This is a genomic window from Streptomyces caeruleatus (assembly GCF_001514235.1).
GTDB lineage: Bacteria > Actinomycetota > Actinomycetes > Streptomycetales > Streptomycetaceae > Streptomyces > Streptomyces caeruleatus.
Genome location: NZ_KQ948927.1, coordinates 482,857 through 586,448, shown reverse-complemented (window position 1 = coordinate 586,448; position 103,592 = coordinate 482,857). Strand labels below are relative to the sequence as shown.

Sequence of the window (103,592 nt, the reverse complement as noted above, 5' to 3'; positions counted from 1 at the left end):
TTTGAGGACGAGTCTCTGCCGTCCCGAACCCCCACCCACCCGCAGGGGGCGAGGCTTTTCAGCCCGTCCGGCGTTTGAGGACGAGGCCCGGAGGGCCGATAGCGGGGGTCTGGGGGCGGAGCCCCCAGGGATGGGACGGGTAGGGGCGGCGGGGGCGAGGGAAGGTCTACTTCACCGACCCGGCCATCACCCCCTGCACGAAATGCCGCTGGAACGCGAAGAACACGACCACCGGCACCACCAGCGAGACGAACGCCCCCGGCGCCAGCACATCGATGTTGCTGCCGAACTGCCTTATCTGGGACTGCAGTTCAACCGTCAGCGGCTGCGACGCACTGTCCGCGAACAGCAACGCCACCAGCATGTCGTTCCACACCCACAGGAACTGGAAGATGGCCAGCGAGGCAATCGCGGGCCGCCCCACCGGCAGGACCAGCCGCGTGAAGATCCGCCACTCGCTGCCGCCGTCCATCCGCGCAGCCTCCAGCATCTCCTTGGGCATCTCGGCGAAGTAGTTCCGCAGCAGGAACACCGCGAACGGCAACCCGTACGCCACATGGAAGAGGACGACACCGGGGATCGTGCCGAACAGCCCCAGCTGACCGAAGAGTTTGGCGACCGGAAGCAGACCGATCTGCACGGGTACCACCAGCAGCGCCACCACGACCAGGAACACCGCCTCCCGCCCGGGGAAGTCCAGCCACGCGAACGCGTACCCGGCGAGCGCCGCGAGGACGACGACCAGCACAGTCGCCGGCACCGAGATCAGCACGGTGTTCCAGAAGGCCTGGCTGATCCCGGCGTTCCCCAGCAGCGCCGAGTAGTTGTCGAAGGACAGCTGACCGGGACTGGTGAACACGGTCCACCAGCCGCCCGTCGCCGTGTCCTCGGCAGACCGCAGGGACGACAGGAACAGTCCGGCGAGCGGCGTCAGCCACACCAGCCCGACCACCACGAGAAGCGCCTGGACGACCCCGTTGCCCAGACCGCGCCTGACCGCGTTCATCGCTGACTCCCTCGGAAACGGCGGACGTTGAACACCATGGCCGGGATGACCAGCAGCAGGAGCAGCACACCGAGCGCGCTGCCCAGCCCCTGGTTGTTGCCGCCGCCGAACGACACCAGCCACATCTGCGTCGCGAGCACGGTCGCGTCCTCCTGCACCGGCCCGGGCGCGATGATGTAGACGAGGTCGAAGACCTTCATCACGTTGATGACCAAGGTGACGAACACGACCGTCAGCACCGGCGCCAGCAGCGGCACCGTGATCCGCCGGAAGATCTGCCACTCGTTGGCCCCGTCCATCCGGGCCGCCTCCAGCGCGTCCCGGGGGAGGGACGACAGGCCCGCGCCGATCAGGACCATCGCGAAGCCGGTCCAGATCCACAGGTACGCCCCGATGATCGCGGGCGTCACGAGCGTCGGCCCCAGCCAGGAGACGCCCTCATAAGGGGCCGCGAAGTTCGACGCCGGCAGCTTCACCGTGTACGAGCCGTCGTCCAGCCCGTCGAAAGCGAAGGAGCCGTCGGACGCCGTCGTGGTCGACGCGACCGTCTTTCCGGCCCGCACCGCCTCGATCTTCATCTCCGGCAGCCCGTTCTCCCGCCGGTCGACCTTGCCCTGTTCCCCTCCCCCACCGGGGGTGAAGTCGAGGTACACGACGCCGCGCAGCTCACCGGGGCTCGCCTTCTGCCCCGCCGCCGCGTACGCCGGCTCGGTGCCCCCGGGCAGGTCGTCGGGCAGGACGCCGACCAGGCCCAGCGTGACCGACTCACCCGGCGACGCGGTCGTACTCGTGCGGTACGAGCCGTCCGCCGCCTTCGCCAGCCCCTGCCCGTCGCGCGCCCGGGCCGTCGGATAGGTCGACGTGCCCTGGAAGGCGTCGTGCACGGAGACGACGGCGGCGTTCAGTACGCCCTTGTCGGGGTCCTCGTCGTAGGCGAGGCGGAAGATGATGCCGGCGGCGAGGAAGGAGACGGCCATCGGCATGAAGAGCAGCAGCTTGAAGGCGGTGGCCCAGCGGACCTTCTCCACCAGCACGGCCAGGATCAGACCGAGGCCGGTGAGCAGGGCCGGGGCGACCACCACCCAGATCGTGGTGTTGCGGACGGCCTTGAGCGTGGCCGGGTCGCGGAACATCTCGGCGTAGTTCTCGCCGCCCACGAAGCGGGTGCCGGAGGCGTCGAAGAAGCTGCGGCCGACGGAGAACAGCACCGGGTACACGACCAGCGCGCCCAGCAGGAGCAGCGCGGGGAAGACGAAGAGCAGGGCGATGATCCGCGCGCGCCGCCGCGAGCGCCGGGCACGTTCCCTGCCCGGGCTCACGGCGGCCCCGCGGCTCGCCTCTTTCAGGAGAGTGGCGGTCATGTCGGGTCAGCCCTGGCCTTCGTACGCCTTGGCCGCCGCGGCCTCCAGCTTCGCCGCGGTGCCCTTCGGGTCGGACGGGTCGCGCAGGAAGTCCTGGAGGAGCTTCCACTCGCCCGCGCCCTTGGTGCCGCCGAACGCGGCCGGTGCCTGGTCGGACATGTCGAAGCGGACCGAATCGGAATCGCCCGCCGCGACAAGGGACTTGGCGGTCGCCCGGGCCACGTCGTCGCCGTACGAGGCGAGGTCGACGTTCCTGTTCGGGGAGAGGAAGCCGCCCGCCTGAGCCCACACGGCCGCGGCCTCCGGTGTCGCCAGGTACTCCAGCAGGGCCATGCCGGCCTTCTGGTTCTTGCCGTCCTTCAGCACGACGGCCGCGTCACCGCCGCTGACGACCGGCGCCTTGCCGCCGCCGACCGCGGGGAAGGGGAAGAAGTTCGCGTCCTCGCCGATCTTCCTGCCGAACTGGTCCTTGGCGACGCCCGCGACGAAGTCTCCCTCGTAGACCATGCCCGCCTCGGGCTTCGGCCCGAAGACCTTCTCCACCGAGCCCGGGAAGTCGGTGTTGAGGGCGCCCTTCTGGCCGCCCGCGATCAGCTGCTTGTCCTTGAACAGCTTGCCGAGGGTCGTCAGCGCCTCGACCACCGACGCGTCGGTCCACTTCAGCTTGTGCGCGGCGAGGGCGTCGTACTTCTCGGGTCCGGCCTGGGAGAGGTAGACGTTCTCGAACCAGTCGGTCAGCGTCCAGCCGTCCTGCCCGGCGACCGAGAACGCGGCGAGACCCGAGTCGGAGACGGTCTGTCCGGCCTTCAGCAGGTCGTCGTACGACTTCGGCGGCTCGACGCCGGCCTGGGCGAGGGCGTCGGGGCTGTACCAGACGGTCGACTTGTGGGCGGCCTTGAAGTAGAGGCCGTAGAGGGTGTCGTCGACGCTGCCGTAGTTCTTCCACACGGGGGCGAAGTTGGCATCGACGGACTGCTGGGCGGTCTTGGACAGCGGCTTGAGCCAGTCGTTCTTCGCGAACTGCTGGAGCACGCCGACCTGCGGGACCATCACCACGTCGGGGGCGTTGCCGCCCTCGATCTTGCTGCCGACGACGGTGGAGACGTTGTCGCCGGTGGACACGAACGTCGTCTTGGCGCCGGTCTTCTCGGTGAACGCGTCCAGGACCTTCTGGAAGTTCTTCTGCTCGGTGCCGGTCCACACGCCGGCCACGGTGATCGTCTGCCCGCTGAGCGCCTTGTCACCGCCGCCGGCGGAGACCGGTCCGCCGCCGCAGGCGGTCACGCCGAGCGCCAGGACGAGGGCGGTGCAGCCGGTGAGCAGGGTCGTACGTCGTCGCATCATCGTTGATGTCCCTTCGGGGGGTGGGGAGTTGACGGGAGCTCGGGGCTCCTGGGGGGCTTCAGAGGTCGGCGCCGTCGCCGATCCACCACGCGGCCGTCGAGCCGGGCAGCACCCCGGCCGGGCAGGGTCCACTGGACAGCAGCGGCGTGCCGGAGACCGGTGCCGGGGTGGGGGCCGTACCGAAGTTGACGGCGCAGACGAGGCCGTCGCCGCGGACGAAGGCCAGGACGCCGGGCGGGCTGTCCAGCCAGCGCAGTGTGCCCTCCCCCAACTGGGGCAGGGCGTCGCGGAGTTGGAGGCCGTCGCGGTACAGGTGCCAGAAGGAGCGCGTGTCGGCGAGGGCGCGGTCGGTGGCGTACTCGGCGAAGTACTCCGGCTGCGGCAGCCAGGGCTTGGCGCTCTCGACACCGGAGGTGAAGCCGAAGGGCGACGCCTGTCCCGACCACGGCAGCGGCACCCGGCAGCCGTCGCGGATACGGGCGCGGCTCCCGGTGCGGTGGAAGATCGGGTCGGTGAGCACGTCGTCCGGAAGGTCGACGACCTCGGGCAGGCCCAGCTCCTCGCCCTGGTAGATGTACGCGGCTCCGGGCAGCGCCAGCATCAGCAGCGCGGCGGCGCGGGCGCGGGCGGGGCCGAGTCCGCTGCCCTCGGGGGCCGGTTCGCCGTAGCGGGTGACGGTGCGGACCTGGTCGTGGTTGTTGAGGACCCAGGTGACGGTGGAGCCGGTGCCGGCGATGTCCTGCATGGCCTCGGAGATCACCTTGCGGAAGGCGTCGGCCTCCCAGGGTGCGCTGAGCAGGTCGAAGAAGAAGGCCTGGTGGAGTTCGTCGTCACGGACGTACAGGGCGTGCTCGCGCGCGGTCGGCACGGAGACCTCGCCGACGAGGAGGCGCTCGCGGCCGTCGCGGGCGGTGTACTCCTCGCATATCGAGCGCCACTTGCGCCACACCGCGTGCACCTCGGGCTGGTTCCAGGCGAGCGGGTTGACCGAGTCACGGGTGCGGGCGTCGGCCTCCGGGTCGTCGGAGTCGGGCAGCTCGGGGTGCTTGTAGAGGCCGGCGGCGACGTCGATACGGAAGCCGTCGATGCCCCGGTCCAGCCAGAAGCGCAGGACGCGGTCGAACTCGGCGCCGATCTCGGGGTTGCGCCAGTTCCAGTCGGGCTGCTCGGGCGCGAACATGTGCAGGTACCACTGTCCGGGCCGCCCGTCCGCCTCGGTCACCCGGCTCCAGGCCGGGCCGCCGAACATGGAGTGCCAGTTGTTGGGCGGCTCCTCGCCGCCGCTCCCTTGGCCGTCGGCGAAGTGGAAGCGGGCACGGGCCGCGCTGCCGGGCTCGGCGGCCAGCGCCTCCGCGAACCACGGGTGCTCGCTGGAGCAGTGGTTCGGGACGATGTCGAGCAGCACCTTGATCCCGAGCCGCCGGGCCGCCGCGACCAGCAGGTCGAACTCGGCGAGATCACCGAAGAGCGGGTCGACGTCGCAGTAGTCGGCGACGTCGTAGCCGTGGTCGTGCTGCGGCGAGGGATAGAAGGGGCTCAGCCAGATCCCGTCGACGCCCAGCTTCTTCAGATACGGCAGCCCGGCCCGGACCCCGGCGAGATCACCGACACCGTCGCCGGTGCTGTCGAGGAAACTGCGGACGTAGACCTGGTAGATCACCGCGTCACGCCACCAGTGGTACTTACTCAGCATGCATGCATGTTAAGTAGCTGTTTCGGGAGGGTGTCAATGAACTGGACGCAAGCTACCGAGGAGTCAGGGCTTTATATCCGCTTATTTCACGCCAGACCGGCCACAGAAGAGACCTCGGCGTTACTTAACAAGTAACTAGAGAGGGCTAGCGAGAGGAGACGGCGGCGAGCTCTCTCGCCAGTCGCCGCACGGCCGCCGCGGGCGTCTCGTGCCCGGTCATCGCGTCGTGCACGACCGCCTGCACCACCAGGCTCACCTGGTCGTAGCGGGGACTCTTGGGGCGCGGCGCGGCCGTGCGCAGGCTCTCGCGCAGGGTCGGCAGATACGGGAACTCCCGCACCAGCGCGGGATCCTCGTACAGGTCGGCCCGTACGGGTGGCAGCGCGCCGCGCGTGAGGACCTGGCGCTGGACGCGCTCACTGGTCAGGTACGCGATCAGCCGGGCGGCCGAGTCGGGATGCCGGGCGTGGGCGCTGACGGCCAGGTTGGAGCCGCCCAGCACGCTCCTGCCCGGCCCGTCCGGACCCGGCAGCGGCACGGCGCCGATCCTCCCGGAGACCGGCGAGCCCTTGGCCGACGCGCCGACATAGGCGTACGGCCAGTTACGGAGGAAGAGCAGGCGGCCGTCCTGGAAGGCCTGCTTGGACTCCTCCTCCTTGAACGTCAGCGCCTGCTTCGGGATCCAGCCCTCGCGCACGCCCCGGGCGAGGAAGTCGATGCCCTCGCGGGCCGCCGTCGAGTTCACGGTGACGCGCTCGCCCTCGTCGCCGAGGATCGAGCCGCCGGCCGAGTAGACGGCCTCCGCGGCGTTCACGGTGAGGCCCTCGTAGGGCAGGAACTGGCCCGCGTAGCCGTCGAGCCCGTACTTCGGGGCGATGGTCTTCGCGGCCCGTTCCAGCTCTGCCCAGGTGCGCGGCGGGTCGACGCCCTCCTTGGCGAGGATGTCCTTGCGGTAGAGGAGCAGGCCGGCGTTGGTGACGTACGGGACGGCGTACAGCTGTCTGTCGTAGGTCGCCGTGTCCACGACCGGTGGCAGGAAGCTGCCCAGCGGGAAGCGACCCCGGTCCAGCGGACGGATCCAGCCGTGCGCCGCGAACTCCGAGGTCCAGCTGACGTCGATGTTGAGGATGTCGAAACGGCTGCGGCCGCCGGCGCGCAGGTCGGTGGTCATCTGCGCATGGGTCTCGTCGGCGGAGTCGGGCAGCTCGACGAGAGTGACCTTCTCGTCGGGGTGGGTGCGATTCCAGCCGTCCAGGACGGAACCGAGATAGCCCGTGAGGTCCCCGGCGGTGGCGAGGGTCATCGGTCCCCTGCCGCTCGCGGGGCCCTCGTCGGCACGTGCGCCGGAGGCGACGTAGCCGGTCAGGATCACAACGAGGACGAGAAGGCCCCTACCGGCGGCGTGGATCCACCGCATAGGTTCCTCCCTGTACAACCCTGTACAACTGGCGCCGAACATCTTCGCCCGGGGTCAGAGGCCATGTATACCTGTTAGGTATGCGCGATACTAGGGCCTGGCGGCAATCTCCTGGGCAGGCAGGAGACTGGCACGAGGCCCCAGGGCCTCGCGCCACATTAACCGGATGCGAGGAGGAGAGGTCGAGTGCGGCTGCCCCTCCTGGCCCTGCTGGCGCGCGGCCCGGCGCACGGCTACGAGCTGAAGCAGGACCTTGAGCAACTGCTGGGCTCCGCGTACCCTCAGCCGAACGTCGGCCAGATCTATGTGACCCTCGGCCGCCTCGAGAAGTCGGGGCTGATAGAGGGCGAGGACGTCGAGCAGTCGAGCCGACCCAACAAGAAGGTCTACCACCTCACCGACGCCGGGCGTGAGGCGCTGCGCGCCTGGTTCGAGGAGCCCGAGGACGAGCCGCGGGTACGGGACGAGTTCTTCATGAAACTGGCCGTAGCCCCGCAGACCGGTCTCGCCGACCAGATCGCCCTCATCAACAAACAGCGGCGCCAGTACCTGAACACCATGCGTCAACTGTCGAAGCTGGCCGCCGCCGAGGACCGGGACAACCGCATCGCGCATCTGCTGATCGAGGGCGCGATGCTGCACCTTCAGGCCGATCTCGACTGGCTGGAGCGGTGCCAGGAAGAGCTGGAGGAGCTGGAGTGAGCGACGATTCCACTCCTGGGGTGCGCGCCGGCGGTCCTGAGGCGGGGGCGAAGGTTGCCGGGCCGGGCGGGAAGAGTGCCGAGGCGGGCGGGAAGAGTGCCGAGGCCGGCGCGAAGAGTGCCGGGGCCGGCGCCGAGAGCCCTGTGCTGCGTTCCGAGGGCCTGGTCAAGACGCATCACGGCGAGGGCGCTCCGGCGCACGCCGTGCGAGGCGTGGATCTTTCCGTGCGGCAGGGCGAGTTCGTGGCCGTCACCGGTCCGTCCGGTGCCGGTAAGTCGACTTTGCTGCATCTGCTGGGCGGGCTCCAGCGCCCGGACAGCGGGAGCATCTGGCTCGACGGCGAGTGCGCGGACCGGTGGAGCGAGGCCCGCTGGGCGGTGGAGCGCAGGAAGCGCATCGGGATCGTCTTCCAGTTCTTCAACCTGGTCTCCGACCTGTCCGTCGCCGACAACGTCGAACTGCCGGCCCTGCTGGCCGGCGTCCCGCCGAAGCGGGCCCGCGCCGAGCGGGCGGAGCTGCTGGCCGAGCTGGGGCTCACCGGCAAGGAGCGCAGCATGCCGGGCGAGCTGTCCGGTGGCGAGCAGCAGCGGGTCGCGCTGGCCCGGGCCCTGGTCAACCGTCCGCCGCTGCTGCTGGCCGACGAGCCCGCGGGCAGCCTGGACAGCAAGGGCACCCGCGAGGTGATGCGCCTGCTGTCCCGCTTCCACCAGCGCGGCCAGACGATCGTGCTGGTCACGCATGACGCCCGGCTGGCGAGCGCGGCGGACCGGGTGATCAGCTTCTTCGACGGCCGGATCGCCGACGACGCCGAGCTGGACGCGGGCACTGCGCCGCGCCACACCGGGATATCCGGTGTGCTGGAGCTCCGGGACTGAGATGCGAGCCACCCTGCGCTGGGCGCACTCCGATCTGCGCACGCACCGCGGCGAGGCGCTGTTCCTCGTGCTCGCCACGGCCGGGATCGTCGTCTCCCTGCTGCTGGCCACGGCCCTCTTCGGCTACGCCACCAACCCCTGGCAGCGAGTCTTCACCCAGGCGCACGGCGCGCACGTATGGCTGCACACCGGCCCCTCGGCCGACACCGGGAAGCTGGCCGGCCTCGACGGCGTCGACTCCGTCGCGGGCCCCTACCCGACCTCCTCCACCACTGTCGCCTCCCGCGGAACCCGCGCCTCCGTCGAACTGCGCGGTACTCCCGAGCGCCCCACGGTGGGTCGCCCGCTCCTCACCTCCGGTCACTGGCTGGACCCCGCGAACCCGGACGGCGTGGTCCTGGAGACCCGGCTGGCCCGCGCCCTGCTGGCCGCCCCCGGCGACACCCTCACCCTTCCCGGCACCGACCGGAGCCTGACCGTGCTCGGCATCGCCGACAGCGCCGAGCCGCGCTACCGGCCGGGCGAGCAGCCGGGCCTCGTCTGGGCTCCGCCGTCCGCCGTGCGCGACCCGGCAGGGGAGGTGATCGGGCTCCGGCTGACCAACCCCGACGACACGGACTACGCCGTCCAGCGCGCCGTGACCGTACTCGGCGCCGGCGCGGTCAGCGAGGTCTCCACCTGGAAGCAGGGCCGGGCCGAGGCACAGGGCGACAACCGGCTGCTCGGGCAGGTGCTGGGCCTGTTCGGGCTGGGCGCGCTGGTCGCCGCCGGGCTCGCCGTGCACGGCGCGATCGGCACCCGGATCCGCGGGCATCTGCGGGACATCTCGGTGCTCAAGGCGATCGGCTTCACCCCGGGCCAGGTGGTCCGCGTCTTCCTGCTCCAGCACCTGGCCTACGCCCTGCTGGGCGCGGTGGCCGCCGCATCCGTCCTCCAGGCCCTCGGCAGCCGCGTTCCGGGACGGCTCGGGGACGCGGTCGGGGTCTGGCAGGGGCTGCCCGGACACACCCTGGCGCTGGTCGTGGTGCCGGTCGGGGCGGTGCTGTTCATCGGCGCGACCACGGGGCTCGCGGCCTGGCGGGCGGGGCGGGTGCCCCCGGTGCCGGTGCCTCGGCCGGCGGCTTCGCTCGGCGGTCGGCTCTCGGGTGTGGCGCGCGGCGCGCTCGGGCTACGGTTGCCGCCCGCCCTGGTACTGGGCTGGCACCGGGCCTTCACCCGCCGCCCGCGGTCCCTGGCGACGGTCGCCCGGCTCGCGCTGCCGCTGCTGCTGATCGTGGTGGCGATGGGCGCGTGGACCACCATCGAGCGGTTCGACAGCCGGCCCGAACAGATCGGCCTGCCGACCGCCCTCACCGTCCACGCCGAATCCGGCCTCGCCGAACGGGACACCCGCGCCCTGCTGGAACGCGACCCGCAGGTCGCCGCCGCCTACCCGGGCGTCGAGGTGGCCGCCCTGGTCCCGGGCCAGACCGCCACGATCGCCCTGCGCGGCCTCGGCACCCACGCGGACCCCTATCCGTACGCCCTGGCCGAGGGCCGTCCGGCCCAGGGCCGCGACGAGGCGGTGGCCGGGCAGGGGCTGCTGGAGCTGCTGGACGTGCGGGTCGGCGACTGGGTGCGGATGACCGTCGGCGACCAGCCGCAGATCCTGCACATCGTGGGCCGCAGCATCGAACCGGAGAACGCCGGCCGGGTCATCTCCACCTCCCTCGACACCCTCCGCGAGAACGACCCCGGCCTCGGCCCCACCCTCTACGAGCTACGGCTCGACCCGGGCGCGGACCCCGCCCGGGTGGCCGACCGACTCTCCACCGCCGGGCACGGCGGCCTGGACGTCCACGCCGTACCCAACCCCGCCGACGGGCTCTCGCCCCTGCGCGGAGTCGTCGTCGGCCTGATCGCCGTCCTGGCCCTGATCGGGCTCATCGAACTGCTCACCGCGATCGGCGGCACCGTCCGCGAGAGCGAACGCGACCTGCTGGCCCTGAAGGCGATCGGCCTCTCCCCACGACAGATCACCGCGATCACCGTCACGTCCACCGCCTGCACCGCCCTGGCCGCGGTCGTCATCGCCACGGCCCTCGGCGCACCCCTCGCGCACTGGCTGATCGACGCCCAGGGCAGATCGAGCGGCATCGGCGCCGGGATCGCCCAGGGACCGCCCGTCGCTCTTCTACTGCTGCTCGGCGTGGCGGCGGTCGCCGGAGCTGCCGCCCTCGCCGCCGTCCCGGCCTCCCGCGCGGCCCGCCGCCGCCTCGCGGACACCCTGAGCGCCGTCGCCTGACCGGCGGGACTACCGGGGGTGGTACGGGTTCCGCGGACCCGGCGCGTACGGGTTGCCCTGCGGCGGACCGTAGGGGTTCCCGGCCGGGGGCGCGTACGGGTTGCCCTGCGGTGGCACGAACCCGTTGGGCGCGTACGGCGGTGGCGGCGGGGTCGGTGCCGGAGTGGGCGGCAGCGTGGCCGGGTGGGCCGCGAGCCGTATGCCGTACCGGCTTCTGAGCCGGCCCATCTCCAGCAGGGCGATACCCGTGACGGTGATCGGAGCGCCCAGGATGAAGACGAAGCCCAGGGCGAGGCCTAGGCCGTGCAGGTCGCCCGTGACGAGATCGGGGATGGCCATGAGCCAACTCGTCACCGCGGCGAGCAGCGGCGGCAGACAGCGGTGCACGACCGCGGTGCCGAAGAAGTTCCCGGAGATGCGGTAGGCGCCGGCGATCACGAAGAAGGCCAGCCAGAGCCCGATGGCGCTGAACAGCAGGCCCCCGAGGGTCCCGAAGGCATCCCCCAGCCGGAAGACCAGGACCGTCCCGAACGCCGAGCCGATGAACAGCAGCAGCAGCTTCAGCGACCTGACCAGCGGCTCCCGCAGCTGCCCCACCGTGCCGGCCCCGGAACGCCGCCACAGGTAGAGCATCAGGCCGACCGTGAGCGGCGTGATGAACAACAGGACGACACACGCGGTCGCGGCGTTGTTCAACATCTCGTCGAACGCGAACCCGCCCTCGACGAAGGTGTAGACGCCGAACGCCGCGACCGCGCCCGCGATGACACGCGCCTTCTTGAGCGCGTCCACCGACGGATCCAGCGACTCCGGGATCCAGGTCGGATGGAACACCGCCCGGGCGACATGATGAGGTTTCAGGAACGACCGGGCGGTGAGGGCACCGCCGGTCCAACTCCCCTGTGGAGACGTCAACTTGCACTCCCCCGAGTGATCGTTGTCATGAGCAGCGAGGGAGTCTACGGGAAGCGGACGATCACGCGCCGCCCGCCTCCCGCGTCAGCCGTCCCAGGCCGCCCCGGTCACCGCCGGCCGCGCAGCTCCCGGTACTTCGCGACGAGCGCCTTCGTCGACGCGTCAAGTCCCGGTACCTCGGCGCCCTCGGTCAGCGCGGGCTCGACGCGCTTGGCGAGGACCTTCCCGAGCTCGACGCCCCACTGGTCGAAGGAGTCGATGTTCCACACCGCGCCCTGCACGAACACCTTGTGCTCGTACAGCGCGATCAGCTGACCGAGCACGGACGGGGTCAGCTCCCGCGCGAGGATCGTGGTCGTCGGGTGGTCGCCCTTGAAGGTCTTGTGGGTCACCAACTCCTCCGGCACCCCCTCCGCGCGCACCTCCTCCGGCGTCTTGCCGAACGCCAGCGCCTGCGTCTGGGCGAAGAAGTTCGCCATCAACAGGTCGTGCTGCGCCTTGAGTTCCTCACTCATCTCGGCGACCGGCTCGGCGAAGCCGATGAAGTCCGCGGGGATCAGCTTGGTGCCCTGGTGGATCAGCTGGTAGTACGCGTGCTGCCCGTTGGTGCCCGGCGTGCCCCACACGATCGGCCCGGTCTGCCAGTCGACCTGGCGGCCGTCCCGGCCGACGTACTTGCCGTTGGACTCCATGTCCAGCTGCTGGAGATACGCCGTGAACTTCGACAGGTAGTGGCTGTACGGCAGCACCGCGTGCGACTGGGCGTCGTGGAAGTTGCCGTACCAGATGCCCAACAGGCCGAGCAGCAACGGCACGTTGGACTCGGCGGGCGCGGTGCGGAAGTGCTCGTCGATCGTCCGGAAGCCGTCGAGCATCTCCCGGAAGTTGTCCGGCCCGATCGCGATCATCAGCGACAGGCCGATCGCCGAGTCGTAGGAGTAGCGCCCGCCGACCCAGTCCCAGAACTCGAACATGTTGGCCGTGTCGATGCCGAAGTCGGCGACCTTCTCGCCGTTCGTCGACAGCGCGACGAAGTGCTTGGCGACGGCTTCCGGGCCGGCGTCCAGCTCGGTGAGGAGCCAGTTGCGGGCCGAGGTGGCGTTCGTGATCGTCTCGATGGTGGTGAAGGTCTTCGAGGCGATGATGAACAGCGTCTCCGCCGCGTCCAGGTCGTGCGTGGCCTCGTGCAGGTCGGCGCCGTCGACGTTCGACACGAAGCGGACGGTGAGGTCGCGGTCGGTGTAGCTGCGCAGCACCTCGTAGGCCATCGCGGGGCCGAGGTCGGAGCCGCCGATGCCGATGTTGACGACGTTCCTGATGCGCCTGCCGGTGTGGCCGGTCCAGGCGCCGGAGCGGACGCGCTCGGCGAAGTCGGCCATCTTGTCGAGTACGGCGTGCACTCCCGGGACGACGTTCTCCCCGTCGACCTCGATCACCGCGTCACGCGGTGCGCGCAGCGCGGTGTGCAGCACGGCGCGGTCCTCGGTGGTATTGATCTTCTCGCCGCGGAACATGGCGTCCCGCAGCCCGAACACGTCCGTCGCGGCGGCCAGCTCGCGCAGCAGCCGCAGCGTGTCGTCGGTGACGAGGTGCTTGGAGTAGTCGATGTGCAGGTCGCCGACCTGCAGCGTGTACCCGGCACCGCGGCCCGGGTCGGCGGCGAACAGCTCCCGCAGCCGCACTTCGCCGAGCTCCTCGCGGTGCTTGGCCAGCGCGGTCCACTCGGGCGTCTGGTTGAGCCTGGTACGGCCGTCTGCGTTCATGTCCGACTTCAGCCTTCTTTCGTGCCTGTCCCAGCTGTTCCAACCTAATTGATCAGCGCGCGGCGTGAGCCGTCGTGGCGTCGTCGTCCGGCGCAACAACAGGTACGTCCGGCTTGCGCACAGGTATCAGCGCGCCGAGGGCCAGCACGAAGAAGGCCGCCGTGAGCAGGGGCGGGGCGTTGAGGCCCCAGGCGGTGGCGACGGCACCGCCCAGCAGGGCGCCGAGCGGCACCCCGGCAAAGGCCAGGGTCCGGAAGGCCGAGGCGACTCTGCCGAGCAGCTCGGCGGGGCTGCGTTGCTGCATGAGGGTCGTCGTGTTGACGTTCCACACCATGCCCATGAGGCCGAAGACGACCAGGGCGGCCACCAGCACGGTCAGGCTGCGCACGGTGCCCATGACGACGAGGGCCGCGATCTGCACCGCCCCGGCGAGCAGCACGGCCCGGACGGCGCCCAGCCGCTTCACGACCCGGCCGTTCACCACTCCCCCGGCCAGGCCGCCGACGGTGAACGCGGCACCCGCCGCCGCGTATCCCACCGGGCCGGCGTCCAGCCATCCGGTGACCAGGACGACCAGGGTGGCGAGCTGGGCTCCCATGCCGATGTTGCACAGGGCGGTGGCGGCGCACAGGCCGCGCAGGGCCCGGTCGCGCCACAGGGTGCGCAACCCTTCCGCGATCTCCCGGCGCAGGGTGCTGCCCGCCGGGGCCGGCTTCCGCTCGGGCGCATCGATCCGCACCGATGCCACCAGCAGAGCCGCCACCACATAGGTGCCGGCGTCGGCCACGAAGGGAACGGCAGCTCCCGCTGCCAGCAAGGCAGGCACGACCGGCCCGCCGACCAGTCCGCCGGCGATGCGCTGGCTGGTCATGAGGCGGGTGTTCGCACTGCCGAGGGCGTCGCGGTCCACCAGGACCGGGAGCAGAGAGGTGGCCGCGTTGTCGAACAGTGTCTGGAGTGCGGTCAGGGTGAAGGCCAGCGCGACGAGCAGCCCGATCGAGGCGTGTCCGAGGGCCACGGCCACCGCGAACGCGCCGACGAGCAGGGCTCGTAACGCGTCGACCGTCCACATCGCGCGACGCTGGTCCACCCGATCGGCGACGGCGCCGCCGAGCAGTCCGAAGAGGATCCACGGCAGATAGCCACAGGCGGTGACCGCGGCGATCAGCAGCGGCCGGTCCGTCAGCGTCACGGCGAGGAGCGGCAGGGCGGCCGTACGCAGGGAATCACCGAAGCTGGAGAGCACGGCGGCGCTCCACAGCCGTCCGAACCCTCCGCGCCACGCGGGCGCACGCACCCCCGCCGTCCCCGTCGTCGTAGTCACAACTCCCCCTCGGTCCATCGATGCAGAAGATCGATACACAAACCGTAGAGGGCACCACTGACAATCGGCCCCGGAGCGGGGGTCCACCGGCGGTGGGCCGGTGCGTCATACAGGTCCGGCCGGACACCCGCGGGTGTCCGGCCGGACCTCAACTCCTAGATTTCGCCCCGCAGTTTGGCGAGTGCCTCGGCGAGGATCGCCTCGCCGTCCGCGTCGCTGCGTCGTTCCCGTACATACGCCAGGTGCGTCTTGTAGGGCTCGGTGCGCGGCGGGTCCGGCGGGTTGTCCCGGTCCTGTCCGGCGGGGAAGCCGCAGCGCGGGCAGTCCCAGGTCTCGGGAACCTGCGCGTCGCTGGCGAAGCTGGGCTGCGTCTCGTGCCCGTTGGAGCACCAGAAGGAGATGCGGAGACGCGGCGCGGACTCGCCGCGCTCGGCCTCGCCCATCGGCCCCGCCCCGACCCGGCTTCCTCGGATCGCGTTGCCACTTGCCACGGTCGTAACTCCCTGCGTGATGGTGCCGCAAAGCGAGTCGGCGTTTCGCTTCGCTGCGAGCGCCTCAGTCTACGTAAGGCCCAACGCGCGTCCAGTGATTGGAGTTACAGAGCCCTCACACCTAGACGCAAGCCCCATGATAGGCCGCGCTCAGCTGCGCGTACCGAACATGGGGCCTTACGTGCGGATTGTGCGTGCCGGTCAGTTGTTCACCTTCATCAGGATGCCGAGCACGACAATGCACGCGAACCACAGCAGCCCGACCACAACGGTGATCCGGTCGAGGTTGCGCTCGGCGACCGAGGAGCCGCCGACGGACGACTGCATGCCGCCACCGAACATGTCGGAGAGGCCGCCGCCCTTCCCCTTGTGCATCAGCACCAGCAGCATCAGCAGCAGGCTGAAGACGATCAGGGCGATGGAGAACCCCATAACCACGGCTGGACCAACTTCCTCGGATTCGGATGGACGACGGGGGCACAGCACCGTGGCTGCGCCCCCGCAAGGGTACGACGGATCGTGGCTACCGCATACTCACTGGTCGCGGAACCGCACGATCTTGACGAACTCGTCGGCGTCGAGCGACGCGCCGCCGATCAGGGCTCCGTCGATGTCGGCCTGGGCCATGATCTCGGCGACGTTGCCCGACTTCACGGAGCCGCCGTACTGAATGCGGACCTTGTCGGCCAGCTCCTGTGTGTACAGCTCGGCGATCTTGCCACGGATGGCGGCGCAGACCTCCTGGGCGTCCTCGGCGCCGCAGACCTTGCCGGTGCCGATGGCCCAGACGGGCTCGTAGGCGATCACGACGGTCTCGGCCTGCTCGGCGGGGAGGTCCTTCAGACCGCCTTCGACCTGGGCGAGGGTGTGGGAGACGTGGTTGCCCGCCTCGCGGACCTCCAGCTCCTCGCCGACGCACAGGATCGGGGTCAGGCCGTGCTTGTAGGCGGCCTTGACCTTGGCGTTGACGATCTCGTCGGTCTCGGCGTGGTACTGGCGGCGCTCGGAGTGGCCGATGGCCACGTACGTGCACTTCAGCTTGGCCAGCATCGGGCCGGAGATCTCGCCGGTGTAGGCACCGGAGTCGTGCGCCGAGATGTCCTGGGCGCCGTACTTGATCTTCAGCTTGTCGCCGTCGACCAGGGTCTGCACGGAGCGCAGGTCGGTGAAGGGTGGCAGGACGGCGACCTCGACGGCGTCGTAGTCCTTGTCCGCGAGGGCGAAGGCGAGCTTCTGGACGTGGGCGATGGCCTCGAGGTGGTTGAGGTTCATCTTCCAGTTGCCCGCCATCAGCGGCGTGCGCGTGCTCATAAGGGGTCAGTCCTCCAGTGCGGCGAGGCCGGGGAGCGTCTTGCCCTCGAGGTATTCGAGGGAGGCGCCGCCACCGGTCGAGATGTGGCCGAACGCGTTCTCGTCGAAGCCGAGCGTGCGCACGGCCGCGGCGGAGTCACCTCCGCCGACGACGGTGAAGCCGTCCGAGTCGATGAGGGCCTGGGCGACCGCGGCGGTGCCCTGGGCGTAGTCGGGGTGCTCGAAGACGCCCATGGGACCGTTCCAGAAGACGGTCGCGGCGTCGGTGAGCTTCGAGGCGTACAGCTTGCGGGTCTCCGGACCGATGTCCAGGCCCTCCTGGTCGGCGGGGATGGCGTCCGCGGCGACGGTCGTGGGGTTGGCCGGCGCCTTGGTCTTGAGGTCCGGGAACTCGCCCGCGACCAGGACGTCGACGGGGAGCACCAGCTCCACGCCGAGCTTCTCGGCGCGCTCCAGGTACTCCGTGACGGCCGGGATCTGGTCGGCCTGAAGCAGGGAGGTGCCGACCTCGTAGCCCTTGGCCTTGAGGAAGGTGTACGCCATGCCGCCGCCGATGAGCAGCCGGTCGGCCTTGCCGAGCAGCTGGTCGATGACGGCGAGCTTGTCGGAGACCTTGGCTCCGCCGAGCGCGACGACGTACGGCCGCTTGACGTCCTCGGTGAGCTTCTTGAGGACGGTGACCTCGGTGGCGATGAGGTGGCCGGCGTAGTGCGGCAGCTTGGCCGGCAGGTCGTACACCGAGGCGTGCTTGCGGTGCACCGCGCCGAAGCCGTCACCGACGTAGACGTCGGCGAGGGCGGCGAGCTGCTCGGCGAAGGCGCCGCGCTCGGCGTCGTCCTTGCTGGTCTCACCGGCGTTGAAGCGGAGGTTCTCGACGACCGCGACCTGGCCGTCGGCGAGGCCCGCGACCACGGCCCGGGCGGAGTCGCCGACCGTGTCGGTCGCGAAGGCCACGTCGGCGCCGAGGAGTTCCCCGAGGCGCGCGGCGGCCGGGGCGAGGGAGAAAGCGGGGTCCGGGGCGCCCTTGGGGCGGCCCAGGTGCGAGGCGACGACCACCCGGGCGCCCGCCTCGGCCAGCGCCTTGACGGTGGGCAGGACGGCGCGGATACGGCCGTCGTCGGTGATCGTGGTGCCGTCCAGCGGCACGTTCAGGTCGGCGCGGACGAAGACCCGCTTGCCGGCGACGCCTTCGGCGAGAAGTTCGTCGATCGTCTTCATGAAGGGGACTCCTGAGAAGGGCTCGTGATCTCTCGTGATCGCTCGGAAGCGCTCGTGATCCAACAGGTCTGTTCTGCACGCGCGTCAGGGCTCGGACGGCGCGTCCCTGCGCCGCCCGAGCCCTGACTCACATCAATGCGCCTGCTCTGGATATATCAGAGCTGGTTGCCGACGAAGACCGTGAGGTCGACGAGGCGGTTGGAGTAGCCCCACTCGTTGTCGTACCAGCCGAGGATCTTCACCGAGTTGCCCTCCTGGACCATGGTCAGGGAGGAGTCGAAGGTGCAGGAGGCCGGGTCGCTGACGATGTCCGAGGAGACGATCGGGTCCTCGGTGTACGACAGGTAACCCGCCAGGTCGCCGTCCTCGGACGCCTTCTTGAACGCGGCGTTGACCTCGTCCTTGGTGACCTCGCGCTGCAGCTGCACGACCAGGTCGGTGGCCGAGCCGGTCGGGACCGGGACGCGCATCGCGATGCCGTCGAGCTTGCCCTTGAGCTGCGGGAGGACCAGCGCGGTCGCCTTGGCGGCACCCGTGGTGGTCGGGATGATGTTCTCGGCGGCGGCGCGGGCGCGACGCAGGTCCGAGTGCGGGAAGTCCAGGATGCGCTGGTCGTTGGTGTACGCGTGGACCGTCGTCATCAGGCCCTTGACGATGCCGAAGTTCTCGTCGAGGACCTTGGCCATCGGCGCCACACAGTTGGTGGTGCAGGAGGCGTTGGAGATGACGTGGTGGTTGGCCGCGTCGTACTTGTCCTGGTTGACGCCCATCACGATGGTGATGTCCTCGTCCTTGGCCGGAGCCGAGATGAGGACCTTCTTGGCGCCGCCGGCGAGGTGCTTGGCGGCGTCGGCCTTCTTCGTGAAGATGCCCGTCGACTCGATGACGATGTCGACGCCCAGCTCGCCCCACGGGATGTCGGCGGGGTTGCGCTCGGACAGGACCTTGATGGTGTGGCCGTCGACGGTGATCGTGTCGGCGGTGTGCGACACCTCGGCCTTGAGGCGGCCCAGGATGGTGTCGTACTTCAGCAGGTGCGCGGTGGTAGCGGTGTCACCCAGGTCGTTGACAGCCACGATCTCGATGTCAGCGCCCTGCTCCAGCAGCGCGCGGAAGTAGTTGCGACCGATACGACCGAAGCCGTTGATGCCTACGCGGATCGTCACGAACCGATCTCCTCGTTGGTACGCCGGCCATGCGGTGCCGGCGAGCTCTGTTTGGGATGTCCCCGACCGCCTACGACCCTACCTCTCTGAAGCCGCCGTGGTGACATTCAGATGCCTCATACACGGCACGGCGGCCCGTACCCGCCAGTAGGGGTACGGACCGCCCCGCCATGAAGGCCGGATCACTCGATTTGGTCACCCTGCGTGGTACGCGGTTGACCTCGGCGTGTCACTCGTCAAGTGAGTCGAGGGCCTTTCCGATGAGCGCCTTCCGGTCGGCCGCCGCGGTGACGTGTTCCAGGCCGAAGCCCAGCAGCACCGTGTCGTCCGTCGTGGTCGCACCGTACGTCTGGAACAGCGTGCCGGTGCGCGTCCAGTCCTTGAGGACGGCCGGGCTGCCCGCGGGCGGTCCGGTCACGCTCCAGGCGCCGAGCGACGTCTCGAATCCCTCGGTCTCGGTGGCCGTGCCGCCGACGACGAGCGCGGTCTCGTCGGCGAGGACGCCGTGGCCGCCGCTGCTCGGGTCGGTGACGTAGGCGATCGAGAGCTCGACCGACTTCCCGGCGTACGCGCTCAGGTCGAACTCGACCTGCTTCCAGCCCTCGGAGGCGCCGGTGAAGGCGTTCCACTGGCCGCTGCTGCCGCTCGCGGTGCACCCGCTCGTCACCACGGTCAGGTAGTGGTTCAGCCAGGGGTGCTCACCCGCGTAGAACCCGGCCTCGCAGTCGGCGGGCACGGTGTTACTGGTGGCGCCGTTCGCCTCGGGGAGGGTCGTCCAGTCCTCGACCCCGGTGGTGTGGGCCTCGACCAGGACGTTGTCGTAGCCGGGCTCGACGTCCCACAGCAACTGGGTGCGCAGCGTGGGCTTCTGGGCCGCGGTCACTCCGGTGAGGTCGACGGTCCTGGTCAGCCGCTTGTAGGCGTCGTCGGTGTGGACGGCGGCCACCATGGAGGAACCGGCGTACGGGCCGTACGGGTTGACGGTCCCGGCGAACTGGCCGGCGCCCGCGCCGGCGAACTGCGGGTACTGGTCGGCGGGCAGCTCGTCCGAGGTGACGCTGTAGGTGCCGGCCTTGTCGAGCGGGTTGCCGGTGGCGTCGCCGAGCGCGCCGGTGAAGCCGCCGAGCCTGCCGGAGCCGGTGAAGCCGGTGGCCCCGGGGATGGACGTACGGGAGTAGGCGCCCAGGTAGTACTGGCTGAAGTCGTCCGACAGGGTGCCGCCGCCGAGGTCGACGGCGCCGCCGGCCTGCTCGCCCGCCTCGATCAGCTTGCCGCCCTCGTTGAGGTAGGCGCGCAGCTCGAGCTGGGTGGCGTTGCCCGGGACGTTCGCGCCCGTGTAGTGGAGGACGGTGTCGAAGTGGCCCAGCACGCCGAGCGCGTGGGGCGCGCCCTGTGTGGCGACGTCCCAGACGATCGCCCGGTGGCCGTTGGCCTTGAGCGCGTCGACGTACTTCTGCGCGTGCGTGGCGGTGGCGCCTTCCTCGGCCACGACGAGGACGTCCGCGCGCGACCGTTCGGCGACCGTGTAGGTGAAGTGCGCGCTGGAGACGGGCTTTCCGCTCTTCGTCTCGCCGGTGAACCACACCTCGACCTTGTCGCCCACGTCGCCGTCGGCGACCTTGGCGCGGTACTCGTCGAAGTAGAGGTTGTCCTCACCGCCGTACGTCTCGCCGCCCTTCCAGGGCCTCAGCGCCATGTCGTGCGTACGGCCGCCGTTGACGCGGTACTTGAGCTCCTTGTCGCGCACGGACTTGCGTACGACGACGGAGACCTCCTGGTCGGCGCCGCGGGAGTACGAGGCGGTGAAGGGGGCCGGGGTGAAGTCGGCGGCCTTCAGGCCGAGCGAGGACTTGGGCTGGTCGGGCTTGGCAGCGGACTCGGCGACGGAGAGCGCGAACGGGACGTTCTTGGCGAACTCGTCCTGGATCAGCTTCTCGTCGTCCGGGAAGTTGAAGACGGACTGGCAGTCCCGGGCGTTCCACTGGTCGTCCGGGTCGATGTTCGACGCGGTCTGGCAGGTCGACATCTCGGGCGTGAACATCGCCAGGCCGTTGACGTTCGACGCGTGGCCGTCCGCCTCGCCGTTGGTGGTGTACAGCTCCGAGGAGACCTGCGGGTGGTAGCCGGGGATCGCGGAGTTGTCCGGGGTGCCGGCGAGCGCCTTGTAGAGGACGTCGTCCGGGGTTTCGGTGGCCACCTGCCAGCCGACGCCGTAGAGGAGGAGTTCGGCGGCGGAGTGGTAGTTGATGCCGTAGGTGAAGTCGATGCGCTTCTGGAAGGCGTCGATCGCCTTGGTCTCGGGCTCGGAGGCCGGGGACGCGCCGCGGTAGGTCTCGCTGGTGGGATTGGGGGACGAACCCTCGTCGTCGTAGCCCCACTTGTAGGCGAAGTTGCGGTTGAGGTCGACGCCGTCACCGGTGCTGATGGCACCGTCGCCGTTGTTGTCCCTTAGGTTCTTGCGCCACAGGCGGTTGCCGGGGTCCTGGAACGTGTAGTCGTAGCCGTCGGGGTTGGCCGAGAGGACGAACCACAGCTCGGTCGAGTCGACGATCTTCTTGATGCGCTTGTCGGACCTGTAGTTGTCCAGGTAGTGGTGCATCAGGCGGCGGGTCATCTCCGGCGTGATCCACTCGCGCGCGTGCTGGTTGGACATGTAGAGGACGGCGGGCTTGGAGCCGTCCTTGGTCTTCTTGGCGTTCTTGGTGAGCTTGAGCGCCAGGATGTCCTGTCCGCCGACGGTCTTGCCGATGGAGACGACCTTGGTGAGGCCGGGGTTCTCCTGCCCGGTCCGCAGGATCTCCTCCTTGAGGCCGCCGCTTCCGCTGTACGGGCGGTACACGCCCTCGGCGGCCTTCGCGGTGCGCTCCTCGGCCTTGGCGGACAGGTCGTGCTCGGTGAGCTCGACGCCCTTCTTCTCCAGCTTTTTGGCCTGGTCGTCGGTGAGGTAGACCTCGACGGTGGCCGTGCCCTTCTCGGGCGCCTGCTCACTGAGTTCGTGCCCGTCCTGGCCGGCCTCCAGCAGCAGGGGTATCTGCTTCTTGGTGACCTCGGCGCGGAAGACCTTGACCTCGTTCGGGTCGGTGTCCTGCGCACTTCCTTGCTGGGCCTGGGCGATGGGTGCGATGCTCGCTCCGCCTATCAGGAGCGCGCCGACAGCGAGGATCGATCTCGCTCTGTGTCTCATGAACCCCCCTAGCAGTGATTCGCCACAGTGACGAATGACTGCCAGGCTCATGCCACTTCACGACCCAGTCAAGAGTGCCGCAAAGACTGACAAACACCGGTGCCGACGTCCCAAGTGGACGTCGGCACCGGCACGTTGACGATCTTTCAGGTCAGCCCACGAGGTTGTCCGCCAGCTCCTCGCTGAGGTTGGCCTCCGTGCCCGGAATGCCGAGGTCCTGGGCCCGCTTGTCGGCCATCGCCAGCAGTCGGCGGATCCGGCCGGCGACGGCGTCCTTGGTCAGCGGCGGGTCGGCGAGCGCGCCCAGCTCCTCGAGGGAGGCCTGCTTGTGCTCCATGCGCAGGCGTCCGGCGGCGGCGAGGTGCTCGGGGACCTCCTCGCCGAGGATCTCCAGGGCGCGCTGGACCCGGGCTCCGGCGGCGACGGCCGCGCGGGCGGAACGCCGGAGGTTGGCGTCGTCGAAGTTGGCGAGACGGTTCGCCGTGGCGCGGACCTCGCGGCGCATCCGGCGCTCCTCCCAGGCCAGCACCGACTCGTGTGCGCCGAGCCGGGTCAGCAGGGCCCCGATCGCGTCGCCGTCCCGGACGACCACGCGGTCCACGCCGCGCACCTCGCGGGCCTTGGCGGCGATCGAGAGCCGGCGGGCCGCGCCGACCAGGGCGAGCGCGGCCTCGGGGCCCGGGCAGGTCACTTCGAGGGAGGAGGAGCGGCCGGGCTCGGTGAGCGAGCCGTGCGCCAGGAAGGCGCCGCGCCAGGCGGCCTCGGCGTCACAGGTGGCCCCGGAGACCACCTGCGGGGGCAGGCCGCGGATCGGGCGGCCGCGCCCGTCGACCAGGCCGGTCTGGCGGGCCAGCTGATCACCGCCCGCGACCACGCGTACGACGTAGCGCGAGCCGCGGCGCAGCCCGCCCGGCGCCATCACGATCAGCTCGGAGCTGTGGCCGAAGATCTCCAGGATGTCCCGCTTGAGGCGGCGGGCCGCCATCGCGGTGTCCAGCTCCGCCTCGATCACGATGCGCCCGCTGACCAGGTGGAGGCCTCCGGCGAACCGCAGAATGGCGGAGACCTCCGCCTTTCTGCAGCAGGTCCGGGTGACGGGGAGCCGGGAGATCTCATCCTTCACCGCTGCCGTCATCGCCATGGGCCGATCCTTCCATGCATCCGAAAAATACGGTCGTACGCGGCGGCGAGCAGCTCCGGGTCGTGCCGGGGCGTCCCGTCCGTCCGGGCCACCGGGGCCAGCTCGACCGCGGCACCGAGCCGCTTGGCGGCCTCGGTGAGCACATCCCGGTCCGGCACGGCGGCCTCGTCGGCCAGCACCACGTCCAGGGCGAGTTTAGGGGCGTGTCGTCCCAAAACCTCCAAATGACGCTGCGGTGAGAAGCCTTCGGTTTCTCCCGGCTGCGGCGCGAGGTTCAGGGAGAGTACCCGGCGCGCCTTCGTCTCGGTGAGGGCGTCCAGGAGTTCCGGCACGAGCAGATGCGGGATGACGGAGGAGAACCAGGAACCTGGGCCGAGCACCACCCAGTCCGCGTCCCGGACGGCGGCGACGGCCTCCGGCACGGCGGGCGGGTCGGACGGCACGACGTGCACCGACTGCACCTCACCGGGAGTGAGGGCAACGTTGGCCTGGCCACGGACGGTGTCCACGGCCTCGGGCTGGTCCGGGTCGTGCCCCTTGACCAGGGCCTGCAGCTCCAGCGGTACGGCGGACATGGGCAGCACCCGCCCGTGCGCGCCGAGCAGCTTGCCGACCAGGTCGAGGGCCTGGACGTGGTCGCCGAGCTGCTCCCACAGGGCGACGATCAGCAGATTGCCGACCGCGTGGTCGTGCAGGTCGCCCTTGGAGTGGAAGCGGTGCTGGATGACGCGGGCCCAGGTCTGGCCCCAGTCGTCGTCGCCGCACAGCGCGGCCAGCGCCTTGCGCAGGTCACCGGGCGGGAGCACGCCCAGCTCGTCGCGCAGGCGCCCGCTGGAGCCGCCGTCGTCGGCCACGGTGACGACGGCGGTGAGGTCACCGGTGATCCGGCGCAGCGCGGCGAGCGAGGCGGACAGGCCCATGCCGCCGCCGAGGGCGACGACCTTCGGCTGGGTGCCCCGGCGGCGGGGCTTCGCACCCCGGGCCTCGACGGGCCGGCCGGCACGCGACTCGGGAACGGCCCGACGCAACCTGCTCAGCCGCGGAGTACGTCCCGTCATTCCCGTCCCATGTCCCGGTGCACGACCACCGTCTCCACGCCCTGGGAGGCCAGGCGCGCCGCGAGCTTCTCGGATGTGGCGACCGAACGGTGCTTGCCGCCGGTGCAGCCGACCGCGATGGTCACGTACCGCTTGCCCTCGCGGCGGTATCCGGCCGCGATGAGCTGGAGCAGTTCGGAGTAGCGGTCGATGAACTCCTTCGCGCCGGGCTGGTTGAAGACGTACGCCGACACCTCCTCGTTGAGGCCGGTGAAGGGGCGCAGCTCCGGGACCCAGTGCGGGTTGGGCAGGAACCGCATGTCCACGACCAGGTCGGCGTCGACCGGGAGGCCGTACTTGAAGCCGAAGGACATGACCGTGGCCCGCAGCTCGGGCTCCTCCTCGCCGGCGAACTGGGCGTCCATCTTGGCCCGCAGCTCGTGCACGTTGAGGCTGGAGGTGTCGATCACCAGGTCGGCGTCGCCACGCAGCTCGCGCAGCAGCTCGCGCTCAGCCGCGATCCCGTCGACGATGCGGCCGTCGCCCTGGAGGGGGTGCGGGCGGCGCACCGACTCGAAGCGGCGCACCAGGGCGTCGTCCGAGGACTCCAGGAAGACGATCCGGCGCGTCACACCTCTGGTGTCGAGGTCGGAGAGCGACTCGCGGAGGTTGTCGAAGAAGCGACGGCCACGGACGTCGACGACCACCGCGATCCGCGCCACGTTGCCCTGGGAGCGGGCGCCGAGCTCCACCATGGTGGGGATCAGCGCGGGCGGGAGGTTGTCGACGACGAACCAGCCGAGGTCCTCCAGACACTTGGCGGCCGTCGAGCGGCCGGCCCCGGACATGCCCGAGATGATCACCAGCTCGGGGATGGCCGCTTCGGGGACCCCGGCCGAGTCGATGCCCGTACTCACCTGTTCTCCGTCTTCCTGGCGTGCGTCCTGCTGAGGGAGATCCTCGCCGCCCTTCTTGTGTGTTTCCTGAGCCTGTCGATCTCGGTCGGCCGTGGGTTGTGTGTCGTGCTCGCTCATCTCTCCTGCCCCCGTCGTTCGTCCGGGGCGCCCGCGGACACGGGCTCCCCCGAGGTCTCCGCCGTCGTACCGGATTCCTCGTCTTCCATGATCTCTCCAGTCGCCGTGTTGACAGCGGGTGCGGCCGGGGCCGCCTGGGCGAGGGCCGCGGCGATCGTCTCGGCCGTCTTGCGGCCTATGCCCGGGACCTCGCAGATCTGGTCGATTGTCGCGGATCGCAGCTTCTTCACCGAACCGAAATGCTTGATCAGCGCCTGCTTGCGAGTCTCACCGAGACCAGGCACGTCGTCCAACGGGCTCGACCGGAAACGCTTGGCTCGCTTGGTGCGCTGGTAGGTGATCGCGAAGCGGTGGGCCTCGTCCCGGACCCGCTGGAGCAGATAGAGGCCTTCGCTGGTGCGGGGCAGGACGACCGGGTCGTCATCGCCGGGCAGCCAGACCTCCTCCAGCCGCTTGGCGAGACCGCAGACGGCGATGTCGTCGATGCCGAGCTCGTCCAGGGCCCGCTGGGCGGCCGCGACCTGCGGCTGTCCACCGTCGACGACGACGAGCTGGGGCGGGTAGGCGAAGCGCTTGGGGCGGCCTTCGTCGTCCTTGAGGCCGCCTGCGAGGGCGTCGGGCGAGGTGGTGGTGAGGGGCTCGGTGGAGGTGTCGGCGATCGTGTCGTCGCCGTCGGCCCACTCGCCCGTCCTCTCCTTCTCGGCGAGGTAGCGCTTGAAGCGGCGGGTGATCACCTCGTGCATGGAGCGGACGTCGTCCTGGCCCTCGAAGCCCTTGATCTGGAAACGGCGGTACTCGCTCTTGCGCTGCAGCCCGTCCTCGAAGACGACCATGGAGGCCACGACGTCGTCACCCTGGAGGTGGGAGATGTCGTAGCACTCGATCCTGAGCGGGGCGCTGTCCAGGTCGAGGGCGTCGGCGATCTCCTCCAGGGCACGGGAGCGGGTGGTCAGGTCGGAGGCACGCTTGGTCTTGTGCAGGACGAGCGCCTGCTGGGCGTTGCGCTCGACGGTCTCCATGAGGGCTCGCTTGTCGCCGCGCTGGGGGATGCGCAGCGAGACGTTCGAGCCGCGGCGGCCGGTCAGCCACTGCTGCACCGGGTCCAGCGGGTCGGGCAGGGCCGGGACCAGGACCTCCTTGGGCACGGCGTCCCCGGTCTCCTCGCCGTAGAGCTGCTGGAGGGCGTGCTCGACGAGCGCGCCGGTGGTGATCTCCTCCACCTTGTCGGTGACCCAGCCGCGCTGGCCGCGCACCCGGCCGCCACGGACGTGGAAGATCTGCACGGCCGCTTCGAGCTCGTCCTCGGCGACCGCGATGAGGTCGGCGTCGGTCGCGTCGGCGAGCACGACCGCGTTCTTCTCCATGGCCTTCTTCAGGGCCTCGATGTCGTCGCGCAGGCGGGCGGCCCGCTCGTACTCCATCTCGTCGGCCGCCTCCATCATCTGCTTCTCCAGGCGGCGCAGATAGGTGCCCGTGCGACCGGTCATGAAGTCGCAGAACTCCTCGGCCAGTTCACGGTGCTCCTCGTCGGAGACGCGTCCCACGCAGGGGGCGGAGCACTTGCCGATGTAGCCGAGCAGGCAGGGGCGGCCGGTGCGGGAGGCGTTCTTGAAGACGCCGGCCGAGCAGGTACGGACCGGGAAGACACGCAGGAGGAGGTCGACGGTGTCCCGGATCGCCCACGCGTGCGCGTACGGCCCGAAGTACCTCACGCCCTTCTTCTTGTGACCGCGCATCACCTGCACCCGCGGGAACTCCTCGTTCATCGTCACCGCGAGGTACGGGTAGCTCTTGTCGTCGCGGTACTTGACGTTGAACCGGGGGTCGTACTCCTTGATCCAGGAGTACTCCAGCTGAAGCGCCTCGACCTCCGTGGACACCACGGTCCACTCCACGGACGCCGCCGTGGTGACCATGGAACGGGTGCGCGGGTGGAGGCCCGCCAGGTCCTGGAAGTAGTTCGCCAGGCGCTGGCGCAGGCTCTTCGCCTTTCCGACGTAGATCACCCGGCGGTGCTCGTCACGGAACCTGTACACCCCGGGAGAGTCGGGGATCTGTCCCGGCTTGGGGCGGTAGCTGGAGGGGTCGGCCATGTCTCACACCCTACTGGCGAGCAGTGACAGTCCGACGAGGCTGTGGACAACGGCCGGGCCGTCGGGCTCAGCGGTCAACGGCCCAGGGCATCTCTGGTGGCGGTGTCCCGGAATCCAGCAGGTGGCGGGCGATGCGCAGCGCCTCTGCGAGCGGCACCGTGTCCGCGTCCGGGTACTCGTCGCACTGCCCGTTCATGAGCACATAGCCCCCGCTCTGGCCCTCGGCGCCCGGGTCGGCGGCGTGGGCACCGGGGTCGTCCTCGTCGTCGAGCAGCATCACCATCGCTCGCGCGCCGTTGCTCACGACCGCCAGCCGACGCCCCGAGGAACTGGTCAGCCACGTCTCGAGCAGGCCGCCGGAGATCCGTCCCCGCAGCAGGCGGACCGCTCCGTCCGCCGTCACGGGCCCGGCATCGTCGCCGTACCGCCAGGTCTCCCCCATGGGCGCGATCCCCCACTCCTCTGTCTCTTTTCTGCCCCCTTCCAGGTGCTGAGGGGACCGGCGCCTCGGCTCGACGGTCTGCGGGAACAGCTCTCACTCTGACAACGGCGGTACGGGCACAGTGACTTGACGCAGAACCGTCGCGACTCGGCCAGGGCATGGCGCTGTTGGGCATCAGGTGTTGTCGGGACTTGGTCAACACGCTTCAATGCGGGGGAACTCAGGGCCCTGAGTGGCGGCGTACGGATGTGAAGACCAGACCCCCGCCGCGCCGACGAAGTGGCCCGGCCCAGCCGCCCGACCCGGTCTGACCAGCCGTTGTGAACAACCACAGAAAGGCCCCTGCATGCCGCACGCCACACAGCACGCGGACAGCCCCGCCGTCGCCACCGCGGAACTGGACACGGCCCTGCGAGGCGGCCCCTTCCATGTCGCCCTGCGCGCCGCGATAGCCGCCCGGGGACTGCCGCTGCAGCGCGTGCAGCACCACCTGTCCCGTCGTGGTGTGAAGGTCGGCGTCACCAGCCTGAGCTACTGGCAGCAGGGCGCCCGCCGGCCGCAGCGCCCCGAGTCGTTGCGTGCGGTGCGCGCACTGGAGGAGATTCTCCAGTTGCCGGAGGAGTCCCTGATCCGGCTGCTCGCCGAGGCCGACGACCACTCCGCCCTCCAGCGACCGGCGGCCCGTTCCTACCGCTCCCTGGTGGAGGCCTCAGGCGTCCTGGAGCAGCTGCTGGCCGAACTGAACTGGCCTATGGACGGTGGCCTGCACACCCTCGCCCACCATGAGCGGGTACGGATCGGGGCCCGCCGCGAACTGGCGGGCCGCGAGTCGCACCACATCGTGCGCGCCCACAAGGACGGCGCCGACCGCTATGTCGCTGTCCACCACGGCGACCCAGGATGCGCGCCGGAGCGCATGAAGGTGCACGCTCTGGAGAACTGCCGCACGGGACGGGTCCGGTGGCACCAGGAGACCGGTGTCCTCGTGGCCGAGCTGCTCTTCGGCACCCGGCTGCGGGCAGGCGACACCTACCTCTTCCGGCACGGCGTCGAGGACGGGACGGCCGACGTGTCCCGCGAGTACGCCCGCGGCTTCCCTCTCGCGGGCGGCCAGTACGCCCTCCAGGTCCGCTTCACCGAGAACACCCTGCCGGTGCGCTGCCACCGCTTCTCCCAGCACTCTGCGGCCGCGCCCCGCAGCGGCCGTCAGGGACTCGCCCTCAGCGGGCTGCACCGTTCCGTCCACCTGGTCGAGCCTCGGGTACGGACGGGGATCGTGGGGATCGGGTGGGAGTGGGAGTGAGTTGGCGCTTCCAGCCTCGCGGGGGCAGCCCAGGGTTCCAGCTTCCTCGACGCGGCTGACCACCCCCTTCTGACTTTTCGACGCGGCTGACCACCGCCTTCCGACTTCTCGATGCGGCCAGCCACCGCTTTGGTGCCGCGCGCCCGAGGGCACGCCCCCCCGCCGTCCCTCCCTCACCGGTCGAGCCCAGCACGTAAACGATTGCGCAAGCGTTTACGTGTGGCGCCGAATGGGATACCTTCCCCGCCAGAAGACCGCAGCTGCCCAGGGAGGGGCGGCGCGGCAGGGAGGGGATCTCGATGGCCACCATGGCGGACGTCGCGCGGAGCGCCGGCGTGTCCGTGGCGACCGTCTCGCATGTGCTGAACAGCACCCGGCCGGTGCTGCCCCACACCCGCCAGGCGGTGCTGGACGCCATGGACGAGCTGGGCTACACACCCAACACCCTCGCCCGCTCCCTGGTGACCTCCCGCACCCGGTCCATCGGGCTGGCGGTCTCGGCGATCAGCAACCCGTACTTCACGGAGATACTCCAGGGCGTCGAGGCCGGCGCCCTGGAACACGGTTACAGCCTGCTCATCGCCGACCCGCACGACGATCCGGAGCATGAACGCAAGGTCGTCCAGCTCCTGCACGAGCGTCGGGTGGACGGCATGATCGTCGCACCCTCCGCCGACCCGCGCGAGCTCCTCGCCTACCTCGGGCGTCACAAGGTGCCGACGGTCCTCCTCGACCGCTTGGTCGACATGCCGGACGACGGCCCGACACGGTTCGACCAGGTCTGCGCCGACAGCGCCGAGCCCATGGCCCAGTTGGTCACCCATCTCGCCGGCCTCGGCCACCGTCGGATCGGCCTGATCGCCGGTCTGCCGGGACTCAGCACCACCAGTGAGCGACTCACCGGATACCGGGAGGGCCTGGCTACGGCCGGGCTCGGGTACGACGAGCACCTCGTCGTGCACGGCGACTCCGAGTCGGCCGGCGCCGAGCAGGCCACCGCCGCGCTGCTGTCGCTCGCCTCGCCTCCCACCGCGCTGGTCACCGCCAACAACGCGATGACCATCGGTGCCCTGCGCGCCCTGCGTGGTCACGGCATGTCCGTGCCCGGCGACATCGCGTTGTGCTGTTTCGACGACTTCGCCTGGGCCGACCTTTTCTCGCCCAGGCTCACCGCGATAGCCCAGCCCAGCAGGGAGATCGGCGCCCAAGCGGTCCGTGTGCTTCTGGACCGCCTCGCCGAGCCGGACTTGCCCGCGCGGACCTTGCGTCTCCCTTGCGCCTTCGTACATCGCACCTCATGCGGGTGCCCCGCACAGCCCCTGCCGTCCGTGAAAGGAACCGTCTCGTGATCGTCGTCGCCGGTGAGGCCCTGATCGACCTGGTACCGCAGGGCACGGGCGCCCTCGCGGGTCTGAAGCCGGCGCTCGGCGGCGGCCCCTACAACACCGCCGTGGCCCTCGGCCGCCTCGGCTCGCCCACCGCGTTCTGCTCACGCACCTCCTATGACGCCTTCGGTGAGGCCCTGCTCGACGGGCTACGGGAGGCCGGGGTGGACGTGTCGGCCGTGCAGCGCGGCATGGAACCGACGACCCTCGCGGTCGCCACCATCGACGCGCAGGGCTCGGCCGCCTACTCCTTCTACGTCGAGGGCACCGCCGACCGGCTCTTCACGGCACCTTCGGCACTGCCCGCGGCAGCCCGCGCGGTCTCCTTCGGTACTTGCTCGCTCGTCCTGGAACCGGGGGCGAGCGCCTATGAGGAGCTGATGCGGAGCGCGGCCGCGCAAGGGGTGTTCACCGCGCTCGACCCGAACATCCGGGCTGGACTCATTCCCGACCCGGATGGCTACCGGGCCCGGTTCAAGAGCTGGCTTCCGTCGGTGTCACTGCTCAAGCTCTCCGAGGAGGACGCGCTGTGGCTGGGTGGCACGCCGCGTGAGTGGCTGGCCGCGGGACCTGCGGCCGTTGTGATCACCAACGGCGGTGACGGGCTGACGGCCTTCACGCGGGACGGCGCCGTGCACTCCGTGCCGGGTGAGGAGGTGGACGTCGTGAACACGATCGGTGCGGGCGACACCGTGAACGCGGCCCTGTTGCACGGCCTGGCCGCCCAGGACTGCCTGTCCGCCGAGGCGCTCGCGGAACTGGGCCCCGACGGCTGGACACGGCTGCTGCGGTTCGCGGCGCGGGCTGCCGCGATCACCTGTTCCCGGGCGGGCGCCGAACCGCCCTTCGCCTCCGAACTGGGGGACTTCTAGGAGGCGTTCCGTTCTCTTCCATTCCATTTTTGAGCAGTCAAGGTTCGTCACAGCCAGATCAATCGGGCCGCTGATGATCCAACGCACGGCGCCCCGCGGGGAGTTCCCACGGGGCGCCTTACTTTTCTGGAATTATTCGGGTTTTTCGGCCCGTGACTCGTGGCCGCTGGGCCTCAGGCCTTGCGTGCCCGCGTCGTCTTCTTCGCGGGCGTCGTCTTCTTCGCGGCCGCCGCCTTCTTGGTGGCTGCGGCGTCCTTGCCGGTGGCCTTGTTGTTGGCCGTCCTCGTGGTCCTGGCCGTCGCCGTCTTCTTCGCCGTCGACGCCGCCGCCACCGTCTTCTTGGTCACCGTCTTTCGCGGGGCCTTCACCGAGGCCGCGTCGCTGATCCGGTCGGCGCCGAGGATCTCGCGCAGGAACTTGCCGGTGTGGCTGGCCGGGACCGCGGCAACCTCTTCGGGCGTGCCCTCGGCGACGACGAGACCGCCACCGGCGCCGCCCTCGGGGCCCATGTCCACGACCCAGTCGGCAGTCTTGATCACGTCGAGGTTGTGCTCGATGACGATGACCGTGTTGCCCTTGTCGACCAGGCCGGCCAGGACCTTCAGCAACTTGCTGATGTCCTCGAAGTGCAGACCGGTGGTGGGCTCGTCGAGGACGTAGACCGTGCGGCCGGTGGAGCGCTTCTGGAGCTCGCTGGCGAGCTTCACCCGCTGGGCCTCACCGCCGGACAGAGTGGTCGCGGACTGGCCCAGCCGGACGTAGCCGAGACCGACGTCGTTCAGCGTCTTGAGGTGCCGGTTGATCGCCGGAACGGCCTCGAAGAAGTCCATGGCCTCCTCGATCGGCATGTTCAGGACCTCGGAGATGGACTTTCCCTTGTAGTGGACCTCCAGGGTCTCCCGGTTGTACCGGGCGCCATGACAGACCTCGCACGGGACATACACGTCCGGGAGGAAGTTCATCTCGATCTTGATCGTGCCGTCGCCCGCGCAGTTCTCGCAGCGGCCGCCCTTGACGTTGAAGGAGAAGCGGCCCGGCATGTAACCGCGAACCTTCGCCTCGGTGGTCTCGGCGAACAGCTTGCGGATGTGGTCGAAGACACCGGTGTAGGTCGCCGGGTTCGAGCGCGGGGTGCGACCGATGGGCGACTGGTCGACGTGCACGACCTTGTCGACGAGGTCGTCGCCGTCCACGCGCGTGTGCCGGCCCGGGACATTACGCGCGCCGTTGAGCTCGCGTGCCAGGTGCGTGTACAGGATGTCGTTGACCAGCGTCGACTTGCCGGAGCCGGACACGCCCGTGACGGCGGTGAACACGCCCAGCGGGAACGAGACGTCGATGTCCTGGAGGTTGTTCTCCCGCGCTCCGTGCACGGTGAGCCGGCGGGTCGGGTCCTGCGGGCGACGGATGTCGGGCAGCGGGATGGCCTTCTTGCCGGACAGGTACTGACCGGTCTGCGACTCGGCGTTGGCGAGCAGCTCCTTCATGGACCCGCTGTGCACGACCTTGCCGCCGTGCTCACCGGCGCCGGGGCCGATGTCGACAACCCAGTCGGCGACCTTGATGGTGTCCTCGTCGTGCTCGACGACGATGAGCGTGTTGCCCATGTCGCGCAGGCGGACGAGGGTCTCGATCAGCCGGTGGTTGTCGCGCTGGTGCAGACCGATGGACGGCTCGTCGAGGACGTACAGCACACCTACGAGTCCGGAGCCGATCTGGGTGGCCAGGCGGATGCGCTGGGCCTCGCCGCCGGAGAGGGTGCCGGCCGCGCGGTTCAGCGAGAGGTAGTCCAGGCCGACGTCGACCAGGAACCGCAGCCGCTCGTTGACCTCCTTCAGCACGCGCTCGGCGATCTTCTTGTCGCGGGCGTTGAGCTTCAGCTTGCCCAGGAAGTCCGCGCAGTCGCTGATGGACATCGCCGAGACCTCGGCGATCGACTTCTCCATGATCGTGACCGCGAGGACGATCGGCTTCAGGCGGGTGCCCTCACAGGTGGGGCAGGGCACCTCGCGCATATAGCCCTCGAAGCGCTCGCGGCTGGCGTCGCTCTCGGCCTCGCTGTGCCGACGCTTGACGAAGGGGACGGCCCCTTCGAACGGCGTCGTGTAGACACGCTCGCGGCCGTACCGGTTGCGGTAGCGGACCTCGATCTGCGTCTTGTGGCCGTGGAGCAGGGCCTTCTTGGCGCGCTGCGGCAGACCGGCGAAGGGGATGTCCGTCCGGAAGCCGAGCGCGTCCGCGAGGGCACCGATCAGGCGGCCGAAGTAGTCCTTGGTGTGGCCGTGCGACCAGGGGTGGATGGCGCCCTCGTCGAGGGACTTGTCCTCGTCCGGGACGATCAGCTCGGGGTCGACCTCCATGCGCGTGCCGATACCGGTGCACTCGGGGCAGGCGCCGAAGGGCGAGTTGAAGGAGAAGGAGCGCGGTTCCAGCTCCTCGAAGGAGAGGTCGTCGTACGGGCAGTACAGGTGCTCCGAGTACATGCGCTCGCGCTCGGGGTCGCCCTCGGGGAGGTCGACGAAGTCGAGCACGACCATGCCGCCGGACAGACCGAGGGCGGTCTCCACGGAGTCGGTGAGCCGGCGCTTGGCGGAGTCCTTCACCGTGAGACGGTCGACGACCACCTCGATGGTGTGCTTCTCCTGCTTCTTCAGCGTGGGCGGGTTGGACAGCTGGACCGTCGCGCCGTCCACACGCGCGCGGGAGTAGCCCTTGGTCTGGAGGTCGGCGAAGAGGTCGACGAACTCACCCTTGCGCTCGCGCACCAGCGGCGACAGCACCTGGAAGCGGCTCCCCTCCGGCAGCTCCAGGACCCTGTCGACGATGGCCTGCGGCGACTGGCGCGAGATCGGGCGGCCGCACTGGGGGCAGTGGGGCTTGCCGATGCGCGCGAAGAGCAGACGCAGGTAGTCGTAGACCTCGGTGATGGTGCCGACCGTCGAGCGCGGGTTGCGCGAGGTCGACTTCTGGTCGATGGAGACCGCCGGGGACAGTCCCTCGATGAAGTCGACGTCCGGCTTGTCCATCTGACCGAGGAACTGCCGGGCGTACGAGGACAGTGACTCCACGTAACGCCGCTGCCCCTCGGCGAAGATGGTGTCGAAGGCCAGCGAGGACTTGCCCGACCCCGACAGGCCCGTGAAGACGATGAGCGAGTCGCGCGGCAGGTCGAGCGAGACATTCTTGAGGTTGTGCTCGCGCGCGCCACGGACGATGAGACGGTCGGCCACGCCGGTCCGCACCTTTCTTGAGAGAAGTGACAGGGGGCGAGACCCCCGTGTGTTCTCGGCTTCGAGGCCCCCGTGCTTTTTCAGACTAGGGGGAGCCACTGACAACGCCGGTCGGATTCCGGGATGCATAACAATCCGCGGGCCTCCAGCATGCCCGACGCCACGACCGACCCTATAGCACGCGCATTCGATTTACGGCACTCGTTCACCACCTTCACCCAAAGGTGTGGCGGGGCTAATGTCAGCACCATGATTGATCACGGTCGTGACCTGGTGTCTGTACGTGAAGCTACGGAACGGCTGCTCACCGCAGCGGCCAAGATGGACAACGCGTCGGTGGCCGAGCCGTCACGGCTTCCCGGCTGGAGCCGCGGCCATGTCCTCGCCCACCTCGCCCGTAACGCGGACGCCCTCGTGAACGTCCTCGACGGGCGCCCCATGTACGTCTCGGCCACCGCGAGGGACGCCGACATCGACCGGGACGCCCCACGTCCCCTCGACGTCCAGCTCACCGACGTACGCCAGAGCGCGGCCCGTTTCCAGGAGACGGGAGCGACGCCCGCGGACTGGTCGCGCACCGTGGAGCTGCGCAACGGGGTCACCGACGCGGCGGCCCGGGTACCGTTCCGGCGGTGGGTCGAGGTGGAGCTGCACCATGTGGATCTCGGGCTCGGGTACGAGCTGGAGGATCTGCCGACCGAGTTCGTGGAGCGGGAGATCGACTTCCTCGCCGAGCGGTTCTCCGGGCACCCCGATGTCCCGCCGACCCGTCTGACGGACGGCACGCACGCGTGGAGCACGGGCCGGGGGGCGGCCGCCCCCGTGGTCACCGTCCAGGGCTCAGGGCCGGACCTGCTCGGCTGGCTCGCCGGGCGCCGTGACGGGGCGGGGCTGACCGTGGAGGGCGGCACCCTGCCGTCGCTGCCCCCGCTGTAGTCGCCCGGCGGTCTCCCGGGGGCGTTCTGCCGTTGCAGCGACTGGACAGCCCCTGGGCCGCCCTGCCGCTATAGGCTGCCGCCATGACGTACAGCGGACAGGTGACGGTCGGTGGCCCCGCCGACGTGCACGAGCTCAAGGACCTGATGATCACCAAGATCGCGGTCGGCCCGATGAACAACAACGCCTATCTGCTGCGCTGCCGGGCCACGGACGAGCAACTGCTGATCGACGCCGCCAACGACGCGACCACGCTGATCGGCATGATCGGTGACGACGGCATCGCGTCCGTCGTCACCACGCACCAGCACGGCGACCACTGGCAGGCGCTCGCCGCTGTAGTCGAGGCCACCGGCGCGCGCACGTACGCCGGTCGGGACGACGCCGACGGCATCCCGGTGCCGACCGACGTCCTGGTCGACGACGGCGACACCATCCGGGTGGGGCACGTGGAGCTCACCGCGCGCCACCTGGTCGGGCACACGCCCGGCTCCATCGCGCTCGTCTACGACGACCCGCACGGCCATCCCCATGTATTCACCGGGGACTGTCTGTTCCCTGGTGGTGTGGGCAACACCCGCAAGGACCCGAAGGCGTTCGCCCGTCTGATCCACGACGTGGAGACGAAGATCTTCGACGCCCTGCCGGACGAGACATGGGTCTACCCGGGGCACGGCAACGACACTTCGCTGGGCGCGGAGCGGCCGCATCTGCCGGAGTGGCACGCGCGGGGCTGGTGACCTCACGCCGGGAGCGCGCCCCGCGCACGCACCCCGTGTGAATCCTTCACACACGCCGGTGTCATGCGCGCGCTCCCGGCGTGCGTAGTTGCGCAGTCAACTGGAAGCAGCCCCGCACAGGATGACGGCTCCTGAGCGGTACGGGCCGCCGGCCTTCAATCCCCGCCCTCGGCCGGCGGCCCCGGCGGCTGCCGAAAGGGACGTGTTCACAAGAACGCAACACTGGTTCCCACTATGCGGAAACCAACCGTCGTGACCTCGACAAACACGACGCTGTCCTGCCAATCTCCCGCCATGCCTCTTGCCGCTCGCGCGCTGCGCCACGCCGTCGCCGTCGCCACGACCGCCCTGCTCGCCACCGCTGTCGGCTGTGCTCCACAGCCGGACGAGAAGGCCGCCGACACACCGTCGGGGTCGGCCGGAAACACCTGCGCCAAGGGCGATTTGGCCACCAAGACCTCCGGCAAGCTGACGATCGCCACCGACGAGCCGGCCTACGAGCCCTGGTTCAAGGACGACGAACCGGCCAACGGCAAGGGTTTCGAGTCGGCCGTCGCATACGCCGTGGCGAAGCAGCTCGGCTACGACAAGAGTGCCGTCGTCTGGCAGAGCGTGCCGTTCAACAAGGCTTTCGCGCCCGGCGAGAAGACTTTCGACTTCGACATCAACCAGGTGTCGATCAGCGACGAGCGCAAGAAGGCCGTGGACTTCTCCTCCGGCTACTACGACGTCCGCCAGGCCGTCGTCGCGTTGAAGGGCAGCAAGGCCGCCAAGGCGACGAGCGTGGCGGACCTGAAGGGCCTCAAACTCGGCGCGCAGGTCGGCACCACCAGCCTCAACTACATCGACGACGTGGTGAAGCCGACGCAGGAGGCTGCCGCGTACGCCAAGAACGACCAGGCCAAGTCCGCGCTGAAGAACGGCCAGGTCGACGCCATCGTGGTCGACCTGCCGACCGCCTTCTACATCACCGCCGCCGAGGTGACGGACGCGACGATCGTCGGCCAGTTCGAGAACCAGGGCGGCGCCACGGAGCAGTTCGGCCTCGTGCTCGACAAGGGCAGCGTCCTCACCGCGTGCGTGACGGACGCCGTGGACACCCTGCGCGAGGACGGCACCCTGGCCGACCTGGAGCAGCAGTGGCTGTCGGACGCCGTCGACGCGCCGGTGCTCAAGTGACGGTTACCAAGGAGGAGTCCGGTCAGGAGGGCGCGGACGACAACGGCGGCATGTCCAGCGAGAGCGACGGCTACGTCCCCTCGCAGCGACGCCTCGACCGCGAGCGCCACAAGCGTGCCCGCGCGCGGCGTGCCACGGCGATAGCGGCCCTCTCCACCCTGGTCACGGTCGTCGTCCTCTACCTGGTCGTGGTCAACGCGCCGGGCTGGCCGCGCACCAAGGAGACGTTCTTCAACGGGCAGTACGCGCGCGAGGCGTTCCCCAAGGTCCTCGAAGGGCTCTGGCTCAACGTCCGGCTGCTGCTGATCTGCGGCGCGGCGGTGCTGGTCCTCGGGATGCTCATCGCCGTCGCCCGTACGCTGCGCGGCCCGGTGTTCTTCCCGCTGCGGGCGCTGGCCGCCGCGTACACGGACTTCTTCCGGGGCCTTCCGCTCATCATTAACCTCATGATCGTAGTGCTCGGCGTTCCCGCGCTGCGGCTGCAGGGCGTGACCGTCGACCCGGTGCTGCTGGGTGGTACGGCACTGACGCTGACGTATTCGGCGTACGTCGCCGAGGTGTTCCGGGCGGGCATCGAGTCCGTCCACCCGTCCCAGCGTGCCGCGGCACGCTCGCTCGGTCTGACGAACCGGCAGGCGCTGCGGCACGTCGTCCTGCCCCAGGCCGTTCGCCGTCAGGTGCCGCCCCTGCTGAACGACCTGGTGTCGTTGCAGAAGGACACCGGTCTGGTGTCCATCGGCGGTGCGGTGGACGCCGTACGGGCCGCGGACATCATCGTGGGCCGCAGCCTCAACTACACGCCGTACATCGTCGCGGGCCTGGTCTTCGTGGCGCTGACCATTCCCATGACCCGCTTCACGGACTGGGTGACGGCCCGGATGGACCGTAGGCGGGCCCAAGGAGGAGCCCTGTGAGCGACGCGGCCGTGAACACCGCACCTGTGCTGCGGATGGAGTCCGTCCGGAAGACCTTCGGCGACTCGGTCGTGCTGCGGGACGTCGACCTGGAGGTCGCCCCGCACACGGTGACCGCGCTGATCGGCGCCTCGGGCTCCGGCAAGTCGACGCTGTTGCGGTGCGCGAACCTGCTGGAGGACATCGACGACGGCGCGATCTGGCTCGACGGCGAGGAGATCACCGATCCGCGCGTCGACCAGGACGCCGTACGGCGCCGTATCGGCGTGGTGTTCCAGGCGTACAACCTCTTCCCGCACATGACGGTGCTGGAGAACATCACCCTCGCCCCGCGCCGGGTGCAGGGCGTGTCCCGGGCCGAGGCCGAGACACGCGCGCGTGAGCTGCTGGAGCGGCTCGGGCTGGCGGACAAGGCCGGCGAGTACCCGGACCGGCTGAGCGGCGGCCAGCAGCAGCGGGTGGCGATCGTGCGCGCCCTGGCCGTACGGCCCCGGTTGTTGCTGCTCGACGAGGTCACCGCGGCTCTCGACCCGGAGCTCGTGGGCGAAGTCCTCGCCGTTGTCCGTGACTTGAAGGCAGACGGGATGACGATGGTGCTGGCCACGCACGAGATGGGGTTCGCGCGGGAGGTCGCCGACCAGGTTTGTTTTCTGGACGGAGGGGTGGTGCTGGAGCGCGGTACGGCGGAGCAGATCTTCGGGGACCCGCAGCAGGAACGTACGCGGCGCTTCCTGCGGCGGATCGTGGAGGCCGGACGCCTGTAAGGACCGCTCGCCATGGCGGGGCGGTCCTTACACGTCAGCCCCTCACAATCACGTCACGTGGCCGCCTGCCCCGCCCCCGCGAGCGCCGCGACCCGCTCCACGCCGAACGCGTACCCCTGCACACCGCACCCCGCGATGACCCCGTCGGCCCGCAGGGAGACGTACGAGTGGTGCCGGAACGACTCGCGCTTGTGGATGTTGGAGATGTGGACCTCCAAGACCGGAAGCCCGTCACAGGTGTTGAGCGCATCCAGGATGGCCACGGAGGTGTGCGAGTAGGCGCCGGGGTTGATCACGATCCCGCAGTGGTTGAGCCGCGCCTCGTGGATCCAGTCGACCAACTCACCCTCGTGGTTGGACTGTCGGAAGTCGATCGTGCCGCCGTGCGCGGCCGCCGCCTTGGCGCACAGGGCCTCGACGTCGGCCAGGGTCTCGGAGCCGTAGATCTCCGGCTGGCGCTGGCCGAGCAGGTTCAGGTTGGGGCCGTTGAGGATCATGATGGGGGCGTGGGCCAGGGTGCGGGGCACGGTTCCTCCGGTCCGTTCGGGGTCGGGCGGTCCGTCGATGACCGCTGCTCAGCCCCCGGTTTATCACGGTACGTAGGTCACGACGCGCGTCCTACCCTCTCGTTATGACCATGATCTCGTACCCTCCCAAGCCCTCCCCGGGCGACCGCGTCGCCGTCATCTCGCCCGGCGCCGGACTGCCCGGCCTCTTCCCGCGCCCCTTCGAACTGGGCCTGGAGCGGCTGCGCAAGGAATTCGAGCTCGAACCGGTCGAGTATCCGGCGACCCGCAAGATGGGCTCGACGCCGCGGGAGCGGGCCGACGACATCCACGCCGCGTTCGCCGATCCGGACATCAAGGCGGTCATGGCGTCCATCGGCGGCGACGACCAGATCACCATGCTGCCGCTGCTGGACCGGGAGTTGATCCGGTCGAACCCGAAGCCGTTCTTCGGGATGAGCGACAACACGAACCTGCTGATGTTCCTGCGCAACACCGGCATCGTCGGCTACCACGGTGCGACCGTCATGACCGCGCTGGGCCGCCCTGTCGCCATGGATCAGCTGACCGCCGAGTCACTGCGGGCGGCGCTGTTCACGTCGGGCGAGTACGAGCTCAGGCCCGCAGAGCGCTGGAACGACGTCAACCGCGACTGGGCCGACCCGGCGACCTTCGACGCGGAGCCGGAGACACGCCCCGCCGACGGCTGGACGTGGGTGAACGCCGGCCAGGTGGTGGAGGGCCGCAGTTGGGGCGGGTGCCTGGAGATTCTCGGCTGGTTGCTGATGGCCGACCGGGAGATCGCGCGCGACCTCTCGGAGTACGACGGCGGGGTGCTGTTCCTGGAGACCTCCGAGGAGATGCCGAGCGGCGAGGAGGTCTTCCGCACCCTGCGGAACATGGGCGAGCGCGGCCTGCTGCACCGGTTCTCCGCTCTGCTGATGGGCCGCGCGAAGACCTGGTCCTTCGAGCACCCCAACGGCCCCGAGGAGGCCGCTCGTTACGCCGCTGAGCAGCGTGAGGCCGTTCGGCGCGCCATGCGCGCCTACGCGCCCGACACCACGATCGTCTTCGACGTCGACTTCGGGCACACCGACCCCCAACTGGTGATCCCTTACGGCGGGGTCGTACGCGTCGATGGCCCCTCCCGGCGCATCACCGTCACATACTGAGGGAGGCCGACCGCCCCCGCGCGCCCCCGTAACCCGCGATCACTGTGGGTAGTTGACGCGGCATGCACGACGTACGCACCGTAAAGGCGCCCTCCATGTTGCGGCTCGCGACGGCCTCGCTCGCCGGGACGGCCATCGAGTTCTACGACTTCTTCGTCTACGGGACCGCGGCGGCTCTGGTCCTGGGCCCGCTGTTCTTCCCGACGTTCTCGCCGGTGGCGGGAACCCTGGCCGCCTTCGCGACGTTCGGGGTCGGCTTTGTGGCGCGCCCCTTGGGATCGGTGTTGTTCGGGCACATCGGGGACCGGCACGGACGTCGGCCGGTACTCGTCGCCTCGCTGCTGCTGACCGGCGCCTCCACGGTCGCGGTCGGCTGCGTACCGACGTACGACACGATCGGTGTGGCCGCTCCCCTGCTGCTGCTCGTGCTGCGCTTCCTGCAGGGGCTGGGGCTCGGCGGCGAGTGGGGCGGGGCCGTCCTGCTGACGGTGGAGCATGCGCCTGCCGGGCGGCGCGGGCTGTGGTCGAGCTTCCCGCAGGTCGGGCCCGCGCTGGGTTTTCTGCTCGCCAACGGAGTGGTGCTGGGGCTGTCGGCGACGCTGTCCGAGGCGCAGTTCGCCGCGTGGGGATGGCGGGTGCCGTTCTGGGCGGCCGGGGTGCTCGCGACGGTCGGGCTGTGGCTGCGGTCGTCGCTCGCCGAGAGCCCACGCTTCCTTGAAATCGACGACCACGCGCGCGTGCCGCTCGCCGAGGTCGTACGCGACCACTGGCGGCTCGTCCTGCTGACGGCCGGCGCGCTGTCCATCGGCTACGCGGTCTTCTACACCGTGACGACCTGGTCCCTCGCGTACGCCACCGAGCGACTCGGCGTGAGCCGCAGCGTCATGCTGACCTGCATCATGGGCGCGGTGCTGGTGAAGGGCTCGCTCACCCCTCTGGTGGCATGGCTCGGCGACCTCCACGGGCGGCGGCCGCTGTGCCTGATCGGGTGCACTGCCACCGCCCTGTGGATGTTCCCGATGGTCGCGCTCCTCGCCACGGGTGAGCCGCTGCTGATGTTCCTCGGCTTCCTCGGCGCGATGATCGCGTTCATCATGATGTTCGCGGTGATCGCCGCGTATCTGCCAGAGCTGTACGAGCCCCGGGTGCGCTGCACGGGCGCCGCGGTGGGCTACAACCTCGGCGGCGTCCTCGGCGGCGCGCTCACGCCGATCGTGGCGACCGCACTCGCTGACCAGGGCGGTCGGGTGCCCTGGGGTGTGGGGGCGTACATGACCGGGGTCGCGCTGCTCAGTCTGGTGTGTTTCGCGCTGCTGCCCGAGACCCGTCCGGTGCCGGCCGCGGCGGCGGAGCCCGCCACCGGGTGACGGGCTCCGGAGCATCTCAGTGTCCGCTACGGGTTGATCGCGAGCTCCAGATAGGCCGCGAACAGCACCAGGTGGACGCCGCCTTGGAGCGGCGTCGCCCTACCCGGCACCACCGTCAGCGAACTCACCACCACCGTCAGGGCGAGCAGCACCATGTGGGTGGGGCCCAGACCGAGGACGAGCGGGCCGGAGAGCCAGACGGAGGCCAGGGCTACCGCGGGGACGGTCAGGCCGATACTGGCCATCGCCGAGCCGAGCGCCAGGTTCAGGCTGGTCTGCACCCGGTCACGGCGGGCGGAGCGCAGCGCGGCGATCGTCTCGGGGAGCAGCACCAGCAGGGCGATGATCACGCCGACGACCGCATGCGGCAGGTCGGCTGCGGCCACCCCGGACTCGATGGTCGGCGACACGCCCTTGGCCAGACCGACCACACCGATCAGGGCCAGGCCCAGTAGCGCCAGGCTGATCAAGGCCGTGCGCTGGGAAGGCGCGTGGGCGTGGTCGTCCACGGTGATCACCTCGCCCTGCCGGGTGATGGGAAGGAAGTAGTCACGGTGGCGCACGGTCTGGGTCGTCACGAACAGGCCGTAGAGGATCAGCGAGGAGAGTGCGGCGAACGTCAGCTGGACGGTGGAGAACTCCGGCCCGGGCTTGCTCGTGGTGAACGTCGGCAGCACCAGGCTGAGCGTGGCCAGGGTGGCGACGGTCGCGAGGGCGGCTCCGGTGCCCTCGGGGTTGAAGACCGCCGTGCCGTGCCGCAGCGAGGCGACCAGAAGGCACAGGCCGACGATGCCGTTGCAGGTGATCATCACGGCGGCGAAGACCGTGTCCCGCGCGAGGGTGGAGCTCTTGTCGCCGCCGTCGGCCATCAGGGTCACGATCAGGGCGACCTCGATGATCGTGACGGCGACCGCGAGGACGAGGGAACCGAAGGGTTCGCCGACCCGGTGGGCGACCACTTCGGCATGGTGCACGGCGGCCAGGACGGCGCCCGCGAGGACCAGCGTCACCAGCGCGACGACCGCGCCGGGCAGGTCTCGTCCCCAGGTGAAGATCAGCAGGACGACCGCGAGCACCGGCACGGCGTAAGTCCACCGGGTCGTGAGCGGCCTGAGCCTGGCGATCATGGAGCGATCGTCGCAGAGGGGTGGGGGGTTCGCATTCCGGTCGGTGTGGTGGCCAGGCGGCCCCGCGCCCTCGGGATGCGGGGCCCCTGTAGGTCGTATGTCCCTACGCGAAATCGGTCGTCTCCTGTACGTCGCAGTCCGTGAAGGACGGCGGCCTGGTGCACAGCGCGGCCATCTGCTCCGCGAACTTGGTCGTCTCGGGGTCGTCGCTGTTGCGCACGGCGTCCTCGTAGGAGTCGAACTCGATCACTACGAGGTAGCGGTTGGGCAGGCCCCGGTCCTTGAGGACGAGACGGCGCGTGGGGCCGCCGCTGCGGCCGGCCAGGCGCTGTTCTGTCTCGTGGGCCAGCTCCCGCATCTCGTCGATGCGCTCGGTCTCGAAGTCGATGATCTGTACGAACTTCATGGGTGCGTCCACAGGTGCCTCCACCCCCGGCCGTAGTGTCCCCCGGCGAGGACACCCAGCACCCAAAGAAGCACCGGGAGCGGTGCTCGGCAATTCGCTGGGCACCACTCCCGGTGTTGGTTCTTCCTACGTACGACGGGGTCAGACGTCGATGCTGTCCTTCGGAGCGCCTTCGCTCTCCTCCTGCGCCGCCTCGGCCGCCGCCTGCTTCTTGGAAGCCCTGAGGCTGGTGATCGTCGTGATGATCAGGACCGAGCAGATCACGCCGAGCGAGACCGGGATGCTGATCTCGGGGACATGGACGCCGGACTCGTGCAGCGCGTGCAGCACCAGCTTGACGCCGATGAAGCCCAGGATGATCGACAGGCCGTAGCTGAGGTGGACCAGCTTCTTCAGCAGGCCACCGATGAGGAAGTACAGCTGCCTCAGACCCATCAGCGCGAAGGCGTTGGCCGTGAACACGATGTACGGGTCCTGCGTCAGGCCGAAGATCGCCGGGATGGAGTCGAGGGCGAAGAGCACGTCGGTGGTACCGATCGCCAGCATCACGACCAGCATCGGGGTCATGACCCGCTTGCCGTTCTCCTGGATCCACAGCTTGGTGCCGTGGTAGCGGTCGGCGACACCGAACCTGCGCTCGGCTGCCTTCAGCAGCTTGTTCTCCTCGAACTCCTCTTCCTCGTCGCCGGCCCGGGCCTCCTGGATGAGCTTCCAGGCGGTCCAGATCAGGAAGGCGCCGAAGAGATAGAACACCCACGCGAAGCTGGCGAGGATGGCGGCACCCGCGGCGATGAAGATGGCCCGCAGCACGAGGGCTATCAGGACACCGACGAGCAGCACGCGCTGCTGGTACTGGGTCGGCACGGCGAACTTCGCCATGATCAGGACGAAGACAAAGAGATTGTCGACGCTCAGCGACTTCTCGGTGATGAAGCCGGCGAAGAACTCGCCGCCGGCCTGTCCGCCGCCGAAGATCAGCAGGCCGAGCCCGAAGAGGCCCGCCAGGACGACCCAGACGACCGTCCAGATTCCGGCTTCCTTGATCGATACGTCATGCGGCTTGCGGCCGATGAAGAAATCGACCGCGATCAGGGCGGCAAGGCCCACGATGGTCAGGACCCAAAGGGTCGTCGAGACTTCCACTGCGCCTCCGGCAGTCGTAACGGCAAATGTCAGCGTCGTCGCGCGCCGGAGGTCTCTTCCACCCACGATGGGCCGACGCCCCGGGATCTGGCCTGATCCGTATTGACGGGTACGCCGCAGCAGACAGGGAGTACTCCCCTCCGTGGGACAAACAGTACCCCAATTACCAAGGAAAGGTAAAGCGCTTGGCAAAAGAAGTACCAAGTTCGCTGGTCAGGGGGTCTTTACCGGTACTTGGCCCGGGCCGCCGCCACCTGGGTGAGCACTTGGTGGAGGACCTGACTGCCGGGCGGCACGAGCGAGGGCTCATAGGTCCAGGCGTGCCCCACCCACGGGTCGGCGAGATGATCGTCCGGCACCGGGGTCAGTCGCAGCAGCGAACGCCACAGCGGGTCGAGCAACGGGCCGTAGGCGGAGGCTTCCTCGCGGTCGGCGACCATCATCAGGTGGACACCGACGGCCGGGCCCTCGTCCGCGAGGTAGCGCAGCTGGTTCACGGCCCGGTCGTCGAAGCCGTGCGGGAAGTCATTGACGATCAGCAGTTGCTGTGCCGTGTCGAAATCGGGTGGCAGGGAGTCGGGCGCCCCGCCGCGCAGCGCCATCTGTACCAGGTCGACACGTTGGGTGAGTCGCGCGAGGACGTCCGCGACACCGGCCGCTCCCAGGGCGGGCGGGGCCGCGAGCACGCCGGACTGCACCAGCGGTACGAGTGCCTGTGCGCCGGAACCGGCCGGGTCGATGACCTGCACGGCGAACTCGCCCGCCGGATAGACGGCGAGCAGCCGGGCCGCGTGCGCCACCGCCGTCTCCATCGCGAGGCGCCGCAGGTCGTGGGAGTCCGTGAACGAGCCGTCGATCGATCCGCCGCGCCCGCTGTCGATCCACAGGCCGCGCTCCAGCGGTAGCCGGACCAGCATCGGGATGCGCAGCTCGGCGCTCTCGGGCAGATGGAGGTCGCCCAGGCGCAGGGCCATGGGAATCTCCATCGGTACGCGGTAGCCGTGCCAGACGGGGTTGTCCCATCCCGCGTAGGCGGGTGGCAGTGCGGGCTCGACGACCTCGACTTCGGCGGTGAGCTGGACGAGGTCGCGGTCGAGCGTCGCCCGGGCCTGGTTGACGAGCTGGGCGTGCTTGGCCTGGGCGGCCTCGCGCGCGGCGTCGCTCTGTCCGCCGATCCGGCTGCGCGGATCCGACAGGACCTGGTCGAGCTCCTTCTCCATACGGGAGTCGGCGAAGTCGACCGCGCTGCGATAGGCGGCCGTGGTGCGGGCCAGGTCCTCGAACATGCCCCACACCTGGTTGTAGAGCCGCTCGTCCATGGACCAGCCGGTGGCGTCACCCGCGACGGGCCGGGCGGGCTGCCCCGGCTCGGCGGGCGGCGCGGTCGGCGGGGGCGGCGGCGGAGCCGCGGTCTGCCGGCCCGGGTGGCTGTAGTTGATCGGCCCCCCGGACGTGGGGGCGGACGGCTGGGCGGGGTCCGTGGCGCCGCTTCCGCTCTGGTACGGCGGCTGCGGTGCGGGCTGGCCCGGCGCGCCCGGGGTCTGAGTGCCGTAAGGAGAGGTGGGCTGCGGTGACGCGGAGCCGGACCCGGTGCCGGGGGCGCCCTGTGGTGCGGAGCCGCCCTGGTCCGGGCCGAGTGCCGGTGCGGCCGTCTGCCGGGAACGGTCGCCGTCCGTCCGGGTCGGGGGTGCCGGCACCGAGCGGGCCATGCCCTGGGCCACCGCCTCATGGATGCCGCCGGCAAGCTGATGGGCCTGGGCCAGGCCCTGGTCGGCGAAGAGGTCGGCGAGACCGCCCGCGTACCCCTGGCCGATGGCACGCACCTTCCAGGCGCCCTGGCGGCGGTAGAGCTCCAGGGCGACGACGGCCGACTCGGCCTCCAGACCGGTGATGGTGTAGCTGGCGATCTCGGTGCCGTCGAGGCCGGTGACCGCGACGAAGGGGGTGGCGACGGCTCCGAACCTGGTCGGGCCGCTGCCGGTGGGCAGGGCGAGCAGCACACTGACGCGGTGGACGGCTTCCGGCATGGCGTCCAGGTCCACCGCGAGGCGATGGTCGGCGGCCGCCTGCCGGGAGACCTCGAGGCCGGGCAGGGTAGGCGCGCCGGGATGGGCCACCCATTCGACGCCGTGGATCCTGCCCTGCTCGTCGCCGAGCGTGGCGGCGGCCACGACCGGTGTGCCGGCCGAGACCCGGATCTCCAGACGGGCCTGGGAGAGCGGGTGATTCTGCCCCCGCACCAGCTCGGCCGTCATGCCTTCGTCCCCCTGTGTCGCTTGTCTTGTCGTACGCCGCCCGCCGGGCCCCAGACGTCCTACAGGTGCGGCAGGATGGCCGGCATCAGGTCCTGGAACGTACGGCCGTTGGCCGGCGTGCCGAGGGCCGTCATCGTCCAGCTCGCTCCGGTGCGGTGCACCTTCGCCATGATCTGGGCGGTGTAGGCGCCGCCGCCCGCGAGCGTGTAGCGGGCGAGTTCCTGGCCGTTGGTCTCGTCGACCAGACGGCAGAACGCGTTCTGCACCTCCTGGAACGTCTGGCCCGTGAAGGAGTTCACGGTGAAGACGATCTGGTCGATGTGGACCGGGACGCGCGCGAGGTCGACGAGGATCGCCTCGTCGTCGCCGCCCTGGCCGACACCGCCGACGAGGTTGTCGCCGGTGTGGCGCACCGAGCCGTCGTCGCTCACCAGGTGGCGGAAGAAAACGACGTCGACCGGCTGCTTGTCCGCGAACAGGACGGCGGACGCGTCGAGGTCGACCTCCCGCGTGCGCGTGCCGAACAGGCCCCGCCGGGGAGCCGCCTGCCAGCCGAGACCCATGCGCACCGCGGTCAGGCTGCCGCCGTCGTCCTTCTGCAGACTGATGGCCTGACCCTTGGTCATGTTGACGGTCACGTGCTGTTTCCCCTCTCGAGCTGTCCCCTGTTGGCCGCGGACCCCGCGGATGACCAGAACCCTACGCAGGGGCCCTGACAGTGCCGTACCCCGGACCCCACTTTGTGTCGGTCTTGCAACACAGCGCGTGCCCGTCAGGCCAGGCCGGCCTCCTTCATCTGGCGCAGTTCCTTCTTCATCTCGGACACCTCGTCACGCAACCGGGCCGCGATCTCGAACTGCAGGTCGGCGGCGGCGGCGCGCATACGCTCCGTCAACTCCTCGATCTGCTCGGCCAGATCGGCCGCCGGGCGGTCGGTCGGCACCGTCTCCTTGGCCTTGCCCTTGACCGACTTGGCCGCCTTCGCGCCTTTGGCCGCCTTGTCGCCGAGGGAGGGCACGGGAGCCTTGGTTCCCCGGCCGTCCTTCTTCGCGCGGTAGCCGGTGCCGAGCAACTGCTCCGTGTCGACGTCCTCGCGGGCGATCTGCGCGACGATGTCGTTGATCTTCTTGCGCAGCGGCTGGGGGTCGATGCCCTTCGCCTTGTTGTACGCGACCTGCTTCTCCCGGCGGCGGTTGGTCTCGTCGATGGCCTTCTCCATCGCCGGGGTGATCTTGTCGGCGTACATATGGACCTCGCCGGAGACATTGCGCGCCGCACGACCGATGGTCTGGATGAGGGAGGTGCCGGAGCGCAGGAAGCCCTCCTTGTCGGCGTCGAGGATCGCCACCAGGGACACCTCGGGCAGGTCGAGGCCCTCCCGGAGGAGGTTGATGCCGACGAGGACGTCGAACTCGCCGGCGCGCAGCTCCCGCAGCAGCTCGACACGGCGCAGGGTGTCGACGTCGCTGTGCAGATAGCGCACCTGGATGCCGAGCTCCAGGAAGTAGTCGGTGAGGTCCTCGGCCATCTTCTTGGTGAGGGTGGTGACCAGGACGCGCTCGTCCTTCTCGACGCGTCCCCGGATCTCGTGGACCAGGTCGTCGATCTGGCCCTCGGTGGGCTTGACGACGACCTCCGGGTCGACGAGGCCGGTGGGGCGGATGATCTGCTCGACCTGGCCGTCCGAGCGGGAGAGCTCGTAGTTGCCCGGGGTCGCCGACAGGTAGACCGTCTGGCCGATGCGCTCCTGGAACTCCTCCCACTTCAGGGGGCGGTTGTCCAGCGCGGAGGGCAGACGGAAGCCGTGGTCGACGAGGGTGCGCTTGCGGGACGCGTCGCCCTCGTACATGGCGCCGATCTGCGGCACCGTGACGTGCGACTCGTCGATGACGAGCAGGAAGTCGTCCGGGAAGTAGTCCAGCAGGGTGTTCGGCGGGGAGCCGGGCTCCCGGCCGTCGAAGTGCATCGAGTAGTTCTCGACACCGGAACAGCTGCCGATCTGACGGAGCATCTCCAGGTCGTACGTGGTGCGCATCCGAAGACGCTGGGCCTCCAGGAGCTTGCCCTGCTTCTCCAGCTCGGTGAGGCGCTCGCCGAGTTCCTTCTCGATGTCGTTGACGGCGCGCTCCATGCGCTCCGGGCCCGCGACGTAGTGGGAGGCCGGGAAGACGTACAGCTGCTGGTCGTCGCTGATGATCTCGCCGGTGAGCGGGTGGAGCGTGGACAGTGCCTCGATCTCGTCGCCGAACATCTCGATGCGGACGGCAAGCTCCTCGTAGACCGGGAAGATCTCGATGGTGTCGCCGCGCACCCGGAAGGTGCCGCGGGTGAAGGCAAGGTCGTTGCGCGTGTACTGGATGTCGACGAAGCGGCGCAGCAGCTGGTCCCGGTCGATCTCCTCGCCGACCTTGAGCGGGACCATGCGGTCCACGTACTCCTGCGGGGTACCAAGGCCGTAGATGCAGGAGACCGAGGCGACCACGACGACGTCACGGCGGGTGAGCAGTGAGTTGGTCGCGGAGTGGCGCAGGCGCTCGACCTCCTCGTTGATCGAGGAGTCCTTTTCGATGTAGGTGTCCGACTGCGGGACGTAGGCCTCGGGCTGGTAGTAGTCGTAGTACGAGACGAAGTACTCGACGGCGTTGTTCGGCAGGAGCTCGCGGAATTCGTTCGCCAGCTGGGCGGCCAGGGTCTTGTTCGGCGCCATCACCAGGGTGGGACGCTGGAGCTTCTCGATCATCCACGCAGTGGTGGCTGACTTTCCTGTGCCGGTCGCGCCGAGCAGGACGACGTCCTTCTCGCCGGCGCCGATGCGCCGGGCGAGCTCGGCGATGGCCTGGGGCTGGTCGCCGTTGGGCTGGTACGGGCTGACGACCTCGAAGGGCGCCACCGTGCGTTCGATGCTGGAAACGGGCCGCATGGGATCCACCGTACGACCCGCCACTGACAACGCGGTCCGATCAGTGGTTTTGCGGAGTGCGGGAGCCTCGGAGGTCCTGGTTGCGGCGCGCGCGCAGCTGGGGGCGGCGGGCCTGGTGCGGGACGGCGGTGTGGGCCGGGACGCCCGGCTTGTGCTCGACGGGGGCCGCGGCGGGCTTGCCCATGATCATGTGCGGGTCGAACAGCACGACGGCGCCCGCGAGGAGCAGGAAGGCGAGCGGGCCGATCAGCATCGGTGCGAGCAGGGCGGCGGGTGAGTCGCCCGTCCCGGAGGTCCCGGTGCCGTGGAGATGGACGTTGAGGGCGGCCATGCCGGTGTAGTGCATGCCGCTGACGGCGAGGCCCATGACGAGGCTCGCGCCGACGCTCCACATGAGCCCTCGGACCTGTCCGGCAGCCCACAGCGCGGCGGTGGCCGCGACCATCGCTATGGCGACGGAGACGCCGACGGTGAACGTGTTGTACTCCAGCTTGCCGTCGAGCCGCAGGCCGGCCATGCCCAGGTAGTGCATCGAGGCTATGCCCAGGCCGGTGATGGTGCCGCCGGTGAACAGGGCGGTTCCCCTGGCCCCCTTGTAGCCGACGATGAAGATCCCGACGCCCACCATGACGATGGCGACGGCCAGGCTCGCGAACGTCATCGGTTTGTCGTAGTGGATCGGCGTCTCCTCGACCGTGAACCCCATCATCGCGACGAAGTGCATGGTCCATATGCCGGAGCCGATGGCCGCCGACCCGAGGGCGAGCCAGCCGGGGCGCCACGAGTGCGAGACGAGCATCGATCTTGTGGTGCAGCGCAGACCGAGGGCACCGCCGAGGCAGGCCATGAGGTAGGCCACCAGCGGTGTGACGAGTCCGTAGCTGAATCCGTCGATCGTGCCCTGCATACGCGACCGCCCTTCCCGCCCTCATACATCCCGGAATGCTGTGAATACGCCCCCCTCTCAGCGCCGCCCGAGCGGTCAGGGTTGAGGCAGAGAGTAACTCCCACCGGAATGGTCGAACGATTCTCCGGCAAAGAAACACGGCCTTGCCCCAGTTGTGCGGCACGAGTGAGCGGGCCCGGGCAACTCCATTCATTCTGTGGCCATTCTGTACTCCTCCACCGTTGACCCTCTGCTGTCACAGTTGTGCTGTCTGTGATCGTTCGACGCGAGGAGTACGTATGCACGCGCGCGCTGTAGCCGCCACGACGACCGCACTCCTGGGAACCGCCGCTCTTCTGCTTCCGGCCTCCCAGGCCCGGGCCGGCGCCGAGCGGCCTACGGTGATCGCCCACCGAGGAGCCTCCACCTATGCCCCGGAGAACACCCTGGCCGCCGTCGACAAGGCCGCCGAACTGGGCATCAGCTGGGTCGAGAACGACGTGCAGCGCACCAGGGACGGCGAGCTCGTCGTCCTTCACGACGACAACCTGAAGCGCACGACCGACGTGGAGGAGGTCTTCCCCGGCAGGGCGCCCTGGAAGGTGAAGGACTTCACCGCCGACGAGATCGCCCTCCTGGACGCGGGCAGTTGGTTCGGCCCCGCGTACGCGGGCGCGCGCGTGCCGACGCTGGAGCAGTTCATGGACCGTCTGGAGCTGCACCACCAGAAGCTGCTCCTGGAGATCAAGAACCCCGACCTGTACCCGGGCATCGAGGAGCAGACCCTCAAGGCCCTGGCCAACGAGGGCTGGCTAGACACGGACCACCTGGCGAGCCGGCTGATCGTGCAGAGCTTCAGCCCGGACAGCGTGCGGACCGTCCACGAGCTGAAGCCGACCGTGAAGACCGGCTTCCTCGGTACGCCGCCGACGTCGGAGCTGGCCGACTACGCGGACTTCGCCGACCAGATCAACCCCTCGCACAGCTCCATCTCCTCGGACTACGTCGCCACCGTCCAAGAGTTCGACGGACCGCACGGCAGGCCGTTGGAGGTGTTCACCTGGACCGTGAACGACGCGGACACCGCCCGGCTCGTCGCCGGGTACGGCGTCGACGGCATCATCACCAACAGCCCCGACGTGGTGCGGGACGCCCTGCCCGAGGAGTGAGGGCGGCCCCGGCGGAGCGGTCGGTCCGCGGTGACGGGGGCGTTGTCAGTGGTGGGTCGTACGGTGGGCGCATGGACAGCCATGGGCAGTACGAGCAGCAGGTCGTGTGGGCCGTCGTCGGTACCGACATCGGTCCGCTGATGCTGGCCGCGACCCGCGACGGCCTGGTCAGTGTCGTGTTCCACGCCACGGAAGCGGTGCGCGAGACCGCACTCGGCAGGCTGGCGTCGAGGCTGGGCGTCGACCCGGTCGAGGCGCCCGGCTCCCCGCTGCTGGCCGAGGCGATACGTCAGATGGAGCAGTACTTCGCGGGTGCGCGCCATGACTTCGAGCTGCCGCTGGACTGGTCCCTGATCTCCGGCTTCAACCGGCAGGTGCTGCGTGAGCTGGCGTCCGGCGTCCCTTACGGCACGGTCGTCGGGTACGGCGATCTGGCCGGGCGGGTCGGACAGCCGGGCGCGGCCCAGGCGGTCGGGACGGCGATGGGCGCCAATCCGCTTCCGGTCGTCGTGCCCTGCCACCGGGTCGTGGAGAGCGACGGCGGCATCGGAGGGTTCGGGGGCGGGCTGGAGACCAAGCGGAAGCTGCTCGCGCTGGAGGGAGTCCTGCCGGAGCCGCTGTTCTGAGGAGGGCCTGGCCCGGCCTGGGGTTGGGCAGGCGGGAGATGAGGGGGAGACTGCGCCTGTGACGACACTTTTCACCCACCTGTACGCGGCCGGTCCGGTGTCATGACGGCCGTGGAGCGGCAGGCCGTCGTGGCCGTCCCGCCCGACCGGTTGCCGGCCCTTCGGCGCCGGATCTCGGCCGTGCTGATCACCACGCAGATCCTGGGCGGCCTGGGCGTCGCCACCGGCATAGCGCTCGCGGCCGTGCTGGCCAAGGAGGTCAGCGGCACCGAGTCACTGTCCGGACTCGCGCCCACCGCGACCGTCGCCGGTACGGCGGTGCTGTCGATGCCGCTGGCCGCGTTGATGACCGCCAGGGGCCGTCGGCCCGGGCTCGTGCTGGCCTATCTGATCGGGGCTGTGGGCGCGGGGGTCACGGTGATCGCGGCAAGCGTCGGGAGCTTTCCGCTGCTGCTGTGCGGGATGGCCGCGTTCGGTGCGGCGTCAGCGGCGAACCTCCAGGCCCGGTTCGCGGCCGCGGATCTGGCCGAGCCGGAGCGGCGGGCCCGAGCCATCTCGCTCGTCGTGTGGGCGACCACCATCGGCGCGGTCATCGGTCCGAACATCGCCGCGCCCGCCGGTCGCAGTGTCACGGGCCTCGGGATACCCGCCGCCGCGGGCCCGTTCCTGTGGGCGGCCGGGATCTTCCTGATATCGGCGGTCGTGGTAGCCGTACTGCTGCGGCCGGACCCGCTGCTGACGGCGCGTGCCCTGGCGCCGGCTGAGGAGCAGTCGCCGGCGGCCCGTTCGCTGCGCGCGGGGGTGGCCGCCGTGGCCGCCTCGCCGCGGGCGCGGCTCGCGGTGGTGACCGTGGCCGTGGCGCACACGGCGATGGTCTCGGTGATGTCCATGACCCCGGTCGACCTCGCGCACCACGGTGCGGGCATCGATCTGATCGGACTGGTCATCAGCGGACACATCGCGGGGATGTACGCGTTCGCGCCGCTCATGGGGCGGTTGTCGGACCGGCTGGGGCGGCTGTCCGGGATCGGGCTCGCCGTCGGGCTGCTGGCGTGCGCGGTGTTCGTCGCCGGTACGGCGGGCGCCAGTCATGGGCAGACGGCCGTCGGACTGTTCATCCTGGGGCTCGGCTGGTCGGCGGCGCTCGTCTCGGGTTCAGCACTGCTCACGGACTCCGTGCCGCAGCCCGCGCGGGCCGCCGCACAGGGGTTGTCGGACCTGGTCATGAACGCGTCCGCGGGCGTCGGCGGAGCGGTCGCCGGGCTCGTGGTCGCCCAGGCGAGCTACGCCTGGCTGAACTTCACCGCCGCATGTCTGCTGGTCCCGCTCGCAGGGCTGGCCCTTTGCACGCGGCGTGGACGGGCAAAAAGCCTTCCGGCGGGCGACTGACGGCCCGTGCACGGCTGGACCGCGCGAGGACTGGCCGGACCTGGACGGCGGTAGCAGACTCGACCATGCGCACAGCCGCTGGCGTCCGACGGCATCCGTAAGACACGGGCCGAAGGGACGGCGATCACTCATGAGCGGAAGCAGGGCAGTGGCGTATCTCAAGCCGGGCGCGGTGGAGGTCAGGACCATCGACTACCCGACGCTCGAACTCCAGGACGGACCGGGAGTCGCCCCGACAACATCGGCCGCAAGGGCCGGCACGGGGTGATCCACAAGGTCCTCGCCACCAACATCTGCGGCAGCGACCAGCACATGGTGCGGGGGCGGACCACGGCGCCGGGGGGCTGGTCCTCGAACACGAGATCACCGAGGCGCGGGCCCACGGCCCGAACGCTCAGGAGGCCCCCGCGACGGTCCTGAACTCGTTGATGGGCGTCACTCGCGCGGGCGGTGCCCTCGGCATCCCCGGCCTCTATGTCACGGCCGACCCCGGAGGGATCGACCAGGACGCGAAGTCCGGGACGCTGAAGGTGCGGCTCGGCCTCGGCTGGGCCAAGAGCCACCGCTTCACGACCGGCCAGTGCCCGGTGATGCAGTACCACCGGAGCCTGATGATGGCGATCCTGCACGAGCGCGTGCACATCGCCAAGGCGGTCGACGCGACGGTGGTCTCCATCGAGGACGCACCACTGGGCTACGCCCGAGTTCGACCAGGGCGCCAGTCGCAAGTACGTGCTGAATCCGCAGCGGCGCTGGACGGGGGGTGCGGCCGGTCTGAGTAGTCGGCAGGCAGGAGGGGCCACGCACGCGTGGCCCCTCCTCGGCTCGCTAGTCGTAGTGCCGGGCCTCGAAGACGTTGCCGTCGGGGTCACGGAAGTAGAAGCTGCGCCTGGCCTTGCCGCGGGCGCCGAAGGAGTCGTACGAGTAGTCCGAGACGGGTACGTCCTGCTCCTCCAGGTGGGTGCGCAGCCCGTGGAAGTCGGCCTCCGGCAGGGACAGACAGACGTGGTTGACGGGGTGTCCCGCGCTCTCGGCGGCACCGGGGAGCATCTTCATGCGCTCCGCCATGGTCATGGGCATGAGGTCGAGGATGGTCTCGTCGTTGACGCGGACCGAGGGGAACGGCGCCTCGCCCGCGATGAACTCGGTGAGCCTGACGGGCGCCAGGCCGAGTGTCTCCTGGTAGAAGGCGGCCGATGCGGCGGGGTCGCTCACCCAGAGGACCACATGGTCGAGACGGGTCGAGTTGTCGGTCATGCGTTCAAGGCTGGTGTCCTCTCCCACAGGCCGCAAGGGTTTGACCCGGTGCGCCGCCCGCCAGAGATGAGGGAAGACCGAGCGACAGGAGGCAGGCGCGTGGTGCTGGTGGTGTCGGAAGAGGTACGGGAGGCGCTTGACGCGCGTCGGCCCGTGGTCGCCCTGGAGTCCACGATCATCGCGCACGGGTTGCCGCGCCCGCGCAATCTCCAGGTGGCGCTGGAACTGGAGGACGTCGTGCGGCAGGAGGGCGCCGTTCCGGCGACGATCGCAGTGCTGGACGGGCGGCCCCATGTCGGGCTGGACAAGGAGCAGCTGGAGCGGATCGCGAACGAGGACGGGATCCGCAAGCTCGGGCACCGGGATCTGCCGCTCGCGGTGGCCTCCGGGGCGAGCGGGGCGACCACGGTGTCGGCGACGGCTCTGCTGGCGAGTCTCGGGGGCGTACGGGTGTTCGCTACGGGCGGGCTCGGCGGTGTGCACCGGGAGTGGACGGTGACGCAGGACGAGTCGGCCGACCTGGGGCTGCTGGCACGCACGCGGATCACGGTGGTGTGCGCCGGCGTCAAGTCGATCCTGGATGTCCCGGCGACCCTCCAGCGGCTGGAGACGCTGGGCGTCGCGGTCGCCGGATATCGCACGGAACGCTTCCCGGGCTTCTACCTCTCCGACTCCGGGCACCCCGTGGACTGGACGCTGCGGTCGCCGGAGGAGGTGGCCGGGGTGATGCGCGCCCAGGACGCGCTCGACGGGCCGGAGTCGGCGCTGATCGTCGCCAATCCGGCGCCGGAGGCGGAACAGCTGGATCCCGAGCTGCACGCGCGTGTGCTCGCCGACGCGCTGCACGCGTGCGAGGAGCAGGGCGTCACCGGTCAGGCTGTCACACCGTTCCTGCTGGACTACTTGGTGCGGCACACGGACGGTGCCTCGCTGAGCGCCAATCTCGCGGCGGTACGCGGCAACGTACGGCTGGCGGGGCGGATCGCGGCGGCCTGGGCCAGGGCGTGAACGAGCCGGGGGACGGGACCGGGACCGGGCAGGGCGCGGAGGGGAACGTGCCCTCCCCTTGCGTCCGGCCCGCCCCGACCGTCCGGCCCGCCGCCCCCGCCGAGCCCACACCGACCGCCAAGCCCGCCCAAACCACCCAGACCACCCAGACCACCGAGCCCACCCCCGCCCTCGCGCGCGCCGGCGCGCTCCTGGTCGTCGGTGACGTGGTCACGGACGTCATCGCTCGCCACCGAGGCCCGCTCGCCTCGGGTACGGACACGGCGGCGGCCATCCGGACGATGCCAGGTGGCGCGGGCGCCAACGTGGCCTGCTGGGCGGCCCGTTGGGGTGCTGAGGAGGTGCGGCTGCTGGGGCGCGTAGGAGCGGACGCGGCCGCGTGGCACGAGCGGGAGCTGACCGCGAGCGGAGTGGAGCCCCTTCTAGTCGTCGATCCGCAGGCGCCGACCGGGACGGTGATCTGCCTGGTCGACACGGGCGCCGCCGCCGAGCGGACGTTCCTCACCGACAGCGGGGCGGCCACGCGGCTGGACCCCGGTGACTGGTCGGACGCGTTGCTCGACGGCGTCGGATGGCTCCACCTGTCGGGCTATCTGCTGTTCTCCGAGGCGAGCCGGGCCCTGGTGGCGAGGGCGCTGGCGTCCGCACGCGCGCGTGGCGTGCCGGTGAGCATGGATCCGGCGTCGGCGGGCTTCCTGGTGGAGCTGGGCGTGGATCGTTTCCTGGCGTTGGTGGAGGGCTTGGACGTCCTGCTGCCGAGCCGGGACGAGGCGTGTCTGCTGACGGGGCTGCCCGATGCGACGGACGCTGCGGCCAAGTTGAGCCGCCATGTCCCGCTGGTGATCGCCAAGCAGGGGGCCGACGGTGCTCTGGTGGCCCGGTCGGGCACGGTGCGCGCCCATGTCCCGGCCGTGCCGACGGCGCCGAGGGACACGACCGGGGCGGGTGACGCCTTCAGCGGGGCCTTTCTCGCGACCCTGCTCACGGGCGCCCGACCCGAGGACGCGGTGCGGGAGGGGTGTCGGGCGGGTGCGCTGGCGGTGGCACGGGTGGGTGGAAGGCCGCCCGCACCGGAGTGACAGCGGCAGCCGGGAGGACAGCAGCGGCAGCGTCCAGAAGCGAACGGCGGCAGCAGCCGTAGAGATGGCGTCGGCCGCGGCGCGGACCTTGGCTGAAACTACGTCAGCTCCCGCTCTCCTCCGGTGCCTTGCGGCCCCACACCGAGATCATCGGAGCGGTGGCCAGGTCCATGTCGCCGGCGGCGACGTTGGTGAGGTGGCGGTCGATCTCCTGGTCGGTGGCGATGCCTTCGGTGACGAGCTGATCGCGGATCTGCCGGACGGTGGCGGACTCCAGCGCGGTGCAGGCGGGTGAGGTGAGCGGGAAGTACGCGTCGGCCTCCACCCGGTGCAGACCCGCCTCACGGAGCAGGCGCGGGAGTCTGCGGCCGTAGGAGAGATCGGCGCCGCGGTCGGCGAGCAGTTTGCGGAAGCCCTGGCGGAGGCGGTTCGCCAGCTGCTGCTCGGGGCCGAACTCGTCGGGGCAGAGCAGGGGCTGCAGTGCGGGGTCGGCGTCCTCGATCAGAAGCCGGCCGCCGGGGCGCAGGGCCTCGATCATCGAGCGCAACGCCCGTTCGCGGTCCGGCACATGGACGAGTACGAGCCGGGCGTGGACCAGGTCGAACCCCTCCCCCGGCGGCTCGTCGGCGGCCACGTCGTGGACGCGGACCTCGACCGGCGGGCGGGCGGCCGCGGTGAGCAGCGAGGTGTCGATGTCGGTCGCGACGACCCGTCCCGTCGGGCCGACCTTCTTGGCCAGCCAGGACACCACCGAGGTGCCGCCGGCGCCGACCTCCCAGCAGCGCCAGCCTGGTCCGACGCCAAGCCGTTCGAGATGCCGGAAGGTCGTGGGGTCGAAGAGAGCGGCGAAGGCGTCGAAGCGCTCGCCCGCCTCGGCCTGCCGGTTGTCGAGGAGATAGCCGTGGGTTCGCGTCATGATGCGATCATCCCAGTTGTCCGGCTCGTCCGGACGGGGCGACGCTCGGCGGGGCGGCCCTGAAACTCGTACGGGCGCCCTCCCAACCGCGACGGGCGCGCAGCCCCATTGTCCACAGCCGGGCACCTAGCCCCTTTGTCCACAGCCGGGAACCAAGCGGAACCTCCTGCTCCCACAGGCTTACCCACCTCTCACGCCCAGCTGGCAAACTTGCGGCCACGGCACAGAAAGCGACGCACGGTGAGCGAGCCGAGGGGCTGAAGCGCCTCGGAGGTGAGCCGGTCGTCAAGGGGAGATCCACGCAAGGAGATCCAGATGTCCATGGCAGGGAATCTGCGGAAGGTCACGGGCCTCGGCAGGGTCGGTGGCCTCCGCAAGGTGGCACGGCTGGCTCGACGGCGCCCTCGCGTCGACCTCAGTCACCCCGCCCGGTCCCCGCTGGGCTCCTCGGTGGTGAACTGCGTGACCTACCGGGACGGTGTGCGGGTCCCGGAGAGCGGTGATCTGGTCGACGTCGTCCAGCGGGTGCGCAAGCGCGGTGCCGGATTCGTCTGGCTCGGCCTCCATGAGCCCACGGACCAGGAGTTCGCGGGCATCGCGGAGCTGTTCACCCTGCATCCGCTGGCGGTCGAGGACGCGGTCGAAGCACATCAGCGCCCGAAGCTGGAGCGCTACGACCAGACGCTGTTCGCGGTGTTCAAGACCGTCTGCTACGTCGAGCACGAGGAGCTCACGGCGACCAGCGAGGTCGTGAACACCGGCGAGATCATGGTGTTCGTCGGCCAGGACTTCGTGATCACGGTGCGGCACGGACGGCACGGCTCGCTGGGTCCGTTGCGTGAGGAGCTGGAGTCGAGCCCCGAGCAGCTCTGCAAGGGACCCGCGGCGGTACTGCACGCCATCGCGGACCATGTCGTCGACGACTATCTGAACGTCATCGACTCGGTGCAGGAGGACATAGACGAGGTCGAGACGGACGTGTTCGCGGAGAACGGCGCGCGGGCCGATCCAGGGCGGATCTACCAGCTCAAGCGGGAACTGCTGGAGCTGAAGCGGGCCGTGGTTCCGCTGAGCCGCCCCCTGGAGGAGCTGGCCACGGCCCCCATCCGGGTGGTCGAGCCGGAGATACAGGCCTACTTCCGCGACGTCTCGGACCATCTGCTGCGCGCCAAGGAGCAGATATTCGCCTTCGACGAACTGCTGAACTCGATCCTTCAGGCGCACCTGGCACAGGTCACCGTCTCGCAGAACGAGGACATGCGGAAGATCACGGCGTGGGCCGCGATCATCGCCGTGCCGACGATGGTGTGCGGGGTGTACGGGATGAACTTCGAGCACATGCCGGAGCTGCGCTGGACGTTCGGATATCCATTGGTTCTGGGCGTGATATCCGTCGCGTGCGTGGTGCTGTACCGCGGCTTCCGGCGCAACGGATGGCTCTGACACGGCCTGCGGGGACGTCGGTACGCCCCCGTCCGGCACGGTGAGCCGGACGAGGACGGCAGAAGGAGTGAAAGGAGTGAGCGGTGAGAGCCGGTCGCCTGGTCAGTGCGTCGTCGGCGCCCCGGTCCTGGCGTAGACGCTCTCGGCCCACTGACCGATCTCGTTCTCCCTCAGGTTCAGTGCCAGATCGGCCTCGCTGATCATGCCGACCAGGCGCTTGTTCTCGATCACGGGGAGCCGGCGGATCTGGTGCTCCTTCATCTCCCGGAGCACGTCGCTGATGTCGGCGTTCGCCTCGATCCAGCGCGGGGTGCCCTGGGCCATCTCGCCGGCGGTGACCTTGCTCGGGTCGCGGCCCATGGCCACGCAGCCGATGACGATGTCGCGGTCGGTGAGAATGCCGCAGAGCCGCTCGTTCTCGTCGCTGATGGGCAGGGCTCCGACGCCCAGCTCGCGCATCAGCTGAGCGGCGCGGTCCAGGGTCTCGTGGGCCGGGATCCACTGGGCACCACGGTGCATGATGTCTCCGGCAGTGGTCATGAAGTACCTCCCGATGCCGGACGGCCGGCGCGGCGCAGGACGCACCGCTAGTCCCGGCGCCCTTCATTCTCGCCGCGCAACCCGGCCGACGCACCCCGAACCGAGCGGTGACGCCTACCGGCCACCGACCTGACCGCCCCGGCGGCGGGCGGCGATCAGGCGGCGAAGCGCACGATCTTCCGTGGGAGGACACGGATGATCACCCGGGTCTCGTCCTCCTTTTCGGCGGGCGGGTCGATGCCGAGGTACTTGTGGGAGAGCTCGAACGGCAGGCGCTTGGACTCGTCCGGGACGATCTCGGCGGTGCCGCGGATCTCGACGGAGGAGTAGGGGTTGGCGAGGTCGTAGACCGAGACGCTGATGCGGGGGTCGCGGCGGAGGTTGCGCACCTTCTGGCGGGCGTCGACGGAGGAGAAGAGCACGGTGTCGCCCTCGCGTTTGATCCAGACCACCGAGTTCTGTGGGGCGCCGTCGGGGCCGAGCGTGGCCACGCTGGCGAAGTTCTTGGCGTCGAGCAGGGAGCGGACGGAGTCGTCGAAGGAGATCGGATCACCCGTGGAGGTCGTCATGACGCCCAGAGTAGTTAAATGCACGCGCATATAAAAGGGATTTGGCGGATCAAGGATCAACCGCTCCATGCCGGGTGCCGCGGGTCGTCGGCGCGCACCAGGACGTCCGCCGTGGCGGCCGGATCGGTCTCCTGGTCGTAGCGCTCGAAGGCGGGCAGGGTCCAGTGCTCGGTCTCGGGAGTGCGGCGGCGCAGGGCGCCGGGTGAGAGGAGGACGTGGACGGTCAGGTCGAAGGGGAACCAGTGACGCAGCAGGAGGGGGCCGTGCAGCAACAGGACGCCGCCGGGCGGGAGTTGGACGTAGGGGCTGCGGGTGGCCCGGTCGGTGGCCGGGTCCCAGAGGTCCGGCAGGACGCGGCCGTCGCCGTCGGGCTCCAAGGGGCCGAAGACCTCGCGCCACAGGGCGCCGGTGTCGAACCAGCCGTCGTAGTAGGCCTCCACGTCCCGGTGGCCGTACTCCAGGCGGACCGAGGCCGGGCGCAGGAAGCCCTGGGTGTCGACGGTGAGCGAGGGTCGGCCGCGTATGCGCAGTGCCTCCCCGACCCGCTCGGCGAGGTCTCCCGGGCGGGCGGCCGGGGCGCCGTCGAAGGCGACGCGGGGCCAGGGGCCGCCGTCGGCCGGCTTCAGGTCGAGCAGACGCTCGGCCAGCAGGTCGCCGAGCCGCTCCCAGGTGATCGCTTCGAGTCGCACACGCCCCATGATGCGACAGGGAGGCGCCGCTCCGGGCCGGGAGGCGTTCGGGGTGCGTCCACCGTGCGGCCGAACCGCTGCCCGGGCCTGGTCAGACGGCGTTCCGGCCCTCGCCGGATAGTTCCCCGGACCCGCCCGGAGGGGAATGAACCCCCTATGGCACCTCTCGCAACTCCCCCGCCCTGTACCGGCCTTGTCGTCATCCAACCCCTCCGGCGGCGGCACTGCGGGGATTGCCATGCGGGACCGTTGCAGATGCTCGTGCTGGAGGACGGTGCGCCGCGGTGCCTCGACTGCGCGGACCTCGGGCATCTGGTGTTCCTGCCGCGCGGCGACACGGCGTTGACCCGGCGGTCGCGGGAGGAGAGTGCGCTGTCGGCGGTGGTCGTGCGGTTCAACCGGCGCCGGGGCCGTTACGAGCGGCAGGGCGTCCTCGTGGAGGAGGCGGGGCTCACCCGGGCGGAGCAGCGGTGCCTGGCGGACGCGGAGGCCCGGCGGCGGCGCCGGGCGCGGGACGCGCGGCGGCGGGCACGGGAGGACGTGCGGTTCGCTGGGGCGTTCGCGGCGGAGATACGCCGGCTGTTCCCGGGGTGTCCGGCGGAGCGGGCGCGGGAGATCGCCGCGCACGCGTCGGTGCGGGGCAGCGGACGGGTGGGGCGGAGTGCGGCGGGGCGGGCGTTGTCGGAGGGGGCGGTGACCTCGGCGGTCGTGGCGTCCGTACGGCACATGGACACGCCGTACGACCAGTTGCTGATGAGCGGCGTTCCTCGACACGAGGCGCGGCGGCGGATCACGGCGGCCGTGGAGACGACGTTGCGGGCGTGGCGGGCGGAGGTGTCGGAGGTGGGCTGACGGCGGCCGAACGGTCGTCGTCACCCATCGCCGTTTCGCCGGCCGCTTCCTCCCCCTGGACGCTCACACATGTGCCGGCGCCGCTCGGCGATGGTCGACGTACTCGTCCAGGGTTTGACTTGTGGTGACGGATGGGGCCGGGCAGAGGCTCGGCGGGATGCGGGAGTTGACGTTGACATGATCGATGGGCCGTACTTCGTCCTGGTCGTGATCGGAGTGGTCGGGACCGGCCTCGTGGCCGGGGTCTTCTGCGCCTTCTCGACCTTCGTGACGCGCGGGCTCGCCGCGCTGCCGCCCGCGCAGGGTGTCGCGGCGATGAAGGCGATCAATGTGACCGCGTTGATGCCGGCGTTCATGCTGGTGTTCCTCGGGACGGCGGTGCTGTGCGCGGTGATCGCCGTGGTGACGTTCGTGCTCTGGCCGGACCAGGGCACGGTGGAACTGCTGCTGGGCAGCGCGCTGTATCTGTTCGGCTCGTTCGGGGTGACCATGGTGGCGAACGTGCCCCGCAACGAGGCGCTGGCCAAGCTGGAGGCGGGCACTCAGGAGGCGGCGGACTACTGGCCGACGTATGTGCGCGAGTGGACCATGTGGAACCACATACGTACGGTCGCCTCGGCCGCCGCCGCGGTGTCGTACGTGCTGGCCCTCAGCTGACCTGGCCGGTGACCTCTCCGCCGGGCCTGGCCGGTGCCTCTCCGCCGCTCTGCGCGGGCGGCCGGTGGGACGTATCGTGGCCAAAGGAGTGCGGCCCGCTGACGCACGGCTCCAGCACGTCACACGCGCACGCGAGGAAGACGGCCATGGCCGATCCCAAGGGTTTCATGACCACCCCCCGCCAGGACTGGCCGCGCCGGCCCGTCGAGGAGCGGGTGGGGGACTGGGACGAGGTGTACGTCCCCGGGGCGTTGCTGCCCATCGTCAGCAAACAGGCCGACCGCTGTATGGACTGCGGCATACCGTTCTGCCACGACGCCTGTCCGCTGGGCAATCTGATCCCCGAGTGGAACGACCTGGTGTCACGGGAGGACTGGCGGGCGGCCGCCGACCGGCTGCACGCGACGAACAATTTCCCCGAGTTCACGGGGCGGTTGTGTCCGGCGCCGTGCGAGGCGGGGTGTGTGCTGGCGATCAATCAGCCGGCCGTCACCATCAAGAACGTCGAGTGTGCCATCGCCGACCGGGCCTGGGAGGAGGGTTTCGCGCAGCCGCGGCCGCCGGACCGGCTCTCCGGGCGGACGGTCGCGGTGATCGGGTCGGGGCCCACCGGGCTCGCCGCGGCGCAGCAGCTGACCCGGGCCGGCCACACGGTCGCCGTGTTCGAGAAGGACGACCGGGTCGGCGGGCTGATGCGGTACGGCATCCCCGAGTTCAAGATGGAGAAGCGCCATCTGGAGCGCCGGATCGAGCAGATGCGGGCCGAGGGGACGAGGTTCCGTACGTCGACGGCGGTCGGGCGGGACATCGGGGCGGCCGAGCTGCGCTCGCGCTACGACGCGGTCGTGATCGCGACCGGGGCCACGGCCTGGCGTGAACTGCCCGTTCCGGGGCGGGAGTTGGCCGGTATTCAGCAGGCGATGGAGTACCTTCCGCTGGCCAACCGGGTGTGCGAGGGGGATCTGGAGGCCTCCCCCATGTCCGCCGCCGGGAAGCATGTCGTCATCGTCGGCGGCGGGGACACGGGGGCCGACTGTCTGGGCACGGCCGTGCGCGAGGGCGCTGCGTCCGTCACCCAGCTGGACATCTACGCCCAGCCGGGCGCCGAGCGGGACGAGGACGTCGAACCCTGGCCGACGTACCCGAAGATCTACCGTCTGTCGGCGGCGCACGAGGAGGCGCGCGATCTGGAGACGGCGCCCGCGGCGGACGCGGACGCGCGGCTCTTCGCGGCGTCCACGCTGCGCTTCACGGGCGACGCCGACGGGCATGTGCGGTCGCTGCACCTGACCGAGGTGGACGCGGGGCGCCGCCCGCTGCCGGGCACCGGGAGGGAGCTGCCGGCCGACCTCGTGCTGCTCGCCCTCGGCTTCTCCGGGCCGGACCGGGAGGACGGCCTGATCGACCAGCTGGGGATAGGGATGGAGCCGCGCGGCACGATCACCCGGGACGCGGGGTTCGCGACGAACGCGCCCGGCGTCTTCGCCGCCGGGGATGCCGCCCGAGGGCAGTCGCTCATCGTGTGGGCCATCGCCGAGGGGCGGGCGGTTGCGGCGGCCGTCGACCACTATCTGACGGGGAGTTCGCGGTTGCCGGCGCCGATCTCGCCGTACGACCGGCCCATGACCGTCTGACGGGCCGGCGGGACAGCACCGTCCGGGAGGGCCGGCACTGCCTGGGAGGAGCCGGTGCGCCTGGGCGCCTCGCCTAGCGCCGCTCGTCCGTCCCCGCGATCTTCCCCGTCGCCAACGCCACCCTGTTCCAGGTGTTGATCGTGAGGATCAGGGCCAGTACGTGGGCCAGCTCCTGGTCGTCGAAGTGGGCTGCGGCCCGGGCGTAGACCTCGTCGGGGACGCCGCCGTCGGCCACCAGGGTCACCGCCTCCGTCAGGGCCAGGGCCGCCTGCTCCTTCTCCGTGAAGAAGTGGCGGGCCTCGCGCCAGACGGCGACCAGGTGCAGCCGGTCCTCGCTCTCGCCGGCCTTGCGGGCGTCGTTGGTGTGCATGTGGAGGCAGTAGGCGCAGTGGTTGAGGTGCGAGGCGCGGATCTGGATCAGTTCGACGAGCGCCGGGTCCAGGCCGTCCCGGGCGGCGGCGTCGAAGCCGACGATGGCGCGGAAGACCTTCGGGGCGGACTTCGCGAAGTCCAGGCGGGTGCGGGCGGCCTCGGCCTGGTTGATGGATTCGGCGAGGGACTCGGCGGTGGTGGACTCGGCGAGGGACTGGGAGCGCTGGGTGTCGATCGTGTTCGTCGTCGTCATGTGGATCAACCTACGGGTCGAAAAGACCGGCTGTAGGGTGCATTTCCATGGCGAAATCATGGGTCAATTCCGAGGCCGGGCCGGGGGGCGACTCGTCGGGCGACTCGTGGGGCGACTCGTGGGGCGACTCGTGGGGCGACTCGGCGGGCGACTCGTCGGGCGACTCATGGGTCGACTCGTCGGCACGGATCGGCGCCGATCTGCATCTGGATCTGTCCGATCCGTCTGGGTCCTCGGGGCCGGGCGGGCGACGGGCCGCGTTGACCCGCGCGCTGCGTGACGCCGTGCGCGAGGGCCGGCTCGCGCCCGGCACCCGGCTGCCGCCGTACCGCTCGCTCGCCGCCGACCTCGGGATCGCCCGCAACACCGTGGCCGACGCGTACGCGGAACTGGTCGCCGAGGGGTGGCTCACCGCGCGGCAGGGCTCGGGGACGAGGGTGGCCGAGCGGGCCGAGCCCCTGCGGCGGGCCGAGCGGGTGCCGCGCAAGGCACCGCCACGCGCGCGTGGGCCTCGGCACGACCTTCGGCAGGGCACGCCCGACGCCTCGGCGTTTCCGCGCGCCGCCTGGCTGACCTCCTACCGGCGGGCCCTGCAGCAGGCGCCGAACGAGGCCTTCGGGCCCGGTGATCCCGCCGGGCGCGTGGAGTTGCGGGAGGCGCTCACCGAGTACCTGGCACGCGCGCGTGGCGTGCGCACCGAGCCCGGCCGGATCGTGATCTGCTCCGGGTTCGCGCACGCCCTGCGGCTGCTGTTCGGGCAGGACGGGAGCGGGGGCGGCGGTGTGCTGCGCGGCCCGCTGGCCGTGGAGGCGTACGGGCTGGGCTTCCATCGGGAGCTCCTCGCCGGCGCGGGCGTACGGACCGTGCCGCTCCCCCTCGACGAGGACGGCGCCCGCGTTGACCTGCTGGGACGCCAGCGGGCCGTACTACTCACGCCCGCGCACCAGTTCCCGACCGGCGGCCCGTTGCACGCCGAGCGCCGCGCCGCCGTGATCGACTGGGCACGCGCGCGGGGAGGCGTGGTGCTGGAGGACGACTACGACGGGGAGTTCCGCTACGACCGCAAGCCCGTAGGTGCCGTCCAGGGCCTCGATCCGGAGCGGGTGATCTTCATCGGCTCGGTCAGCAAGAGCCTGTCGCCGGCCGTGCGTCTCGGGTGGATGGTGCTGCCGGAGCGGTACGTCGACGGCGTGCTGGCGGCCAAGGGCGAGCGTGAGGCATGGGCGAGCGTCCTCGATCAGCTGAGCCTCGCCGACTTCATCGTCTCCGGGGCGTACGACCGTCATGTACGGCGGATGCGGCAGCGCTATCGCCGTCGCCGCGACCGCCTCGTGGCCGCCCTCGCCACGCACGCGCCGCGCGTCGAGGTCACCGGTGTCGCCGCCGGACTCCACGCGGTGCTGCGGCTGCCGCCCGGCACCGAGCGGTCTACGGTCAAGGCGGCCGTCTGGCAGGGCATCGCCCTGGACGGCCTCGCCGAGTTCCGGCACCCGGACGCCACGGAACCGGACATGCCGGTCCGCGACGGCATCGTCGTGGGCTATGCGACGCCCTCGGAGCATGCGTACGGAGCGGCACTGGAGGCACTGTGCGCGGTGCTGCCGCCACCGGGTGAGTGACGGGGTGCGCGGCACTGGAGGCACTGTGCGCGGTGCTGCCGCCGCCGGGTGAGTGACGGGGTGCGATGCCGGAGGTCACGACCGTGGGCGGGCGCGCCGCCGCCGACCTGCGTCTTCTTGGCACCGTCCGGCCCCGCCACCGCTGGCTCGCGCTGCTCGACTCGGCGTCCGGCGTCCGGCGTCCGGCACCCGGCACCCGGCACCCGGAGCGCGCGGGCTCGGCTCGGCCTGGCGCGCGTCGGGCTGTTGCGGTGGTCGGAGCTGGTCGTCTTGCCGGGCGGCGGTACCGTGCCCCGCGACCTCCACGCGCGCGTGCCGCGGGCCCGATCCGCCCCCCCCTCCCCCCCTCGCGCCCACCGCCGGCCGCGTTCCGGCTCGCGGACGGTCAGGTCGTGGTCGCCGAGCGCGGGGCCGGCCGGGGCGAAGGCCTGCGGGGCGTGTCCGCCGGGCCGCGTCGCGGGGACGGTGAGGGACGGCACGGGCCCCCGCCCGACAGACGCCGTGCTGGTCGTACGCACCCTGGACCCGCGCTCGCCCCCGCTGCTGCCCGGCCTCACCGGTCGCCCCGGCCTGGTCGCCCAGACCGGCAGCCGGTCATCCCATCTGGCGTTCCTGGCAAGGGAGTTCGGGCTACCGGCGGTCGTCGGCGCCACGGACGACGCCGCGCGTCACTTCCCGCCCCGTTCCCGGCTCACCGCCCCCGTCCCCGGCTCACCGCCCCCTTCCCGGCTCACCGCCTGGTGGCCGCTCCGCGGCGCATGAGGGCGTACCTGTAAGCACGGCCGGCAGTACGCCTAGGGCTTGCGCCCCACCGCCCCGTACCCGGGGATGACCCCGTCGTTCTGCCCGGGCACCGGCTCCCCCAGCTCGGGGTGCCAGTGGTGCGGCACCTCGACGCCGGGCTCGACGAGTTCGAGGCCGTCGAAGAAGCGGGCGAACTCCTCGCGGGAGCGCAGGGCCAGCGTGACGCCGGCCGCCTTCAGCTTCTCGGTCGCCGCCTTCGACTCCTCGGGGGTGAAGTCGGCGGTCGCGTGGGACACCACCAGGTAGCTGCCCGAGGGGAGTTCGGACAGCAGTCGGCGGACCAGTTCGTGCGCGCCGTCCTCGTCGGAGACGAAGTGCAGCAGCGCGACGAGGGAGAGGGCCACCGGACGGCTGAAGTCCAGGATCTTCCGGGCGCCCTCGACGATGGCGTCCGGATCGCGCACATCGGCCTGCAGATACTCGGTGACGCCCTCCGCCGTGCCGCGCAGCAGGGCGGCCGCGTGGGCCAGCACGATGGGGTCGTTGTCGCAGTAGACGACGCGTGCGTCGGGGGCGACCCCCTGGGCGATCTGATGAAGGTTCGGCTCGGTCGGGATTCCGGTGCCGATGTCCAGGAACTGGCGTACGCCGTTCTTGGCGAGCCAGCGGGTGGCACGGTGCATGAACGCCCGGTTGACCCGCGCCATCACCGGGACGCGCGGGTCGAGGGCGAGCATCTGCTGCCCCATGGCCTCGTCGACGGGGTAGTTGTCCTTGCCGCCGAGATACCAGTCGTACATCCGCGCGGGATGCGGCTTGCTGGTGTCGATCGCAGTCATGAGGCACTCCGTAAGACGCAATGGATTATCAACTAAGCACCAGATCAAGGTAGTTACGGTTCAGGGCAGGCAAGTGACTCAAACGGCTCAGGAGAGAAGGAAGTCCGCCTCCCCCGCCTTGGCGCCCTCGATGAACGCCGTCATCTCGGCCGAGGTGTAGATCAGCGCCGGCCCGTCCGGGTCGGTCGACTGACGGACGGCGATCCGGCCGTCGGCGAGCTTCATCGCCTCCAGGCAGTTGCCTCCGTTGCCGCCGCTCCACGGCTTGTGCCAGCCTTCGCTGCCCAAGTCCCGCGCGGGCATGCCGTTGTAGACCTGTATGCGCGGCTTGATGCGATCCATTCACAGCTCCTTGCGGAGATCCCGGAGGATCCCCTTCGTGCGATGCGCCGTAGCGGCCTGCGCCGCCATGCGGTCCATGACCTCCAGGTGGGTCGCCACCTCGGTGCGCGCGTCGAGGTAGACGGCGCCGGTCAGGTACTCGCTGTAGACCATGTCCGGCAGTTCTGACATGGCGAATCGGAACAGCACGAAGGGCCCGTACGTGCCGGGGTGCGGCCCGTTCGCGAACGGGGCCACCTGCAACGTCACGTTGGGCAGCTTCGTGGCCTCGAGCAGACGGTCGATCTGGGCACGCATCACCTCCGGGCCGCCCACCTGGCGGCGCAGTACGGTCTCGTCCATCACGACCCACAGTCGGGGCGCGTCCTCCCGGGTGAGCAGCTGCTGGCGTTGCATGCGCAGGGCGACATGGCCCTCGATGTCGTCGGGGCTGGTCTGGCCGATGGCGCCCGATCTCAGCACTCCGCGCGCGTAGTCCTCGGTCTGGAGCAGACCGGGCACGAAGTGGGGCTCGTACGACCGGATGAGGCTGGCGGCGCCCTCCAGGCTGACGTACATCGAGAACCAGCCGGGCAGGATGTCGTGGAACCGCTGCCACCAGCCGGGTCTGTTGGCCTCCTCGGCCAGCTGCACGAAGGCCTCGGCCTCGTCGTCGGAGATGCCGTAGGCCTTCAGGAGCAGCTGGAGGTACGGGATCTTCAGCCCCACCTCGGCCATTTCCATACGGCGGACCGTGGCGGGGGCGACGCGCAGGACGCGGGCGGCCTCCTCGCGCTTGAGCCCGGCGCGTTCACGCAGGTCGAGCAGGCGACGGCCGAGAACGACCTGGCCGACCGTAGGCGCGGACCGCGGCTCGCTCACGCTCCACCTCCACGAAACGAAATCCCATCGACTGAAATCTGACAGGCCGACCGGATCCTGGCCGGTCGGCTGATCCGGCCGACCGGATCCTGGCCGGTCGGCTGATCCGGCCGACCGGATCCTGGCCGGTCGGCTGATCCGGCCGGTCGGATCCTGGCCGGTCGGCTGATCCGGCCGGTCGGCTGCATCCTGACAGGCCGACGGCGCCATTCGAAGACCTATTCGAGGACCTCGGCAGAACCGGACGATCCTCGGTGATCCCAACTGGCGCCGTTCGACATGCTGTTGCCAGCAGTGTGCCACGGCCTTCCAGAGAGTCACACAGCACTCTGCATTTTTCAGAGTGACACTTGCCAAGTGTTCACGGCGGGGCGATAGTGGCAAGCGTGATTCCGTCCCCGCCCTTAGGAACAGACGCCGCCGCGGCCCCCCACGGCCTCGGTGCCGCCCCGGCGGTCGGGCCCCAGCGGGGCACCGCCGCCGAGCGCCGGTTCCGCTTCGAACTGGCCGCGCATCCGGGTTCGCCCGCGCAGGCCAGACGCCTGACCAGGGCGCGGCTGAACGGCTGGGCGGTGTGCGAGGACACCTGCGACACGGCAGCCCTTGTCGTGTCCGAGCTGGTCACCAACGCGATCGTGCACACGGCGAGCGAGCACATCGTGTGCGAGCTGCACGACGGTGCCGACCTGGTGCGAATAGCCGTACGCGACGAAGGGTGCGCGCCGGGTGAACCGCACCCGCTGGCCGCGCGCCCCGAGGACGAGCACGGCAGGGGGCTACTGCTCATCGACGCCCTCTGTCATGCGTGGGGGGCCCATGAGCAGGGGGCCGGTCTCGTGGTCTGGGCCGATCTGGCGCGCGCTGCCGGGTTTCCCGACCCTTCCGACGCCGGGACAGGGCCGTACAACGATCTCGGGTGGGGGTCCCGGCCCAAGCCGGGGCCGTCCGGGGGGTCCGGCGACGAGGACGAGGCGCAGGCGCGGTACGGCAGGGGAACGGGGTCCACATGGCTGTAAGGGGCGTGTCCGGCGGCGGTCAGGTGCTGAGCCTGGACACGCTGGTCCGTCTTCGCCGTGCTCTGCCCGCCGCCTCGGCCGCGCCTCGGCGACTGCCCGTGCCGGACGGGATGACGGCGCCGCTGGGGTGTGACGCGGTGGCGGTGCCGGCGCGGTTCGGGCCGCTGATCATGCCTCGGTTGCCTCGGGTGGGGTGTGTGTACGCCGATGAGGCGCACTGGTGGTGGATCGTGCCGTCGGATTCCGATTACGCGTTGGAGTGGCCGGGGGCTGTGCGGTACTCGACGGGGGCGGTGGTGCTGGACACGCCTCGGTTGATTCATCGGCCGGAGGGGTCGGTGCCTTACACGCCGCCGATTCCGCTGTATCTGGCGTTGTGCCGGGTGATGGGGATTACGCCGTCCTGGTCTCGGCAGATCTCGGCGTAGGGCTTCTACGGTCGTTTCTCGCCCCCGCCGCCCCTACCCGTCCCATCCCTTGAAGGGGCTCCGCCCCTTCGACCCCGCCAGGGGGCTCCGCCCCCTGGACCCCCGTCGGCCCTCCGGGCCTCGTCCTCAAACGCCGGACAGGCTGAGAGTGCACGCCCGCGCGCGCCTGCCAGGTCCGCTCGCGCCCTCCCCTGCTCATCCCCGGCCCGCCATAGTGGCCCTCCGTCGGTCGGGGGAGGGTGTGTGGTGGGGAAGAAGCGTGGTGCTGGTGAGGCTGGGGTTTCGGAGTCGGAGCGGCTGTTGTTCGGGGGGCCGCTGCGGTACGACATGGGGTGGAACCAACATCGGGACGCCTTTCTGGAGCTGAACTTCCGGGCGATGGTGACGCGGCTGCCGTCGTTGTTGGCGTCGAGCTTCCGGCTCGCGTGGCAGGCCGACCGGCGGGCGGCGCGGACGGTGCTGGTGGCCGAGGTGGGGCGGGGTCTGGGGCAGGCGGTGGGGCTGCTGGCCGTGAACAGCGTGCTGGGGCGGCTGATCGGGGGCGGGTCGCTGGAGGAGCGGTTACGGGGTGCCGTTCCCGCGCTGGTCGCGATGGCGGCGGTGATGGTGGTCTCGACGTTGCTGCGGGCCGCGTCCACGTATGCCACGGGGCGGCTGGAGCCCAAGGTGGAGCGGGTGGCGACCGAGCTGTATCTGGAGCGGGCGGCGGCGGTGGAGCTGGCCGCGATCGAGGACCACGCCTTTCACAAGCTGCTGGACACCGCGCAGTACGGGGCCGGGTCCGCCCGGCGCATGATCTCGTACAGCACGCGGGTCGTGAACGCGGCCATCTCGCTGATCGCCGCGGCGGGTGTGCTCACCGTGCTGCATCCCGCCCTGCTGCCCCTCCTCGCGACCATGACGCTGCCCAGCGCCTGGAGCGCCCTGACCAACGCCCGGCGCCGTTACGAGTCCTTCCACACCTGGGTGCAGCACTCCCGCGCCGGCCATCTGATCAGCGGGTTGCTGACCGAGCCGGCCGCCGCACCCGAGATCCGCGTGCACGGCGTCGGGCCCTTCCTGCTGCGGCACTACCGGGCGATGTCGGAGACGGCGGAGGCGGAGCAGGCGCGGCTGGCCCGGCTCGCGGCGCGTACGGGGCTGATCGCGGCGGCGTGGACGGGGCTCGCGACCGTCGCGACGTACGCGACGCTGGGCGGGCTGCTGCTGGCCGGCGCGATGGCGCTCTCCGTGGCGGGTACGGCCGTCATCGCGATCCGCACCGGCTCCTCCAGCCTCGACAGCCTCGTCCTGGAGGTCAACGCGCTCCATGAGGAGGCCCTGTTCGTGGGTGATCTCCAGCGGCTGTACGTCGAGGCGGCCGAGCGGGCGATTCCGGTGGGCGGGGTCGCGCTGCCCGAGGATCCGACGGAGATCCGCTTCGAGAAGGTCAGCTTCAGTTACCCCGGGGAGTCCGCCCGCCCCGCCCTGAACGACGTCACGCTCACCCTCCCGCTCGGCCGGATCGTCGCGCTGGTCGGCGAGAACGGCTCCGGGAAGACGACCCTGGTGAAGCTGCTGGCGGGGCTGTACACCCCGGACCGGGGCCGCATCCTCTGGGACGACGTCGACGCGGCGACCGCCGACCGGCACGAGCTCGCCGAGCGCATCGCGATGGTGGCGCAGGACTTCAAGCGCTGGCCGTTCACCGCCCGGGTCAATGTCGCCGTGGGCCGCTCCTCCGCGCCGCTCACCGAGGAGCGGCTGGCCGCCTCGCTGGGCGAGGCCGGGGCCGAGGACGTGGTGGCCGATCTGCCGCGCGGGCTGGACACCCTGCTGGCGCGCAACTTCAGCGGGGGGCACGAGCTGTCCGGCGGGCAGTGGCAGCGGCTGGGTATCGCCCGGGCGGCGTACCGGCGTGGCCGCATCCTGATCGTGGACGAGCCGACGGCGGCTCTGGACGCGCGAGCCGAGCTGGAGGTCTTCGAGAAGATCCGCGCCCTGGCCTCCACCGGGCAGACGGTCGTCCTCATCACGCACCGGCTGGCGTCCGTCCGCCACGCCGATCTGGTGCACGTCCTCGACCAGGGCCGGCTAGTGGAGTCCGGCACGCCCGACGAGCTGCTGGCCACGGGCGGTGTCTACGCGGAGCTGTACTCGCTCCAGGCGGAGCAGTTCACCTCGCGGGTGCCCGCGCCGAAGGCGGGCTGACCCGCACCGGCGGGTCAGGCGGCGGCGTCGAGCGGGACGTCACCGCGGACGATCACCAGGAAGGCGTCCGTCGCGAGGTCCATGACGACCTCGGCGGGCAGGCCTTCCATCCGCCGCGCGTGTGCGAACTCCTCCGCCGGCCACGAACCCCGCGGCCCGCCCGCGGGAAAGCGTTCGAGCACTGTTCGCCCGTTCACCATCCTGCACCTCCGATCAGCGTCGTACTTGTAGGAGTTAACGCCTGCCGGAGGTGAATCGCCTCGCCCGGTGACGGGACTGAGACGTAGTTGACACTCGTTCACCGCGATGTGTGAGCGCGCGCTCACCCTCGATGATCAACCGCTACGCCCCGTGTCAGTCCTCGTACTCGTCGTGATACCGGATGCGCTCACTGCCCGCAGGTGCCCCAAGGGCCGACGCACGCCCCTTGGGCTCCTCCCACTCCTCCTGCCGGCCCAGCGCGGTGAGGTCCAGGAAGCCGGTGGTCGAGCCCAGCCCGTCCAGACCGCGCTCATAGGTCGAGTAGGTGTGGAAGACCCGGTCCCGGTCCCGCAGGAAGCAACTGACACCGGGCCGTTCCACCAGCTCGCCCTCGTGCTCCAGGGTCACCTCGAAGTCGTGGTTGAAGTCGCTGCCGTAGGACGAGTACCAAGGCACCGTCCAGCCCATGCGCGCCTTGAACGGCAGGATCTTCGTGTACGGCGCCCTGGACACGGCCGCGAGGGTCGTGCCGCGCGCCTTGAGGTGGGCCAGGTGCCCGATCTGATCGAGGAATCCCGAGCAGCTGCGGCACCCGGCGTCCCATTCGGGGGCGAACATGAAGTGGTAGACGACGAGTTGGTCCCGCCCGTCGAAGAGGTCGAGCAGGTCGGCCTTGCCGTCGCCGCCCTCGAAGACGTACTCCTCCTCCACCTCGACCATCGGCAGTCTGCGCCGCTCGGCATTGAGCGCGTCACGCGCACGCGTGGCCGCCTTCTCCCTGACCAGCAGTTCCTCACGTGCCGCGCGCCACCGCGCACGCGACACGACCTCCGGAAGCGACATGGACGCCCCTCCTCGCAACGGTCCGTTCCGGGTGGTGACCGCTGGGAGGGGCGTAACTCATCGCGGGGCGCGGATTTTTTCGGAGGACGTTTCAAACGAGGACGCTTCATACGAGGACGTTTCAAACGAGGACGTTTCAGGTGTCGTATTCCTGGATCCGCCCGCCGTGGCTGCGGTCCAGGAGGGCCGGCAGCCGCTCCCCCAGTTCCCTCACCACCGCGGGCACATCGATCGTCAGCAGCTCCCGGTCGCGCATCAGGATCCGGCCGTCGACGATCGTCGTGCGGACGTCGGAGGAGCGGGCGCTGTGGACCAGGGTGGCGGCGAGGTCGTGGACCGGCTGGGTGTGGGGGCCGGTGAGGTCGACCAGGATGATGTCGGCGCGGCGGCCGGGGGCGAGGGTGCCGAGGGTGTCGCCGAGGCCGAGGGCGCGGGCGCTCTGGAGGGTGGCGTGGTGCAGGGCCTGACGGGAGGTCAGCCAGCGGGGGTCGCCGGTGGTCGACTTCTGGAGGAGGGCGGTGAGGGCCATCGACTCCCAGACGTCGAGGGAGTTGTTGGAGGCGGCGCCGTCCGTGGCGAGGCCGACGGGGATGCCGATGTCGTGCAGGGCGCGGACGGGTGTGGTGGTGGGCCAGGCGAACTTGAGGTAGCCGCGGGGCGCGGTGGCGACGGCCGTGCGGCCGGAGGCGTCCCGCAGAATCGGCAGGTCGCGGTCGAGGATGCCGGTGCCGTGCGCGATGAGGACGTCGACGTCGAGGATCCCGGTGCGCCGGAGCACCTCGACGGGGGTGACGCCGTGGCGGGCGAGGCTGGTCTCGGCCTGGTCGCGGTTCTCGGCGGCGTGCAGGTGCACGGGGAGGCCGTGCTCGCGGGCGAGTTCGGCGGTGGCGGCCAGGTCGGCGTCGTCGACGGTGTAGGGGGCGTGCGGGGCGAGGGTGGTGGTGATCCGGCCGTCGGCGGAGTCGCGGTGCCGCAGCGCGAACTCCAGTGACTTCTCCCGCCCTTGGGGGCCCTGGGAGGAGAAGTACGCCTCCCCCAGATGGGCCCGGATGCCGCACTCCTCGACGACGGCGGCCACGGTGTGCATCGAGAAGTAGTGGTCGGCGAAGCAGGTGACGCCGCCCCGGATCATCTCGGCGCAGGCGAGCCGCGCCCCCAACTCCACGTCCTTCTCGGTGAGGTTGGACTCGATGGGCCAGACGACGTCGTTGAACCACTCCTCGGTGGGCAGGTCCTCGGCGACCCCGCGCAGGGCCACCATCGGGGCGTGGGTGTGGCAGTTGACGAGGCCGGGGAGGGCGACCTGACCCGACGCGTCGAGGCGTTCGGCGGCGGGCCGGTCGCGTACGGCGTCCGCCGTGGTCACGGCCTCGACGACACCGCCGCGTACGACGATCGCGGCGTCCTCCTCGAACCCGATCCGCTCTCGGTCGTCGTGCAGGAGGACGGTGCAGCCGGTGACGATGAGGTCGGCAGGAGCTTCCGCGGGAGAAGGCGTCATCACGTCAACGTACGACGCGGTCGTCGGACCGCGTGAGGTGAACCGCGCATCCCGGCACGGCGCTGTCGCGCGGGCCTGCCGCCCGGGCACGTCGGCCTCAGCCCGCGACCGGCACCTCGCAAGCCCCGGGCCCACCTGGCCCGACCCGTTCCCGCTGCTCCGCGAGTTCCGCCAGCAACTCGGTGAGCTGAGCGCCGTCCCGCGGCGTCAGCCGACCCGAGTCGTCGAGGTGTACGGCGCACGCGGTGCTCGCGTCGACGAGCCGCTCCAGCGTGGCGACGACGTCGTCGGCACCCTCCGAGTGCCGGGCGAGCGCGGGCAGTTCCGCTGCGGCGAGGGCGATGGCGGTACGCGCCTCGGCGAGCGCCCGGTAGGCCTCGCGACGGAGCGTCCAGCGGAGGGCACGGGATGCTGTCCGGGTGTCCCGACTCGCACTCGACTCGCGCACATCCTGTACGCGGCCACCGTGAGCACCCTGATCTCCGTCCGCCTCGTCCGCCTCGTCCGCCTCATTCGCCTCATCCGCCTCGTCCGCCTCATTCGCCTCATCCGCCTCATCCGCCTCGCGCAGAACATGGGCGAGGTAGGCGTGCGCGGCCCGGTGCGCCTCGGTGAGGCGTGCGCGGACGCCTCCGCCTCGTTGGCCCGGCATCGGAAGGTGCCCCACGACCAGCACGATCGCGCAGGCCAGAAGGGTCTCGCCGATGCGGCTCGCGGAGGCCTGTGGCTCGCCGCCGACCATGACCAGGGCGAGTACGAGCACGGTCACGACGGCCGTCTGGGCGGCGAAGTGGCGGGTGGCGACGGGGATAAGGGCGCCGCTCAGGGCGACCAGCGCGACGAGGCCCTCGGGGCGGGGCAGTACGGCCGCGAACCCGGCGAAGAGAAGGGCTCCCAGCACGGTGCCGGCGGCCCGGCAGAGCACCCGGGACACGAGCGGGCCGAGGTCGGGCTTGACGAGGAAGACGGCGGTGGCGGGGAGCCAGTACCAGTGTTCGTGCTGGCCGTACCACTGGGCGTGGTGCAGGGCCTGGGCGATGGCGGCGCTGGCCCCGAAGCCGAGCGCGACCCGCAGGCCGTACTCCCGTCCGCCGGCCCCGAGGACGGCCCGGACCCGGTCCCTGGCCGTACGACGACGCCGGGTGTGCAGGTCGCTGTGCCCGCGGCCCCGGTCGAACGCCTCGGCGGCGTGCAGCAGGGCGTCGTCGAGGGCACGCAGGGCGGGCGCGGAACGGGAGGGCGCGGGGAGGGGGCCGGTGGGCGTGTTGCCGCGTACGGCCGCGGCGAGCCTGCGCGGCCCTTCGGAGGCACGCTCGGCTACGCCCTCCCCGGCCCAGGCGAGCGCGGTGGCGGCCTCGGCGAGGGGCAGGGCGGCGGCGTACTGCGCGTGCAGCCGTCGTTCGGTGGACGAGGAGGCGTAGCGCCGCAGCCGGGGTCCCGTGAGGGCGTCCTGTGCGTGGTCGAGGGCGGCCGTGAGCGCGACACGGCGGGCGACGGCGTCCCGGGTGCCGACGGCGTCGAGGAGGTCCGCGACGGCGTCGTACACATCGGCGACGGCGTCCCGCTCCCCGTCGAAACGGAAGTCCCCGACGAGGGAGCCAGGGGTGGGCAGGGCCAGCCGGAGCCCGAGCAGCCAGGCGGCACCGGCGAGATAGACGAGCGCCCGCTGCCACCCGCTCTCCGGCAACGGCATCCCGGCTCCGATGGCGGAGGCGACGAGGAGTTGCGTACCGGCGGCGGAGGCGACGGACCCGAGGGCGCTGATGCCGCCGGCGAGGAGGCCGAGGCCGGTGAGGAGCAGGGTGAGCGGGACGGCGCCGAGGTGGTCACCGGCGTATGTGCCGACGAGCAGCCCGGCGGCCCCGGCCAGCGCGGGCATCCCGAGCCGCTTGACGGAGGCGCGGCGGCTGCCGGGGCGGTCGTTGACGCCGGCGAGCATGGCGGCGATGGCGGCCACCACGCCGAGGGAGGTGCGGTCGGCGAGGACCGCGGCGAGGAGGAGGGGACCGGCGGCCAGGGCCCCTCGGAGGACCGCGTTCCAGGGCACGGGTCCGCGCTGGGCGCGCAGCGCGTGGGCGAGCCAGGGCGGGAGGGCGAGGGCCGGGAGTGCGGGGCGGGACACGGGGCTCCTGTCGGGGCGAGGGCGGGGGTGTGCCTTCGGGCGACGGTGGCCGGGCGGCGGGCTGTGCCGCCCACCGTAGATCGCAGTCCTGGAGGAGATGGGACGGTCGTATTTCGGGGATGTGACGATGCCTGGAAAGGCCGCGTTCTTTATGAACGCAACTGCGCCGGGCCGGCCCTACAGGCCGAGGGCCATGGCGAGGCGGGTGAGTTCGGCGGTGGTGTTGACGTCGAACTTGGCCCGGATGCGGCGCAGGTAAGTGTCGACGGTGTGCTGGGACAGGCCCATGTGGCGAGCTGTCTGGCAGTAGGTGCGGCCTGCGGCGATGTGGCGCAGGGTCTCCAGTTCGCGCGGGGTGAGCGAAGGGGTCGTGGTGGGGGTCGCGGTGGAGGTCGTGGTGGGGATCGCGGTGGGGGTGGGATGCATGGGGGTGTTCTCCCGGCTGGTCGGCGCGGTTGGTTCACCGGCTGGTCGGCGCGGTCGTTTCTGCTCACACCCTTGGAAGCAGAGGGCAATGGCCGGCAGTGACTGAATGCCCGAAGGCCCGAATGCCCGAAGGCCTGAATGCCTGAATGCCTGAATGCCTGAATGCTGCGTTTTGCCCCTTGTAAAGAGAATGTTTGGGCGAGGTCATCACCACGTCCGCCCGCTGTCACAGGCGTGTCACAGGCGCGGTCGCGTGCCGGGACCGCCTCCGGTTGTGGTTGGTGTGCGCCGGGATCATGCTGGTCAGGGGGCGGTGCCCGCACGTGAGCGGTGAACGGTGAGAGGAGCGGTGATGACGCGTCCTTCCTCCCGTTCCGGCGAGTGGGCACGGGCGAGCGTCGCGCCGCAGGAGCCGTGCACGGCCACGGTGGACGAGCGGGGCATCGTGACGGGGTGGAGCGAGGGGGCCGGGCGCCTCCTGGGCTACGGACCGGCCGAGGTGGTGGGGCGCCCTGCGGCCTGGCTGGTGGCCGATGACATCGAGGAACGGGTACGGCGGGTCGCGGCCGGGCGGCGGGGCTGGAGCGGCTCGGCGGTGCTGCGGCACCGGGACGGGCGCCAGCTGCCGCGGCGGCTGCTGGCGCACCGGAGGACGTCCCGTGGCGCGGCGGCCGAGTGGCTGGTGGTGGCGGGCGCGGCCGGGGGGCCGTCGTCGTCGCCGCCGGGTGAGGATCTGCCGAGGGACGGGATGCTCGGGGAGTGGGTGTTGCGCCAACTTCCGTGCAGCGTGGGCGTGTTCGACCGGGAGCTGCGGCTGGTGGCGGCGAACGCCGGCCTTGAGGGTGCGCTGTCGCTGAGCGCGGAGGAGATGCGTGGCTGGCGTCTGACGGAGCTCGCACCGCATCCGCTGAGCGACCGGGCCGAGGCAGCGATGCGGCTGGTGCTCGACGGGGGCGGCGTGCAGCATGTCGCGGATGTGATGGGTCCGGGGGGTGTGGGCGCGGAGGGCGGCTGGCCGGCGTCACTGGCTCCGCTGAAGGACCCGGAGGGTCAGGTCCGTGCGGTGTGCCTGGTGGCGTACCACACGGCGGGCGGCGATCCGGCCCGGCAGCGGATGCTGCTTCAGGCCCTGCCCCGCATCGGCACCACCGAGGACGCCGAGCGCACGGCGCAGGAGCTGGCCGGGGTGGTCGTACCCGCCGTCGCGGACTACGTCGCGGTCGAGGTGCTGGACGCCTTTCGGCGCAGCGGCGAGGCGGACCCCGTGCTGTCGGCCGAGTCGGCGGGGCGGGCCGTGCTGAGCCGGGTCGCGGTGCGGTCCGTCGTCGACGACGGCGGCGCCCGCGTCACACCGGGAGAGTCGGTGCGCTACCCGGCGGTCTCACCGGTGACCCGATGCCTGGTCGAGGGGCAGGCGGCCGTGTACGGGGTGGGCGAGGCGGCCATCGCGCGCTGGGCTGAGGAGGACCCGCAGGCCGCCTGGATCGGCCGGGCGCGGGTGCACTCGGTGATGGTGGTGCCGTTGCGCGCCCAGGGCGGCGGCATGCTCGGTGCGGTGCTGCTGGGCCGGCACCGGCGCCGGGAGCCGTTCGACGCGGACGACGTGTGGCTGGCCGAGCAGCTGGCGAGCGCCGCGGCCGAGGGCATCCGCCGGGCGAGGCAGCGCGGCCGGGAACGTACGACCACCATGACCCTCCAGCGCAGCCTGCTTCCGCAGACGCTGCCCGATCAGCACGCCCTGGACGTCGCCACCCGCTATCTGCCGGCCGGCGGCCGGGCCGGGGTGGGCGGCGACTGGTTCGACGTGATCCCGCTGTCGGGCGCCCGGGTGGCCCTGGTCGTGGGCGACGTGGTCGGTCACGGCGTCCGGGCCGCGGCGACCATGGGCAGGGTACGTACGGCGGTGCGCACCCTGGCCGACGTCGATCTGCCGCCCGACGAACTGCTGACCCACCTCGACGATCTCGTGGTGCACCTGTCCGCCGAGGAGGCCGGGCCGCAGGAGGCCGCGGAGGGCGCCGCGGGGATCGGCACCACCTGTCTGTACGCGGTCTACGACCCCATCTCCCGCCGCCTCGCGCTGGCCCGGGCCGGCCACCCCCCGCCCGCCGTGGTCGCGCCCGACGGCGCGGTGCGCTTCCTCGACGTACCGCCCGGCCCGCCCCTGGGCCTCGGCGGCCTGCCGTTCGAGACCGTCGAGACCGAACTGGCCGAGGGCAGCCTCATCGCGCTGTACACCGACGGTCTGCTCGAGGCACGTGACCACGACATCGACGAGGCCCTGGACAAGATGTTCGCCACCCTCGCGCGCCCCGCCCCGACGCCGGACACGGTCTGCGACCGGCTCCTCGCCGCCATGCTGACCCATCCGCCGGACGACGACATCGCCCTGCTCACCGCCCGCACCCGCTGCCTCGGCGCCGACCGGGTCGCCACCTGGGAGCTGGACTTCGAACCCACGGTGGTCGCCCGGGCCCGCCGGCTGGCCGCCGACCAGCTGGCCGCCTGGCAGTTGGAGGAGGCCGGGTTCGTCACCGAACTCGTCGTCAGCGAGCTGGTCACCAACGCCCTGCGCTACGGCCGCCAGCCCGTCCGGCTGCGCCTGATCCACGAGGGCCGCACCCTGATCAGCGAGGTCTTCGACTCCAGCAGTACGGCCCCGCACCTGCGCCGCGCCAGGGTGTTCGACGAGGGAGGACGGGGCCTGTTGCTGGTCGGTCAGCTCGCCCAGCGCTGGGGGACTCGGCACGAGGCCACCGGCAAGACGGTCTGGGCCGAACAGTTCCTCAACCCGGCCTGACCGGACGAAGATCCGGGGCGGGGACGCCGGGCAGGTCGGGCAGGTCGGGGCGACTCGGAGGCTCACGGGGAGGCGGGGGAGCTCGGGGGTGATGACGGGGGCCGGCGCCCGGCAGTCGGCCCACGGGGTGCCGCCTCTCGACGGGCCGGCGGGGTCCGGACTCCGCGTGGGGGTGCGTGGATACGGCACGGGCCGCGCCGGGGGTGATCGAGCGAGGGTGGGCTATCTGGGCGAGGCCGCGCTGCCAGAGCTGGGGGGACATGAGCGGTGGTTCCTTTCGGGAAAGCGTGACGGGGTGAAGGTCTCGGTGCCTTCACCCCGTCCGGAGTGTGTGTCGTGGTCCGCCGTCCGCCGTCCGGACTTACGCGGCCGGTGCGGGCTCGTCGACCTGGACTTCGGGCTCGGGCTGCGCGTCGGGCTGGGGCTGCGGCTCGGTGTCGGTGCCTTCCCCGTTCTCGGTGCCCTGCTCGGTCGTGCCGTCGTCGGTCTGGGTGCCGTCCTCGGTCTCGGTACCGGTCCCGGTCCCGTCCTCGGTGCCCTGGTCAGCCGTGCCGTCCCCGGCGTCGGTACCGTCCTCGGTCTCGGTACCGGTCCCGTCCCCGGTGCCCTGATCAGTCGTGCCGTCCCCGGCGTCGGTGCCGTCTTCGGTGCCGTCCTCGGTACCGTCCTCGGTCCCTTCCTCCGTCCCGGTCTCGGTCCCTCCCTCCGTCCCGGTCCCGTCCTCGGTCTCTTCCCCGTGCTCGCCGTTCTCGTCGTGCTCGTGCTTGTCCTTCGCCTCGTCCTCGTCCTTCCAGTGGTCCTTGTCCTCCCAGAAGTGCTTGTGGATCTCGACCTTCCATTCGTTGACGTGCTTCTCGAAGTAGTAGTAGTCCTTGTGGCTGTCCCAGAAGTAGCGCTTGACGTGCTTGATCACCACGAAGTAGCACTCGTACTTCTCCGACCAGTAGAACTTCTGGCCGCCCGCCCAGCAGTGGTACTTCTTCTCCCACTTGTCATGGTTCTTGTCCTTGCGCTCCTTGTCCTTGCGGTCCTTGTCCTGGTGCTCCTCCTCCTTGAAGCGCTCCTTGTGCTCACCACTCCAGCAGTAGTTCTTCTTGTCCTTGCGCTTGTCCTTGCGCTCGTCCTTGCGCTCGTCCTTGTCCTTGTCCCGGTCCTTGTCCTTGGCCTGGGGCGCCACGGCCGCCACCGACCCGGAGGACATCGGGGCCGCCGTCGCGGCGGTGGCCGGCAGGATGACGCCTCCGGTGACGACCGCGGCCGACACCGCCGCCATGGTCAGGCCCAGACGGCGATTGGAACGGACGTTGTCGCGAGTGCGGGTGGAAGAGTTCATGGTTCCTTCTGGAGTGAGTGGCCCTTGGCGGTGCCCCGGTGCCCCGGTGCCTCGTTCGATCCGGCGTTTCCGGTGAGGCGCACTTCCAGTAGGCCCGTTTCATCCCACTTGGTCACGTTCCGAGGGCTCGGGACTTGACGGGCTCGAAACGGTGAGGTAAAAGGCGCAGCCAGCCGGTCAGCGACCGGGCCGGCGATCGAAGACGGGCCGGGCCCACAGCGGCGGATGCGGCAGCGGCCCCGCGGCCCGGTCCACCTGGGTCGGCGGATGCGGAGCCTCCTGCGACTCCGGCTCCCGCTCGGCACCCCGCGCCGAGCCGCGCAGGGCCGCCACGAAGTCCAGGCAGGTCTCGTAACGATCCTCGGGCACCTTGGCCAGGGCCCGGGCCACGACCTCGTCCATCTCCGGCGGCGTCCCCGGCCGCCTCTCGCTCAGGGCAGGCGGCTGGTCGTACTGGTGGGCCCACAGCAGTTCCATGCTGTCGTCCCGCTCGAAGGGCGGGCCGCCGGCGAGGGTCTCGTAGACGACGCAGGCGAGGCTGTACAGATCGCACCTGCCGTCCACCGGACGGCCGGCGATCTGCTCCGGGGCCACATAGTCGAGCGTGCCGACGAACTCGCCCACGGACGTGAGCCCGGTCAGGGACAGCGATTTCTTCGTCAGCCCGAAGTCCGTGAGATAGACGTGCTCGGGGTGGTCACTGTCCGTCCCCCGGGCCACCAGCACATTGCCGGGTTTCACATCCCGGTGCACCAGATCGTGTTCATGGGCCGCGTCCAGGGCGGACGCCACCTGTGCGGCGATTCGCACCGCCGTCGCGACCGGCAAGGGGCCGTCCCGGTCGAGCAGGGCCCGTAGGTCCAGGCCCGGGACGTACCGCATGGCGATGTACAGGACGCCTTCCGTCTCGCCGGCCTCGAAGATCGGCACGATGTGCGGGTGGTCGAGCGCCGCGGCCGCCCGTTGCTCGTGCGCGAAACGGCGGCGGAAGGTGTCATTGCGGACCATGTCCGGGGTCAGCAGCTTCAGCGCCACCGTACGTTCCAGACGCAGATCCCTCGCGCGGTACACCACGGCCATGCCCCCACGGCCGAGCTCGCACTCCACCTGGTAGCCCGCGATCTGCTCCCCGACCAGTCCCGCACCCATCGCCGCGCATCACCCACCGACAAACGCCCTTTACATGGACAAATTATCCAGCGGATACGCTCGCGGGGCCACACCCCTCCAGGGACGCCGCGGCCCGCTCCATCGCCCCCTCGAAGAGCCGCTCCGCTTCACCGACCGCCGAGCTGAGCGCCTCACCGCAGGCACCGCCCAACGCTCCGACGACCCCGTCCACGCCCCGCAGCCCCGCCCGCTCCAGCAGCCGCTTCTCGTTCGTCACCCATTCCCCGCGCGCCGCCAGCACGGCGTGCCCGGTCTGCGCGGCAGCCGTGGCGAGGGCACCCGCGACCTCGGTGAGCCGGCCTGCCGGTGCGTGGTTGGCACGCGCATACGCGAGGGTGGCACGGGCGGTTCCGTACCAACGCTCGCTCGCCGTCCGACGCAGCCGCTCCGGATAGGCGGCCGGCCTCGGCAACTCGCCCCGCAGCACCCGGTTGACCGCCAACTCCGCCACCACCAGGTAACTGGGAATCCCCGCGAGATGGAACAGCAACGGCTCCACCCGGAACCGCCCTTCCTCCGCCTCCGCCAACTCCCGCTCCACGACATCGAGATCGCGATAGTGAACGTCCACCTGCCGCCCCTCGACCGTCAGCCACGCTCCCCCGTTGAACACGCCCCCGCCCCAACCCCCGACCTCCGACACCTCACCCTCCCAACCGACCGCACGGAGATCCTCCGGATCAAAGGGGCCGCGGTAGTAGATGGCCAGATCCCAGTCACTGTCCGGCCCGTGGGTCCCCTGCGCCCGTGATCCGCCGAGGGCGACGGCCTGGACGGTGGGGAGGGAGGCGAGGCGGTCGGCGGTGGGGGTGAGGAAGGCGGGGTCGGGATGAGCCGGCATGGGCGCAGCGTATGGAGTCGCCCGCCGTGGCTCCACCGAATTACGACCCGCGAATTACGACCCGCGAATTACGACCCGGCCCTCATCCGGTCGCCGCCACCCCGAAGTCCGCCCCCGAAATACCCCCCAGCCCTTCCACGATCCGCGTCAACGGCCCGCGCAACGCGGCCAGTTCGGCTCGCATCGCCTCGGCGTCCGGCCATGCCGCCTCGTGATCCAGGGGTGCCGCATCCACCGGGCAGCGGGCCTCGTACGCCGCGAGGCGCGGATGCCATGTGCTGGTGAACGGGCGGATCGTCTCGTTGATCAGGACGTAGGCGAGGTTCTGGACTGTCGGCGCCCCGCTCACCGAGCCGCGCTCCAGGTTCACGCTGTAGGTGTGCAGCGTCGCGCGCGTGAAGTCGATCAGGGACTTGAGGGAGGTCAACGCCTCTCGCAGACTCCCGGTCCCCGGTGCCAGTTCCTGCACTCCGATCCGGGTGACGAGCTCGACCTGAAGATCGTAGGCGGCCATTCGTTCCGACTCGCTGTGCGCTGCCATCGGTGCCTCCCTCCGGGTGCCGGGGAAGGCCAGCGTAACCGGGTCGCGGGCGTCCCGGCGGTCGTACAGGGTGCGCAGGGCGGCATGCCGGAGGGCCTCGGTCCGAGCGGGGGCCGGGTCGTGGTGGTGCCAGGCATGCTGGGTGACGGGGTGCAGGGACCAGTGTTCGTCGGCCGTCGGGGTCACCAGGCTGCGGGCGAGCAGCTCGCGGACGCCGTTGGCCGCGCGCCTGCGGGCGACGATCCGCGGGACGCCGTCGGCGGTGGCGAGGACCTGTGCCACGTCGTCGGCGGCGAACGGCAGCGGATGCAGGGCGGCGGCACAGCGCAGCACATCGGCGGCGTCCGCCGTGTCCACATCCCGTACGAGAGGGCCCGTCACATCCTCGTCGGCGAGGGAGTCGAGGAGGGACCTGCCCCGGGCGTGCAGCCGTTCGTAGAGGGTGCCGGCGTGGTGACCGGCGCGGACGGCACGCCCCAGCAGGCCGAGTGCCAGGGGGTGGCCCTCGACCGCGTCGGCGAGGGCCTCGTCACCGCCGACCAGCACCCGCGCGTGGGGAACGTCGAGCGGCCCCAGGTCGACCGGGATGCCGAGGGTGTCGTAAGCGCGGCTGCGGAGGGTGAAGAGGGTGTGGCCGAGCGGATGTGGCGCTGCCATGGCGGCCGTCTCCCGCAGGTGGAGCCGGTCGGCGGGGGCGGCGTCGACGATCCACAGGAACGGTTCACCGATGGCGTCGAAGTACGCGAAGAGGTCGCCCGGGCTGTTCGCGCCGAGCGCGCCCACCGACTCGTCGTACGCCTCCCCGTCCAACCAGCACACGCCGCCGGGGTAGGCCGCCTCGAAGCGCAGGGCGTACTCCTGGGCCAGCAGTGTCTTGCCGATGCCCGCCATGCCCCGGATCTGCACGGCGTGCGCGGCGGCGCGGCCCGTGACGAGGGGTGCGGTGTGGGCGTGCAGGGCCGAGTGGACCTGCCAGAGTTCGGACAGGCGGCCCAGGAAGTCGGGGCGCGGCTGCGGCCTGCCCAGAAGCCAGCGCCGTACGCCGGATTCGGCGATCGTCATGGGGCCGTCGAGGCGGGACACGTGCGCGCGGACGTCGACCACGAGGGCGGGGATGTCCTGCGCCGAGGCGTGTCGGGCGTCGCGCAGTTCGACGGGGTGGATGTGGTCCGCGTCCGGCTCCGGATTGACCACCATGACCCGTCGCCGCGGATCGCCGTCCCCAAGTCCCGCCAGATAGGCGGTGGTCAGCTCCCACTGGCAGGCCTCGCGCTCGGGGTAGCCCGCGGAGTAGAACGCCAGCAGCGCCTTGGAACGGCCCAGTTCGCGCCGGATGGTGGCGCTGATACCGGCGAAGGACTCGACGCCGGTCTCGTCCGTGAACACTTCCAGCCCGCCGTCGCGCAGCGCCCGCGCCAGCGGACGGACCCGCTCCACATCACCGCGGCTGTAGCTGAGGAAGACGTCCCACACGGCGACTTACCTTACTGTGGGTACCGGGAGGGCGATCATGGGACACAGGCAGCGCAGGCGACGCCGACCGGGCGGTCCGTCGCAGATCACGGCCAAGCTCACGATTCCGTTCGTCGGCGAGATATCCGGCATGTGGGAACCGGCCGACGCGGAGCGCAGCGCGGCCTGGGAGCTGTACCTGGAACTGGTCACTCGTGTGTCCGTCGAGGAACTCGACCCCGACGAGGGCTTCCTGCGCGAAGCCCTGTCGTCCCTCTACACCTTCTTCAACACGACCCGCGAGATCCTGCGCCGCTACGGCCCCGACGTCGCCCCGCCCCTCGCCCCCGGCCACGTCAGCTTCGGCGTCCTGGCCGTCACCGTCCTCAACCGCGTCCTGCGCCCGCTCCTCGCACAGTGGCATCCCCGCCTGACCGCGTACGAGTCGCAGCGCCCCGCGGGTCGCGATCCCGTGGTCCACGAACGGCAGTGGGAGCACGCCGAGGCCCTGCGCCGCGAGATCGCAGCCGTACGGGAGACGCTGGTGTCGCTGGCGCGGACCTTGCAGGAGGTCGCGAACGTCAGCGATCTGATCGACCTTCCCGCGCCACGGGCACCCCGGTCGCCGGGCAGCCCGGAAGGGGACACCCCCCCCCCGGAGCCCAGGGGGGACAGTGAAGGTTGAGCACTGCTGCCCGACCCGTCACGATCCCGTCCTCAGTCGACTACCGTTACGCCTTGCACATACCGGATGACCAGGGCGAAGGGACGAGACCCAGGTGAACGCGGCGCCTCTTGGCCCTGAGGATCCGACCGAGCTCGGAGAGTTCGAACTGCTCGGCCGGATCGGCCACGGCGGGATGGGGCAGGTCTATCTCGGCGAGTCACCGGGCGGCGAGCCCGCCGCGGTCAAGGTCATCAAGCCGTCGGTGGTCGACTCGGAGACCCGGCTGCGCTTCGCCCAGGAGGTCGAGGTCCTCAAGACGGTCTGGGGCCCGCGCATAGCCGCCTTCATGGACGCGGACCCTGACGCGGATCAGCCCTGGCTGGCCACGGAGTACGTCGACGGACCGGATCTGCGCAAGCAGGTGAACACCTGCGGGCCGCTGCCGACCGTCCTCGTGGCCTCGCTCGGCGCGACACTCGCCGAGGCTCTCTCCGGAGTGCACAAGCAGGGGCTGCTGCACCGCGACCTCAAGCCCGCCAACATCCTCCTCGGCCCGAACGGCCCGAAGATCATCGACTTCGGCCTCGCCGTGTTCACCGAGTCCAGCGCCTCCCTCACCGCCCCGAACACGGTGATGGGCACTCCTACCTGCATGGCCCCGGAGCAGGCGAACGGCGTCAAGCCTCTCCTCGCGCCCGTCGACGTCTACGCACTCGGTGCCGTCCTGCTCTACGCGGCGACCGGCCACTATCCCTTCCAGGCCGACAACATCCATGCCCTCTTCCATCTGATCACCAAGCCCGAGGCCCAAGCGGACCTGACCGGTGTCCCGGAGCAGCTGGTACCCCTGCTGACGGCGATGCTCGCGTATGACGCGACCGCCCGCCCCACGCTGCAGAGCGTCGTCCAGCAGTGCCGCGCCGTGATCGAGGGGGAGGGCCTGAAGGTCGCCCAAGCCCGCCGCAGGCTGACGGCCTACACGGCGGCGACCGCGCCACAGGAATCCGCACCACTGGAGCCCGCACCACTGGAGCCCGCACCTCAGGAGTCGGAACCTCAGGAGTCGGAATCTCAGGAGGTGACGCCGGCACCGAAGGCTCCGGCCGTCTCCCCGGCCACGCACACGCCGACGACCGTGAAGGCGGACCCCGCCGTGGCCGTCCGGCGACCGGCACGCGCTCCCCAGGTCCGGCATTCCGCCCAGGCCAGGCGTGTGGCCCAACAGCTGCGGGAAACCTACGCTCAGCGTGCGAAGTTCTGACCCGAAGCACCGTGATGTCCCGGGACATCCGGGTTCCGCCCTACAGGAGGCAGCCCTCGTGACCGTCGAGCAAGCCGGCACCACCAGCCCGGTGGACGCCAAGTACCCGCCCGGCTCGCAGATCGAGGTCCGTGACGAGGAATGGCTCGTACGGAACGTAGGACGTACCAAGCACGACGGTGACCGCATCGAGGCGGTCGGCGTCTCCGAGTTCGTACGGGACCAGGAAGCCGTCTTCTTCACGAAGCTCGACGACGTCCAGCTGATGGACCCGCGCCGGACCAAGCTGACGTGCGACGACTCCGCGAACTTCCGGCGCAGCCGCCTCTTCCTCGAAGCCATCCTGCGCAAGACCCCCCTCCCCCAGTCGGAGCGCGGTCTGGCCCTGGCGGACAGCTTCCTGCTCGACTCGCTGCCGTACCAGCACCGGCCCGCGCAGTTGGCACTCTCGGGCAGAAACCTTCGGCCGCGCATGCTCATCGCGGACGTGGTCGGGCTCGGCAAGACCCTCGAAATCGGTCTGACTCTCGCGGAGTTGATCCGCCGTGGCCGGGGCGAGCGCATTCTGGTCGTCACCCCGCAGCATGTCCTCGAACAGTTCCAGCACGAGCTGTGGACACGTTTCGCGATTCCGCTGATCCGCCTCGACTCGGTCGGCATCGAGCGCATCCAGCGCGAGATCCCGGCCGGGCGCAACCCGTTCACCTACTTCAAGCGGGTCATCGTCTCCATCGACACGCTCAAGAACACCGACCAGTACAAGCACCACCTGGAGCGCATCACCTGGGACGCGGTCGTCATCGACGAGTCCCACAACCTCATCAACCGCGGCTCCCTGCGCAACCAGCTGGCCCGGCTCCTCGCCCCGCAGACCGACGCGCTGATCCTGGCCTCCGCGACCCCGCACAACGGCGACGCCCGTTCCTTCGCCGAGCTGATCTCCCTCCTCGACCCGGCCGCGATCCGCGACCCCGAGCGGTACGCGGCGGACGACATCAAGCATCTCTTCATCCGGCGTACGAAGGTCAGCCCCGAGGTCCGCGAGCAGATGAAGGGGCAGTGGGCGGACCGGGGTCCCAGCACGTCGGTGCACTGCGCCGCGACCCCCGCCGAGGAGAAGATCTTCGAGGAGCTGGCGCAGGTGTGGCTCCCGGAAGACCCGGACAGGTCCTCGGTGAGCGAGAGCCGCCTGTTCCCCTACACCCTCCTCAAGTCCTTCCTGTCCTCACACGTGGCCCTCGCCTCGACGGTCGACACCCGCATCAGAACCCTGAAGGCGAAGGACGACGCGGGGACGGAGGCGGAGCTGGCCGCGCTCCGGCGCCTGAACGACCTCAGCTTCGTGATGTCGGAGACGGACTCGGCGAAGTTCCAGGCGCTGGTGGAGCAGCTGCGCGCGATCGGCGTCGGCCCGAAGAGCGACACCCGCGTGGTCGTGTTCTCCGAACGCGTCCAGACCCTGGAGTGGCTGCGCAAAGCCGTCCCGGCGGCCCTCGGCTTCAAGGGCAAGGCACTCCAGGAGGCCGCGCGCGTCATGCACGGCGGCCTCTCCGACGAACAACAGATGCAGTGCGTCGAGGACTTCGGCCTGGCCGACACCCCCGTACGCCTGCTGTTCACGGGCGACGTGGCCTCCGAGGGTGTCAACCTGCACCGCCAGTGCCACCAGCTCATCCACTACGACGTGCCCTGGTCCCTGATCCGCATCGAGCAGCGCAACGGCCGCATCGACCGCTACGGCCAGGCGCACCGGCCCCAGTTCCGCGCGCTGATCCTCACCAGCGAGGTCGACGGGGCGAAGGACGACCGTACGGTGGCCGAGCGGCTGCTGGAGCGCGAGGACGAGGCGCACCGCAGCCTGGGTACGGCGGAGGCGGTCTCCGGCCTCTACCGTGCGGAGGCGGAGGAGAAGTCCCTGATCCAGGATCTGCTGCGCGGCCGTACGGTCGACGAGTCCCTGGAGGACACGGCCCGGGCGGCCGCCGCCGAGGACTCCGGCACGGACTTCCTGGCGGACTTCTTCGGCGCGGTGGACGCGTCCGGCACCGACACGGAGGACGGCGACGCCCCGCCCGCCCCCGCCGACGTACCGCGCCTGTTCACCGGAACCCGGGAGTTCATCGACGAGGCGATCCGCGAGGTCTTCCCGGACCCGCAGCGGCAGCTGGAGCTGGACCAGGACCCCGAGACGGGCCTGATCTCCTTCAAGCCGCCGTCCGACCTCACCCACCGCATGAAGTCCCTCCCGCCGGACTACCGTCGTGAACAGCGCCTGCACGAACGCCTGTTGGTGACCCTGAACCGCAAGCTCGCCGACCTCTCCCTCGTACGCGCCAGGGAGTCGTCCTCGTCCAGCTGGCCGGAGATCTCGCTCCTCACCGATCTGCACCCGGTGGTGGAGTGGCTGACGGACAAGGTGCTGGTACGCCTGGGCCGTCAGGAGGCGCCCGTCATCACGGCGGACGTCGAAGCGCCGACGTACCTGATCCAGGGCATCTACTCCAACGCGCTGGGCCGCCCGACCGTGGTGAAGTGGATGGCCGTGAGCGGAGGCGAGGTCACCGACGACATGGTCGGCACACTGCGCCGCGCGGGCATCGGCCCCACCATGGCCAACCCGCTGCACCGCCACGACCTCGACCTGCTGAGCTCGGGCATCCCCAGCGCCCTGGAGGCGGCCGAACGCTTCCTGCGCCGCCACAGCAGCGAGTGGGACAAGGCACTGGCCGGCCCGATCGACGACTACAAGCGCCGCCTGGGCGACTGGGAACAGCCGACCCTGGCGGGCGAACGCACCAAGTCCGATCTCGCCGACCTGGCCGACTCGCTCCTCACCACCGGCCGCCCGATGCTCCGGGTTCTCGCCGTCCTAGACCACACCCGCTGATCCCGCCGCCGATCCCGCTGATCCCCGAGGTCCTTCCGTCATGTCGTACGACTCTCTCGTCAACCGCGGCGACTACTTCTCCGCGCACTACCTGGCCGAGGTCTTCCCGAAGGACCTCAAGTCGGGGCTGCTCGCGGCCTGGAAGGAGCGGGAGGAGACGGTACGCGGCGCGGACGGCGAGGACCTGGGGAACGCCGGCGGCACCGGTGACTCTGCGGACGCGTTGCCGGTGACCCCGCGCGTCGGGCTGCGTGAGCTGCGGCGCCCGTACTTCAAGGCGCGCGCGTTCTTCGCGGAGGCGGCGGCCGAACCGGACGACGCGACGACGTACGACGCCCCCGCATGGCGTGAGCGGGCGGCGGCGCTGAACGCGCACGTCCTGCGGGCCCTCGGCTACGACGCCAAGCCACAGACCCTGACCGTCGAGCGCGCCGACCACACCTACGAGGTCCAGGTCGCCCACGCCGAGCCCGGTCTGGTGGCCCTGGACTGCGGCTGGGCGGCCGAACCGGACGCGGCCCTCGATCCGTCCGGTCCCGGCCGCCTCCTCCACCGCCTGCCGCTCGACGGCTCGAACGAGGTGACGACGGGCTCGAAGCTGGCGTCATTCCTGTTCGCCTGCGAGGACGCCCCGCGGTATGTGCTGCTGCTGGTCGGCGGCGTGGTCGTACTGGCCGACCGGGCGGCGTGGGGCGAGGGCCGCTACCTCGCCGCCGCCCTGGACTCGGCCCTGGAACGCAACGACAGCCGCGCGGGCGGCGAACTGGACACACTGGCTGCCCTGTTCGGCGCCGACTCGCTCCGCACACCGGAGGAGGGCGGCGAGAACCCCCTCGCCGGGCTGGTCGACAAGTCGACGAAGCACGCGGTGGGCGTGTCGAGCGACCTGCGGGACGGCCTGCGCCTGTCGGTGGAACTGATCGCGAACGAGGTCCTGGACCGGATCCGGGCCGCGGGCGTCCGCCCGGACGAGATCGCCGAACTCCCGGAGCTGTCACGCCAGTTGACGCGGGAGTCGCTGCGCTACCTGTACCGGATCCTGTTCCTGTTGTACGCGGAGGCCCGCCCCGAGCTGGGCATCCTGCCGTCGGACTACCCCGAGTACCACCAGGGCTACGGCCTCGGACGGCTCGGCGAGCTGGTGGCGGAGCGGGACTTGGTGGGCGAGAAGGCCCGTGAGGGCACGTACCTGTACGACTCGCTGGACCTGCTCTTCCGGATGGTCCAGGAGGGCTACCGGCCCCGTCGGACCCACGGCGGCGTGCCGGCGGAGTCCTCTGGTTCGGAGGACGTCGGTCTGCGCTTCGAGCCGCTGCACTCCAAGCTGTTCGAGGCGGGGTCTATCCGGCTGATCGGACGCCGGTCGGTGACCGACCCGCGCTTCGACGAGGACGAGACCGGCGAGGCGCGGTACGTGGACACGCGTCTGCGCAACGCGACCCTGTACCGCGTGCTGCGGCTGCTGATGCTCACGCGCGGCAGGAAGGGCGAGCGCGGGGGCTTCATCTCGTACGCCCAGCTCGGCATCAATCAACTCGGCGCCGTGTACGAGGGGTTGATGTCCTACTCCGGCTTTGTGGCGGGCGAGGAGCTGTACGAGGTCGCCAAGGGCGGGTACTCGAAGGACGGGTCGTGGCTGGTTCCGGCGTCGAAGGCGGACGAGTACCCGGACGCGGTGTTCGTCCGGCGGAAGGACGAGGAGACGGGCGAGGAGGTACGGGTCCGGTACCGGCCGGGGTCGTTCGTGTACCGCCTGTCGGGGCGTGACCGGCAGACGTCGGCTTCGTACTACACGCCCGAGTCGCTGACCAAGGTGACCGTGCAGCTGGCGCTTCAGCAGCGGCTCGACCAGGACGGCGAGGTTACGCCGGCCCGCGAGCTGCTGGACTGGAAGATCTGCGAGCCGGCGCTGGGGTCGGGCGCGTTCTTGAACGAGGCCATCAATCAGGTGGCGGCGGAGTATCTGCGGCGGCGGGGCGTCGAGCTGGGCGCGCCCGTCGACACCGAGCAGTACGCCGTCGAGTTGCAGAAGGTCAAGGCGTACATCGCGCTGCACAACTCCTATGGCGTCGACCTCAATTCGACGGCTGTGGAGCTGGCGGAGGTGTCGCTGTGGCTGAACACGATGCATCCGGGGATGGAGGCGCCGTGGTTCGGGCTGCATCTGCGGCGGGGTAACTCGCTGATCGGGGGGCGGCGGGAGGTCTATGCCGCCGAGAGGTTGAAGAAGGGTGGCTGGCTGGGGGCTACGCCTGAGCGCTTTCCGCTGACTGAGGTGGTGGCGGGGGCGCCGGGGCGGGGGCTTCCGGAAGGGGCGGTTCATCACTTCCTGCTGCCCGCGAAGGAGTGGGGCGCGGTCGCCGGGGAGAAGGAGGCGAAGGCGCTGGCCGCTGAGGAGGCCAAAGCGCTGGGTGCCTGGCGTAAGGCGATCACCAAGTCGCCGTCCAAGAAGCAGACGGAGCGGTTGCAGGGGCTGGCTCGGCGGGTCGAGTACCTGTGGGGGCTTGTCGTACGGCGTCTGGAGATCTCCGAGCGGGACATCTCGCGGCGGATCGAGGTCTGGGGCGCGGAGGAGGGGTGGCTGCGGGCTCCCGAGGTTGCCGTGCAGCGGGATGACGTACTGGCGGATCTTGAGGCCGTTGACACGCCTTACTGGCGGCTCAAGACGCTGATGGATGCGTGGTGTGCCTTGTGGTTCTGGCCCGTGCAGCGGGCTGGACTGCTGGACGGGAGTGACGAGGGGTATCGGCGGGCTGCTGCGGTTGTTGAGGAGTCCGGGGCGTTCGCCGGTCTCGCGGAGGGGGCGGCTGAAAGGGCTGAGGACGACGGCGTGCTCATGGCCTGGGAGGCCGATGCGCTGCCGGGGTTCGGTGTCGAGGCGAAGCAGCTCTCGCTGACCCGGGAGGACTTGGACAAGCGGCGGGCCGGGCGGCGGAAGGAGGCGGTGAGCGAGCAGCGGCGGGCCGTTGTGGCGTTGGCCGAGTTGGATGACTGGCTGGACTTCGCGGAGTCGTTGCTGGGGCGGCGGGATGTTCCGGCGGACTCATTGGTGTCTGAGTTTGAGCGGCTGGATGAGCTTGAGCCGTATGAGGATGCGTTGCCGGATTTGATGGGGATGGATCTGGCTCATCATCTTGAGGGGCGGTATCCGTGGGCGGGGGTTGCTCGGGATATTGCGGGGCAGCAGGGGTTCTTTCATTGGGAGTTGGAGTTCGCGCAGGTGTTTGCGCGGGCGGGTGGGTTTGATTTGCAGGTGGGGAATCCGCCTTGGGTTCGGCCGAGGTGGCAGGAGGATGTGGTTCTGGCGGAGCTGGAGCCGTGGTTTGTTCTGGCGGAGAAGCCGAGTGCGGAGGAGTGGCGGCTCCGCAAGGAAGAAGCACTCGACGCACGTGGTCAGGGCCTTCTCCTCAACGCACTGGCCGTCCACGCAGGGACCGCTGCCACGCTGGCCAGCCCAACAACATATCCGCAGCTTGCGGGCACCCAGGGGGACTTCTACCGCGCCTTCATGGCTCAAGTCTGGCAGCACATCGGACCGCACGGAAACGCGGGCTTGATCCATCCGGACACCCACTTCGGTGGTGTGCACGAGGGTGTCATCCGAGCTGCCACGTACCGGCATCTGCGAGTGCACGCCCACTTCGTGAATTCTGCGAACTGGGCCTTCGAAGACTTGAACCGGTCTGCGGAATTCGGGATGCACATCTACGGCACGCCGCAGGAACCCAACTTCCTCCATGTCAGTGAGCTCCGCGGGGCCGACGTCCTGCCCGATTCACTCAGCCACGACGGACGAGGAGCAACCCCCGGTATCAAGCACAAGAGTTCGTGGGACATCCGGCCGCATCGCGAACGTGTGGTGCATGTGGAGGCAACGCGGCTTGCCAGTTGGCAAGCTCTGACGGGCTCAACGGGGGAAGTGTCCCAGACTCCTCTGCTGTACCCGCTACTTGTTAGCGAGCAAGGAGCGATCGAGGCGCTGGCTGCCTACAACAGCAATCTGAACGAATACCGCCCGATGATCTCAAGGGGATACGAGGAGAGTGGTTCCAGGAGGGATGGGCTGATCCGTTGGGGCAACCAGACTGTCCCTCATCTCGCGGATGTCATCCTCCAAGGACCGCACTTCGCATCCGCACTGCCTTTCTCGAAGGAGCCGAGGATCCCGTGTCGGAGTAACAGGGACTGGGACTCGCTCACGCCGACGGAGCTGTCCGAGACCCGTGTCCCGGTGACCAACCTCGTGCGGGCTACCGATGAGGCTACGTACCTTGCGGCCCAGGACTCATGGCTCGGCAGTGCGTTCACCACGTACTTCCGGTTGGCCTGGCGGCGGATGATCCCGTTCGACAGCAGTCGTTGCCTTCATGCTGCTCTCATCCCACCTGGCCCTGCGCACGTGAACACCGTGCAGTCGATGGCCTTGGAGAACAATCAGCTCACCGCTCTCAATGCCGGGTTCTGGGCGGCATTGCCCTTGGACTATCTACTCCGCATTACTGGCCGATCTGACCTACGTGTTGCCGAGGCACACAAGATGCCGGCTCCCAATCCAAAGCACCCACTAGCGCCGGCCCTACTCCTCCGCACCCTCCGCCTGAACGCCCTAACCACCCACTACGCCCCCCTCTGGTCAGAACTCTTCGACCCCCGCTGGTCAGGCTACGAAGACTGGGCCAACCCCAATTGGCCCGCCCTGAACCCCCTCGCCGCCAACCTCACCCCCACCTGGGAATACGCCACCCCCCTCCGCACAGAACACGAACGCCGAGCCGCCCTCGTAGAACTCGACGCCTTGGTCGCCGTATGGCTCGGCATCACCGCCGACCAACTCGCCGCGATCTTCAAGTCCCGCTACCCCCAGCTGTACGACTACGAGTCAGCAACCTGGTTCGACGCCAACGGCCGCAAAGTCGCCGCCGACTTCAACACCTACGGCCACGGCCAGACCAAGCAGGACTACCTCGACCTCATGGCCCACCTCGAAGACCCGGAACACACCCCACCCCCGGCCGGCTACGAGGCCCCGTTCTACAAGGCCGACCGCGAGGCCGAGATGCGCGCAGCGCACGCCCACTTCCAGGCCCGCCTGGACGAGGAGATCGCCCTCGGCCGGTGGACGCCCCCAACCCCCTCACCCCGCACCGACCGATAGGTTGCCCCGCATGCCTGGCCGCCTGCTCGAACTGCACGTGGAGAACTTCCGCAGCCTGCGCGAAGTAACCGTCCCCCTGGGCCCATTGACCGTGCTCGTCGGGCCGAACGCGAGCGGCAAGTCGAACCTTCTCGAAGTGTTCGACTTTCTCGCCGACGTCATCCGTACGGATCTCCAGCCCGCATTGGACTCCCGCGACGGTTTCGGGGAAATCGCGTTCTGGGGCGGCCCCAAGCCACCCACCACGCTGAAAATCGGCCTCAAGGCGACATGGACCACGCACGCGAACGAGAACTCACCCGACGAGTACGAACTCACCATCCGTCGCCGGGCCTTGAAGTCTGGTGCCGAAAGTCTCTCGCGCAGTGAGTCCTTCCGTTTCAAGCGAACCCAGGGGAAAGGACGGCGCATCACCATCACCGGCGAGTCCGCTGAGGTCGTCGACACGACAAAGGCGGGAACGGAGGACGACAGCGGCAGCTTCGGCATCCAGCGGCTGAGCAGCGGTCTGTCGACGCTCCCCCGCCTGGGGAGTTCCGACGGCGGCGAGGAGGTCTCAAGGTTCGCCCAACAGCTGTCCTCTTTCCGAGTGTTCGACGTGGACGTGGCGGCGGCCCGCCTGCCCTACCGACTGCGCCGAAGCCGACACCGCTTCGTCGATCTGTCCCCGCAGGCGGACAACCTTGCCGAGTTCCTGATGCACCTCCGCTCGGACGACGAGGTCTGGGATTCCCTCGTCGCCGATGCGTGCACTGTCCTGCCGCAGCTGGAGGACATCGAGTTCGCGACCTTTGGCGGCGCCTCCGACCAGGTCACCGTCCTGCTCCGGGAGAGCGGCCTGCGCCGGCCGACGCCGCTCGCCTTCGCCTCGTACGGCACCGTCCGCCTCCTCGGTCTGCTTGCCCTCCTCTACGACCCGAACCCCCCGGCGCTGACCTGCATCGAGGAGATCGACCACGGACTGCACCCCCAGGCTCTCGCCCTCATCGTGAAACGCCTGCGCGAGGCGTCGAGCCGTAGCCAGTTCCTGGTCGCCACGCACTCTCCGGCACTGGTCGACCGACTCCTGCCCGAGGAGATCGTCATCTGCGAGCGCGATGACGAGGGCGCGTCCCTCATCCCCGCGCTGACCGTCGAGGAGGTCGAGGCGATCGTCGAGGAGAGCGGGGACCAGCCCTTGGGTGACCTGTGGTTCTCCGGCGTTCTCGGCGGCGACCTCACCGGAGGTGAGATGTGACGAGGCCGGGACGCGGGGTGATCGTTCTGGCCGGTGAGGACGAGAACGACTGCAAGATCCTCGCCGAGTTGGTCCGAGCCCATCATCCGGGCCTCGGAAACTCCCGAATCGTACGGATCAACGATCCCGTCCGGTTGAAGAAAAAGACCGGCGGGGACCTGGAGAGCAGCGTGCGCGCGCTGGTCGGCAAGGCGAGGGGCAAAGCCCTCCAGCAGAAGGGCCAGCTGGCCGCCTTCGCCGTCCACGAGGACCTGGACGGCTATGCCGACGATCGCTATCGGGCCGTTCGCAGGACCATCGCCGCCGAGCTGAACCGCCAGTGCCCGGCCGACTCCGCGTACGCCCTCGCCGCGTGGGAGTCCGAGGGGTGGCTGCTCCTCTTCCCCGAGGCGTTCCCGCGCGTCCGCTCAAAGTGGAAGATTCCCGCCCAACTGCGCGGCAAGGACACGGGGCTGATCGACGACCCGAAGGGCAAGCTGAAGCGAGAGCTCAAGTCGCCGTCATTCCGGGAGAGCGACGGCCCGCTGATCGCGGCAGCGGCCGCGAAGCACGGCCTGCTCACCGCGCCGGTGGGCCACAACCGCTCACACGCCGACTTAGTAGCCGACTTCGGCCGCTGGACCCCTCGCCCGTGACATGCCGGTGCCCTGCGGTCCACCTCACGTAGACCGCAGGGCACCGGACTTGTCAGCCGCGAGCCGCGAACCCGACGAACGCGGTCCACGCCGTGGGCTCAACGGCCAGTGCGGTACGGGTCGTGTCCTTGGAGTCACGGACGTGAACCGCGCCTATCCCGGCCGCTACCTCGACGCACTGGCCCCCGTCGCCAGCGCTGTAACTGCTCTTGAACCACGCCAGGCCATCAGTGTCCGGCCAGGCCTTTTCCCCGCTCATCTCTCTCCCAGCAACTTCTCGATCAACGCCAGCGATTCTGTCGGAGTGAGGGCCTGTGCGCGAAGGATCCCGTACGTACGCTCAAGACCTCGCACCTTTGGACGCTCCGTGTGTACGCGGCTGTCGCCTTGTACCTCCGTGTACGCGATCCTGCGCCCATCCTTGCTCTCCATCAAGGTGAACGGGCCAGCCAGTCCCGCATGTTCCAGCCGAGCGAGTGGCATCACCTGGATCACCACATTGCGCCTCTCGGCCATCAGCATGAGGTGCTCCAACTGGCCTCGCCAGACAGCGTCCCCGCCAATCGGCCGGAGCAGGACAGCCTCCTCGATCACGAAGCTGAGATGCGGCGCCGGACGCCGGGTGAAGATCTCCTGCCGAGCCAGCCGCGCGGCCACACGCTGCTCGATGACCTCCTCATCCAGCAGCGGCTGCCACATCTCGAACACCGCTCGCGCGTAGTCCTCCGTCTGCAGCAACCCGTTGATCAGCTGGGTGTCATACACATGCAGCTCAACCGCCTCGGCCTCCAACTTGGCCGCATCCCGAAAGAACGCCGGATACTGAGCCCGAGCCACCTCCTCCTTACTCGCGCTCAACACCCCACCCGCACCCACCACTTCATCCGCCTGGTCGATGAACTTCGGCGGCGGAATCCGCCTCCCCTGCTCGAACGCCGCGATGGTCGAGGCCGAATACCCCGTCAGCGAACCGAACTTCACCCGGTCCATCCCCGCCCGTTCCCGGAACAGCTTCAACTGCCGCCCGAACACGCAAAGAATGCCCGTCCCGAACTCGTACTCCGGCTGCTGAACCTCGTCGCTCACGCCGCCGCTCCTCCCGTACCGCCACAGCCACCGGACTCCACCCAACGCACGGCCCGGGAACCGGTCACGCCCCACGCCGCACACAAGCGCACCGCCGACGCGTACAGCCCATGCCCGTCAGCGCATCACTCCTGTTCAACGCTACGCACAGTCCGCAACCGTTCACCTCATGAAGTCAGCAACTCCCACGAACGGGCATATGCCACAGCGCACCGCACCCGAACGCGAGTTCGCCATGCAGTTCACGTCGACCCCGCGCGGCGCCCGTCTCGCCCGCCGCCTGGTCTCCCACCGCCTGAACGAGTGGGGCCACCCCTACACGACCCCCACCAACGAGACCCTCACCCTCATCGCGGCGGAACTCACGGCCAACGCCGTACGCCACGGCCACGTCCCCGGCCGCGACTTCCACCTCCAACTCACCCTGACGGCAAGCACGTTCCGTATCGAGGTGACCGACACCCGAGCCGAGAAGCGGCCCTCCTCCACACCCCCGACACTCGCCCCCGATGCCGAATCCGGCCGCGGCCTCCTCCTCGTAGCCACCCTCGCGGACGAGTGGGGCGTCACCCCTCGCCCGGCGGCGCCCGGCAAGACCGTATGGGCGGAGCTGCTCGTACCGTCGCCGGACCCGATGACCCCTCGTCAGGCAGAATCGGCACCAGCGTCACGGATTCAAGTTCAGGCCGACCACGAAACGCACGTGAGGGCAGATGTCGCAGGAGGACAGTATCGGCAGCCGTAAGGCGGCACGGGACCAGGGATCTTTGTTCAGCCGCTATATGGACGACGTCGAGGACAGCGGCGGATTCCGGGTCGAGGTGGGTTCCGACGGCCGGGCGACCGACGTGGAAATGGAGCTTCCGGATCCCGAGGCCGAGGACGCGGCGGACCAGATCACCGCGCCCTACGACCCCTCAAAGATCGAGATCCAGACCCTCAACCCGACCATCAACCTGCTCATGTCCCGGCTGCGCAACGGGATGATCGACCTCGCGCCCGACTTCCAGCGGCACGCGGGGATCTGGTCGGACGAACAGCAGAGCAGGCTGATCGAGTCGCTGCTGCTGCGCATCCCGATCCCGTCCTTCTACGCGGCCGAGACGGACGACAGCGACTGGGCCATCATCGACGGCATCCAGCGGCTCACGGCGATCGCCCGGTTCATCGCGCCCCGGGCGCTGTACGAGGTGGCGGGCATCGACGCCGGGCCGCTGCGGCTGCGGGGTCTGGAGTACCTGCGCGAGGGCTTCGAGGGCAAGGGCTACGACGACCTGACCGGGCGGCTCCAGATCCGCCTGGACGAGACGCAGGTCGTCGTCCATGTCATCCGGCCGGGCACGCCGGAGGAGGTCAAGTTCAACATCTTCGCCCGGATCAACACCGGGGGCATGCCGCTCACCCGCCAGGAACTGCGCCACGCGCTGATCCCCGGACCGGCGCGGCAGCTGCTGTCGTCGCTCGCCGAGACGAACGCGTTCACGTCGGCCACGGGCGGCAGCATCCCCAGGGCGCGCATGGCCGACCAGGAGATGGTGCTGCGCGCCCTGGCCTTCCGGCTCACGTCTCCGCTCGACTTCAGGTCACAGGACTTCGACCAGTTCCTCGCGCACACGATGCGGCAGATCAACCGGCTGTCCGACGACGAACGGGGGATGCTCCGCTGGTCCTTCGAGCGGGCGATGTACACGGCCGCGGAGATCTTCGGCGCACACGCCTTCCGCAAGCTCTATCCGGGACAGACGCGGCGCTCGCCCATCAACAAGGCCCTCTTCGAGGCGGTCACGGTCAACCTGGCCGAACTCTCCGACGGGGAAAGGGACGCGCTGGTAGCGTTCCGCGAGAAAGTGATCGAGGGTTTCCAACTGCTCATGAAGGACCGGGACTTCGAACGCGCCGTGTCCGTCAGCACGGGCGACCGCGCCAAGGTCAGGACCCGGTTCGGCAGGGTCCGCGGTCTCTTCCGCACCATTCTGGACAGCAACGGGGGCAGTGCGCAGTGATCGACCAGTTGTCGCTGACCAACTTCAAGGCGTTCAGGTCGGCCGACATCCCGCTCGCCCCAGTCACGCTGCTGACCGGCCTGAACTCGTCCGGCAAGAGTTCGGTCCTCCAGGCATTCGTCCTGCTGCGGCAGTCGTACGACTCGTCCACCCTGTACTCCTCGGACGGCGGACTTCTCCTGAACGGCGATCTGGTGCAGCTCGGAACGGGACTCGACGTCCTGCATGAGGACTTCGTGCAGACGCCTGAGGCACCCGCTCCGCTCATCGGCATCGAGCTGCGCACGCGCGAGGGGCAGGCCTTCACCTGGTCGGCTCTGTTCGCTCCCGAGCAGGACGTACTGGCCCTGCACTCCGCCTCGGACGCCGAGCGGACGAAGGCGGCCTTCACCCGTCGCCGCTTCCAGTACCTCAGGGCGGACCGCATCTCCCCGGCCACCAGCTACCCCAAGTCCCATCACCAGGCGATCGGCCTCGGTTTCCTCGGCTCGCGTGGCGAACACACCGTCAACTACCTGCGGCACCACGCCCGGCGCCCGTTGGGCGGCAAGGCCCTGCGACACCCGGACGTGTCCACGAACAACCTCCTCGACCATGTCGTGGCGTGGATGCAGGAGCTGTGCCCCGGGGTCAACCTGGAAGCGACGGAGATCCCCGGCATCGACGCCGTCCGCCTCAGCTACGGCTTCGACGGCACCGCCGGCCTGGACTCCTCCGCCCGCCGCCGCCCCACCAACGTCGGCTTCGGCCTCACCTACGCCCTGCCGATCGTCGTGGCGTGCCTGTCGGCGGGGCCGGGGAGCCTGATCCTGCTGGAGAACCCGGAGGCCCACCTCCACCCGCGAGGCCAGTCCCGTATGGCCGCGCTGCTGGCCGCCGCCGCGTCGGCCGGGGCGCAGCTGATCGTGGAGACGCACTCCGACCACGTACTCAACGGCCTGCGTCTGGCGGTCAAGAACGGTGCCATCGCCGCCTCGGACACCGCCGTCCACTACTTCCGCCGCCGTGGGCTGCAGGCGGAGATCATCACCCCGCGCATCCACGAGGACGGCTCCCTCTCCGACTGGCCGGAGGGCTTCTTCGACGAGTGGGAGAACTCCCTCGAACAGCTCCTCGACTGACCGTCGTCCGTCGACCGTCGCGTACCACGATTGGGGGGCCGTAGTGCCGCTGTCCTTATTCCTGAACGAACTCTCCTGCCAGTCCGACGCCGGTCCGAGACACGTCGACGAAGCCATGGCCACGTTCGTGGCCACCCTGAAGCACCTCAAGAGCTGGGGGCAGAACGTCGAGCTCGTCACCGAAAGCCCGCTCCAGCCGGCCGAACTCGCCCGCGGCTACGTCTACCAGCAGTGGGTGAACGCCTCGCCCCGCAACAGGGAGCGGCACCGCTACATCCTCAGGCTGCGCGACCGCACCCCGGGCGCCCTGCGCGGCGTACTCGAAGCAGCCGGGCACGACCCGGCCGAGGTCGAGCACTTCCACGACGGCCGCCGCGCCATCGGCATCGGCGCCGCCCATCTCGTGGACGGCATGGCCATCAGCCTCCCGGTCAGCCCGAAGTGGGCGGCCTCCTGGCTCGACGTCGACATCAACCGCGTCGGCGAGGACGACATCGAGACGTACCAGGACAAGGTCAAGCACTGCTCCACCCCGCACAGCGCCGACGAGCACGAGACTTGGGCGCGCGGCGCCGGACTCAGCTCCCTGACCAGGCCGTCCCAACTCCTCGACGCCTGGGAAGAGTTCTTCCCGAGGCTGGAGCGCCTGCCCCGCTTCGACCGGGACCTGCGCGCCCTCGACCCGAAGTGGTTCCTGCCCGTCCGCGGCCTGCTCGCCGACCTCCAGTCCACGGCCGCCGACCACTGGAACCTCGCCCGCTCCCCCGAGCCCGACTGGCAGAACCCGCACATCACGCCCGAGTCGCAGTCCCGCCGTCACCTGTGCACGTTCGCGGACCCGGACCTCGACGGCAGGGACGCGTGCTTCTCCTGGCACGGCCGTATGACCCCGGGCAAGGGAAGGCTGTACTT

At 70.3% G+C, this 103,592-nt stretch carries 88 protein-coding genes (1 of these 88 running past the window's edge); 40 read left to right on the top strand and 48 right to left on the bottom strand.

Annotated features, from left to right (window positions below; all coding sequences use genetic code 11):
- Positions 1-166 precede the first annotated feature (166 nt).
- The 5 genes from AQJ67_RS14925 to AQJ67_RS14905 form a co-directional block, all read right to left on the bottom strand.
- The gene (locus AQJ67_RS14925) at positions 167-1,006 is read right to left on the bottom strand and encodes a carbohydrate ABC transporter permease (RefSeq protein WP_062719189.1); all 840 of its coding nucleotides are present in this window, start codon (positions 1,004-1,006) and stop codon (positions 167-169) included.
- Complete coding sequence (locus AQJ67_RS14920) at positions 1,003-2,367, bottom strand: ABC transporter permease (RefSeq protein WP_062719188.1); 1,365 nt, start codon at positions 2,365-2,367, stop codon at positions 1,003-1,005. Before AQJ67_RS14920 ends, AQJ67_RS14925 begins: the two co-directional genes overlap by 4 nt.
- Positions 2,368-2,373: 6 nt before the next feature.
- On the bottom strand, positions 2,374-3,711 hold the full coding sequence (locus AQJ67_RS14915; protein ID WP_062719187.1) for an ABC transporter substrate-binding protein: 1,338 nt from the start codon (positions 3,709-3,711) through the stop codon (positions 2,374-2,376).
- A 58-nt stretch (positions 3,712-3,769) separates the two neighbouring features.
- Complete coding sequence (locus AQJ67_RS14910; RefSeq protein ID WP_208614960.1) at positions 3,770-5,404, bottom strand: glycoside hydrolase family 13 protein; 1,635 nt, start codon at positions 5,402-5,404, stop codon at positions 3,770-3,772.
- A 145-nt stretch (positions 5,405-5,549) separates the two neighbouring features.
- On the bottom strand, positions 5,550-6,821 hold the full coding sequence (locus AQJ67_RS14905; protein ID WP_062719186.1) for an ABC transporter substrate-binding protein: 1,272 nt from the start codon (positions 6,819-6,821) through the stop codon (positions 5,550-5,552).
- 186 nt (positions 6,822-7,007) lie between these two features.
- Here AQJ67_RS14905 and AQJ67_RS14900 point away from each other — a divergent pair, with 186 nt between their 5' ends.
- From AQJ67_RS14900 to AQJ67_RS14890, 3 genes are all read left to right on the top strand, one after another.
- On the top strand, positions 7,008-7,523 hold the full coding sequence (locus AQJ67_RS14900; protein ID WP_062719185.1) for a PadR family transcriptional regulator: 516 nt from the start codon (positions 7,008-7,010) through the stop codon (positions 7,521-7,523).
- Positions 7,524-7,666: 143 nt separating this feature from the next.
- A complete protein-coding gene (locus tag AQJ67_RS14895; protein WP_062719372.1) occupies positions 7,667-8,398 on the top strand; it encodes an ABC transporter ATP-binding protein in 732 nt (243 codons plus the stop codon).
- A 1-nt stretch (position 8,399) separates the two neighbouring features.
- Positions 8,400-10,682 (top strand): ABC transporter permease, encoded by a 2,283-nt coding sequence (locus AQJ67_RS14890; RefSeq protein WP_062719184.1) that lies wholly within the window; start codon positions 8,400-8,402, stop codon positions 10,680-10,682.
- Between the two features lie 9 nt (positions 10,683-10,691).
- On the opposite strand, the gene AQJ67_RS14885 is transcribed toward AQJ67_RS14890, so the two are convergent.
- The 14 genes from AQJ67_RS14885 to AQJ67_RS14820 all read right to left on the bottom strand — a co-directional run bounded on the left by AQJ67_RS14885 (position 10,692) and on the right by AQJ67_RS14820 (position 27,801).
- Positions 10,692-11,597 carry a proline-rich domain-containing protein gene (locus AQJ67_RS14885; RefSeq protein WP_062719183.1) on the bottom strand — a complete coding sequence of 302 codons (906 nt, stop codon included), beginning with the start codon at positions 11,595-11,597 and terminating at the stop codon, positions 10,692-10,694.
- A gap of 107 nt (positions 11,598-11,704) precedes the next feature.
- Entirely contained in the window at positions 11,705-13,360 is a 1,656-nt protein-coding gene (gene pgi / locus AQJ67_RS14880; protein ID WP_062719182.1) for a glucose-6-phosphate isomerase, read from the bottom strand.
- 52 nt (positions 13,361-13,412) lie between these two features.
- Entirely contained in the window at positions 13,413-14,702 is a 1,290-nt protein-coding gene (locus tag AQJ67_RS14875) for an MFS transporter (RefSeq protein WP_062719181.1), read from the bottom strand.
- Between the two features lie 137 nt (positions 14,703-14,839).
- On the bottom strand, positions 14,840-15,175 hold the full coding sequence (locus tag AQJ67_RS14870; protein ID WP_003976875.1) for an RNA polymerase-binding protein RbpA: 336 nt from the start codon (positions 15,173-15,175) through the stop codon (positions 14,840-14,842).
- A 201-nt stretch (positions 15,176-15,376) separates the two neighbouring features.
- Positions 15,377-15,607 (bottom strand): preprotein translocase subunit SecG, encoded by a 231-nt coding sequence (gene secG, locus AQJ67_RS14865; RefSeq protein WP_009300451.1) that lies wholly within the window; start codon positions 15,605-15,607, stop codon positions 15,377-15,379.
- A gap of 102 nt (positions 15,608-15,709) precedes the next feature.
- Entirely contained in the window at positions 15,710-16,486 is a 777-nt protein-coding gene (gene tpiA / locus AQJ67_RS14860; RefSeq protein ID WP_062719180.1) for a triose-phosphate isomerase, read from the bottom strand.
- Between the two features lie 6 nt (positions 16,487-16,492).
- Positions 16,493-17,704: a phosphoglycerate kinase gene (locus AQJ67_RS14855; protein WP_062719179.1), complete on the bottom strand. Its 1,212-nt coding sequence runs from the start codon at positions 17,702-17,704 to the stop codon at positions 16,493-16,495.
- 155 nt (positions 17,705-17,859) lie between these two features.
- Positions 17,860-18,870, bottom strand: coding sequence for a type I glyceraldehyde-3-phosphate dehydrogenase (gene gap, locus AQJ67_RS14850; RefSeq protein ID WP_062719178.1), 1,011 nt, complete (start codon positions 18,868-18,870; stop codon positions 17,860-17,862).
- 229 nt (positions 18,871-19,099) lie between these two features.
- Positions 19,100-22,054 (bottom strand): M14 family metallopeptidase, encoded by a 2,955-nt coding sequence (locus AQJ67_RS14845; protein WP_062719177.1) that lies wholly within the window; start codon positions 22,052-22,054, stop codon positions 19,100-19,102.
- Between the two features lie 151 nt (positions 22,055-22,205).
- Positions 22,206-23,195 carry a DNA-binding protein WhiA gene (whiA, locus tag AQJ67_RS14840; protein WP_062719176.1) on the bottom strand — a complete coding sequence of 330 codons (990 nt, stop codon included), beginning with the start codon at positions 23,193-23,195 and terminating at the stop codon, positions 22,206-22,208.
- A complete protein-coding gene (locus AQJ67_RS14835) occupies positions 23,186-24,253 on the bottom strand; it encodes a gluconeogenesis factor YvcK family protein (RefSeq protein ID WP_062719175.1) in 1,068 nt (355 codons plus the stop codon). The genes whiA and AQJ67_RS14835 overlap by 10 nt, the downstream gene beginning before the upstream one ends.
- Positions 24,250-25,266, bottom strand: a complete 1,017-nt coding sequence (gene rapZ / locus AQJ67_RS14830) for an RNase adapter RapZ (protein WP_062719174.1) — start codon at positions 25,264-25,266, stop codon at positions 24,250-24,252. Before rapZ ends, AQJ67_RS14835 begins: the two co-directional genes overlap by 4 nt.
- On the bottom strand, positions 25,263-27,359 hold the full coding sequence (gene uvrC, locus AQJ67_RS14825; RefSeq protein ID WP_062719173.1) for an excinuclease ABC subunit UvrC: 2,097 nt from the start codon (positions 27,357-27,359) through the stop codon (positions 25,263-25,265). Before uvrC ends, rapZ begins: the two co-directional genes overlap by 4 nt.
- 67 nt (positions 27,360-27,426) lie before the next feature.
- On the bottom strand, positions 27,427-27,801 hold the full coding sequence (locus AQJ67_RS14820) for an Imm1 family immunity protein (protein WP_062719172.1): 375 nt from the start codon (positions 27,799-27,801) through the stop codon (positions 27,427-27,429).
- Between the two features lie 346 nt (positions 27,802-28,147).
- On the opposite strand from AQJ67_RS14820, the gene AQJ67_RS14815 reads away from it, so the two are divergent.
- From AQJ67_RS14815 to AQJ67_RS14805, 3 genes are all read left to right on the top strand, one after another.
- Complete coding sequence (locus tag AQJ67_RS14815) at positions 28,148-29,104, top strand: hypothetical protein (protein WP_062719171.1); 957 nt, start codon at positions 28,148-28,150, stop codon at positions 29,102-29,104.
- Between the two features lie 299 nt (positions 29,105-29,403).
- Complete coding sequence (locus AQJ67_RS14810; RefSeq protein WP_062719170.1) at positions 29,404-30,453, top strand: LacI family DNA-binding transcriptional regulator; 1,050 nt, start codon at positions 29,404-29,406, stop codon at positions 30,451-30,453.
- Positions 30,450-31,361, top strand: a complete 912-nt coding sequence (locus AQJ67_RS14805; protein WP_062719169.1) for a carbohydrate kinase family protein — start codon at positions 30,450-30,452, stop codon at positions 31,359-31,361. The genes AQJ67_RS14810 and AQJ67_RS14805 overlap by 4 nt, the downstream gene beginning before the upstream one ends.
- A gap of 173 nt (positions 31,362-31,534) precedes the next feature.
- Here the strand turns inward: AQJ67_RS14805 and uvrA are convergent, their stop codons facing one another.
- The gene (uvrA, locus tag AQJ67_RS14800; protein WP_062719168.1) at positions 31,535-34,591 is read right to left on the bottom strand and encodes an excinuclease ABC subunit UvrA; all 3,057 of its coding nucleotides are present in this window, start codon (positions 34,589-34,591) and stop codon (positions 31,535-31,537) included.
- 249 nt (positions 34,592-34,840) lie between these two features.
- Between uvrA and AQJ67_RS14795 the strand changes: the two genes are divergently transcribed.
- From AQJ67_RS14795 to AQJ67_RS14775, 5 genes are all read left to right on the top strand, one after another.
- A complete protein-coding gene (locus AQJ67_RS14795) occupies positions 34,841-35,527 on the top strand; it encodes a maleylpyruvate isomerase family mycothiol-dependent enzyme (protein ID WP_062719167.1) in 687 nt (228 codons plus the stop codon).
- Positions 35,528-35,610: 83 nt separating this feature from the next.
- Positions 35,611-36,267 (top strand): MBL fold metallo-hydrolase, encoded by a 657-nt coding sequence (locus AQJ67_RS14790; protein WP_062719166.1) that lies wholly within the window; start codon positions 35,611-35,613, stop codon positions 36,265-36,267.
- Positions 36,268-36,561: 294 nt separating this feature from the next.
- The gene (locus AQJ67_RS14785) at positions 36,562-37,446 is read left to right on the top strand and encodes an ABC transporter substrate-binding protein (RefSeq protein WP_062719165.1); all 885 of its coding nucleotides are present in this window, start codon (positions 36,562-36,564) and stop codon (positions 37,444-37,446) included.
- Positions 37,443-38,360 carry an amino acid ABC transporter permease gene (locus tag AQJ67_RS14780; protein WP_062719164.1) on the top strand — a complete coding sequence of 306 codons (918 nt, stop codon included), beginning with the start codon at positions 37,443-37,445 and terminating at the stop codon, positions 38,358-38,360. Before AQJ67_RS14785 ends, AQJ67_RS14780 begins: the two co-directional genes overlap by 4 nt.
- A gap of 35 nt (positions 38,361-38,395) precedes the next feature.
- Entirely contained in the window at positions 38,396-39,124 is a 729-nt protein-coding gene (locus tag AQJ67_RS14775; RefSeq protein WP_062719371.1) for an amino acid ABC transporter ATP-binding protein, read from the top strand.
- Between the two features lie 53 nt (positions 39,125-39,177).
- Here AQJ67_RS14775 and aroQ read toward each other — a convergent pair whose 3' ends face one another.
- Complete coding sequence (gene aroQ, locus AQJ67_RS14770; RefSeq protein ID WP_062719163.1) at positions 39,178-39,651, bottom strand: type II 3-dehydroquinate dehydratase; 474 nt, start codon at positions 39,649-39,651, stop codon at positions 39,178-39,180.
- Positions 39,652-39,755: 104 nt separating this feature from the next.
- On the opposite strand from aroQ, the gene AQJ67_RS14765 reads away from it, so the two are divergent.
- Entirely contained in the window at positions 39,756-40,802 is a 1,047-nt protein-coding gene (locus tag AQJ67_RS14765; protein WP_062719162.1) for a S66 family peptidase, read from the top strand.
- A 95-nt stretch (positions 40,803-40,897) separates the two neighbouring features.
- Positions 40,898-42,169, top strand: a complete 1,272-nt coding sequence (locus tag AQJ67_RS14760) for an MFS transporter (protein WP_062719370.1) — start codon at positions 40,898-40,900, stop codon at positions 42,167-42,169.
- A 26-nt stretch (positions 42,170-42,195) separates the two neighbouring features.
- Here the strand turns inward: AQJ67_RS14760 and AQJ67_RS14755 are convergent, their stop codons facing one another.
- From AQJ67_RS14755 to AQJ67_RS14725, 7 genes are all read right to left on the bottom strand, one after another.
- Positions 42,196-43,296: a calcium:cation antiporter gene (locus AQJ67_RS14755; protein ID WP_062719161.1), complete on the bottom strand. Its 1,101-nt coding sequence runs from the start codon at positions 43,294-43,296 to the stop codon at positions 42,196-42,198.
- Positions 43,297-43,399: 103 nt separating this feature from the next.
- Complete coding sequence (locus tag AQJ67_RS14750; protein WP_062719369.1) at positions 43,400-43,702, bottom strand: DUF1330 domain-containing protein; 303 nt, start codon at positions 43,700-43,702, stop codon at positions 43,400-43,402.
- Between the two features lie 141 nt (positions 43,703-43,843).
- Positions 43,844-44,845 (bottom strand): TerC/Alx family metal homeostasis membrane protein, encoded by a 1,002-nt coding sequence (locus tag AQJ67_RS14745; RefSeq protein ID WP_062719160.1) that lies wholly within the window; start codon positions 44,843-44,845, stop codon positions 43,844-43,846.
- 224 nt (positions 44,846-45,069) lie between these two features.
- Positions 45,070-47,100: a TerD family protein gene (locus AQJ67_RS14740; protein WP_062719159.1), complete on the bottom strand. Its 2,031-nt coding sequence runs from the start codon at positions 47,098-47,100 to the stop codon at positions 45,070-45,072.
- 59 nt (positions 47,101-47,159) lie between these two features.
- Positions 47,160-47,738: a TerD family protein gene (locus AQJ67_RS14735; RefSeq protein WP_062719158.1), complete on the bottom strand. Its 579-nt coding sequence runs from the start codon at positions 47,736-47,738 to the stop codon at positions 47,160-47,162.
- Between the two features lie 134 nt (positions 47,739-47,872).
- Positions 47,873-50,020: an excinuclease ABC subunit UvrB gene (uvrB, locus tag AQJ67_RS14730; protein ID WP_062719157.1), complete on the bottom strand. Its 2,148-nt coding sequence runs from the start codon at positions 50,018-50,020 to the stop codon at positions 47,873-47,875.
- 40 nt (positions 50,021-50,060) lie between these two features.
- Entirely contained in the window at positions 50,061-50,927 is an 867-nt protein-coding gene (locus tag AQJ67_RS14725; RefSeq protein ID WP_062719156.1) for an MHYT domain-containing protein, read from the bottom strand.
- A gap of 278 nt (positions 50,928-51,205) precedes the next feature.
- Between AQJ67_RS14725 and AQJ67_RS14720 the strand changes: the two genes are divergently transcribed.
- The 5 genes from AQJ67_RS14720 to AQJ67_RS49260 all read left to right on the top strand — a co-directional run bounded on the left by AQJ67_RS14720 (position 51,206) and on the right by AQJ67_RS49260 (position 54,872).
- On the top strand, positions 51,206-52,075 hold the full coding sequence (locus AQJ67_RS14720; protein ID WP_062719155.1) for a glycerophosphodiester phosphodiesterase: 870 nt from the start codon (positions 51,206-51,208) through the stop codon (positions 52,073-52,075).
- 71 nt (positions 52,076-52,146) lie between these two features.
- On the top strand, positions 52,147-52,701 hold the full coding sequence (locus tag AQJ67_RS14715; RefSeq protein ID WP_062719154.1) for a methylated-DNA--[protein]-cysteine S-methyltransferase: 555 nt from the start codon (positions 52,147-52,149) through the stop codon (positions 52,699-52,701).
- A 102-nt stretch (positions 52,702-52,803) separates the two neighbouring features.
- A complete protein-coding gene (locus AQJ67_RS14710) occupies positions 52,804-54,090 on the top strand; it encodes an MFS transporter (RefSeq protein ID WP_062719153.1) in 1,287 nt (428 codons plus the stop codon).
- A 130-nt stretch (positions 54,091-54,220) separates the two neighbouring features.
- Positions 54,221-54,358, top strand: a complete 138-nt coding sequence (locus tag AQJ67_RS49265; protein WP_244190459.1) for a hypothetical protein — start codon at positions 54,221-54,223, stop codon at positions 54,356-54,358.
- A gap of 160 nt (positions 54,359-54,518) precedes the next feature.
- Positions 54,519-54,872 (top strand): hypothetical protein, encoded by a 354-nt coding sequence (locus AQJ67_RS49260; RefSeq protein ID WP_062719152.1) that lies wholly within the window; start codon positions 54,519-54,521, stop codon positions 54,870-54,872.
- A gap of 46 nt (positions 54,873-54,918) precedes the next feature.
- Here AQJ67_RS49260 and AQJ67_RS14700 read toward each other — a convergent pair whose 3' ends face one another.
- Complete coding sequence (locus AQJ67_RS14700; protein ID WP_062719151.1) at positions 54,919-55,347, bottom strand: VOC family protein; 429 nt, start codon at positions 55,345-55,347, stop codon at positions 54,919-54,921.
- Between the two features lie 99 nt (positions 55,348-55,446).
- On the opposite strand from AQJ67_RS14700, the gene AQJ67_RS14695 reads away from it, so the two are divergent.
- Positions 55,447-56,355 (top strand): pseudouridine-5'-phosphate glycosidase, encoded by a 909-nt coding sequence (locus tag AQJ67_RS14695; protein ID WP_208614972.1) that lies wholly within the window; start codon positions 55,447-55,449, stop codon positions 56,353-56,355.
- A gap of 191 nt (positions 56,356-56,546) precedes the next feature.
- On the top strand, positions 56,547-57,434 hold the full coding sequence (locus AQJ67_RS14690; protein WP_062719367.1) for a carbohydrate kinase family protein: 888 nt from the start codon (positions 56,547-56,549) through the stop codon (positions 57,432-57,434).
- A 103-nt stretch (positions 57,435-57,537) separates the two neighbouring features.
- Here AQJ67_RS14690 and AQJ67_RS14685 read toward each other — a convergent pair whose 3' ends face one another.
- Positions 57,538-58,350 (bottom strand): methyltransferase, encoded by an 813-nt coding sequence (locus AQJ67_RS14685; protein ID WP_062719150.1) that lies wholly within the window; start codon positions 58,348-58,350, stop codon positions 57,538-57,540.
- Between the two features lie 315 nt (positions 58,351-58,665).
- Between AQJ67_RS14685 and AQJ67_RS14680 the strand changes: the two genes are divergently transcribed.
- The gene (locus AQJ67_RS14680; protein ID WP_062719149.1) at positions 58,666-59,793 is read left to right on the top strand and encodes a magnesium and cobalt transport protein CorA; all 1,128 of its coding nucleotides are present in this window, start codon (positions 58,666-58,668) and stop codon (positions 59,791-59,793) included.
- A gap of 102 nt (positions 59,794-59,895) precedes the next feature.
- Here the strand turns inward: AQJ67_RS14680 and AQJ67_RS14675 are convergent, their stop codons facing one another.
- The 3 genes from AQJ67_RS14675 to AQJ67_RS14665 all read right to left on the bottom strand — a co-directional run bounded on the left by AQJ67_RS14675 (position 59,896) and on the right by AQJ67_RS14665 (position 61,600).
- Entirely contained in the window at positions 59,896-60,333 is a 438-nt protein-coding gene (locus tag AQJ67_RS14675) for a CBS domain-containing protein (protein WP_062719148.1), read from the bottom strand.
- Positions 60,334-60,488: 155 nt separating this feature from the next.
- Positions 60,489-60,902, bottom strand: a complete 414-nt coding sequence (locus AQJ67_RS14670) for a PPOX class F420-dependent oxidoreductase (RefSeq protein WP_062719147.1) — start codon at positions 60,900-60,902, stop codon at positions 60,489-60,491.
- A 56-nt stretch (positions 60,903-60,958) separates the two neighbouring features.
- Entirely contained in the window at positions 60,959-61,600 is a 642-nt protein-coding gene (locus tag AQJ67_RS14665; RefSeq protein ID WP_208614959.1) for a nucleoside/nucleotide kinase family protein, read from the bottom strand.
- A 147-nt stretch (positions 61,601-61,747) separates the two neighbouring features.
- On the opposite strand from AQJ67_RS14665, the gene AQJ67_RS14660 reads away from it, so the two are divergent.
- From AQJ67_RS14660 to AQJ67_RS14650, 3 genes are all read left to right on the top strand, one after another.
- Positions 61,748-62,443 (top strand): DUF2293 domain-containing protein, encoded by a 696-nt coding sequence (locus AQJ67_RS14660; RefSeq protein ID WP_079055963.1) that lies wholly within the window; start codon positions 61,748-61,750, stop codon positions 62,441-62,443.
- Positions 62,444-62,620: 177 nt separating this feature from the next.
- Positions 62,621-63,100: an anthrone oxygenase family protein gene (locus tag AQJ67_RS14655; RefSeq protein ID WP_062719145.1), complete on the top strand. Its 480-nt coding sequence runs from the start codon at positions 62,621-62,623 to the stop codon at positions 63,098-63,100.
- Positions 63,101-63,246: 146 nt separating this feature from the next.
- On the top strand, positions 63,247-64,734 hold the full coding sequence (locus AQJ67_RS14650) for a glutamate synthase subunit beta (RefSeq protein ID WP_062719144.1): 1,488 nt from the start codon (positions 63,247-63,249) through the stop codon (positions 64,732-64,734).
- Between the two features lie 73 nt (positions 64,735-64,807).
- Here AQJ67_RS14650 and AQJ67_RS14645 read toward each other — a convergent pair whose 3' ends face one another.
- Positions 64,808-65,359, bottom strand: coding sequence for a carboxymuconolactone decarboxylase family protein (locus AQJ67_RS14645; protein WP_062719143.1), 552 nt, complete (start codon positions 65,357-65,359; stop codon positions 64,808-64,810).
- Positions 65,360-65,406: 47 nt separating this feature from the next.
- Here AQJ67_RS14645 and pdxR point away from each other — a divergent pair, with 47 nt between their 5' ends.
- Entirely contained in the window at positions 65,407-66,978 is a 1,572-nt protein-coding gene (gene pdxR / locus AQJ67_RS14640) for a MocR-like pyridoxine biosynthesis transcription factor PdxR (protein ID WP_244190458.1), read from the top strand.
- A gap of 465 nt (positions 66,979-67,443) precedes the next feature.
- Complete coding sequence (locus AQJ67_RS47645) at positions 67,444-67,740, top strand: PEP-utilizing enzyme (RefSeq protein WP_159058767.1); 297 nt, start codon at positions 67,444-67,446, stop codon at positions 67,738-67,740.
- 32 nt (positions 67,741-67,772) lie between these two features.
- Here the strand turns inward: AQJ67_RS47645 and AQJ67_RS14630 are convergent, their stop codons facing one another.
- The 3 genes from AQJ67_RS14630 to AQJ67_RS14620 form a co-directional block, all read right to left on the bottom strand.
- Positions 67,773-68,561, bottom strand: coding sequence for an SAM-dependent methyltransferase (locus AQJ67_RS14630; protein WP_062719141.1), 789 nt, complete (start codon positions 68,559-68,561; stop codon positions 67,773-67,775).
- An 87-nt stretch (positions 68,562-68,648) separates the two neighbouring features.
- Positions 68,649-68,903, bottom strand: a complete 255-nt coding sequence (locus tag AQJ67_RS14625) for a DUF397 domain-containing protein (protein ID WP_062719140.1) — start codon at positions 68,901-68,903, stop codon at positions 68,649-68,651.
- Positions 68,904-69,764 carry a helix-turn-helix domain-containing protein gene (locus tag AQJ67_RS14620; protein ID WP_062719139.1) on the bottom strand — a complete coding sequence of 287 codons (861 nt, stop codon included), beginning with the start codon at positions 69,762-69,764 and terminating at the stop codon, positions 68,904-68,906.
- Between the two features lie 377 nt (positions 69,765-70,141).
- Between AQJ67_RS14620 and AQJ67_RS14615 the strand changes: the two genes are divergently transcribed.
- From AQJ67_RS14615 to AQJ67_RS14605, 3 genes are all read left to right on the top strand, one after another.
- Positions 70,142-70,780: an ATP-binding protein gene (locus tag AQJ67_RS14615; protein ID WP_062719138.1), complete on the top strand. Its 639-nt coding sequence runs from the start codon at positions 70,142-70,144 to the stop codon at positions 70,778-70,780.
- The gene (locus AQJ67_RS14610) at positions 70,771-71,208 is read left to right on the top strand and encodes a hypothetical protein (protein ID WP_062719137.1); all 438 of its coding nucleotides are present in this window, start codon (positions 70,771-70,773) and stop codon (positions 71,206-71,208) included. Before AQJ67_RS14615 ends, AQJ67_RS14610 begins: the two co-directional genes overlap by 10 nt.
- Before the next feature lie 246 nt (positions 71,209-71,454).
- On the top strand, positions 71,455-73,398 hold the full coding sequence (locus AQJ67_RS14605) for an ABC transporter ATP-binding protein (RefSeq protein ID WP_062719364.1): 1,944 nt from the start codon (positions 71,455-71,457) through the stop codon (positions 73,396-73,398).
- 14 nt (positions 73,399-73,412) lie between these two features.
- Here AQJ67_RS14605 and AQJ67_RS14600 read toward each other — a convergent pair whose 3' ends face one another.
- The 5 genes from AQJ67_RS14600 to AQJ67_RS14580 all read right to left on the bottom strand — a co-directional run bounded on the left by AQJ67_RS14600 (position 73,413) and on the right by AQJ67_RS14580 (position 78,491).
- Positions 73,413-73,598, bottom strand: a complete 186-nt coding sequence (locus AQJ67_RS14600) for a hypothetical protein (protein ID WP_062719136.1) — start codon at positions 73,596-73,598, stop codon at positions 73,413-73,415.
- A 154-nt stretch (positions 73,599-73,752) separates the two neighbouring features.
- Positions 73,753-74,442, bottom strand: coding sequence for a DUF899 domain-containing protein (locus AQJ67_RS14595; protein WP_062719135.1), 690 nt, complete (start codon positions 74,440-74,442; stop codon positions 73,753-73,755).
- A 136-nt stretch (positions 74,443-74,578) separates the two neighbouring features.
- Entirely contained in the window at positions 74,579-75,943 is a 1,365-nt protein-coding gene (locus tag AQJ67_RS14590) for an amidohydrolase (RefSeq protein ID WP_062719134.1), read from the bottom strand.
- Positions 75,944-76,040: 97 nt separating this feature from the next.
- Positions 76,041-78,065, bottom strand: coding sequence for an FUSC family protein (locus AQJ67_RS14585; RefSeq protein ID WP_062719133.1), 2,025 nt, complete (start codon positions 78,063-78,065; stop codon positions 76,041-76,043).
- A 177-nt stretch (positions 78,066-78,242) separates the two neighbouring features.
- Entirely contained in the window at positions 78,243-78,491 is a 249-nt protein-coding gene (locus AQJ67_RS14580) for a response regulator transcription factor (RefSeq protein WP_062719132.1), read from the bottom strand.
- A 352-nt stretch (positions 78,492-78,843) separates the two neighbouring features.
- Between AQJ67_RS14580 and AQJ67_RS14575 the strand changes: the two genes are divergently transcribed.
- The gene (locus AQJ67_RS14575) at positions 78,844-81,291 is read left to right on the top strand and encodes a SpoIIE family protein phosphatase (RefSeq protein WP_079055961.1); all 2,448 of its coding nucleotides are present in this window, start codon (positions 78,844-78,846) and stop codon (positions 81,289-81,291) included.
- Between the two features lie 361 nt (positions 81,292-81,652).
- Here AQJ67_RS14575 and AQJ67_RS47640 read toward each other — a convergent pair whose 3' ends face one another.
- The 4 genes from AQJ67_RS47640 to AQJ67_RS14555 all read right to left on the bottom strand — a co-directional run bounded on the left by AQJ67_RS47640 (position 81,653) and on the right by AQJ67_RS14555 (position 86,649).
- Positions 81,653-82,624 carry a hypothetical protein gene (locus AQJ67_RS47640; RefSeq protein WP_062719131.1) on the bottom strand — a complete coding sequence of 324 codons (972 nt, stop codon included), beginning with the start codon at positions 82,622-82,624 and terminating at the stop codon, positions 81,653-81,655.
- Positions 82,625-82,801: 177 nt separating this feature from the next.
- Positions 82,802-83,773, bottom strand: a complete 972-nt coding sequence (locus AQJ67_RS14565; RefSeq protein ID WP_062719130.1) for a serine/threonine-protein kinase — start codon at positions 83,771-83,773, stop codon at positions 82,802-82,804.
- A gap of 43 nt (positions 83,774-83,816) precedes the next feature.
- Positions 83,817-84,635 (bottom strand): nucleotidyltransferase domain-containing protein, encoded by an 819-nt coding sequence (locus AQJ67_RS14560; protein WP_062719129.1) that lies wholly within the window; start codon positions 84,633-84,635, stop codon positions 83,817-83,819.
- A gap of 82 nt (positions 84,636-84,717) precedes the next feature.
- The gene (locus tag AQJ67_RS14555; RefSeq protein ID WP_062719128.1) at positions 84,718-86,649 is read right to left on the bottom strand and encodes a toll/interleukin-1 receptor domain-containing protein; all 1,932 of its coding nucleotides are present in this window, start codon (positions 86,647-86,649) and stop codon (positions 84,718-84,720) included.
- Between the two features lie 37 nt (positions 86,650-86,686).
- On the opposite strand from AQJ67_RS14555, the gene AQJ67_RS14550 reads away from it, so the two are divergent.
- From AQJ67_RS14550 to AQJ67_RS14525, 6 genes are all read left to right on the top strand, one after another.
- Positions 86,687-87,313 carry a hypothetical protein gene (locus AQJ67_RS14550; protein ID WP_062719127.1) on the top strand — a complete coding sequence of 209 codons (627 nt, stop codon included), beginning with the start codon at positions 86,687-86,689 and terminating at the stop codon, positions 87,311-87,313.
- Positions 87,314-87,407: 94 nt separating this feature from the next.
- Positions 87,408-88,556, top strand: coding sequence for a serine/threonine-protein kinase (locus AQJ67_RS14545; RefSeq protein ID WP_062719126.1), 1,149 nt, complete (start codon positions 87,408-87,410; stop codon positions 88,554-88,556).
- Between the two features lie 58 nt (positions 88,557-88,614).
- Complete coding sequence (locus AQJ67_RS14540) at positions 88,615-91,443, top strand: DEAD/DEAH box helicase (protein WP_062719125.1); 2,829 nt, start codon at positions 88,615-88,617, stop codon at positions 91,441-91,443.
- Positions 91,444-91,483: 40 nt separating this feature from the next.
- Entirely contained in the window at positions 91,484-96,598 is a 5,115-nt protein-coding gene (locus tag AQJ67_RS14535; RefSeq protein ID WP_062719124.1) for a DNA methyltransferase family protein, read from the top strand.
- A 10-nt stretch (positions 96,599-96,608) separates the two neighbouring features.
- Positions 96,609-97,835, top strand: a complete 1,227-nt coding sequence (locus tag AQJ67_RS14530; protein WP_062719123.1) for an AAA family ATPase — start codon at positions 96,609-96,611, stop codon at positions 97,833-97,835.
- On the top strand, positions 97,832-98,470 hold the full coding sequence (locus AQJ67_RS14525) for a hypothetical protein (protein WP_244190456.1): 639 nt from the start codon (positions 97,832-97,834) through the stop codon (positions 98,468-98,470). Before AQJ67_RS14530 ends, AQJ67_RS14525 begins: the two co-directional genes overlap by 4 nt.
- A gap of 52 nt (positions 98,471-98,522) precedes the next feature.
- On the opposite strand, the gene AQJ67_RS14520 is transcribed toward AQJ67_RS14525, so the two are convergent.
- Positions 98,523-98,729 carry a DUF397 domain-containing protein gene (locus AQJ67_RS14520; RefSeq protein WP_062719121.1) on the bottom strand — a complete coding sequence of 69 codons (207 nt, stop codon included), beginning with the start codon at positions 98,727-98,729 and terminating at the stop codon, positions 98,523-98,525.
- Positions 98,726-99,556, bottom strand: a complete 831-nt coding sequence (locus AQJ67_RS14515; protein WP_062719120.1) for a helix-turn-helix domain-containing protein — start codon at positions 99,554-99,556, stop codon at positions 98,726-98,728. Before AQJ67_RS14515 ends, AQJ67_RS14520 begins: the two co-directional genes overlap by 4 nt.
- A gap of 169 nt (positions 99,557-99,725) precedes the next feature.
- Here AQJ67_RS14515 and AQJ67_RS14510 point away from each other — a divergent pair, with 169 nt between their 5' ends.
- The 4 genes from AQJ67_RS14510 to AQJ67_RS14495 all read left to right on the top strand — a co-directional run.
- Complete coding sequence (locus AQJ67_RS14510; protein WP_279616888.1) at positions 99,726-100,301, top strand: ATP-binding protein; 576 nt, start codon at positions 99,726-99,728, stop codon at positions 100,299-100,301.
- Complete coding sequence (locus AQJ67_RS14505; protein WP_062719119.1) at positions 100,270-101,559, top strand: DUF262 domain-containing protein; 1,290 nt, start codon at positions 100,270-100,272, stop codon at positions 101,557-101,559. Before AQJ67_RS14510 ends, AQJ67_RS14505 begins: the two co-directional genes overlap by 32 nt.
- Positions 101,556-102,680, top strand: coding sequence for a DUF3696 domain-containing protein (locus tag AQJ67_RS14500; RefSeq protein ID WP_062719118.1), 1,125 nt, complete (start codon positions 101,556-101,558; stop codon positions 102,678-102,680). The genes AQJ67_RS14505 and AQJ67_RS14500 overlap by 4 nt, the downstream gene beginning before the upstream one ends.
- Before the next feature lie 115 nt (positions 102,681-102,795).
- Positions 102,796-103,592 carry the 5' portion of a hypothetical protein gene (locus AQJ67_RS14495; protein WP_062719117.1) on the top strand. 79 nt of this gene lie beyond the right edge of the window, so the window shows 797 of its 876 coding nt (coding positions 1-797); its start codon is at positions 102,796-102,798; its stop codon lies off the right edge, out of view.

Bases quoted from the DNA above. Each gene is read 5' to 3' on its own strand.
- AQJ67_RS14925 (WP_062719189.1), bottom strand. From the start codon at position 1,006: ATGAACGCGGTCAGGCGCGGTCTGGGCAACGGGGTCGTCCAGGCGCTT.
- AQJ67_RS14920 (WP_062719188.1), bottom strand. From the start codon at position 2,367: ATGACCGCCACTCTCCTGAAAGAGGCGAGCCGCGGGGCCGCCGTGAGC.
- AQJ67_RS14915 (WP_062719187.1), bottom strand. From the start codon at position 3,711: ATGATGCGACGACGTACGACCCTGCTCACCGGCTGCACCGCCCTCGTC.
- AQJ67_RS14910 (WP_208614960.1), bottom strand. From the start codon at position 5,404: ATGCTGAGTAAGTACCACTGGTGGCGTGACGCGGTGATCTACCAGGTC.
- AQJ67_RS14905 (WP_062719186.1), bottom strand. From the start codon at position 6,821: ATGCGGTGGATCCACGCCGCCGGTAGGGGCCTTCTCGTCCTCGTTGTG.
- AQJ67_RS14890 (WP_062719184.1), top strand. From the start codon at position 8,400: ATGCGAGCCACCCTGCGCTGGGCGCACTCCGATCTGCGCACGCACCGC.
- pgi (WP_062719182.1), bottom strand. From the start codon at position 13,360: ATGAACGCAGACGGCCGTACCAGGCTCAACCAGACGCCCGAGTGGACC.
- AQJ67_RS14875 (WP_062719181.1), bottom strand. From the start codon at position 14,702: ATGGACCGAGGGGGAGTTGTGACTACGACGACGGGGACGGCGGGGGTG.
- secG (WP_009300451.1), bottom strand. From the start codon at position 15,607: ATGGGGTTCTCCATCGCCCTGATCGTCTTCAGCCTGCTGCTGATGCTG.
- tpiA (WP_062719180.1), bottom strand. From the start codon at position 16,486: ATGAGCACGCGCACGCCGCTGATGGCGGGCAACTGGAAGATGAACCTC.
- AQJ67_RS14855 (WP_062719179.1), bottom strand. From the start codon at position 17,704: ATGAAGACGATCGACGAACTTCTCGCCGAAGGCGTCGCCGGCAAGCGG.
- AQJ67_RS14845 (WP_062719177.1), bottom strand. From the start codon at position 22,054: ATGAGACACAGAGCGAGATCGATCCTCGCTGTCGGCGCGCTCCTGATA.
- whiA (WP_062719176.1), bottom strand. From the start codon at position 23,195: ATGGCGATGACGGCAGCGGTGAAGGATGAGATCTCCCGGCTCCCCGTC.
- AQJ67_RS14835 (WP_062719175.1), bottom strand. From the start codon at position 24,253: ATGACGGGACGTACTCCGCGGCTGAGCAGGTTGCGTCGGGCCGTTCCC.
- rapZ (WP_062719174.1), bottom strand. From the start codon at position 25,266: ATGAGCGAGCACGACACACAACCCACGGCCGACCGAGATCGACAGGCT.
- uvrC (WP_062719173.1), bottom strand. From the start codon at position 27,359: ATGGCCGACCCCTCCAGCTACCGCCCCAAGCCGGGACAGATCCCCGAC.
- AQJ67_RS14820 (WP_062719172.1), bottom strand. From the start codon at position 27,801: ATGGGGGAGACCTGGCGGTACGGCGACGATGCCGGGCCCGTGACGGCG.
- AQJ67_RS14815 (WP_062719171.1), top strand. From the start codon at position 28,148: ATGCCGCACGCCACACAGCACGCGGACAGCCCCGCCGTCGCCACCGCG.
- AQJ67_RS14810 (WP_062719170.1), top strand. From the start codon at position 29,404: ATGGCCACCATGGCGGACGTCGCGCGGAGCGCCGGCGTGTCCGTGGCG.
- AQJ67_RS14795 (WP_062719167.1), top strand. From the start codon at position 34,841: ATGATTGATCACGGTCGTGACCTGGTGTCTGTACGTGAAGCTACGGAA.
- AQJ67_RS14790 (WP_062719166.1), top strand. From the start codon at position 35,611: ATGACGTACAGCGGACAGGTGACGGTCGGTGGCCCCGCCGACGTGCAC.
- AQJ67_RS14785 (WP_062719165.1), top strand. From the start codon at position 36,562: ATGCCTCTTGCCGCTCGCGCGCTGCGCCACGCCGTCGCCGTCGCCACG.
- AQJ67_RS14775 (WP_062719371.1), top strand. From the start codon at position 38,396: ATGGAGTCCGTCCGGAAGACCTTCGGCGACTCGGTCGTGCTGCGGGAC.
- AQJ67_RS14765 (WP_062719162.1), top strand. From the start codon at position 39,756: ATGACCATGATCTCGTACCCTCCCAAGCCCTCCCCGGGCGACCGCGTC.
- AQJ67_RS14760 (WP_062719370.1), top strand. From the start codon at position 40,898: ATGTTGCGGCTCGCGACGGCCTCGCTCGCCGGGACGGCCATCGAGTTC.
- AQJ67_RS14755 (WP_062719161.1), bottom strand. From the start codon at position 43,296: ATGATCGCCAGGCTCAGGCCGCTCACGACCCGGTGGACTTACGCCGTG.
- AQJ67_RS14750 (WP_062719369.1), bottom strand. From the start codon at position 43,702: ATGAAGTTCGTACAGATCATCGACTTCGAGACCGAGCGCATCGACGAG.
- AQJ67_RS14740 (WP_062719159.1), bottom strand. From the start codon at position 47,100: ATGACGGCCGAGCTGGTGCGGGGGCAGAATCACCCGCTCTCCCAGGCC.
- uvrB (WP_062719157.1), bottom strand. From the start codon at position 50,020: ATGCGGCCCGTTTCCAGCATCGAACGCACGGTGGCGCCCTTCGAGGTC.
- AQJ67_RS14725 (WP_062719156.1), bottom strand. From the start codon at position 50,927: ATGCAGGGCACGATCGACGGATTCAGCTACGGACTCGTCACACCGCTG.
- AQJ67_RS14720 (WP_062719155.1), top strand. From the start codon at position 51,206: ATGCACGCGCGCGCTGTAGCCGCCACGACGACCGCACTCCTGGGAACC.
- AQJ67_RS14715 (WP_062719154.1), top strand. From the start codon at position 52,147: ATGGACAGCCATGGGCAGTACGAGCAGCAGGTCGTGTGGGCCGTCGTC.
- AQJ67_RS14710 (WP_062719153.1), top strand. From the start codon at position 52,804: ATGACGGCCGTGGAGCGGCAGGCCGTCGTGGCCGTCCCGCCCGACCGG.
- AQJ67_RS49265 (WP_244190459.1), top strand. From the start codon at position 54,221: ATGAGCGGAAGCAGGGCAGTGGCGTATCTCAAGCCGGGCGCGGTGGAG.
- AQJ67_RS49260 (WP_062719152.1), top strand. From the start codon at position 54,519: ATGGGCGTCACTCGCGCGGGCGGTGCCCTCGGCATCCCCGGCCTCTAT.
- AQJ67_RS14700 (WP_062719151.1), bottom strand. From the start codon at position 55,347: ATGACCGACAACTCGACCCGTCTCGACCATGTGGTCCTCTGGGTGAGC.
- AQJ67_RS14685 (WP_062719150.1), bottom strand. From the start codon at position 58,350: ATGACGCGAACCCACGGCTATCTCCTCGACAACCGGCAGGCCGAGGCG.
- AQJ67_RS14680 (WP_062719149.1), top strand. From the start codon at position 58,666: ATGTCCATGGCAGGGAATCTGCGGAAGGTCACGGGCCTCGGCAGGGTC.
- AQJ67_RS14675 (WP_062719148.1), bottom strand. From the start codon at position 60,333: ATGACCACTGCCGGAGACATCATGCACCGTGGTGCCCAGTGGATCCCG.
- AQJ67_RS14670 (WP_062719147.1), bottom strand. From the start codon at position 60,902: ATGACGACCTCCACGGGTGATCCGATCTCCTTCGACGACTCCGTCCGC.
- AQJ67_RS14665 (WP_208614959.1), bottom strand. From the start codon at position 61,600: ATGGGGCGTGTGCGACTCGAAGCGATCACCTGGGAGCGGCTCGGCGAC.
- AQJ67_RS14660 (WP_079055963.1), top strand. From the start codon at position 61,748: ATGGCACCTCTCGCAACTCCCCCGCCCTGTACCGGCCTTGTCGTCATC.
- AQJ67_RS14655 (WP_062719145.1), top strand. From the start codon at position 62,621: ATGATCGATGGGCCGTACTTCGTCCTGGTCGTGATCGGAGTGGTCGGG.
- AQJ67_RS14650 (WP_062719144.1), top strand. From the start codon at position 63,247: ATGGCCGATCCCAAGGGTTTCATGACCACCCCCCGCCAGGACTGGCCG.
- AQJ67_RS14645 (WP_062719143.1), bottom strand. From the start codon at position 65,359: ATGACGACGACGAACACGATCGACACCCAGCGCTCCCAGTCCCTCGCC.
- pdxR (WP_244190458.1), top strand. From the start codon at position 65,407: ATGGCGAAATCATGGGTCAATTCCGAGGCCGGGCCGGGGGGCGACTCG.
- AQJ67_RS14630 (WP_062719141.1), bottom strand. From the start codon at position 68,561: ATGACTGCGATCGACACCAGCAAGCCGCATCCCGCGCGGATGTACGAC.
- AQJ67_RS14625 (WP_062719140.1), bottom strand. From the start codon at position 68,903: ATGGATCGCATCAAGCCGCGCATACAGGTCTACAACGGCATGCCCGCG.
- AQJ67_RS14610 (WP_062719137.1), top strand. From the start codon at position 70,771: ATGGCTGTAAGGGGCGTGTCCGGCGGCGGTCAGGTGCTGAGCCTGGAC.
- AQJ67_RS14600 (WP_062719136.1), bottom strand. From the start codon at position 73,598: ATGGTGAACGGGCGAACAGTGCTCGAACGCTTTCCCGCGGGCGGGCCG.
- AQJ67_RS14595 (WP_062719135.1), bottom strand. From the start codon at position 74,442: ATGTCGCTTCCGGAGGTCGTGTCGCGTGCGCGGTGGCGCGCGGCACGT.
- AQJ67_RS14590 (WP_062719134.1), bottom strand. From the start codon at position 75,943: ATGACGCCTTCTCCCGCGGAAGCTCCTGCCGACCTCATCGTCACCGGC.
- AQJ67_RS14580 (WP_062719132.1), bottom strand. From the start codon at position 78,491: ATGCATCCCACCCCCACCGCGATCCCCACCACGACCTCCACCGCGACC.
- AQJ67_RS14575 (WP_079055961.1), top strand. From the start codon at position 78,844: ATGACGCGTCCTTCCTCCCGTTCCGGCGAGTGGGCACGGGCGAGCGTC.
- AQJ67_RS47640 (WP_062719131.1), bottom strand. From the start codon at position 82,624: ATGAACTCTTCCACCCGCACTCGCGACAACGTCCGTTCCAATCGCCGT.
- AQJ67_RS14565 (WP_062719130.1), bottom strand. From the start codon at position 83,773: ATGGGTGCGGGACTGGTCGGGGAGCAGATCGCGGGCTACCAGGTGGAG.
- AQJ67_RS14560 (WP_062719129.1), bottom strand. From the start codon at position 84,635: ATGCCGGCTCATCCCGACCCCGCCTTCCTCACCCCCACCGCCGACCGC.
- AQJ67_RS14550 (WP_062719127.1), top strand. From the start codon at position 86,687: ATGGGACACAGGCAGCGCAGGCGACGCCGACCGGGCGGTCCGTCGCAG.
- AQJ67_RS14535 (WP_062719124.1), top strand. From the start codon at position 91,484: ATGTCGTACGACTCTCTCGTCAACCGCGGCGACTACTTCTCCGCGCAC.
- AQJ67_RS14530 (WP_062719123.1), top strand. From the start codon at position 96,609: ATGCCTGGCCGCCTGCTCGAACTGCACGTGGAGAACTTCCGCAGCCTG.
- AQJ67_RS14520 (WP_062719121.1), bottom strand. From the start codon at position 98,729: ATGAGCGGGGAAAAGGCCTGGCCGGACACTGATGGCCTGGCGTGGTTC.
- AQJ67_RS14510 (WP_279616888.1), top strand. From the start codon at position 99,726: ATGAAGTCAGCAACTCCCACGAACGGGCATATGCCACAGCGCACCGCA.
- AQJ67_RS14505 (WP_062719119.1), top strand. From the start codon at position 100,270: ATGTCGCAGGAGGACAGTATCGGCAGCCGTAAGGCGGCACGGGACCAG.